The sequence below is a fragment of the Limibacter armeniacum genome (assembly GCF_036880985.1).
GTDB lineage: Bacteria > Bacteroidota > Bacteroidia > Cytophagales > Flammeovirgaceae > Limibacter > Limibacter armeniacum.
Window position 1 is genome coordinate 57,672 of the sequence record NZ_JBAJNO010000003.1, and the last position, 115,343, is coordinate 173,014.

The following is a 115,343-nucleotide window of genomic DNA, read 5'->3' on the forward strand; positions in this document are numbered from 1 at the left end:
TATCCAGGCTTCTTGTAAAGCAAATCTGCTTCTTTCATAATCACATTTGGATATACTTCTTCTTTCCACTCTTCTTTTGTAAAATCCTGAATAGCAACAGAAAAAGCATCATCTCCATAATTCAGAATTTCTTTCGCAATTCTTACAAACTCTTGGCTTAGCAACTGTTTCTGCTCTTCTGTCTTGCCTTCCAGTAAACTGATCTTTATATGTGGCATAGCTTCTGAATTAATTGAAAAACCGTTGATCACTTTATTTGTAAATCCTGTAAGAGAACAAGTATTTCTCCCTTGCCAATCCACTTATTTTGTGTATTGCTCGTCAGTTACCTTTTCCATCCAAGTCACCACTTCACCATTAACATCTTCCTGTATGGCAATGTGGCTCATGGCTTTATTAGGGGAGGCACCATGCCAGTGCTTTTCATTCGGAGCAAACCACACGATATCACCGGGACGAATCTCCTCAATAGGCCCACCTTCACGTTGTACCCAACCCAATCCAGACTGTACAATCAATGTCTGACCAGCTGGGTGTGTGTGCCATGCGGTGCGTGCGCCCGGCTCAAAAGTCACCAGTGCTGCGGCTGCTTTTGTCACTTCCTTTTTTGAGAATAGAGGGTCTATTCTTACATCACCTGAAAACCAAGCTTCTGGTCCTTTTACAGATGGTAATTGCTCATTTCTTATAATTTCCATAGTGCTGTTATTTTATTTCAAATGTTACTGTTGTACTTGATACCAATGCATTTACAAATCCACGTACATCTTCCATTTTCCCCATTGGAATTAGGCCACTTGCATACTTGAAGTCCTTGTAGAATATGGCTACATCCCCCCAAGGAGTATAGTACATCATATCACCTACTGAAGCCTCAGCACCTGAAGGGGCCTGTTCTGTAGACAAGGCAGGATTTGGGTAAAAGACTTTCTCAATGCCTGCATAATCTTCCACCTCCACAGTAAATGGCAACTGATCCAATAGGCTTTGGGAGGTGGGATTATTGTAAAGCGATGCCTTGAACACCTGAGTACCAACTGTTATGTTCAAATGAATTAAAAGTCCCTTGTTATCCATATCTTGAAAGCTGAAAGATTGTTGAAGCATAACCTCTTTCTTCTTACAGGAATAGTGCAAGAACAAAGAGGCAATAACAGAGAGAATTAATACAAAAAACGTCTTACTTCGCGTACACCGGAAACATACTGGCATCTCCGTAATCCTTAATCTGCTCCATGTTTAACAAGGACTGCATATCTGCCTCTGAAATCTCAAAATCCACGTCAGCATTGTTTTTCATGTGCGCAGGATTTGCTGTTTTAGGCAAAGGCAGAAGGTCTTGCTGTAAGCAGAATCGGATAGCCAACTGCGGTACTGACACCTGATACTTTTCAGCTATTTTTCCTACTTCCTGATTCTTGAAGAGCTCCCCATGTCCGATAGGTGAATAGGCTTCAACCAGAATACCATTCTCCTCGCAGAATTGAATCAGTTCGGAAGGCATCTTGCTGATGTGCGCCAATATCTGGTTCACCATTGGTTTGATCTCACTAGATTCGAGTATGTTTTTCAAATCCGCTATTTCGAAGTTGGAGACCCCAATAGCCTTTAGTTTCCCTGCCTTGTAGGCATCTTCCAATGCTCTCCAAGCCTCACGGTTTCCTTCATGGTAAGCCTCGTCCTCCAAGAAATTGGCCCAAGGTTTCGGGCTGTGAATAATCATGAGGTCTATATAGTCAAGCCCCAATGTTTTTAAGGAATTGTCAATGGAAGCCACTGCTTCGTCATAGGACTTCACCTCAGCAGCAAGCTTGGTGGTAACAAACAGTTCCTCTCTATTTACGCCACATTCCCTGATTCCTTTACCTACTCCAGCCTCGTTTTGGTATGCCTGGGCAGTGTCGATATGGCGATAGCCCAGCTTTACCGCTTCCTTCACGGCTTCTACCACATCTTCGTCACTGATAAACCATGTACCTAGACCCAACTTAGGGATTTCAACCCCATTTGATAGTTTATAATTCTCTTGTAACATCATCGTTCGATTCTTTTTAATGTATTAAAATGTTTTTGCGTCAATTACATAGCGGTAGCGGGCTTCCTTGTTTACTACCTTTTCCCAGGCCTCATTGACCTGCTCTGCCTTTATAACCTCAATTTCTGGCTTGATGCCATTGTCTGCACAGTAGTGAACCACTTCCTGTGTTTCGGGAATACCTCCGATCAAGGACGAATTGAAATTCACTCTTGAAAATGCCAGCATCAGGTTATTGATCGTGATCTCTGAACCATCCGGCATCCCAACAAACGTGAAGGTGCCGTAAGGCTTTACACATGCCACATAAGGAGATACATTGAACTGGTATGGGATAGTACTGATCATATAATCCAATGTCTTGCTATATGCCTGCATGTTTTTGAACTCATCATCCACCACAATCACCTCTTTCACGCCCCATGACTTGATGTCCTCTACCTTGTCAGGTGAGGTAGTGAATGCATATACTTCTGCGCCTTTGGAAACAGCAATTTTCACTGCCATATGTCCGAGTCCGCCAATACCTGCAACCCCAACTTTGTCTCCCACCTTGAATTGTGCCCTCATCAACGGTGAGTAAGTGGTAATGCCAGCACACAATAATGGAGCAGCCTCCTCAAAGCTGATATGCTCAGGAATGTGTACTGCAAAGTGATCCCTTACCACAATCTTGTCGGAGTAACCACCCTGCGAGATGCCAGTTGGTTCAGCCTTAGTCGGAAAACCGTAAGTGAAGACTGTCTGTCCCTTGTCACAGAAATGTTCTTCTCCGTGAGTACAGCTATCACATTCCATGCAGCTGTCAACCATACAGCCTACGCCAGCCCTATCTCCAATCTTGAATTTGGTAACGTTTTTACCCACGGCCGCCACTATTCCCACAATCTCATGCCCCGGCACCTGAGGGTATTGCTGTGGTCCCCAGTGTCCTTTCAGCTGGTGGATATCAGAATGGCAGATACTGGCATACTGAATGTCGATCAGGATATCATCATCTCCAACTGGTCTACGCTCAAACTCCCAAGGGCTTAGTTTCCCTGAGGCATCCTTTGCGGCATAGCCTTTTGCTTTTATATTCTGGCTCATAACTTCTGGTGTTTTATTTTGAGAAAAAAGTTGCAGTGGGTTGGCTAGTGCCAAACCAGCACCCGCTATTGCAGTCTGCTGAATGAATTTCCTTCTGGATTGCTGTCTGTCCTGATTGTTGCTTGAAGCTGCCATACAGTGCTCTGATTTGTTTAGTTGTTATGGTATTCCTTATCCGTTACAGGTTCTTTCCAGTCCACAATTCCTTTTTCTGTGTTGGGAACAATGTACATCTGTTGCAAACCTACTTCAGGGCTAGCCCCATGCCAATGCAGTACATTGGGTGGGCACTTGATGACATCTCCCTTTCTGATGGTCTGTCGGGGCTGTCCTTTAATCTGGTGGTAGCCTACCCCGTCCGTAATGATCAGAATTTGTCCTGCCGGATGCGTATGCCAGTTGCTTCTGGCGCCAGGTTCGAAGTAGACATTACCAACCAATGTCGTGTAAGTGGAGTCAGCAGGTAACAGCCCATAGTTCCATGCCTTACCTGTGAAAAGTGCTTCCGGCCCTTGCTCTCCCTTAGGAAAAATGGTTTGCAGCTCTGGATTATCCACCTTTGTACAACCGGCAGTAAGCAGCACCAAAAACAGGAATGTGATTACAGCTCTCATCTATTGATCGTTTAATTGTTATTACTTTTTTACAAGGAAATTTCATTTCTTCTTCCAAAATCTCACGATACAAATGTCGGGGGAACAAAAGAGAATAAGTTACCCGAATTACGGCATTACTTACCCTTATTACTGAATGTTACTTTACCTATATCTTATTAATAATCATACACTTATATTTGAATCATAATTTATAAGAACATGGTTCCAGATCGGCCTTGTAAAACTTTACAATACAAATGTCGGGGGAAAAGAAAGCAAGGAATTACCCGAATTACGGTTCTGCTTACCATAATCACGGAATGTGGTTGACAGAAGGAAAGTATTAGAGAAAAGCCATGTAAGTTTGGCTTACCATATTATAAAAAGTATATGCCATGAATGATATAACCAGCATAAATACAGTAACGGAATATAACAACCTGGTAGGACACGAGACCCTGCACCCTTTGGTGAGTATTGTGGATTTTGAGAAGATCAACCCCTTCTGTTACTTCAGAAGTCAAATTGGCTTGTATGCCATTTTTCTAAAGGATGCAAAATGCGGGGATATGACCTATGGCTGTAACAACTATGACTACGAGGAAGGGGCTTTGATCTTTATCTCTCCAGGGCAGGTATATGGCGTTGAAAGCAAGGAGAAAAAGAAAGGGGTTGGCCATGCTTTGGTCTTCCACCCTGACCTGATACACGGCACCAACTTAGGGCGTAACATCAAGGATTATACTTTCTTTTCTTATCAGGTCAATGAGGCACTTCACCTCTCTAGCCGTGAAAGGGCAATCGTCAATGATTGCTTTGACAAGATCAATTATGAACTGGAGCACGGCCTTGACTCCCATAGCAAGACACTTATTGTATCCTATATTGAACTGTTTCTCAATTACTGCAAACGATTCTACGAGCGGCAATTTATTACCAGAAGCCATGCGAACAAGGATGTGTTGACGAGATTTGAAAAGGTACTGGATGAATACTTTGGCTCTGAACTGCCTATCGAATCAGGCCTGCCATCGGTTCGCTACTGCGCCGACAAGCTGTTCCTGTCGTCCAACTACCTGGGAGACCTTCTGAAAAAGGAGACCGGAAAATCTGCACAGGAGCATATCCAGTTAAAGCTGATCGAGATTGCCAAGGAAAAGATTTACGAACCAGGCAAGTCCATCAGTGAGATTGCTTACGAACTGGGCTTTAAGCATCCTCAGCACTTTACAAGAATGTTCAAGAAAAAAGTTGGGGTATCACCTGTTGAATACAAGTCATTGAACTAGTGATAAATCGGGTCGGTACTAATATTAAAAGCTGATAGATTATCAAGGGTAGACCTTTTGTAACCTATCAGCTTTTTTGTTTTTGTCTTATGGTTACTATTAGTTAGTTCTCGTCTTACAAAACTCCGTAAACTTTTAGGAGCAATCTTGCCATATTCAACCAGCTCCCGATAGGCAGCTGATTTTTTAGAGGTTCGGGTATCTATTCCGAACCTTGAAAAAACTTTTTGAAGGAAATGCTCATTGAAAGCCAGGGACTTAATATCCGCTAAAGAGAAAGTCCCTCTCTCTCTTCCATCGGCACATTCAAATGATGGCAGACCTTCGCCAAGTTCACCGCCGTTAGGCTGGCGTTGCCTAGCCGCCCGCAAAACCCGCAATCTCCAATCCACGCATTTCCCTTCCTGCGCAGCCAGACCAGAAATAGCCGATCCCGCAGGTCTGCTTGCCTGACTTGGAAAGGAAACTAGGATCAAATGCCACTACCCAATCCTGCTTTTGACAGTGAGAGAGCAGTAAGGTATTAAAGGCAAAGAAATTGAATCCTTTGCCGAACCAGTTTCGCAACGTTGTTTCCGTCAACTGACTGTAACGGGTAATATTGGTTAGGTTATTTATATACTCCCCTGACTATCAGCATGGTAGTGAAAAGGTGAATCAGAAATTTCTTCTGAGGCCCAGCGTACGCCCTGCATTTTATCCAATATTTGTTCCGTGAGTATCTCGATGCTCATAGGGCAAAAGGATTGTTGTTTGGCTTAGGAACCACAAAATTAACCTTTCGCTTTTTTATTGCCCAGAATTAAAAACTTTACGGAGTATTATTATTAGTACTATCTTGAAAAAATAACGATAGCTTTTTATTAGCATAAATTTTCATCCAAACCGATATAAAAAATCATATGCACTTACCAAAATTATTTAAGACGGAAAATTATGAAGTTCTTCAAGAAGTAATAACAAATAATCCATTTTCAAATTTAATCATCTATAACAAAAGAATAATTGCGACAAGAGCAATGATGGCAATAAATGGAAGTGAAAATGACTTTTATATTGAAACACACCTTAATAAAGCTAACCCAGTAGCGAGACAAATTGATATTAAAGAAGAAGTTCTTTGTGAGTTTTTAGGCTCTCATACATACATAAGCTCATCATGGTATGACCATATTAATGTCTCTACATGGAATTATGAACAAGTTCAGATATACGGAAAAGTAGAATTCATGACCGAAACAGCACTTTACAACCATCTCAATAAGTTGACTAACACCTATGAATCTTCTCAGAAGTGTCCAATAACATTAGAGAAAATGGGTAAAGCGTTTGTTGAAAAAGAAATGAAAGGCGCTATAGGAATCAAAATAATTCCAACAGAAATCAAGATTAAACAAAAGCTATCTCAAAACCGAGATGATAAAAACTTCAACAATATAATCGAGAAATTATCACAATCTGAAGATGAAATGGATATGCGCATTGCCGAAAAAATGAAAAAATTAAGGAGTTAGTGGTATGCTAAGGCTAGTATATTGGCTAGTCCCTACTTTAGTTTCCCAATAGCAATCACATCAGGTTATTAAATTTTGGATTAGTGCTATATTGGAAAGCAGCAAGCTTGATAAACAATAGCAGGATGTTAGCCACAATTAAAAAATAGTGTGTCAAAAGTTATCCTATCCGATTTCTACTAAACTAATAGATTTTTTTATGAAAAATTTTGTTGTACTCCTCTTCCTAATTTTAGTAATAAGCACCTCAGCCAAAACACAAAGTCACAATGATTCAATTACTACTGAATTGATAAAGTTAAGCGAAAACAGTCATCTTATTGGCTTTGCAGTTGCTATTGTAGATAAAGACAGTATTGTTTATGCTAAAGGATTCGGTCACGCCAACAAAAGAACAAATACACCTTATACGGTTCATACGATACAACCAATTGCTTCTATATCTAAAACTTTACTTGGGGTTGCTTTAATGAAAGCTCAAGAGATGGGAAAATTAAACCTTTGCGATAATATTAATGACTATCTTCCTTTTAAAATTTACAACCCCAATTTTCCAGACGAAAAAATAACAATCCAGCAGCTTGCAAATCACACTTCGAGTATTATTGATGGTGATCAATATGACCGTACATATGTTTTCAAAGAAAAAATTCCAGTTTTTTATAATGATTCATCTAGCCAAGTCAAACAAGAGATAAAGGAATCTGTTGACCTTTTCAATAAGAATGAATGGATGCCAATGTCTGATTTCATAAGAAATCAATACAGCCAAAATGGAATTTGGTACAACAGGGAAAACTTTTCTAATAACCTTCCAGGAAGCACCTACAAATATAGTAATATGGGGGCTAATATAGCTGCCTATATTATTGAAGAAGTAAGTGGTGAAGTTTACATTGAATTTGTTAAGAAACATATACTTAACCCATTACAAATGACTAATTCTGGATGGCCTTCCAATAATTATCATCCAAGTAACGTTTCCACTTTATATTGGTATGGGTATCCGATGCCAGAATATGAACTCATTACATATGGTGATGGCGGTTTTATGACTAACATTACAGATTTCAGCAAATTTCTTATTACAATGATTCAAGGCTATAACGGTGAGGATAACATTTTAACAGCTACGAGCTATAAAGAAATGATGGAAAGACCAATTTCATCAAATTTAAAAAAAGGTGTTTTTTGGAGTGTAGATTCAGAAAAAATTGGTCATAGCGGAAATGACCTAGGGGTTATATCCCATGCGTATTTTTTAATAGAAAAAGGAAAGGGCATAATAATCTTTGTTAATACATCCGAAACTGAGAACGCAATGATTGAAGTAAGAGACATTTATCGAACACTTTTAAAGTATGCAAAGCGTGGATAACATTTAATTCTAAAATTAACCTAAATATCTATCCAGATTTATTTCACTCAGAAATTCTTTTTTTAAAAAGTAGAAGCCACAGCATTTAAGATAATCCATGTTCCATTCCGTTTTTCCAATTGATAGATCTGCTGCAATCTCCACGTATCTCTCGATCCCCAAATTCTTGCATCCAACAAGTTTTGATTCATCAGTTCTGCCCTATCCCCATCCACTTTTACAGTACGATTCAATTCTTTAGCCGTGTAGTATTTCATGCTTTCTTGGTCTATCTCATCAAACCAATCTTCTTTTGACTGGACAACTCCGGTGATATGTGTTAGGGTAAACCCCTTGTCTACCATTTTTTCCATTTCTGTTGTGTTCTGATCGATCATCAGATTAGTGAAGTGTCTGATTACCTCAAGGACTTTATTTTCTTCTTGGTTCTGTGACATAGCTTTTGAGATTATGATTCTAATAAATATTAATGCAACATATTCTAAAAGGAATAGCTGCCTCACTATTAGTGAAACAGCTATATAATAATTTACAGATACGCTCTTGATGACGGCTACCTACTCAATGCTTGTCTGTAATCCTCAATGGTATCTATATCTATAAGCTCACCTTTGTGTTTATATAATACCACCTCTTCGCTAAGTTGACTGAGTAGTGATTTAGCTCCTTTGTCTCCTGATATATTAAGTAACGAAGAGAAATACTTCCTTGGGAGTATTGCAGGAACTCCAGGACTATTGCCATAGGATGTAGCCACACAGCGATCGGGATATTCTGAATGAATCGCCAACATATTATTGATATCCTTAGTCAGGATAAAAGGCTGATCTGCCAGAAACAGGAATACGCCATCAATATCTTGCATGTCCAAAACATATTGAATTCCTGCTTTAATACTCTCGCTCAGTCCCAACGACCAGTGCTCGTTATAAACCAATTGTACTTGGTCTGATAAAACAGGCGCAATTTTCTCACTATTGGCCCCTAATACACAACATACTAGTTCAAATTCGATGGATTCAATCGCATCAAACATATGCTGAATGATAGGTTTGTTTTCTATCATCAGCAATTGCTTGGCCTGTCCCATCCTAGATGATGCTCCTGCCGATAGCACAATGGCTGCCAATCCCATAATTCAATCTAGTTAACAGTGATACTATTGATTACTTTACTGGATTGCTTTTTTCTGACTACAGCAATTATTTCTGCAATAACCGAAATCGCTATTTCCTGAGGCGTGACCGAACCAATATTTAGACCTGCCGGCGAACTGATGGACTCCAGTTTGTCTAAATCCAATTCAGCATTATACTGGAGAAGTTCATCAAACAGCATATGCTTACGCCTACTTGACCCAATAATTCCAAAATAGCAGTAGGCTTGATCGAGTATAGCCAATGCATAATGAAAATCCCTTGAATAACTATGTGTCATTAGAATAACTGCTGTCTGCTCATCTAAACCCAAGTTGTCAATTCCATCAGGTTCCAACGCTATTACCTTATCAGCTCCCGGAAAATCACTTTTTTGTCGAGCATCTTTCAGAGAACTTACAACCGTTACTTCCATCCCACTGCTACTGCCTATCATCGCCATTTGTACAGCATCATGCTCAGTACCAATGATTACCAAGCGCAAAGCTGGTTGCATGGTTTGGCTAAAAACAGATACGTTATGACTCGGGCTAAAATCTTTTCTAAACGTAAATTCTTTTCCCTTAAGCTTGATGATCGTTCCATAATCCGGCGACTGTCCTATTTCCTTGGAATAGAAAGCGTGCATCTCAAAGGATAACCTGGATTCCAAAACCTCAGCCCAACTGGCCAATAGTTCGTCCGATAAGCTAAAAGGCTCGATAAGTATATACAAGACTCCTTCACATCCTAGTCTGTATCTGCCATCGTAGGTCATGATACGAGGTAAGCCATCTTCCAACACCTGCTGTGCCTGTCTTATTACCTCTTTCTCCACACATCCTCCACTGACAGCTCCAACCGTATCACCCTTGTCGGTTATTAACATCCTTACCCCTGGCTTACGATAGGAAGAGCCATCTAAATCAACCACAGATGCCAAGACACACTTTATTGAAGATGCCTGGCATTGTACTGCGTGGTTCAATATTTTCTTAAATTCGAATAGCATAGTTGTTTATCCAAGCTCCTCAGCAAAAGGCATTTTGCGAATCCGCTTACCTGTTGCTGCATAAATAGCATTACTTATAGCGGCTGCCACTGGTGGTAATGCTGGTTCTCCCAATCCTGTTGGCGCTTCATTTGATGGAACAAACTTCACTTCGATATCCAATGGTGCGTCCTTTATCCGAAGGAATTTATAGGAGTCAAAATTGGTCTCTGCTACAGCGCCATCCACAAAAGTAATCTTAGGAAACATGGCGTGACAAATACCATCAATGATAGCACCCTGCACCTGATTTTCAGCTCCACTAAGGTTAATGACTGTACCACAGTTTACCGCACAAAAAACCTTGGTAATCCTAGGCTTTCCATTCTCCAGTTTAAGCTCAAGAACCTGAGCCGCATACGAACCAAATGAATACCATGTAGCAAAACCTCTGAACACTCCTTCAGGCGTAGTGCCCCAGTCTGACATTTCTGCCACCAATTCAACCACACTTTTGTATTTATCAGGGTCAAACTGCAGCTTTCCAATGGGTTGCTTCTTGGCTTTTTCAAACAATTCAAGTCGAAATGCAACAGGGTCTTTTTTCAGTTCCACACACACTTCATCCATAAAACTTTCAGCAGGAAAGGCAAGTGTGTTGGCACCAGGAGCACGCCACCAGCCTGTAGGGGTATTGCTCTCCAGGCCTTGACCCTCTGAACGGTAATTTTCTAAAGCACCAGCTACATAACTATCCCCTCTAACTTCCCTTCCAATGGCAATTCCAGACTGGTGCCAGCTCCATAGTTTATCTTCCGACAAGCCAGCCCTATACCGATACATAGTAGCCGGACGGTAAAAGTCATTTTGCTGATCATCTTCCCTTGTCCACTGCACCTGTACAGGTTTTTGAACAGCAGCAGAAATCAATGCAGCTTCCACCGCATTGTCATTCATCAGTTTTCTGCCAAATCCGCCTCCCTGTCTTGGAAGTGTAACTGAAATGTTTTCCGGAGCGATTCCCAGCAATTCAGCGACATCGCTTCTTACCTTTGCCGGCACCTGCGTTGGACCAAAAAGCTCCGCACTATCTTTCCTGACATCAGCAAAGTAGTTTAGCGGCTCCATTTGTCCGTGGGAAATGGTTGGCATCTCATAATAAACATCCAGCACTTTTTGGGCTGTTTTATTAGCTGCATCTATATCCCCATCATTTCTGGACTTAGCGTCTGCACCTTTTGCCAGCAATTCCTTAAAAGAATTGAAGTGATCTGAAGAACTTTCCAGTTTCTCTGACGTCTCCCATTCAATGATCAAGGCATCTCGTCCCTTTTTGGCTATCCAAGTAGAGGTGGCCAGTACCGCTACCGAATTTTTAAGCTTTACGATATCTTTGACACCATTGATCTTACGTGCTTCGGTATCATCTACATTTTTCAATGTTTTTCCGTAAGCTGGGGGACGAGCCACCATTGCGAATAGCATTCCCTCCCTGCGTGTATCTATTCCATAAAGGGGCTGACCAGTAGTAATTTTATGGGCCTCAACATCTTTAACACGTGTGCCCAGAAACTTGAAATCCTCAGGATTTTTTAGTTTTGGATCAGTGGGAACCTCCAGCTTAGATGCCTTTGTCGCCAGTTCTCCATAACTTAGTTTTTTTCCACTTGATTGGTGTATAACCATTCCCTCATCTGCCAAACACTCGTCAACAGGTACATTCCAGGTTTGGGCTGCGGCTGCTATCAACATCTCACGGGCTGCGGCTCCAACGATACGTAATTCTGCAAACTTCCCTCTAATGGCACCACTGCCGCCTGCTACCTGTCTTCCAAATTTCTCATCCAGTGGGGCTAATGCTACCTTAACTTTTTCCCAATTCACACACAGTTCTTCAGCCACGATCAAAGGAAGTGAAGTGGTTACACCTTGCCCAATTTCAGGGTTGGGCGCCATCAGCACGATCGTACCATCAGGACTTATCTTGATATAGGCATTTGGAGTAAATTCATCCTCTTCAGCTAATTTGCTTATGGATTTATAGCCCAGCAAGGAGAAGCTTAATAGCAATCCTCCACCTGCAATAGTAGAAGCTTTGAGAAAATGTCTTCTGGAAACTGTTGACTTCATAGCTAGTTTGATTTTGAGGCTTCGTGAATAGCTTTTCTAATCCTTACTTGAGTGCCACAACGGCAGATATTTGTAATGGCCATATCAATTTGCTCATCTGTTGGGTTTGGTGTTCGCTGCAACAAGGCTGCGGCTGCCATTATCTGACCAGCCTGACAGTAGCCACACTGCGAAACATCCAACTCCTCCCAGGCTTTTTGCAACGGATGATCCCCATTTTCACTTAACCCTTCAATGGTTGTGATTTTATTTTCTCCAATCGCTGATACAGGGAGCTGGCAGGAGCGAACTGCAAAACCGTTGAGGTGAACGGTACAAGCGCCACATTGTGAAACACCGCACCCGAATTTTGTCCCTACAAGGTTAAGCGAATCCCGCAGTACCCAAAGAAGCGGCGTGTCAGCATCTACCTCTACCTCATGCTGTTTGCCATTAATTAATAAGGTGTATTTAGCCATGATTTTAAGTTGAGTTACTTTTTAAGTGCAGGTTGAATTTCTTCAGGTTTTACAGGTCCGTAGCTATTTCCAAAAGAGTTCCTGATATAATTCATGACATCTGCTACTTCCTGATCGGATAATGGATGACCCGACATAGGTGTGTTATATTTAATCCCCTTGACTTCTATGGGGCCAGAAAGACCGTTGATGATTACCTTGACAGTTCTTTCTTTATCTGATAGGTGTTCTGAATTGGCAAGTGGAGGATAAACACCCGGCAATCCTTCACCTTGTGACATATGGCAGGATTGACAATTTACCTGATAGAGTGCTTGCCCTCTTTCAATACTGGCTTTCAAGTCAAATGATTGCGCAAACGATGTGAGTGTACTAACCACTAATACTCCCAATAAAACAAAGGTTTTCAATTTCATCTGAAATCTGTTTGTTTATCAATTTCAATTACCCCCCTAAAACAAGGTTCGGCATTTTCTATGTAATTTATGGTATTTTGAAAGTAAAATCAGCTTTTGAAACAGCAATTGTTTCAGGATTCAATAACCAAGCGTGTGTAGCGGGTTTACGCCGGTTGAAATTCATAGTCAATGTTCCCTCCTTTAATTCTGACAGTCACATCTTCTAACTTTACGGCACTTTGTTCAAAAGTATCGACAGCTGAAGTATATTGCCTTTATTAAAATCGTTTAGCTTACTCAATAAAAAATAACAAAGTGAATCTAATTTTCAATAAATATTTCTTTGACTCAAATAAGAGAGAAAGAATAAAAACCTCACAAACCAGTACATCAATAGACATTGTAAAGAATATAAATTCGTATGACTGGACAGTAAGTATAAATTTAGTAACCAAATACCTGTCAGAAAATGAATTACTGGAAGACTCAAATACAATCTTTGAACTGATTGATAGAACAGAAAACTTGGAAATGCAAGTTACTAGTTATGATATCGGTGTATTTGATATATCTATAAATAGGAATAACCTACTTCATAATGGTTCTTACTCATTGAAATCTACCCAAAAGTTTCTCAGAATGATTATTGAAGGGAATTATAAGTTGGCTGTTGACTTTTTTAGAACTGAACCTACTATACCTCAAGGCAAGAATCAATTACATATACAGAAAGCAAAAATAGATACTGCTATAATTCATTCTGAAAATTTACTGAAAGATGTAAATGTGTTACAGGAAAAAATAGGAAAAAAGGAAAAGTCGAATAACATAATTGGGCTTATAGTAGTTTCAATTATCGTTATTATCATTTTGCTTAGAGAGCTTCTGTAAAGAAAAAAAAGCCTAATAATGGATACAAATTGTTAGGTTATTGATTGTAAGATAGCTCACTACAAACTGAAAAATTAATTAATGATATGCTATTTAGGTAACGATACGAAAGTATTTCGAAACATTTTTTAGCCTATTCTTCCTCCCAATAAAAAACGAATAAAAATGAAAGCTATAATCTTTAAAAATAGAAAGTTAGAAGACAAAATAGATTATAACACACCTACATTAACTAAACCAACTCAAATATTAATAAAGATAAAAGCAGCAGCAGTTAACCCTATTGATTTACAGATGTTTCAAGGGAAGAATGAAGCGAGGGTTTTAAATTCAAATATTTTAGGAAGAGAACTATCAGGTACGATTGAAAAGGTGGGTGAAAGTGTCAAAAAATTCAAGACGGGTGACGAGGTCTATTTAGCAGTTCTAGATATGGGAAGCAACGGAGCTTTCGCTGAATATGTAGTTGTGGAAGAGGAAATTGTAGCTCTTAAACCTTCAAATATTAGTTTTTTGCAAGCTGCTACGATACCAGTGTCATATGTTACAGCATGGCAGGTCGCCACAAGATTAAATCAACCTAAAACATCTTCTATATTTATCTTTGGTGCATCGGGAAGTGTTGGAAAAGCTTTAATTAATTTATTACATCATTTCGGCTATCATAACATCAAAGGAACTGCGGGTAATGAGCAAAGCGTTGAACAATTGATGAAACAAAAGCTCAAAAAAGAAAACTTAATCCATTATAAATCGGACAACTTAAGCGATGAAATCATTAAGGCTAACGAAGGGACGCTTTATGATGTTGTTATTGATTGTATTGGCAATGAAATGACAGAAATAGGTGCTAAAGTTTTAAGAAGGGAGGGATTATATATTGATATAACCAATATGAAAACAGATAACGCTGCTTACACGCTATTTCGAAAAGCAGCAGTTATAATGAATATTTCAAGATATTCAGAACCCGAATTATTCTGTAAGTATGGAGAAATATTAGATAGCCTTTCAAAACTTATAAATGTCAATGATTGGTATTTACAAGAATTTATGGATTTAGGAGAACTTTCCTCAGATAATCTGTACGAAGCATTTAACCTATTAGAGACAAACAGAACCAAAGGAAAAAAGGTTGTTTTACATCCTAGCTATTTATTGAATTAAAATACTGTAGGCAACACACAATATAAAATAATTTACTTAATCTTGGATTAGTACTATATTAAGAAGAATCGAGCTTAAGCTGGAAGTTAGCATCAATAAAGAAACAGAAAAACCAAAACTGATAAACGCTATAAAATGGCCAAAGGATTAAGAACATTATTGATAATTGGGCTCCTCATTTTTCTTCATCAATTTGTAGAAGCACAGGAAAATCAAAAGCAACTTTTTTTGCAAAGAGTGGGTAGTGTTGACAGTATTTACTCCAATATACTTAGTGAGTCAAGGAAGTTTTATATACAAATACCCTCCAGTTTTAACTCTTCGAAAAATCAAAAGTATCCGGTAGCATTTATTTTAGATGGTGAAATATTTCTCCCTACTGTAAATGATGTACAAAATTACTATAGCGGTGGTTTTACCCCTGAAATGGTTCTTGTGGGAATAGCTAATGATAAAAACAGAATTAGAGACTTAACAACTTCGGTTATAAGCTCGAAATATGGCATGCCTTTCAATACAAAAAATGGAGAGGCGGATAATTTCAGGAAATTCATACAGACGGAACTCATTCCCTATATTGAAAGCAAATATCCAGTGACCAATTATCGAACACTAATTGGTCATTCTTATGGCGGATTATTCACCATTTCCACATTAATTCATCAACCCAATTTATTTAATAACTATTTGGCAATCGACCCAAGTCTGGATTGGGATAACCAAAAACTATTGAAAGAGGCCCAAGAACAACTTACCAGTCAGAAATATCAAGGCAAAGCATTATTCATGTCATTGAGTGGGCAATTGCATATGCAGAATTCGAAAATAACTTTAGAAAATGTAATGAGGGACACAACAGACTATACCTTATTCCCACGTTCTAATATTGCATTTTCAAACTTGATCAAACAAAATGATGAAAGTGGATTGTCCTTTGAATGGAAATTTTACCCTAAAGACATACATGGAACCATTTCTTTCCCTTCAATTATGGACGGCTTGATTTCTCTTTTCGAATGGTACCAAATGGAAAATACTGATAAAATAAACTCATTCGATACACCCAAGGAAGAGCTGCTTGCCATAATAAAATATAGGGAAAATAAACTACGAGAACATTTCGGATATTCAGAGCCGCCCTACCCAGAAGAACTCTTGAACATGTCAGGCTATATGAATATGGATATGCAGCAACTTGAAAAAGCTAAAATGTACTTTGAACTTGCTATTGAATATTACCCAGAAAGTGCAAATGCGTATGATTCCATGGCAGATTACTATGAGGCACAAAATGATATTACGAATGCTATAAGATTTGTTCAAAAAGCCGCTGAAATAAGTGATAATGAGTACTATAAAAAAAGAATTAAAAAATAACAACAAAGGCTAACATTGTATATAAGTAATAAAGATGATATTCATAAACCGTTACCGACAATTAAACTATATCGAAAGTGAAAGGATTAAGAGTTGGGTAACGGTTTATTTTGACACAATAATTAGGAGTGCTGTGATCAGTATGCGCTAATATAAACGGTCCAACTGCTAGATTCTATGGGAAAAGAGCCGTAATTCGGATTGTTTAAAAGAAATCACACCTTTCCTAAAACCTCCTTCTCCTTCTTACACTACCATCTCTCCCCAATAAAAATTAAACTTCAAAATAAAATGAAGAACGTACTTCTTTTACGCTCTACTGTCTGAATATTGTATCTATAATCAAACAGAGAGGATTGGAAAATTTGTCTTCAACTAATTATTGAAGTCGAAATTTCCCTAAGAATATATAAACAAGATACGCATGAAACTCTTATTTACAGTTAAGCAACTTGGCAAGAAGAAACCGCTACTCACTAAGAAGTCTCTTGAACTTCCATTAGAGATAAATCAGGAGCGAAAACTGATGGACATATTGGAAGTCATCGTCAAGAATCAGGTACAAAGCTTTAATGAGAAAAGAGAGGATCAGTTTCTTTCTCAACTATTAGAGGGAATGCCTATCAGTAAAAGTGATCATCAATCCTCTTTACTGAATGATGATGAAATGGCCGAACAAGCAGAGAGTGGCAAACTCACCTTTGGACATATCGAAAATACCAAACTAGCTGATGAACAAAAGGCAATTCAGACGATGAAAGAAGCCTTCGATGATGGATTGTTTGCGGTATTTCACAATGCTCAACAAATCGAAAAGGCAGATCAATTGGTCTGTCTACAAGAAGAGGATGAATTTATATTTATACGTCTCACCTTCCTCTCCGGAAGTATGTACTAAAAGTATACTTTAAAACACCGTGTAACCACCAATTAAACTATTCTCAAATCATGGAAGAAAATTTTTTGAATAACCGAAAAAGAGAGAATCATTTAGAGGAACTCAAAGCAGCACTTAAAGCGAAAAAAGAACAAGAAGGTCTGCAATTAAAACCTAATGCCCAGAGATTTTTACAATTACTCGTTGACCCAAAAAGCTGTGGTATCAAAGGAGAAGATAGGTATTATGGCTGGAACCTACATTATTACAGAGATGACAAGCGCACACAGGCGTTAAAAGAATTCTTTCAAAAAGACATTTTAGAGCAGGACCAGTTGGATGCCATGACCTATGTTTTCGGGAAAGAATATGCGACCTATTTACATGCCTATTGGAAAAAAATCCCTTCGTTTCCATTTAACCAAAGCCATGATAGACGTAGTTTCAGAGCAACGTTTACCGAAGAAGATGAGATCAAAGAAACGATCTTTATCAATCAATGTAGCTTTTTGCTTCAGGCAATCAACAGCTATAATTACGATTTGCGCATAGAGGAGTTTATAGAGCATAGTAATGCCTATCCCGTTTCACAATTTCCAATCACAGCTCTTTTGGCAGGAGCTATTCTTTCAGGAAATACGGCTATTGAGGATTTGTTGATCGACATCGTGATGGGCAATCATGATACCTATAAGGTGAGTGCACCGATCATCCAAGGCTTACTCTACTCAGAGTCTCCAAGAGGTCTAGAAGCAGTGAAGAAATTGCTTTTAGCTGCCCAACGCCAAGAGGGACTTCGACAGACCATTCTGGAAGCTGTAGATCAAGGTCCACTGTCCGTATTCAAAGAATTTATCCACTTGATTAACCGTGAGCAGATGTACCGCTTTGCTTCGGTGGTGAGAGCCTTTGATGTCTGGACAGGCTTAGATATCAGTGCCGAAAAGCAATCAATGATCAAACAAGGGTTTCTCTTGGCTGAGCATTTTTTGGAGGAACCTGAACAGATTGCAGAAGGGATTCAAAGTAAGGATAATCTTGAAGCTTATATGGCTTTGTGGGCTTGTGCAACTGAAAATACAGGTTTAGAACTAGCCGCCCACTTGAAGCATTTGGCTGCTGATCCAAAAGCAATCAAGCGGCTATTGGCCCTGCGTATTGCCAATGAATTGAAAGTGAATAGCTATTACTATTTGACCTCCAAAGACAATTTGGAAGACGAAAATGAAACTGTCCGGTTCTATGCGTTAAAGGCCTTCAATGTACATCATGCAGAAGCTGATGATATCCAGAAAGATCGTTTCGTTAATTCATGTATTGAGATGGTACAAAGGGTTCCGAGAGAAGGGATCATGCTTCAAACAAAGCTATTTGCTTGGGAAGAAAGAAAGGTACAGGCAGATGAGCTGGTCAGGTCGATTATAAATGTTCTTGACTTGGGGGATCCAGAAGATTGTGAACGCATCTATCCTGTCTATCAGCAAGTCGATTCAGATGCCCGGTATTCGATTGTCAATGCAATCCTGCCATTTGGAGTTTATTATGATCCTTTGAAGTCTGATCAAATCAAAAGAGAAGTATTACCTCACCAACGTGACTTTGCATTCCGTTTTTTGCAGGACAAATCTATGACACTTCGGGAAAGTGCGTTGAAAGTATTGATCGCTGCAAACGTTGATTTTGAGGAATTACCTGTATTTATAGAGTTGCTGAAAGGGAAATCTAAAGGAATCAAGAAGTTGATCCATCACTTTTTCTTTGTGGTAAATCCATCTTTCTTACTCTCAACCATCAAGACTTTATTGGCACAAAAAAATGCCGAACAACGGCTTGTGGGTTTAGATTACCTTGTCGCACTGAAAGGTACAGATCAATTTCAGGGTCCTATTGAAGGACAAGTCGGGATTGAAGAGCCAAAAGGAACCACTTATCTGCAATGGGTAGAAGCTACCACCAATGACTTTGTTGTGAATCGTCCAAAGTTGACGAAAACAGAACAGGATGCAGTCACTTTATTACAAAGTGAGGCGAATAAAATGGCGGAAGCTACTTATGAAAATGGCTATGGAGGAATTTATGACCCTACCAAAGTATTGCTGACAAATTACCCTAAAGACCGTCGTCAGGTATTGGAGGAAATCATTGCCAAGTACCGCATCCCATTGATGACAGATAGCAATACGAAATATGGATATACACAATCGATAGCTAAAATCAATGCTGCTTTGGCGGACTTAGCGAAACGTTTCGAAGCAAATGCTGGATATGAATACGAAGTGTAGTATCAGCGAGAAAGCGAACATAGGATTTTAGGCAATGTGTTTAAACCGCTTGATTACACTTTAGATAATCGCAAATCTTTCAAACTGGAGAACTATCCCTTGGCAGAAGAGTGGGATCAATGGTACCAAGCTTCCGGTCTAACCCCATTGGACTTGAGCCTATTAAATCTAAATGTGTTCAGGACAGAAACAGGCGATAATACGAAGGGTCTATTTCCAACGACAAGGTCTAACCTAGATACTTTGATTCCGATATTGACCCTCAATGATCCTTATCGAGCAAAATCTGAAAGGTACTACTATGATAATAATCCTCTGGAAACGATTCTTAGACTTCTGGAACAGAAATATCCGTACGAAGACAAACAAGGGCTTTTATGTTCGTACCTATCAAGTTGTTTTCTTGCGGTAGCACCAGTGGATTATACCCCCATACCTTACAAAGAAAAATATGCTTATGGGAAGCAGACATTCTCTTGGTTTGAACTTCCAAAGATTCAAGTAATTATTAATAGGGCGACGCACTTAGAAGATAGTGAAGACGATTTGTTCAAGGCGTATTGGGAGCTTAACCAATGGCAGTTGAGTTTTATGGGGACTGAAATTCCTGAAAGAGAACTCCCGTCCTTCCAACTTTATGCAAAAGCCTATCAGCATGACTTAGTCTCTAAAGATGATCTTTATTGGATCTCTTTTGAACCAAATCGCGTCAGTACATTGAGTTTGGAAGGAAAAAAGAGATACTATCAGGAATATCTGAGTAAGGAAGACTACGAAAAATATCCTGTACTCCAAGAAATCAAGACGAATGTACTGCAACGTATACTCGAGATCGAATTAGAGAGAACCGTCTCGGAGTCTAGTGTAAGTAAGCTAGTCGAGAAGATTTCACGTATCTATGGTGTCGAAAAATTCTTTCAGTTTATTGCTAAAATCGGCAAAGAGAAATTTGTAAGGACTGGGAGTTATTACAACAACGAGGTGTCACTGGCAGAGAGTATGTCACACTTGATTCGTGTCAGCCATCCAAAAGCAGCAGATAGTCAGGCACTTTTTGACCAACATGTAAAAGAGCTAAAACTAACTCCACAGCAGCTAATGGATATTGTTATGTATGCGCCTCAATGGTTGCCATTTGTGGAGCGTAACCTAGGATGGAAACTTTCATCTGCGGTGTGGTGGCTGCAGGCACATACCAAGGACGACAGCACCAATCCGTCAGCAGAAGAGATCGCCCAATATTCCAAGCTATCCCTTGATGACTTCTCCAATGGAGCCGTCGATGTTGATTGGTTTGCCAATGCTTATAAGGAATTAGGTAAAAAGCGCTGGGACATGGTCTACAAATCAGCCAAATTCTTAAGTGCCGGAGGCCAGAAAAGGGCACAGCTCTATGCTGATGTGATTCTAGGTAAAACCAAGATTACGGAAGTGCGAAAGCGTATAGTTGACAAGAGAAACCAAGACTACCTAAAGGTGTTTGGTTTGGTGCCACTCAGCCGTCAAAATCCTGAAAAGGATGTATTGGCTCGTTATCAATTCCTGCAAAAGTTCTTGAAAGAGAGTAAGCAATTTGGATCTCAGCGTCAGGCGAGTGAAAAGCTGTCGACTCAAATCGCAATGGACAACCTTGCACGTACTGCAGGGTATCCTGACCCTCAGCGTTTGACCTGGGCAATGGAAGCCAGAGAGGTCAACCAGATTATGGAAAACTCAGAAGTCGTTTTAGATGGTACAGAAGTGCGTATTGCCATTTCAGAAAAAGGAATCGCCAGTCTAACAATTACCAAAGGAGGAAATGCACAAAAGTCAATTCCTGCCAAATACAAGAAAGACAAACGTATACTCGCCCTAAAGGACGCCGTGACAAAACTGAAAGCGCAATACAAGCGTGCACGTGTTAGTCTTGAGGAGGCAATGATTTCAGGAGACTCCTTCACGAAAACTGAAGTTCAGATACTAATGGAGCATCCTGTGATCCAACCGCTGTTGAAGGATTTGGTATTTATGTCCGGTGAAACGCATGGTTTCTGGAAAGATGGTTCATTGTATTCAGCAAATGGTGTGGCACAGGAACCGGAGAATGAGCTACGCATTGCGCACTGTACAGACTTGTTCCATACCAAGGAGTGGGCAAGCTATCAACAGCATTGTTTTGTGAACCAGCTCAAACAACCATTTAAGCAAATCTTTAGAGAACTGTATTTACCGACTGAAGACGAGCAAAAAGAAGGGCATTGCTCCCGCCGATATGCTGGCTATCAGATTCAAGTCAACAAGACATTGGCCTTGCTCAAATCTAGAGGATGGATTGTTAACCATGAAGAAGGGTTACAAAAGGTTTTCCATGGTGAAAGCTTTATCGTTAACTTGATGGCTTATGCTGATTGGTTCTACCCTAGCGATGTGGAAAGTCCAAGCATCGAAATGGTTTCTTTTTATCAGAAGTCAAGCTGGAAGCCACTGGGGATGACAGAGATTTCGGAGCGTACCTTCTCTGAGATTATGCGTGACCTTGACCTTGTGGTTTCCGTAGCCCATGTTGGTGAAGTTGATCCGGAGACTAGTCAGTCATCAATCGAATTAAGAGCCGCTATTGCCCGTGAAACGGCAATGCTCTTCAAACTGTCCAATGTAACCGTGAAAGAAAGCCATATACTTATTGAGGGAACGCAAGGCAATTACTCCTTGCATTTGGGTAGTGGCATGGTTCACCTTCAAGGTGGTGCGGCCATGAATATCCTGCCTGTACATTCTCAACAAAGAGGAAAAATATTCCTGCCATTTGTGGATGAAGATCCAAAAACGGCCGAGATTATCTCTAAGATGTTATTACTCGCAAAGGATGATAAGATTCAAGATCCTACGATTTTGCGTCAGCTGGCTAATATATAATTTTAATATTGAATAAGTGTGGGTAGCCCTACTTATCAAAATAACCTCTTCATTAGATGGACGTCTCTTCTTTTTCGGGGGCGTCCATTTTTTGATGAGACTCTAAATTGTCACCAACTATTCAAATATCGACCTCCTTGTAAATTACAGCTTCTACAGTGTGAGTTCTAGGTGACCATTAATTTGATAAACCACCTACATCGTATAACTGTTTTTCCTGAATCATTCTATTTATTTCAAACTCTATCTGTTTCATTTTCTAATACTTCTTCCAAAGGTCAAAACTCCGTAAAGTTTTTTTGAGCCTAGAAAATAAAAAAGATATAGATAATATGGGTTGGTGTTATGGTGCAATCCACCTGTAACACCATACCCAACTTGATTAAACCATCTGGAAAACTTTTTATTTATCAGTGAAATAGGTAACAAGTTGAATGAAACCTTTCTGCTGTTCTACCAATAAATAATTTGCCACTCTCCCCTACCTCACACTTCCTTCACTGCTTTTGTGACAATTCTGTGATATCCATATCTTACCTTTCCAAAAAAATGAGATGATATGGATAAAGTATTGATCATAGAGGACGACCATGATATATCTGAATTGCTTTCCATTCACCTGAAAGACCTTGGGTTTGATACTGACAGGGTCTTTGATGGAAAGGAAGGACTTGTAAAAGCTTTAAATGAAACCTACCGCATCATCGTATTGGATATACGCCTGCCGGGTATGGATGGCTTTGAGATTTGTCGGCAGATCAGGATGGAAAAAATTGATACGCCCATCATTATGCTGACGGCCAAGTCTGAAGAGATAGATAAGGTGCTTGGACTGGAGATTGGTGCTGACGACTATATTACCAAACCTTTTAGCATCAGGGAATTTATTGCAAGGGTAAAAGTGATCTCAAGGCGTGATTTTTATGCGTCAAAGCCCGCTACCACTGAAAAGGAAGAAGAGGAAATCAACTTGCCGAACCTTTCTATCAACCTGCCAAAACGAATTGTCAAGGTGTACAATGAGCAGGTAGAACTTTCACCTAAAGAGTTTGACCTGCTGGTTTTGCTGGCGTCCAATCCGGGTCGTACCTATACCCGCATCCAGTTACTGAATATGGTTTGGGGTGTTGAGTTTGAAGGGTTTGAACATACCGTCAATTCCCATATCAACCGACTGCGCTCAAAGATTGAAAAAGATATGCATGCCCCTGAGTTTATTCTGACGACCTGGGGTGTTGGCTACAAATTCAAAGACATAGACTGATGGCAAAAAGAGGAAAAATTTTTTCAACATTGTATTGGCAGATTTCTGCCATCTTCCTGCTGGTGTTGCTGGTTTTCGGTTTGGTTGCTTTGCGGATTTCTGTACAGTCGGCTCGCAACTATGCCATTGAGGTCAACCAGAAACTGAACCGAGAACTGGCTGCCCATACGGTTCAGGAACTGAAACCTTTCCTCAATCATGGCGTGATCAACGAAAAAGCGATACAGGATATTATGCACTCCATGATGGTGATCAACCCCAGTGTTGAGGTCTATTTGCTTGACCCGAATGGAAAAATTTTGAGTTATGTTGCGCCAAAAAAAGTGGTAAAACTGGAAACGGTATCACTTGCACCTGTCAAAACATTTCTGGAAAGTGACAAGGGAAATATTATTTATGGAGATGATCCCCGCAATCCGGGTGAAAGCAAGATTTTTTCTGCCGCCAAAGTGATTGAGGACAACCAGCTGATGGGCTACATTTATATTGTACTGGCAAGTCAGGAATATGTTTCCGTCTCTGAAATGGTGGAAGGCAGTTATATTCTGGCACTCTCCATCAAGACGATGGTCACCATTCTGATTGTTTCTGCCCTGATTGGTCTGATACTGATCTGGATTATCACACAGAAACTCAACAAGATTACGGAAGGCATCAGGCATTTTCGGGAAGGTGACCTGAAGTCTCGCATTACCGTCAAGAACAATGACGAGTTGGGTAAGATCGGGACAGCCTTTAATGAGATGGCGGCAACCATCGAGCAGAATATCGAGGAACTGAAAGGGGTCGACAAACTTAGGGTTGAACTGATCAGTAATATTTCACACGACCTGCGTACTCCGATCTCCAATATTCAGGGATTTGCCGAGACACTGCTGATCAAGCAGGAAAATATCTCCAACGAAGACAGAAACCGCTACCTGACCATAATTTTTGAAGGGTGTGAGCGGCTGAAAAAACTGGTCAATGACCTGTTCGAACTCTCCAAACTGCAAGCCAATCAAGTCAAGCTGAACAAGGAGCCATTCTCAGTTGGTGAACTGGTTCACGATGTGGCTCATAAATATCGACTGACTTCTCAGAAAAAAGGAATCAGTATCAATACGATTGTGGCAAAGAATACCCCACTCGTGGAAGCTGATATTTACCTGATCGACCGTGTATTGCAAAACCTGATCGACAATGCCATCAAGTTTTGTGAGGATGGTGACACTATCAATATTGAAGTGGACTCAGCTGATATGGCCAATGTAAGGTTACGTATAGCAGATACCGGAACTGGCATCAAATCCGAGATGCTGCCCCATATTTTTGAGCGCTACTATAAAGGAGCAGAATACAAAACCTCTTCAGGACTTGGCTTGGCAATCGTCAAAAATATTATCGAGCAACATCACTCAGATATCTCAGTGGAAAGTACCGTAGGACAAGGAACCGTATTTACTTTTACTTTGCCTGTGGCAAATATGGCGGTATAAATTTGGGGCATAAAAAATGGCTGAAAAAGGAATTATCTTTTTCAGCCATTTTTTATATAGTACGAGTACTTTTTAATGTTCAAGTTCAAAATTTTTAAACATACATTGAAATAAATCTAACATCTCTAGTTTCTCTTTCAACTCTTTATCTGCCCAAATCACAATGTGTATCATATCCGGATTATCTTCAGCATCATAGGCGAGTTTCAACTTAATAGTATGTTTCGATCCATTCAATACATAAGTCATCCACTGCTCTTTTTCATTGTTGGTATACTTAAGATCTTGCTTGACAATATCAATCCCTACTTCATCTAACTCATATCCTGACAGAACTGCAAGCATTGAAAGAACCCCTATCAACTTTTGATTCCAAAACCAAAATCCATATTCAATCTCATTTTTCATTCTGATTAAATTTGGTTATGATTTCTCTAAGCACATTTTTTCTAAAGATAGCACTAATCCAATATTTTAAAACTGACCACAATCGTAATTAGCTACTTGTCTCTCCTATCTGACATCACCTCAAAAATCAAATCATCACAAAAGAAAATGGAAATTTGACTGAATTGTGAAAGGTCTGTGACTTCTGCATGATACTTATTCCTGAGTTTTGAATCAGAAACCAATAGTTATTTATCTCAAAAAAACTGATTGAAAATGAAAGGAATAAGTAAGTTTTTCTTTGCTGCATCTCTTCTGATGCTTTTCACACAATGTGATGATGACGACAACGGCGGCAATATGCCCGAAATATCACCTGTAAGCTATACGGTCACCATCGAAAACATCATGCCTGAGAAGATGTTCTTTCAGTCGGGTGTCTTTAATATGCCAGTCGGCAGTTCGGAGGCTGGACCAGCCACACCCGGAAACAGTTTTACATTCTCCTTCCATGCAGGACTGGGCAGCAAACTTTCCTTTGCGACCATGTATGGAGCATCCAACGATCTCTTTTATGCACCTGACGGGGAAGGTATCGAACTGTATGCAGACGATGCACCGATCAGCGGTGACATTACAAACCAGATCATGCTTTGGGATGCCGGAACAGAAGTAAATGAAGAGCCAGGAGCAGGACCAAACCAGCCTGCCAATGGTGGGCCTGAAGTTGGGGAAGACGAAAACGGAACTGTGCAAACCATTGATATGATAAATGACGGCTACTCCTACCCTGCTGTAGCTGACAATATCAAGGTCATGATTGCCAACGACGGAGCGGACATGTTTACGGTGACTATTGAAAACCTGTCAGGAAGTTCCACGCCGCTTGCTCCGGGTACATTTGTGGTACATACCGCTCCCAACCCTCTTTTTGAGGAAGGACAAATGGCTGCCAACGGAATTGAACAGCTTGCGGAAGATGGTAACCCAGCTATGACTGGAGAGTTTTTGGAGGCAAACACAGGTTATGTTTCGCCATTGGCTCCGGGGGTCTGGGTAATTCACGAAAGTGGTACAATGCCTCTCTTTGAAGAAAGTGCCGCTGACTTTGGAGAAGGTCTTGAAGGACTGGCGGAAGACGGTACACCTGCTGATTTACTTAACAGTGTACAAACTAAGGATGGTGTAAGACAATCTGGTATCTTTAATACACCAAATGGTGCAGGGAATCCGGGTCCTCTACTACCTGGAAATACTTACTCATTCACTTTTGACGCAGAAGAAGGTGACTACCTAAGTTTTGCGACCATGCTAGTCGAGACCAATGACTTATTTTATGCTCCTATGGAAATGGGAATTGACCTAGCTTCTATTTCAACAACTGTTGCCACCGACATTACTTCAATGGTTATGCTTTGGGATGCTGGTACAGAAGTAAACGAGTTTCCTGGTGCAGGCATCTCTCAACCGCTCAGACTGAATGGAGGTTTGGATGAAAATGGAAATGTCATGGAAGTTGATGATGCTTACGACTACCCTACAGTTGAAAATGCGATCAGGGTGACCATAACTCCTTCCATATCCGAGCAATAAGATAGTTTTATGATAATTTGAGATAACATTTTATCTGAATTCAAGCTTATTTATTTAAGGATCAAACAGTTAAACCAAAACTTCTTGATTATGAAATGGCTCATCAGATTGAATACAATATTTGTAGCAATGCTTTTAGCATTTTCGATTGGTGTTTATGCACAAGATACCAGAGGCAGTCATAACATTGCAAAAGTGGAAAAATCTGCCGAGGAGTGGCAAAAGGAACTGACACCAATGGAGTACAAGGTTCTCAGACAAAAAGGAACTGAACGTGCTTTTACAGGCGACCTCCTCGAGAACAAGCAGGAAGGTATCTACACTTGTGCCGGATGTGGCTTGCCCCTGTTCACGTCGAAAGCCAAATTCGATTCAGGTACAGGATGGCCAAGTTTCTATGAGCCGATCAACAAAACCAATGTACTGGAAGAAACTGACAAAAGTTTTGGTTGGAACCGTACTGAAGTGATTTGCGCCAAATGCGACGGGCATCTGGGACATGTATTTGAGGATGGTCCCCAACCTACTGGGCTACGGTATTGTGTCAATTCTGCTGCCTTGAATTTTGAGAAGAAGTAAAGACCGATCGTTTTTTCCTGCTTTAACCTATTATGGAAGCCTGAATACTGCTATTGTGGTATTCAGGCTTTCTTGTTTTAAATAAAAAATGACATTTCTGTTCTATTTTTTGTTAAGAGAATGAGATCACTCCATTTCAAATTTCCTCTCTCTTGAACACGCTCTCTTTATGAATACTGAAATAAAGAAATATTCATATTTCATATTAATCATCACCTACTGTCTAACCCTCCTGACAGCTTGCAATCACAAAGACACCTCCCAAACAGCTCAGCCGCCTGACATAAAAGTCAGTGTAGCAGAGGTACAACTTACTTCCGCAGGAAACACACTTCGCCTGACGGGTTCAATCCTTCCCTCCCATATGGCGAACTTGGGGTTTATGGTTGCCGGAAAAGTTTCAAAAGTAATGGTTAAGGAAGGCGACCGAGTCAAAAAGGGACAAACAATCGCAACACTTGACCCTACTGATTATCAGTCTGGCAAAAAAGTGGCTGCGGCAGATTTACAAGAAGCAGAAGACCAGTACAAAAGACTCAAACAGGTTTATGAGCAAGGAAGTATCACAGAGGCGGATTGGGTCAAAATGCAATCCGCCTACGAAAAGGCAAAAGCCGCTTATAACGTTGCCTCCAAAAAAGTGAGCGACACCCGAATCACCTCCCCCATAAATGGCTATGTAGCCATGAAAAAGGTAGAAGGAAATGAGGTTGTTGGACAAGGCACACCACTTTTTTCCATTGTCAGGACTGACCCAGTCAAGGTTAAAATCAATATTCCAGAAACGGAAATTTCTCAAGTAAAAGTGGGACAAAAGGTACGGGTTACACTCCCTTCCAATGACCAAATCCCCGCTACTGAAGGCAAGATTTCCTTATTGGGAAAGGTTGCCACGCCTCCAGCCCGTACCTACAATGCTGAAATTGAGGTAGCCAATCCTGACCAGCAACTCCAACCTGGTATGATTGCCGTTGTTGACCTTTTTCTTGAAAGTTCCAGTCAGCGAGTTTCAATCCCTGCTCAGGCAGTAATCAGAGATGCTTATGGTTCTTCTTATGTCTATGTACTGGATGAGAAAAAGATGAATGTCCACAAGAGAATCATCGAAATTGGTGGTGTCAGTGGTGAAAGCCTGCAAATCCTGAAAGGTGTCAAACCTGGCGAAAAAATCATCACCGAAGGACAATCCAAACTGGAAGAAGGCACTTCTGTCTCACTGTCAAAACACACACCCAAAAAAGGGTAAATTTATTGTTTCGCTTTTTTAATGACCTAAAGCAATATGCGAATTGTAAAAGGATCCATGAAGTACCATCAGGTCACGTTGGTATTTACCATATTGGCGCTGCTGGCTGGAGTCTATGCACTGCTGGAAATGCCTCGACGTGAAAACCCTGCCATGGAAATTCCACAGGCATTGGTCGTCTCCTATTACCCCGGAGCCAATAACCTGCAAGTTGAAGAACAAGTCACCCACAAAATCGAGGAATACCTCTTCAGCTTTGAAGAAGTCAGGAAAGAAAAAACCTATTCCACCTCCACAGAAGGAAGGGTTATCATTGTTGTCGAGCTTCAGAAATGGGTAAAGGATACAGACCTGTTCTGGAGCAAACTGCAACACGGGCTGAACGTCCTCTACAAAACCTCACTCCCATCAGAGGCTACGTCTCCTGTTGTAGACTCGGATTTTGGAGACACCGTCGCCTTACTCATTGCCATTTCATCAGACAGTCTTGACCAAACACAGTTGAGGCAGTATGTAAGGCTTGTAGAAGATGCACTCCGAGAACTGCCCCAAACCTCTAAAATCAAACGGCATGGTGAGCAGGAAGAAGCCATTTTTGTCACCTCCACTTCTCAGCAGTTGGTACAGTACAGCGGAAAAGATGGATTGAAAATAGAGGATATCATCAAGGTTATTCGTTCTCAGAACACTGTACAATATGCAGGAGAGTTGAATATTGGAGAGATTACCCTGCCTCTACATACTACCAATTTTTATGCTTCAGAAGTCGAGTTGGGTAACCAACAAATATTTATCACGCCTCAGGGAGAAACCGTCAGGCTCAAAGATGTTGCCAATATCAAAAGGGGATTCAAGGACCCAACCTATCAGGTAAGGGTCAATGACACAAACACGATCCTGATTGCTATCGAGATGCAGGAAGGTTTCAATATTGTAGAGTTTGGAGATGATGTAAGGGCTAAAGTTTCAGAAGCTGAAAGCCTTTTCCCTACAGGAGTTTCCACCAATATTATTGTCGATCAGCCTACTGTCGTCAAAGAAAGTGTCAACCATTTTGTCCGTGAGTTTTTCATTGCCATTGTATCGGTTATTATCGTAACAATGCTGCTACTGCCATTCAGTGTTGCCTCCATTGCTGCAATGGCTATTCCAGTAACAGTAGCACTTACCTTTGCCGCACTCAACTTTGCCGGAATTGAATTGCATCAGGTTTCATTAGCAGGTTTGATTATCGTACTAGGTATGGTCGTGGACGATGCCATTGTCATTGCCGATAATTATGTGGAAAAACTGGATGAGGGGTTAAGCCGATGGGAAGCAGGTTGGCGCAGTGCCTCAGATATGTTTATTCCAGTACTGACAGCGACCCTTACGATTATCGCATCCTTTTTACCGATGTCTTTCCTTTCAGGCATTGTCGGAGAGTTTATCTATTCGCTCCCTTTGGCAGTAGCGATTGCCCTTTTCAGCTCCTTTATGGTTGCCATGCTACTGACTCCCTACCTATGCTATACTTTTATCAAAAAGGGACTTTCTGAAGGAAAAGGTGAAGACAAGCCAAAGCGGTTTTCCCCATTAGATGCCATGCAAAGCGGATATGACAGTATCATTGATTGGGCATTTAAACGTCCTAAAACCATTGTGTTGCTTGCCATACTTGTCGTGATGCTGGGCGGAAGTTTTAAGCTGTTTGTCAAAGAAAAGTTTTTCCCTGCTGCTGAACGAAACCAGTTTGTAGTGGAACTTACCTTACCGGAAGGCAGCAGTTTCAGTAAGACTGATCAAGCCGTCAAGAAAATCGAAAAAGCCCTTTCTGCTGAAGATGATGTTACCAGTTATGCCTCTTTTATTGGGGGTAGTGCTCCTCGATTTTACTATAACCTTGAACCTGAAGTTCCTGCTGATAATTTTGCCCAACTGATGGTCAATACTATCTCTGAGGAAGCCACTTCGACCTTATCTGAGAAACTCTCTTCCCAATTGTCCAATGATGTTCCCGAAGGAAATATAGAAGTTAAAATCCTTCAGCAAGGCATGCCACTTAAAAGTCAGGTGGAAGTGCGCATCAGTGGAAACAATATACAGAGACTGAAGCAACTTGGAGAACAGGTAGTTGAAATCATGAAAAATACCTCCGGCTCCAAACGGGTCAGGACCAACTTCAGAGATGACCTGCTCTCCTTGAAGATCGATATCCAAGATGAAGTCGCTAACCAGCTGGGTATTACAAGGGGTGTTGTCGGGATGTACACTGCCATTGGTTTTAGGGGCTATCCGGTAACCGAACTATGGGAAAACGAGACACCTGTAGACGTAATATTCAGGTTGGAGAAAACCAGTAGAAACACCTTCGAAGACGTTTCGGACCTGTATGTAGCCTCACCCGTTACAGGAGGAGTGGTACCTTTGCGGGCAATTGCCAACCTGGAACCTGAATGGCAAACCGGAAGGATAGTTCACAGAAATGGACTCCGAACCATCACCATTGGGTGTGAAACAGAAGGAGCTTTACCCGCTGACGTATTGGCAAGTATACGACCTGACGTGGAAAAAATTCAGCTTCCTAAAGGTTATAAGATGACCTATGGCGGAGAGTATGAAAGTCAGGAAGAAACTTTCTCCGAGATGGTTGTAGCTCTCAGCATCAGCCTGATCCTGATTTTTGTGATTCTGCTTTTTCAGTTCCGGAATATTGCCGAAACACTGATTGTGATGGCAGCCATCCCGCTCAGCCTGCTTGGAGCTTTTACTGGGTTAATATTGACAGGCAACCCTTTTGGCTTTACTTCTTTTTTGGGATTGATCAGCCTGTCAGGTGTGGTAGTGCGCAACTCCATCATTCTGGTAGACCATGCAGATGAACTCGTCAGGGATCATGGCATGTCCACAAAAGAAGCTGCCTTGGAAGCAGGCAAAAGAAGACTACGTCCCATCTTTCTTACCACGATGGCTGCTGCCGTTGGAGTCTTGCCTATGATCATCTCCGGTTCTCCACTTTGGTCTCCATTGGCAAGTGTTATTGCTGTTGGATTAATTTTCTCCATGTTTATGACACTGATCGCTGTGCCTATTCTTTATATGCTTTTTATTAAAAATGAACCTGCCGATACCAGTTCTATCCCTACCCAAACCCAATGATAAGATGAAAATAATACCGATGCTGCTAACTTTTTTATTGGGATATTCCATTTGGCTTCCTGCTCAAGATACAGACAGTCTGATCACGCTGAGTATGCAGGAAGCCATTGATCGTGCCATTACAGAAAGCAGTGAAATAAAATTAGCCTCTTTTCAGATGGACCTCGCTCAGGCAGCTGTCAAGGATGCAAAACACAACTATTACCCAAAACTAATCGCCAATGGTGGGTACATCTTTAACCCTGATCCATTACAGGTACAGGAAGGTGATTTAGTCAATCTACCTACAGCACCAATTCCAATTATCTTTCCTGCTATACCTGTTAACTTTACCGAGAAGAACACCTTTCTGGCAGGCATAAGCCTGATACAACCGATCACTCCCCTTTTTAAGGTAAAGTCAGGTGTTGATGCAACAAACGCACAACTTGAGATCCAACAAATTGCATTGGAAGAAGCCAAGCAAGAACTGACTTTGGGCGTAAAAAAACTGTACCTCGGTAGTCTTGTCAAGCAGTATGAACTAGAAGAACAGCAATGGAAAATAAAGGCTCAAGAAGCTGACCTAAAAGATCTTGAAAATGCAATTGATGCAGGATTGCAACTCAAGATCAAGAAACTGGCAATGGAAGCCGAATTGCTAAATCTCAAACAAGAGCAGCTCCAGACCCAACATGAAATGGCGACCTTTCACAGTCAACTGAAAAACTTGATAGGTATTCCACCAAACAAGAAGATTCATTTGCAGGAGATGACTTCTAGCACATCCGAAGATTTAAAAACAGACCTGAATAAATTACAGGAAGGTGACAATCTTGCTATCAGAAAAGCTCAGCTAACTGTAGAACAGGCTGATCATGGAGAAGCATATGCCAACAGGGATTACATACCTGAGCTATTCCTGTTTGGTACCTATCAATATCAAAGCGGTTTTGACTTTATTCCTGATGACTATAAGTTATTGGGACTAATGCTCAAGTGGGATATTTTCACTTTTGGAAAACGCAGTGCCAACAGGCAGACCAGTATTATCCAAAAACAAATGGCTGAAGAAAACTTAGCTAAGGTCATCAAAGACAATCAAACTGCCATCCAAACTGCCTATTTGAGCTATCAGCATTCCAAAGCATTGGAGGCTACGGCTTTAAAAGCAATGCAACTGAGGGAAGAACAACAGTCACTTTCTGACAATATGGTAAAAGCAGGTCTTGAAACGGAAGCGGCTGCTATGGAAGTAGCCTCTGAAGTGGCGGCAGCGAAAGCAAAGTACTACAGTGCCCAGCTTGGCATTCTGTTATCATTGGCAGAACTGAAGAAACTGACCGCCACAGAATAAGGTATAAAAAAAAACCTCTCCGGATACCAGAGAGGTTTTCACTTTAACCTAATTTATTAACCCATTATCAATCAAAATCTATATATACTTTCCCGTTTGATTGGGAATTGATATTTCGTTGTTGTTTGATGATACAAGTATAGTACTATTTGATTAAATAATGGTACTATTTCATCACCTTTTTTTGTTAATCAATGATAACAAAAGCACTAACAATTGAATATCAAACACTTATGCAAAATGTTATTTTGTAAATAAAATTGGACTATTTATACAACATTTTACACTCGCTGTAAGATTTGTAGATACCAAAACCTTACAGCGAGCTGACTTGTCTAAGTAGTTGGCTTAATATTCTGATTTACACAGAAGAAATTGTTTGGGTCATACTTATATTTCAGCTGTACCAGCCTATCATAATTACTACCATAAGTTGCCCTCACTCTTTCGTCTCCTTCTTCCATCATAAAGTTGACATAAGCAGCCTGCATACTATAAGGGTGGACAGCCTCCCAATATGCTTTGCCCCACTTCATCAATTCATCTTTCTTTTCTGGGTCTGGTGAAATACCAGCAATTACCATTGACCATCTTGCATCACGGCAACTCCAAGCAGTATCTTCAGGATTGACATCGTGTACAACTCCATCAATTGGGTACATATGCATCAATGACAGTTCACTAGGAGACTTCATGATATTTTCTATATGCGCATCAATAGCCTCATCTGGCAATTCCTTGACAAAGTCCCCTTTCCAGTACCACTGCAATCCTTTTGGCAATAGTGGATCAAACAAAGACTGGATGGCTGTAAATGGCATTTCCTGCATACCATACATCAAAGGCTCTGGAAGCTCTTCCTTAATCGGTTTCATTATTTCATCCACCTTATCCAAAGGGCCTGTGTAGCAAGAAATGATTGCACATATTTTCTTACCCCAAATTGCTTCAGGGAATGGAGGAGTTGAAGGTACTGTCTTCAGACCTATAAATGGACAAAGATCAACTGGACAGTTTGGCAAGAAACCTCGGTACCACTGCATTATTTCCTTGGCATGGCTGATATCATAAAATATCGGTCCAGCATATACCATATCTACCGGATGCGTCTTGAACAAGAAGCTAACTACTATACCAAAATTACCGCCACCACCTCGGATAGCCCAGAACAGGTCTTCATTCTGAAACTCACTTGCTGTTACCAGACTTCCGTCAGCCAAGACCACATCAGCTTCAAGTAAATTATCGATGGTCAAGCCATATTTGCGTGAGAGGTAACCATGTCCACCTCCTAAAGTAAGGCCTGCAATACCGGTACATGAAACAATCCCTGCCGGAACCGCTCGCCCGAAAGCATGCGTTGCATGGTCAACATCTCCTTGTGTACAGCCAGGCTCTACCCGCACTGTTTTGTCATTCTGATTGTAGTGAATACCTTTCATACCAGAAAGGTCGATCAGTAATCCGTCATCGCAACTTCCCAATCCTGGACCATTGTGACCTCCACCTCGGATGGCCACTAGCAAACTGTGCTGATGAGCAATCTTGACAGCTGTAATCACATCTGCTACGTTAGAACAACGAGCAATCAACCCCGGATGCTTGTCAATCATTCCATTGTACAGCTTCCGTACATCATCATACTGAGCATCTTCTTCCTGAATCAGTTCACCCCTGAAGTCAGCTTTCAGCGACTCAAATACTGAAACATCTACCATGTCAATGCCCTTTCGGGTGTTAGTGTATAATTGAATTAACCGTTACTTCTATTACTATAGAAGGTTTTTGACTTGTAGATTGTTCCTCAGACATATGGAATTATGTAAGCCCAAAACACTTGAATCTGTAGTGTTTTTTACCGTTAGGAGACATGTTTGTTTTTTTTGAAACATCCACTTGATCGCTACTTCTTTTCAGTGAGAAAATGACAATTTTTATGCAATCGATTGCTCAAAGTGATAAATTGGATTATATTCGAAAAATATTGATTAAGAAGTAAGAGATGGAGAGAAAGAAGCCCACAACTATTCACGATATAGCTAAAGCGCTGAACCTAAACAGTTCAACTGTTTCGAGAGCATTGAATAATCACCCGCGTATTTCTGAAAAGACACGCTTGATGGTACAAAAAACGGCCAAAAAGTTGGCTTATCAGCCTAATTCAATGGCTGCCAACTTACGTAAAAGCAGCTCAAAAACCATCGGTGTAGTCATCCCAAGAATCTCAAGACACTTTTTCTCTCAGGCCATCAGTGGCATTGAGGAAACAGCCTATGCTGAAGGGTACAGTGTCGTGATTTGCCAGTCAATGGAAAATGAGAAGCGGGAAATCAGAAATATTGACACCCTGATTTCCAGCCGAGTGGACGGCATTTTGATCTCTCCGGCAATAGGTACAAAAAGCTATAAACATCTGAATCAGATCAAGGAAAGAGACATCCCACTTTTTTTCTTTGACCGATATATTGAAGAGGTAGATGCCTCCAAAATCCTGACAGATGACTTTAAGATTGCACGCCAACTTGCACAACACCTGATCGATCAGGGTTGCAAGAAAATGGCAGTCATCACAGGAGACCGACAAGCCAGCATTTACCGTGACAGGATAAATGGTATTTACGAAACGCTCAAAGAGAATGGCTTCAATATGGAAAGCCAATTGCTGATCAAGGAAACAGAGCTGATTTACGAAAATGGGGAACAAGCTATCAGGGAATGGCTCAAACAAGGTGTTGAGTTTGATGCTGTACTTGGACTTAGTGATATGGTAGCCATCAGCGCCCTAAAAGTCTTACAGGAAGAAGGCATTAAAGTACCTGAAGACGTAATGGTCGCGGGTTTCAGTAATGAGCCTGCATCAGCCTTGATTTCTCCAGCCATTACAACAGTTGGGCAACCTGCCTACGAAATTGGGCAACTGGCAGTCAAGAAATTGCTACACTTCCTCAAGGAAGAAAATCCAATGGATGCCCACGAGATCGCCATTCTTAAAAGTGAGCTGATCATCAGGGAATCCACGATAAGAACTAAATAACGCAATACATGCAAACCCCAAAACCTTCTATCACTTGCTTCGGAGAACTGCTGCTCCGACTGTCACCTCCGGGACATCAGAAAATTCAGCAGGCAAAATCCTTTGAAGCCAATTATGGTGGAGCAGAAGCCAATGTGGCTGCATCGCTCGCCAGTATGGGACATAATAGTCAGTTCATCACACGACTGCCCGACAACACCATAGGTAAAACAGCCAAATCACAACTGGCATTTTATGGAGTAGATACCCAGCATATCCAGTTTGGTGGAGAAAGAATGGGCGTCTACTTTTTGGAAACTGGTACCATGCAACGCAATTCCTCTGTGATTTATGACCGTGCCAATTCAGGCATGGCCACCATAGAACAGGGCATGATAGACTGGGATGCCATTTTTGAAAACACGCAATGGTTTCACTGGTCAGGCATTACACCTGCCCTGTCTATCTCTGCTGTAGAAGTTTGCATGGAAGCACTCACAGCAGCCAAACGTCATGGCGTGACGATTTCCTGTGACCTGAATTACAGGGGTAAGCTATGGCAATACGGTACCTCTCCTGCTGCCATTATGCCGGAACTTATCTCTATGTGTGACCTCGTATTGGGAGGAAAAGACGATGCCAGAATCATGTTGGGTGTCCAGTTCAAGGATTCGGATGGGTATGATGCGACGCCACAGAGAATCAAGGAGCATTTTCCTTCTGTGAAATGGGTAGCCACCAGCTTGCGTAAGTCCTATTCCGCTTCACACAACAGCATTGCAGGTGTATTCTATGATGGAGAAAACACTTACCACTCCCCAACCTATGATATGCCTACCATGGTAGACCGTGTTGGTGGTGGAGATGCCTTTATGGCTGGACTCATCCACGGGATGCTGAGCTATGAAAGCGATTACCAGCAGGTCATCAACTTTGCGGCGGCAGCTTCATGCCTCAAGCACACCATTCATGGGGATATCAGCCTGTCAACAGTACAGGAAGTGGAACAGCTTGCTGCCGGACACGATGCGGGCAGGGTTTCAAGGTAATTTTTTGAGAAAGACTAAAATCCAATAAAATGGCAAGATTTAGCCGAATAGAAGTTGCTGTCAAGGCATACGAAACAGGTATTATCCCTGTCTTTTACCATCAGGATTTTGAAACATGCAAGGAGATACTGACTGCTTGCTACCGTGCAAGAATCAGGGTGTTTGAGTTTACCAACCGAGGTGACTTTGCTCACGAGACTTTTGGCAAGCTGATCAAGTTTGCCGCAGAGGAACTGCCCCATATGATTTTGGGTATTGGCTCTGTGCTTGATCCGGCTACCGCAGCACTCTATATGCAGCTCGGTACCAACTTCGTGGTTTCGCCTGTAATGAATCCTGAAATGGCTAAGGTTTGTAACCGTCGCAAGGTAGCTTGGATGCCGGGTTGTGGTTCGCTTTCTGAGATATCTGAAGCAGAAGAACTGGGTGCCGAAGTGGTGAAGATTTTTCCTGCCGAACAGGTTGGTGGGCTCAAATTTATTCAGGCAGCCAAAGGCCCTTGCCCTTGGAGCAGCATTATGCCGACAGGAGGAATAGAGCCTGAAAAGGAGATGGTCACCCATTGGCTTAAAGGCGGTGCGCATTGCGTAGGTATTGGCTCAAAACTTTTCCCTAAGAATGAGGATGGCAGCTATAACCTGATTCAGATCGAAAGTAAATTGTCAGAACTGACTGAAGCTGTAAGAGAAATGGGACGGACTATATTGAATGTAGAGGAAACTACAGTCAGCCATACTTAAGTTAAAACAGAAGAAAGGCAGGGGAAATCAATTATAATAGGTTTCCCCTGCCTTTCATTTTATTTTGCCTCTTTTTAAGAAAACAAACCAATGATCTAATAGATTTTTCAATTACATAAATGAAGTTCAAAAAAGAACCGCCTTTCCCAATTCAAATTACTGCTCCAATTAAGTGTTAACCCTTTCCTTTTTAAGTTTAGTTTATAATCCTTTCATAACTCCCCCTCTTCAAAGTTGTATTTCAATAATAAAGAATTTATCATTGTATGAAGTGTAAACTGTACAATATGAAGAGCCGTTTGCGCTTAAACTAACAAACATTATCGTGTTCGTATTAGGTATCAGACAATATGGGTAATAAACTAACTTCGTTAGCCCCAAATCAATCTGGTTCATTAGCTCAATACTTAGCCGGTAAGCATCCCAACAACGACTTTACCTATTGAATACCGCTTTATTGATGTTATGATGAGATATTTTACAAACTTCCTCCTTTTTCTGCTGATGCTGCTGCCGCTGTTTGGTTATAGCCAATCAGAAATGGACAGTATTCTGAAAGTATTGGATGAGGAGCTGAGCAAAAAAGAGGTTTATGTCAATGAAAAATCAAGTTACATCCTCTCTTTAAAAGACCGTGTCAAATCACTGGAATCTAATGATTTGCAAGGAAGGTATGACCTTTACAACAGGCTGTACCGTGAGTACAACTCCTTTCATTATGATTCGGCTTACCATTACCTGTCGCAACTGAAAGATGTGGCATTCCAACTGAATGATCAGGACAAAATCCTTAAAACAAGACTTGAGTCCAGCTTTATCCTGCTTTCATCAGGGATGTTTAAGGAAGCCATTGATTCTCTCAATGTCTTGGATATTTCGGGCAAACCGAATGCGACTAAGGTGGAGTATTACGCTTTGAAAGCTAAAATATATTACGGGCTGACGGACTATTCCAACGACAATTACTATTCCCCGATCTACAACAAGGAAGGACATCAATATATTGATTCGGTACTGAAATATGCAGAGCCTGACTCTTACCATTTCCTTTATTACCGAGGGCTTAGAAGTGCCCGAAGATCCGATATCCAACGTGGTATCTCTGACTTGCGAGCCTTGCTTGACTGCAATGACTGTAACCGTCTGTCTTACCATGAAGGCGCCATCGTTGCCTCCACCTTGAGCGATATTTACCTGAAAATCGGTGACGATGAGAAAGCCACTACCCTGCTGGCTCAGGCTGCCATCTATGATATCAGGTCGTCCACAAAAGAAACGGCAGCCACGCTGACACTTGCTGGCATTCTGCATAAAAGAGGAAATATCCGAAAGGCATACACTTACGCCAGACACGCCTTGGATGATGCCAACTTCTATGGGGCAAGACACCGTAAGATTCAGATCGGGGCAATTCTCCCAATTCTTGAGGAGGAGAAACTGAACCTTGTAGAAAACCAGAAAGAACTGCTGATTTTCTATTCACTGGCAATTACGTTGCTGTCTGTATTGGTAGTGGTATTTGCCATTGTAATCTTCAAGCAACTGAAGCGTATCAGAAAAACCGAGCGGGAACTCACCCACACCAATACGATCCTGAACGAGACCAACCAGAAACTCAAGGATGCCAACGAGCAGCTGATGGATTCCAACAAGATCAAGGAGAAGTATATCGGTTACTACTTCAGTGTGACTTCAGAGTACCTTGAGAAGATCCATAAATTCAAGTCTTCTATCGAGAACAAGCTGATGGAAAAGAAATACGACCATATCAAGGTTGTTCTCAACAATATGGATCTCCGAAAGATGAGGCTGGAACTGTTCAAGAATTTCGACAAGATATTTTTGGACCTGTTCCCACACTTTATAGAGGAATTCAACAGCAACTTTGAGGAGGAAGATCAGGTAAAACTGGAAGAAAACGAATTGCTCAACACAGACTTGCGCATCTTTGCCCTAATCCGTATGGGCATTACTGATACGGACAAGATTGCCAATATCCTGGAATATACGGTGAACACCATCTATACCTATAAGACAAGGATCAAGAAGAAGGCAAAAACATCCAATGATGAATTTGAGAGAAGCATTATGGAGATTAAGCCCATTTAGATAAACCTGCTGAGAACAAAACAGCCCCCTGTTTTCCAAATGGAATTCAGGGGGCTATTTTGTTTTATATAGCGCTATTTATTCCGCAAGTATACTTATGGCAAACCCGCCACTTTTTGTACAAGGAATACTGAGCTTAGTCTGACGATCAACTGTCAGTTTCTCAATTCGGTATGTGCCAGGATTGCTTTCCAAATTTGTCTCCTCGCTGTCAGCATACAGGGTAGCCTGATATTTTTTTCCTTCCGGCAGGAAAGAGAAATCCATCTCAAACGTATGGGCATTGTCAGCCGTAGCGCCACCCACATACCAGTTGGTTCCTTTTCGACGGGCAGTCACCATATGTTCCCCGATCTTGGCATCCAGTAATTTTGTATCATCCCAGTCGGCAGGTACATCACGAATAAACTGGAAAGCCGGATGCCCTTCGTAGTTCTCAATCATATCCGAAGCCATCTGAAGTGGTGAGTACAAAGTGACAAACAATGCCAACTGTTTGGAAAGCGTGGTATGAATACGGGCTTCCCCCATCACTTGGGCTGTGGTGTTCCAAGCCACACGATCATTGTAACGCTCATACTTCAGGTCAAAGATACCTGGCGTATAATCAATCGGGCCGCCCAGTCCTCTGGTAAATGGAATAATCAGGTGATGCGATGGCGGATTGCCATCACTCCAGCCATTCCACTCCATTCCTCTTACACCTTCCCTTGTCATCATGTTGGGCCATGTACGACGGATGCCCGTATCCTTGATCGGCTCGTGGACATCCAACATCAGGTGATACTTGGCTGCAAGTTCCACAACCTTACGGTAATGACGTACCATAAACTGTCCGTGATGGTAATGACCACGTGGCATAATACCTCCTGCATATCCCGTCTTCACGCCTTCTGCACCCAACTTACGGTACTTGGCAAAAGCCTTATCCATCAATGCCTCGTAAGATGGAATATCACCACCTGTCTCATTGTGCATGATCAAGGCAATCCCTTTTTCCTTACAGTAGGCAGCTACCTTATCCAAATCAAAATCTGCATACGGCGTGATATGGTCAAAAGCATCCTTCTCTCCCCATTTGTCCCAGCCAGTATTCCAGCCCTCAAAAAGTACCGCCTGTATATTGTTGGCAGCGGCAAAGTCGATGTATTCCAAAGCATGTTTGGTTGTCGCGCCATGACGTGGTCCCATTGTCCATGTCTGATGACCAATATGCATACCCCACCAAACTCCGACATATTTCATCGGTTGTATCCAGCTCGTATCTGTAATCTTGCTAGGCTCGTTGAGGTTCAGTATCATATCTGACATGACCAAACCTGCGGCATTGTCTGCAAGTTGCAGGGTACGCCAAGGGCTTTTCAACGTTCCCTTTGCCCTAACCTTTACCTTATCCGGCCAAGGAGTCAGTACAGAACGGAGACACAACGGATTATCCGCCTCCTTGTAAAGCATCATCTCAGCAAAGTCCGTCAGGGCAGCCTCGTGGATACTGGCGGCAAGCTTGCCGTCTGCTGACTCAAAAGTGATTGGTGTACTCGCATCTTTCACTTCAGAAAGTGGCGAATGCTTATAAAGCTGTTCGTACGTATCGTAATTGGCATGGATCCACCAAGCTGACAGGTCCTGCTTAAAATTGAACTGAGTGTGTTCTTCCATCAGGAAAAGGCTATCCTCAAGTGAAACGGCAGGAATCTCATAACGGAATGCCACACCATCATCGAATGCTCTGAAAGCTAGCTGTACTTTCCTGTCACCTTGTTGAAGATTCAGTGTCAGTTCATTGTACTCATTAAGATGCTGTTTACGCTCTCCCCAAGGCGCTTCCCATTGTTCCTTTTTATGGTCAGTTGAAGCGTCGACCATCTCAAAGCCTTTTTGAAGATTCGCTGTCTTTAATGTCCATCCCAGATAAGAGGTGTCCAGTACAGTTTGTTGATTGCGGCTAACCAGATAAAAAACCTTCCCTTCATTATCTATCCCTACAGTCAATTGGTTTTGCTTGTCAGGTGAGCTGAGTTCCAGCGTCTCCTTTTGATGATTATCGCATGCTGACAGCATAAGGAAACCTGCCAACAACATAGCCAGTTGTTTTAGTTTAGTCATTTGTTCGGAATTTGGTTGAATCAAGTAACCAAAGGTAAGGGAAAGCATTTATTCTAGAACTGATAAAAATCAAGTAGCGATAAGTTACAGACATACAAAACAGTTTCAACCTTCAATAAGATATTACCTTAATCGATGCTACATCTCACTTACAAGTGTATTTGTATTAAATAATACTATCATTTAAATTGAATCCACTTTTTAAAATAAACATTCATATGACTGACAAAAAACTATTCCCAAATACAATACTTCAATTTGTATTATTGACCCTATTATCCATTTCATTAGCATCTCCATTATTAATTCTAGAGCAAAATGGATTTGTAACAAGAGAGTTTATTATTCCAACCTTTGTAGTCTTAATCACACTCTTTTTACTTATGTTTTACCATGTCATAAATATAAAAAGAGGTGTTAAACCTAAATACTTCTTTAGGCATACAAATATTAGAGAGGCTGTTCTTTTCTCCTTTCCTATCGTTTTATTTTCAATTGGAGTAGAAGCTCCTATAAACGAGCTTATCTATCATTATAATGATAAAACAGCTGTTATTGACTCTCCTTTCACTTCTCTATTTACATTTATTTCAATGTCTTTAATTGGGCCGATCATAGAAGAGTTGATATTTAGAAATATCTTTCTCAGTGGATTACTTACAAGGTTTAGCCCTAAAAAGGCAATTATTATCTCGGCTATTTTATTTGGTATAGTACATATTGAGCTTTACAAAATTGTATGGTCTACAATATTTGGGTTATATATTGGGTATGTTTTTTATAAAACTAATAACCTTACTTTGACAAGTATTATACATATAGCAGTCAATACATCTTTATTATTAGTATTTATCACGATTAACAATCTATGTATTAACAAGTCTTCTCCTTCGAGATCTGAAGTTATGTAAACCCGCTCCAATTTTCATCACTCTATCTAATGCCCCTTCTCTTCTTAGCCTGAAAATATCCTTGAGGATTCTGAGCCTTTTAATCCCGCAGATAGCATGCTCAACACGAACCCTTATACTTGCCAGCTTTCTATTCGCCTCTTTCATAAAATCAGGTAGCTCAATCCCTTTGTGTTTTTTGATAGGCACAATGAATGTAACATTATCAAGATCAATGCCCTTGAAGGCTAAGTCCCCCAGTAGCTTGATACCTTTTTTAGGAAAGGCAAACTGTTGTTGATCAAAAAGCTTTTTATCATGAATACTACCTGCTACAGTCTCAGAAAGATAGAGCACTTGCTTACCCTCTTTGTCGGTGATGACAAGGTTCTTGGTAGTATGTCTCTTCTTCTTTCCACTGTAGTTCATCTTTTGCTTTTCCGAGTCCTTTGGACGCTGTATGAGGCGTTCTACTCCATCCACTAAGAATACTTCACTCCAGTAAGGCTTAAGTTTTTTTCGAAACTCTTCCATTACATTGGCAGGTAGCTCTCCTACATAATTTAATGTTTGTAGTAAGCAGTTTCCCAGGAAATATAGCCATTCACTTACCTTACTTTGACTGATATTGAAATACAATCCTAGTGATTCTTGCGTGGGATTCTCCTTCAAGCTATATAGAATAAAAAAGAGTTTAGTCTCTATCCCTTGGAGACTGCTGTTACGGTAATCATCCAGCTTCTTCAAAGGCTTCCTGCGAGGCCTCCCTTTCATGGTATACTGCTGTAAGGCTTCAACATAAACATATGAGAAAATTCCTTCCAATTCTCTCAACTCTTCCTTGGTCAAGGACGTTAAACTCTGTAGGCGACGGGCACTTATGGATTTAGGTTTCACAACTAAATGAGTGCTTTGTCGCCTTCTTTTGTTCCTAATTCACAACTTTTTGTTAATCGTGATAATGTCTACAGTCGATGGTGGAAATTCTTATGTTGCTCGTGGAATTATGGGACGATTTATCAATGAGTCAAAACCCTATCAAAAACATTGGACAATCGAAAAATATAATGAGAATCCTATGGTTGAAAGAAGTTGGGTTGAGTATGTAAGTCCAAGAAAAGAACAATATAAAAAACCAGTGGTAATTTTAGTCGGAAGATGGACTGGAAGTATGGGGGAAGGACTTGCAATTGGTTTTGAAGGAATGGAAAGAGCTCAAATTGTTGGTTCAGAAATGGAAAGGTTAGCAGGAGAAATGAGTGGGTTTTCATTTAAAAACCAACGTTTTGGGTATCGACTTTCGACAGCTAAACTTTTCCATATAAATGGAACGCCTAGAGAAAAATATATACCGACAAATTATGTTACTCAAACCACGACTGAAAATGATGAAACCCTTGAAAAAGGAATCAAACTGATTTTTAAAAATGTGGAATAAAATATACGTAGAACAATGGTTTGAGTTGAACCTAAACTCAAACCTAACTACTAATAATCATAAAGTCACAAGACTTTAAATCAGGTCAAATGAAGATAGTTTTTACTGGCAGTTATTTTTTTCAAGTTGTAGAGTTAACCTCAAGGGTATTATAAGGTAACGATTAGAGGACCATCATATCATTTAAACATGCTAGTTAGAGCATATATCTTCAGAGTAAAGAAATTTGTTACCAGTATAATGAAGGCCATAATAAGATTATTTGGAGTAACTCAAGTCATGATTGGTGGATATTACGTCTATAAGACAGGTTTTCATCTAATAAACTACAATCAAACCTTTGGACTCGAACCAGGAACTTTTGGATATGGTCGCCCTTTTTGGGAGGTAGCCATCGAATTCCTATTTTGGCTAACTGTAACAAGTGGAGGAATTGGGTTGTTACAGTTCAACAAAATAGGTTTAAAAATCGGACTATACTCACTTGTTTTACCAACTTTGGTATCCATAACGTTCTTGATTGCTGAACTTTATAGTAAACGGAATTATTCATCAACTATAATAGTAAACACTCAGCGAAGAGATATGACCCTTTTTGAACAATGGAACTATATCTATTCTGAACCAGTATTATTAATAACTTTAACATTGGCATGTTTAGTCATATTTTGGCTAACAATGAAGCAACTAAAAATGTAAAAGGCTTAAAACTTGTGCTAATAAATACTCTGATGAATGTATTATAGAAAATCATGACAACACTCTAATAACCAGACAGTCAATCATAAATAATAATTTTATATCAAGGCGTGGCTATGTGAGAGAGAAAAGATTAGTGCTTATCGTTGAACGTTATTTTTTTGGACAATGAATAATCTAAGTTGGAAATTAGTTTTACCATTGACGATTTTATCATTTGTTCTCTGGACTAAGTGAAGGACAGTTTATGCATTGCCAGTTAACACACCTAACATAATAATGGTCGGTAATTCCGTTAGCATATGTTAATGACGGATGGCATACATCGATGTCATTACAAATATACTTTCTTGAACCATTCGTTGACTTGCTAGTATATTTTCTTTTTTGGTTTGCTATTATATAGCTTATGAATAGGATTATGGCAAAAATTCAAATCAATAAAACTTCAACATATATCCTACTGATAATAAACCAATTGATTTCATTTGGACTAATTAAAATAGGCACTAACTCAACAAACCTTTACTATGTAAAACAATTATGCTCCTTCGGTAGAAGAAGTAGTTGACAAGTGCCTGACATATAAATCAATTCAACTTTAACCTATATCAATAAAGAGATACGCAAGTAACCAAATTGTAAAGTCGATCATAAAAGGATTAACACTTGTAAACTGTACTAGCATATTCAACGACTATAAACTTGAGAATGACAGTGCGTTCTTTTTAAGAATTTCAGAGAGATCTTTTGAAATCATGGATAAGATAAAACTATCATTTCTTGAAAGAATGAAAATGAAGTTGAGGAAAAGTAAAACCTCTACAAAATTCAATATAATGCAACACCTAGCACAGTATCTAGTAGATTTATTACTACCTGAAAACCAATTGAATACCTCAGTATTTCCTAAAACTATTTTACAATAAAATAAGCTTCTCCATATAATAGATGCATTATATCTAATGATAGAAGACCAAAAAGTATACATGTTTCGAAACTGAGTATAAGGCCACTATGCAGTATTCCATCGACCTTTGTAATATACATTAAACAATAAAGGAAGATGCATAAAAACACATTTGGTAAACTAGGGTGGACTCCTGAAAGAATTGAGAAGTTAAACGGTAAAACTTACCTTATCACAGGTGCAAATGCAGGAGCTGGTTTTCAGGCAGCTAGAATACTTTTAGGTAAAGGAGCCGAAGTCGTGATGCTAAACCGCAGCATTGAAAAATCGAACAAAGCCATCGCCGACTTGAAAGCAGAATTTGGTACAAGTGCCAAGGTTTCATTTATTAAAATGGACTTATCAGAGCTTGACTCCGTACGCAATGCTGCAACAGAAGTAATAAAGACCATTCCCAAAATTGACGTCTTGATTTGCAATGCCGCCATCGCACAAGTGCCCAAACAAACTTTTACAAAAGACAGTTTTGAAAGTCAGCTAGGCGTAAATCATTATGGACATTTTCTTTTGTGTGGATTACTTTACGAGAAAATAGAGGAATCAAAAGGACGTATAGTAGTCGTAGGAAGTGAAGGGTATAAAATGGGCATTAAAACCATTCAGTTTGATGATATGAACTGGGATAAGAATTATCACCCCAACGATACGTATTGCCATAGTAAACTAGCTCAAATGCTATTTGCATATGAATTACAAGACCGAATTAAAGCAGCCAACAAGAATGTAAAAGTATATGTATGTCACCCTGGTGCATCTGCCACTTCATTGATTAAAAATAATGGTGGTTTAATGAATCGGATTATTTTTGGATTAATGTCTATGACACCATTGGTACAATCAGCCGAAAAAGGTGCATATCCTGAAGTAATGTGTGCTACAGAGGCGGATGAAAACTTGAATCAGAAGTCATATTATGGACCAACGGGAAGAATGCAATGGACGGGACCTGTGGGCGAGTGTAAACTTGAGTCTTTTGCACAGGATAAGACTGTGGCTAAGAAGTTGTGGGAAGTAAGCGAAAAAACAACAGGCTTACAATGGAATCTCTAATTTAGAAACCCTTAAAATATTAGTCATGGACATATTAAAAATATCAACAGATTGGGCGAAATCCGAACTTGTTTCAACTTCTTTCTTTATCATTATCGGAGTTGTATTTGTTATGGCAAGCTTCGGGTTTTGGCAGTTCGGAAAAACTGATTTAGCGAGAGCATATATCATTCCACTTCTAGTAGCTGGAGCTTTTTTAATGATCGTAGGTTTTGGATTATTTTTTACAAATAAAGCCCGAATTACTCAGTTTGAAACCGCATACAACAAAGATGTTTCGGTATTAATTACATCAGAATTGGAGCGTACAGAAAGCACGTTGAAGGAGTATAATACTATTGTATTTACGAGCATCCCTATCATTATTGTGGTTTGCAGCTTGGTTATTTTCTTCCTGAACACACCTATATGGCGCGCAAGTATGATTTCTGCTATTGCTATGTTGGCGGTTATTTTACTGATTGACGGATTGGCACATGCTCGAATTGACGATTACAATAAACAATTACTACAAGCCAAAAAAGAATTGACAAAATAGAATGCAGCACTTTAAAACATTATCAGCTTATCTGGATTATTTAGAGCTTCCAAGTCCGGAGCATCCTATGTTGAGCGTGTTTTCGGCAATAGGTGAAGGTCATTTGCCTTGTCCTAAAAAAAGCTCCCCTCCTATTACCAATGATTGCTATTCTATTAGTTTTAAGAAGATTGTAAAGGGTGACTTAAACTATGGACGAACAAAATATGATTTCACCAATGGCGCTTTGTTTTTCATCGCTCCAAGGCAAGTGCTACAATGGGATAGCAGCGTAGTGTTTGATCAAAAAGGCTTTTCGATAAACTTTCACGAAGATTTTATTAAAGGGACAGAGTTAGCGCAACAGATCAAGAAATATGGCTTCTTTTCGTATTCAGCAAATGAAGCACTGCACCTTTCACCCAAAGAAGAAAAACAGATCGAATCGATTGTAGAAAATATTGACATCGAATACCAGAACAATCAGGATGAATTCAGCAAGGACATCATCATTTCTCAACTGAGCACACTTTTAAAATATGCACATCGCTTTTATGAAAGACAGTTTTTAAACCGAAAGGAACTTTCAAATGATTTGCTGGAGCAGTTCAATCGTCAATTAGAAGATTATTTTGATTCGGGACAATTGCAGGAAAAAGGGATTCCAAGCATTGAGCAAATTGCGGATAAACTATTCGTCTCACAGCGCTACCTAAGCGATACACTTAAAAAAGAAACAGGAAAAACCTCAACTGAGCATTTGCAATTGTACCTGATTGATGAGGCCAAAAATATTTTATTGAACCCCAACAAAACAATTGCTGAAGTAGCTTACGAATTGGGCTTCGAATACCCTCCCTATTTTTCGAGATTATTCAAAAAGAAAGAAGGCATCAGCCCTACAGCGTACAGAGAAAAATATAAAATTAATTAACCTTGGAAAGATTAAAATTGACCACTCAATAGACGAATACAAAACCATCGGTTTCAATGTCATTCCATTTATTATAGTTGCCGCTGCGCTGTTAATCGTTTTCGTTGACAAGCCCATCACAACTATTGCCATGATGGTAGTTATTTTGTTGTTGGACAGTAATGCCAATGCTAGAATCACAGAGTATAGAAATCAATTGGATTTAGTGGACCAATAAGAAAAAGAGAACGTTTATATCATAAGCTAGACCTGACTGATAGGTTTGGCTTTTTTTGTGACCAACCAAGACTTAAAGATCTAAAGGATTGGAAGTATAAAAGGTAACACATACTGCTTGCCTCAATTTCTGTTTCCCCACTTTACCTTGCTAAACAAGCGTTTTAAAACGACTTAAACGTTTATAAATACTATATTAAGAAGGATCAAACTCAAACAAACGATAGCTAGACATCAAGTGACATAAAAATGAATTACAATAATGAAAATTGAACCTTTTGGAAATATTAAACTCAATGTAAAGGACAATGAATGGTTTGGAGATGTAGAAAATATTTGTCCACACAACAAAGTCGAACTAAGTATTTGTCTTCAAAGCACAAATCAAGACCTGAGTCAAAAGATTGATTTGGTCAAAGAATTAGCATCAGACTATGAAAAGATTGTTGCTTCTCTTTACGATCTAGCTTACCAAAAGTACAAGAATACAGAATTTGAAGTGACCCGAGAAGAAATAGAAAAAATGTACTTCCTATCTGCAGTAAATTTGAAAGAAGACAATGAAACATGGTGGTTGACAATGGAGCCAAACTTTAATGTCACTCCTATTTATAATCACTTCTTGCGATTTACAATGCACCGACGAAAAATCATTTGGGCTAACTTTGAAATTAATATAACATCCTAACATAAGTTAAACTTCGTATTTGCCCTGTAGATAGCAGTTGTTCTTCATAGGTAAACTGTAAATAGAAAAAGAATCTAAAATGCAGAAGAAACTAAGAGTTGGAATAGCACTATTAAGTTTGACAGTATTTGTCATTTTGTTGACTCAGGATGCTATTGTCTAAATGATTTTGATGGTCAAAAAACACATTCATCATTCTCATTACTTATTATGGGCAGTACGGTAGTCCTAGGAGGAGGACTACTTGAGTGGTTAGTTTGGCTTGCTAATCCAAGCTACATTTTATCAATGATATTGTTTATCAAGGGCAAAAGAAATGGACTTAAACTGAGTATCACTTCAACTATAATCGCACTCTCATTTTTAAATTGGAATAAAATACTTGCTGCTGAAAATGGAAGAAAGGCTACAATCCATTCTCTAGAACTTGGATATTGGTTATGGACATCGAGTATGGCTATCTTAAGTATTGAAATGAGATTCTATTATTTTAAAAGAAAAAATCACGAAAGCATAACAAAAACGAGACTACATTAAAACATGGTATAACATACTATTATTAGCAATAAAATGAAGACTTTGATTGAAACTGAAAGGTTATTATTGAGAGAGATTACTTTTGATGATAAAGAGGAATTGCTTCAGTTGCACTCTGATCCAGAGGTTCAAAAATGGACCGGGGAGCCTGTTATTGAATCAATGAAGGAAATAGAAAAGGCAATTGATATAAGACAAAATAACTATAGACAGTATGGGTTTGGAAGATTGGCTGCAATCCAAAAAGATACAAGCGAATTCATTGGTTGGGTAGGACTGACTTATTTGCAAGAATTTGACAAAGTGGACCTTGGGTACAGACTTAAAAAGAAATACTGGGGAATGGGCTTCGCAACTGAAGCCTCCAAAGCCATTATTGATTATGGCTTTAACATACTTAATCTTGATTTAATAATAGCTATAGCTTTACCTGAAAACAAGGCTTCAATCAGAGTCATGGAGAAGGTAGGAATGATATATGATAAGCAAGCTCCTTATGATGAAATGATATTAGATGCCATTTGGTATAAATTAGATAGGACCACTTATAACAAAAGATAACACCTTATAAAAATACATTTAATGCTAATCGTAGGCTGCAATTACAAATATGATGGAAATAAGATTAATAAAAGGTGACATCACAAAGATTGAAGTTGATGCAATTGTTAACGCAGCTAATACTTCCCTTTTAGGAGGAGGTGGAGTTGATGGAGCAATCCATAGAGTTGGAGGACCTCAAATTCTAGAAGAATGTAGAAAAATCAGAGCTAGACAAGGAGGATGTAAAGTAGGTGAAGCCGTAATTACTACTGCTGGTAATTTAAATGCTAAGTTTGTAATTCATACTGTCGGCCCTAGGTGGAATGAAGGAAATTCCAATGAAGCAGAAAAATTAAAAAACTGTTATATCAACTCCTTGAAATTAGCTAGTGAAAATGGAATAAAATCAATTGCTTTTCCAAATATTAGTACTGGAATTTATGGTTATCCATTAGAAGAAGCTGCTGATATTGCAATTAAAACTGTTACAGAAGCAGATTTTCCTGAAATAAAATCAATAACTTTTGTCTGTTTTGGAGATGATAACTACAGGCTTTATGATAAAAAAATAAAGCAATTGTAACCAACATCATATATGAAATAAGGAATCCGTTTTGTTTCTTGACGGATATGATGTGCAATGGTTTCAATTGATTTTTCCCTTAAAGTTATACAATGTTTAATCAGTGAGTTTATTCAGTTATCTATTCGCTTGATACTTTGTCCCCTCTCCACACAGAGATTACACTGAACATTATCGATAAAAAATTAGCCCATGTGGTTTGAAGACTTAGTAGGATTTGAAGAGGTATCCCCAGAGGATGTAAGAAGTAAACTTTACTTAGAAGGTCAAAATATTATTTCAAGAGTTAATGGTAAATCCTTTCAATATGGGACTTTAGAAACTCCAACTTTAAAAGACCTAAAAGAACAATCTTACATGGATGTTTACACAGGTAGTTTAAGTGTCAATGAGATAGTAGGTGATGTACAAGAAATACATTGTCTAAAGGAAAATAATAACGCTTTGTTTCAAGCTGCTTCTCAATTCAATGTATTGGAAATGATTACTCCGCATATAGTCCCAGAAAGAGGAGTAGGAATTTATGAAAAGGATCGCACTCAAGGTCCTGCCTGTGCAATTGCTTGTGGAGCAGGAACAATTTACAGAAATTATTTTGTACCACTAAACAATCAAATTGGTCAATCATCCAACAATCAAATTGATTGTTTAGAATTGATTGGAGACAAATTAAACAATAATGAGCTAAGTCTGTGGCGAATGCAGAATGGATACGCTTTAATTCATCAAGAAGGCATTTTAAAGATTAATTCAATTATTAATAATTTTCATGAAGAACAAAGGGAACTTCTAAAAGAAAAACTTAAGATAGGAATTCAGTGGAATACAGAGGTAACCATTAGTAAATCAAAACAAATAGTTACACAAGCATATTGTTCAGCATTACCCGTTGCTTATTCAAATATTGAATCATTCTATTGGGAAAGCTTTGCCAGATTGATTCTTGAAGCTACTTATGAGGCAACTTTATATGCAGGATTGATTAACCTAGATAGAAACTATAGCAATAAAGTATATTTGACTCTTGTTGGGGGAGGTGCTTTTGGAAATGAAATTGACTGGATAACTGAATCTTTATTCATAGCTCTTAAAAAGTTTAGAAATACTCCTTTAGACGTATATGTTGTAAGCTATGGAAGCTCAAACATACATATAGCTGATTTGATAAAGAAAATTAATCGATAACAGCCAAACTTCTTTCGTATTAAAAGTGAGGTTTCGTTTATGCAATTTGTGTCACATAAAACTTTATGAATAAATTCCTTTTTTATATGTTGGTTCTTGCTGTCTCTGGAACTGCTATTTTTTATCTCTTGGGCTACTTCGGTCAAACAAACTGGATTCCCCGTCACAAACTTAAATAATGGCTCTTCAAAATGTTATAGCCATACTGTTATAGCGCTCTAAAGAAAAATAATGGAAGTACGAGAATTTGAAGTGAATGGAACGAAATTCGTATTCAATATATTAAAGCATAACACAGAACCATGCTCTGGATGTGGGATACCTGCTTGTGGAAAAGAAGATATAACTGATATGGAGAATATTGCATATGAAAGCTAAATCTCACAAATTTCAACTTAAAATAACTAGAGGATAAAAACGAAGTCTACACCTTATATCCCAGCAGAAACTATTCACAACACGTATGCAAACCGTTGTACTTAATTTATATGAGAACACTTTTTTTGACATTAATTACTTATTACATTTTTTCACTCTACGGTACAGTTTTAAAAACAAAGTGAATTAAGAGTATAATACTGGATTACAGGATATTTGCAGGTCATTTCAGTGGCTGATTGGGGCAATAAAAAGCAAAGGTCTAACTTTGCCGTTCGCCAAAACCACAAGCCAGACCTTTACCTTTATGTTGACTGCAAATATACTTGAAATCCTCTGCGGTTTCCAAATCGTCAAAGGCAAACCAAGCAAACAGGTACTAGCCAAGCTAATTACGGCCTTGGTGGAAGATGAAAATGTGCAATTTCATCAGATAGCCAAAAACTTGCCATCCAAGGCGCAAAAAGCTTCTCGGACCAAGCAAGTCAAACGCTTTATGTCAGGAGCTGTGTTCAATTATCAGGCCCTGATGGCATGGTTGTTTTCCTGCCTGCCATCCGGAAAGATCACCCTCTGCATTGACCGAACCAACTGGCAGTCCAGAAAGCAGGCAGTGAATATTCTGGCAGTGACGGCCTACAGTCATGGCGTGGGTTTTCCACTGGCTTTTCGGCTACTGGACAAAAAAGGAAACAGCCACCAGCAGGAGCGTATTGATTTGCTGAAGGAAGTACTTCAGATTGTGCCTCCCGAACGGATCGGGAAAGTGATTGCAGACCGGGAGTTTATCGGCAAAAAGTGGCTTCGGTTTATGACCATGCAAGGGATTGTCTTCTGCGTTCGGATTCCATCACACCACAAAATCAACATCGATGGTGTGGAGAAAACAGGAGAGGTATGGAGCAAAGAAGGCTTTCGCTGTACTGACCGAAGAGCAACGATCTATGGAATGGACCTGACTCTTTCCATGCAGATGACCAAGGATAAAAACGGGCGAAAGGACTACCTGATCGTAGTCTCAAACCTGATGAAAAGAGGCTTGCTGTCAAGCTATAGAAAACGGTGGAGCATCGAGGTGTTCTTCCAGTCGCTCAAAGGGCGGGGATTCAACCTGGAAGCCACTCACCTGACCAAATTGGATCGGCTTGAAAGACTTTTTGCTGTGGTGTGTATGGCCTTTGCTGTTTGTCACTTATTTGGCGTGGCTTTCCATGAAAAAGTACAAAACATAAAAGTAAAGAACCACGGTTACAGGGAGAACAGCTATTTCAGAAAGGGAAAAGATCTGTTGCAGGAACATTTCTGTACGAGACCCCGCCAAGTAGGTAATGAGATCAAAGGACTTTGGAAGAAGTTTTGGAGGGGAATTAGTCCCAAAACACCATCTGAAAAACTGGTTTTTAGTTGGTTATAAAAAAGTGTACCGTAGAGTGACATTTTTTTTATTGGTTAGCAACTTATTATCAGCTCAAAATGTAACTGTTACGCAAGATACTACCTCCTTTAATGGAGAAGTAACCTCTTCAGATTGGATTGATCATGGTTTAACGATAGGTATCAATTTTTCACATTATCTGTATGGAGAAGTTGATTATTATAAAAGCTACATATGGGAAGCTGGAGGGTTCCCAACTTTATCTACTACAATGAATTACGGATTAGAGTTTTCTTATCTTGACAATCTTATACTAGCCCCTAAAATTCAGGGTAGAGTCCATGCCTATTTTTTCAATGCAAGCTTAGCCGCTCTTTGTTATAGTAATTTGAAAAATGACTTTGCTATAAAATTACGACCTGAGTTAGGGTTGGGACTATGGAATATTGACATCAATTATGGTTATAATATTGGAGTCTATAAAGAAAACTTTAATAAAGCTAATAAACATGTTATAGCACTTAGGTATTATATAGGTCTTCATAGAAAACACCTTAACCAATATGATAGAAACGGCAATAAAAAGCCTAAAAACTAAATACAGCAATAACATAATGACAAACAATAGGCTATTATATAAGATTGATAATCAATTCCATTAAAGTAAATTCATACATTTTATTGCAAACAGTATAACATAAGGTAACATTAACAAATCATGCATAAAATTAATTTAAACAACAATAAATGGATTTTTATTATAATATTTCTTATCGCAATACCTATTACACGAGAGTGTTATTTAAATGACAATAGAAGTGCTGCAATAGATATGTATAGAACGTCTTTAAATGAAAATATCAATTACTTTGACAACTCTATGGATATAATTTTAAATGCCACTTTACCACAAAGTAGCAATGTATTACATATACATAGAATGGGAAGGAACAATATTGCACTATCAGGTCTTAATGAAGGGGTTAAAGATGTATCTACATTTATATCTCAAGAGCATGAGCGTGAACTTTTTGATTTCATGTTCAATAAATCTGGACCAATAAACATGAAAAAAATCAGTATCTATATAAACAAAAAAGACACCTTAGTGTCTTATTCTTACTCAAATAAATTAGGTAGTTTAACTCGTCTTAAAAGCGAAAATATTAAAGTAAATAAAAATGGAATTGAATTGAGCAAAACACTAAATGTAGATATATTGATTCATTTGAAAGATGATTGGTTTTATTATGAGAACTTTAAATAAACCAATCTCTTTCTAGATAATTATACATTATCAATCTAATTACCCACATTCAAGGCAAATAGTCGTATTTCAAGTAAACACATCTCATATGTTAACATATAAATTATCAATTCATTAGTTAACCAACTCTGTTTTCACAACCTTCCCATTTTCATAAAACTCATATGCTTCTTCTTTTCCTAAACTATCTACATAAACCCATTTACCTTGTTCAAGATCATTTTGATATTCACCTGAAACACGAAGGTTACCATTAGGATAGTACTCGTAATTAACTCCTTCCTTTTTTCCTTTTCTATAATTAAACTCCCTTTTTATTTTACCATCTGAAAAATAGCTATAACCAACACCATCATATTCACAGTCCTTCATATTGTATTCCATGACCTTAATACTTTGTTCATTGTAAAACAGCAACTTACCATCACAACATTCTATACTTTCATCGCAGCTATTATCTATAACTTCAATTAATTTTAGAGACCCATCCTCTCTCCAATGCTTTCTTTCATTAACATATAATCCTAAATTAAAATTAGCCAAATCCTTCTTGTTCCCATTACTATACCACCATTCCCAAATACCATCTTTCTGTCCATTATTAATCCTTCCTTTCGTTCCCAAATTCCCATTTTGATAATAAAAAGTTCTTACATAAGAAGTTGTATCTATTTGGTTATCAAAAGTGTGAATGATTTTCTCAGAACCATCCTCCCACCGTTGAACAACCACTTCATTATATCTTTCTTTACAAGCAGAAAAAAATATCAATACTATTATTAGTATACATCTAGTCATTTGCATTTCCATAAATTGTTTATTCCCTACAATCATAAATTTAAGTATTTTCTATCAGTGATACGTATTTATAAAAAAAGGGCACTCCCATTAAGAGAGTACCCTTTTATATTTCTTTATACTCAAGCCTTACGTCTCAAGCCTAAAAAGCTACTTATTCTGCTTAGCCCAACTGTCTTTCAGCGTTACAGCTCTATTGAACACCAACTTTTCGGATGTACTGTCCTTGTCCACAGAGAAGTAACCCATACGCTGGAACTGGAACCCTTCCATAGGTTTTGCATCCTTTAGACTTGGCTCAAGCTTCGCTGCTGGAATTACCTGCAATGAATCTGGATTCAGGAACTCCTTAAAGTCCTTGTCCTTATGTCCGTCAGGTGCTTCGTCGTTAAACAAACGATCATACAGACGTACCTCTGCATCAATTGCATGATTAGCAGATACCCAGTGCAGAGTACCTTTCACCTTACGCATAGATGCTTCTGTACCACTACCTGAACGGCTGTCTGGGTCGTAAGTACAGTGGATTTCTGTAATGTTACCATTCTCATCCTTCACTACTGACTCACCTTTGATGATGTAGGCATTCTTCAAACGAACCTCTCTACCCAGTGACAGTCGGAAGAACTTACGAGGTGCGTCTTCCATAAAGTCTTCACGCTCGATGTAAAGTACCTTTGAGAATGGAACCTGACGTGAACCTGCATTTTCATCTTCAGGATTGTTCTCAGCTGTCAGCCATTCTTCTTCACCCTCATAGTTGTCAATCACCAGTTTCACAGGGTCAAGCACCGCCATCACACGAGGTGCAATCTTGTTGAGGTGGTCTCTTACACTATGCTCTAGCAATGCCACATCGATTACGTTCTCACGTCTGGCAACACCAATCTTGTTGGCAAAGTTACGGATAGACTCCGGTGTATATCCTCTGCGTCTCAATCCTGAGATAGTTGGCATACGTGGGTCATCCCAGCCAGTTACAACACCCTCCTCTACCAGTTGAAGCAGCTTACGCTTACTCATCACGGTGTAACTCAGGTTCAGGCGAGCAAACTCAATCTGACGTGGCTTGACAGTACCTTCCTTGTAAATCTGGTTCAGGAACCACTCATACAATGGGCGGTGTACCTCAAACTCCAATGTACAGATAGAATGCGTGATTCCTTCGATATAATCTGACTGGCCGTGTGCATAATCATACATTGGGTAGATATGCCATGTGTCACCAGTACGGTGGTGTGTCTTGTTGATTACACGGTACATCAGTGGGTCACGCAAATGCATGTTCGGTGAAGCCATGTCAATCTTGGCACGAAGTACTGCCTCACCAGCCTTCAGTTCGCCATTTTTCATTTTCTCAAACCACTCAAGGTTTTCCTCCACAGGGCGGTTACGGTAAGGGCTTTCCTTGCCTGGCTCTGTTGGAGTACCTTTTTGCTTAGCAATGTCTTCTGCCGACTGATGGTCTACATATGCCTTACCATCTTTGATCAGCATAACAGCCCAATCATACAGTTGCTGGAAGTAGTCAGAAGTATATTTCGGTTCTCCTTCCCATTCGAAGCCCAACCATTGTACATCCTCCTTGATCGCATCTACATATTCCTGCTCTTCCTTGGATGGGTTGGTATCGTCAAAACGAAGGTTACATTGGGCATTGTACTTATTTGCCAAACCAAAGTTCAGACAGATAGACTTTGCGTGCCCGATATGCAGGTAACCGTTAGGTTCAGGTGGGAAACGCGTATGTACTGCACCACCGTTTACACCATTTTTGATATTCTCTTCAATAATTGTTTCAATAAAATTCAGAGACGCTTTCGGTTCTCCAGAATTTTCCGATGCTGTATGACTCATATGCTTCTGTTAGATTGCCTTTTCTAGAAATTTGCAATTCAGCCGCAGAAATCGGGGTCTCAGCCCCTATTTCCTTCAATTTTTCCAGCTTTTGCTCAATCGGTGCAATATAATACCTTTTATGCACCAAGACATAAGATTTCAGCTATAAGAATGGAGATTTTTCTTTTGGAAGGCAATTTCAGACGATATTTTCTGATGCATTTTTACTCAACTGGAGCAACTATACGTTTGGCAGGCTGCTATTTAGTCTTTTGATACTGATTTTTTTGGCGACTACGTACCAATCGTTTTGTTTTCTGAAATGAAAGTTCCTTTTCCTCCCTTTTCAGCTTATCATAATTTTTCAAAGCTCTCTCAAATGCTGCTTCATACGACTTGTAATCATTTTCCATATCCAACCTATTGATTTAGCCACTGTTTGAATTTACTTGTACGCTCCAATGGAATAATAATCTCCATTTGGCTTTCAGGTTTAGTATTCACTTTTAGCCTACTTCGCGAGTACTGTACAACTTCACTAATGGCTTCCATCTGGATGATGTATTTTCTATTTGCCCTAAAAAACAGTTTGGGGTTCAATTCCTTTTCCAACTGGTCCAAAGTGTAGCTTGTATCATAGGTTTTACCACCAAAAGTTGTAAAAAACACCGCCTTGCTTTCTGCAAAGAAATAGGCAATTTCTTCTGCCTTGATGGACTTGATCTGGTCTCTTACAAATACCATAAAACGTTCCTTATACTCAGGCACCAATTGGTTCAGCACAATCTGTCCTAGCTTCTGATAATCTATCGATTCACTTTTATCCACTGTTACTGGTGAATGGAACCTAAAGTACTTTTTGATACTCTTTTCCAGCTCTGGTAAAGCTATAGGCTTCAAGAGGTAATCAATGCTATTCTGCTGAAAAGCTTCAATGGCATATTGGTCAAAAGCAGTGGTAAAGATGATTGGGGTTGCTACTTCTATCCTCTTAAAGATTTCAAAGCTGTTGCCATCTGCCAAATGAATATCCAAAAAGATCAGGTCGACTTCCTCATTGGTCAGGAAATCAACTGTACTGGAAATGCTATCAGTAACTTTCACTACCGAGAAGTCTGGCTCCACTTCGTGTAGTAACTTTTCCAATTTTCTGGCAGATAATGCCTCATCTTCCACGATCAATACACTAATCATTGTCTACTTCAATTAATGGTATTTTGGCTACAAAGTCCTTGTTGACAACCTTGAATGAAGGTACCTTATCAGTAATCAAGGCATATTTTTTTTCCAAATTATTCAACCCCTTATGGTTGGACGCAATATCTTTCAGAAGCCTTGGCTGGTAAGTATTGGTTACGACCAGATAATCCCCTTCCTCATAAACACGAATATGGATCGGTTTTTCTTTACTGACGATATTGTGCTTGACTGCATTTTCGATTAGCAACTGCAACGATAGTGGAGGAATATACTTTTGCAATACCTTGTCAGATACATTCTTTTCAAAAAACAACCCTTCCTCAAACCGGATCGAGATCAGGAACACATATGAGTCCGTAAACTGCAATTCTTGCTGAACGGATACCACCAGCTCCTCCTGAATATTCAACGTATAACGATATATTTTGCTCAACTCCTGAATAAAGCGGTCTGCCCTTTTGACATCTTCGTAAATCAGGGAAGAGAGTACACTCAAGCTATTGAATAGAAAATGATGGTCCAGCTGCTGTTTCAATACATTGTACTTGGTTGTGATCTGCTCTTTCTTCAGCTTCTCCATCGAGATTTCCAGATTCACTTTTTCCTCATACATATTGATCAGCTCCACGATTACCATAATCAGAATATGCATCACAATAGGCATGGCTATTCTGGTGTCATGGGAAGGAAACTTTATCTCATTTGGAGGTGGTACTTTCGGAAAAAATAGTGGAAAAACATTGATTGCGATAGCGGCTAATGAACCTGCAACTAATAGGTCAACCAAAAACCTCAATATCAGGTTTTTGTTCCAAGGCAAGTAATGGTTCAGGCTCCGAACAGCAAAGTCAAATACCATTACCTGAAAGATGAAGTAGAGAAATATCTCAGGTACAATATTGATCAGAAAAAACTGAACCTCTTCTACTGTCTTAAGTCCATAGATCAGCATGATTCCAATCGGAATTGGCAGTAGCAGCAGCCAAATCAGCGGGATCATCAGTACCTTATAATTGAATTTTCTCTTCAGCTTCATAATGGTATCCTAAAATAGTTGACTAAAAAGGTACTGGAAAGTTACACAGGAATTCCCAATTCAAGGCATTCCGCTTTCCAGTACCTAAATAAGCTTACTGCTTTAGCAGCATCCCTGCCAATTGCAACAGATTTACTTCTGAAATCTTTGCAGCATATCTGGCATTATTCAACCTGTTTTCTGCTTCTAACAAGTTTTCCTGTGCAGCTCTGAACTCGACTGTATTTGACTGACCAAAGGCGTAGGACTCCTCGGTCTGTTCAAAGTTCAATCTTGCTTGCTCCACACTGGTTTCTTCCATCTTTGCCAACTGTTTCTTGTAAACATAATCGGTCCAAGCATTGGCAACTTCCTTTTCCAGCTCCAGTTGTTGCTGTGTTGTTGTAGCCTTTTGCGCCTCAATATTCAAACGAGCGTTCTGTTCCTTGATACGTTGCTGGCTACCATTGAAGAGGTTCATACTCATCTTGACCCCTGCTGATGGTCCCAAGCTTCGGTTATAGACCATTTGGCTGGCATCGTTCTCCTGTTGGTTCCATCCGTATGCACCATAAAGGCTTATGGTCGGATACCTATTGGCATTGGTCACCTTAGAATCCAACATACTGATTTCTTCCTGCTTTCGCTGTACACGCAAGGAAGCGTTACTGGAGATCACTTCAGCCATGATTTCTTCCCTGTCAAGGTTTTCCTGATAAGTGACATCCTCCTCAACTTTGTAGTTTGTATCTACAGGTTGCCCCATCACCGTATTCAGATTGCGAATCGCTTTCTCCAAAGCCTGCTCTGATTCCAAAACCTTGGTACTGTCCGTGTTCAAGTCAACCTCAGCATTCAATACCGCCAAACGATTTTGTTGTCCGTACTGATACTGCTCATTTACCTTCTCAAGTCGCTGTCTTGACACGTCCATTGAAACCTGCGCTGATTTCAGGTTCAGTTGCTGACGACAAACCTCGTAATAATATTGTACTACCTGAAGCATGGTACTTTCCATTTCCTGATGGTATTTCAAAGATTCAAGGTTTTCTGTCTCTTTCAGTTTTCTGAAATTATATCGGTTACCGAACCCATCAAACAGCACGTAATCCACTTGTAGCTTTGCATTATAGCTCAGTGAAGTAGCACCATTGATTTCCTGTCTGTTAGTGCTCAATTCACTGCCACCAGCACCTCCTGCCTGTACAAACTCCACCTCTGTATCTGTATTGGAGTAATCTGCTCCAGCATTTAATGAAACTGAGGGCAATAGACCTGCATTACCTACTTGGGCATTCTTAGATGCAATTTCCTTTTGCGTCTCCGCTACTTTTAGCTGATAGTTACTGCTCAATGCTGTTTCTACTGCCTGCTGCAGTGTCAGTTTTTCCTGACCAAGTCCCACTGTTGAAATTGAAAGCAGGCTCAGCATCAGCATACTGAATTTATACTTCTTCATGTGTGTATTCGTATTTAATTTCCTTGATCGCACTTTCCACTTCTTCTGAGGTTACTGCCTTTCCTGTTTTTAATGAAGCCCACAGTACCTTCAACTTATTGACCAGTGTCAACAAGACTGGCAATACAAATAGTGTAGCCAATGTAGCTGCCAGAATACCATAGGCAATGGTCACTACCATCGGTACAAGGAAACGAGCCTGCAAGCTCTTCTCAAAAACCATCGGTCCCATACCTGCAATGGTAGTCAGGGAAGTCAACAGGATTGGACGGAAACGAGATGCTCCTGCTTCAACCAATGCATCAACGTATTTCATTCCTTGCTTCAGGTTAATGTTCAAGGCATTGATCAATACCAATGAATCATTGACCACTACCCCAACAAGTGCAATCACCCCAAGGAACGAGATAATACAGATAGGTACACTGTGAATCCAATGGGCTATAATCACCCCAATAAAACTGAAAGGAATCATGGCAAACACCAGAATGGACTGGCTTACCGATCGAAGGGTAAATATGACAATGGCTAGCATCAATACCATCACAACTGGCAGTACCACTTTGGCAGAGCGCATCACCTTGTCCTGCTCACGTTTCTGACCGTCATAGCTGGCTGTAAGTCCAGGGTACTTGTGCTGAAGCTCAGGGATATATTTCTCGTTTACCTTCTTGATAATCTCCGGAACGGATGCGTCAGGATCTGTCAGCTCGGCAGTAATCTGCACTTCACGCTGAAAGTCAAGGTGATTGATAGCCGAATAGCCATTGACAAAACTTAGCGTGGCAATCTCAGAAAGCGGATAGGCATTTCCGTTCGAAAGGCGGATTTTCATATCCTCCAGCTGTCCAATTGCATTTCTGTTTTCAGGCTTGTAACGTACCCAAACCCTTACCTCGTCCTGTCCTCTTTGAAGGCGTTGTACCTCCAGACCAAAGAATGCCTGTCTTACCTGACCAATCACATCCTGCAAGCTTATTCCCAAAAGATTGGCTTTCTCTTTCAGTTGCAGGTGAATCTCACGGCTACCTACTGGCGTGTTATCCGCAATATCCCTTAGTTCAGGAATTTTTGTAAGCATCTGTTTCAGCTCTTCCTTGGCTTTGCTCAATGAAGAAATATCTGAATGGTTCAATGAAAGTGCGAAAGGCTTTCCGAATGGAGAAAATGCTACAAACTCATACTTCTCTGCTCCCGGAATGGATGGCACACGCTGCTGAATACCATTGATGACATCATAAATACCTCCTGTTCTTACTTCAGCATCCAATAGGGTAATACTGACCTGAACCTTGTTTTCTGAGTTTTGGTAGCTTTCTGACACCTGCTGAATCATATGTCTGCCCTCAGGCTGGTTCGCTGTCAACTCCTTGTCTACCTCGTTAATTGCCTTATTGATCTCATCAACCCATTTTGACGTAACCTCCTCTTGTGTACCCGTTGGCATCTGCAACGATAAGGTAATGTCATCACCTTCCACATAAGGGAAGAAAGTCACCCCTACATAGCCCTTTGCAATCATGCCAATGGCAATCATAAACAGCGCAGTTGGCGTACAGATGGCTACCAGTTTGTTTCTTAACAGGAATATAATTGCAGGGCGATACAAGTTTTCTTTAGCCCAACGCATAGCGTCCTCGGTGTACTGTGTAGGCTTGAAGCTCTTCTTGTAACCTTTTTTCAATGCCTTTGAGTGAGCAATATGTCCAGGGAGAATGATCAGCCCTTCTATCAACGATACAAACAGGATCGAGATCACAATCATGGACATCTCCGAGAAAAAGTCACCCATATTTCCATCTAGGAATATAAAGGCTGAGAATGCCACCATTGTGGTTAATACTGCTGAAAGTACTGCCGGAATTACCTCCATTGTTCCATCAATGGCTGCCTTTACGGATGTCTTCCCTTTCTCATAATGCTGGTAAATATTCTCGGCAATCACAATCGCATCATCCACCAGAATACCCAGTACCACAATCATGGCAAAGAGGGTAATCATATTGATCGTAACGGCGGTATAGGAGATAATGATAAACATACCCAGAATGGATATCGGAATACCTCCTGCTACCCAAAACGCAATACGAGGATTCAGGAATAATGAAAGGAAGACCAGTACCAAAACGATACCCATAATACCGTTTTCTGTCAGCAGGTCAAGACGTTGTTGAAGGATAACAGACATGTCCTTGATGACTGTCGCTTCCAGCAATTCATTTTCCTGATTGAAATTGTTGATATAGTCTTTTACAAGGCTGGAGATATTTACTACATCCTCCTCATAGGTACAGCTTACTGTCACAATGGCTGTCCGATTTCCATTTAACAATGCCTTGGTTGGTGTATCTTTCCATTGGTCTTTGACTTCAGCCACATCCTTCAGCCTGATCACACCACCATTTTCAGTATTCCTGATTACCAAATGGTCAAGTTCCTCACTCTGGTATCCTTTGCTTTTGACACGAATAAAAAACTCTTCCTTACCATCCTTGATGCTACCACCTGTCAGGTTAAGGTTTGCTTCAGATACAGCTGCTGCCACCTCCTGAAAAGTCAGGTTATAAGCCTGCATGGCAGACTCATCCAACAGGATCACAATTTCTTCATCCGGAAAGCCTGACAAGGATACTTTTGAAATCCCTCTGATCGCCATCAGGTCCTTCTCAATCTTGCGCGCATTTTCCTTGAGTGTATGCAGGTTCACCTTATCCCCTGTAATACCAAAGTTGATTACGAAGTTGGTATTTTCCTGCTTGTAGGTGATAATGGACTCCACACCTGTAGGGAATGAGCTGATACGGTTCACGGCATTTTCAACATCAGCCAATGCCTGTGTCATATCCGTACCTGATATCATCTCTACGGTTACCTGTCCACTGTTTTCCGATGACACAGAAGTCAGTCGTTCCAGACCCGTTACGCCTTTGAGGTTTTCCTCAATCTTTAGGACAACTCCTTCCTCCACTTCTTCAGGGGAAGCACCCGGATAAACGGCTTCCACCATAATATTTCGCTTAGGGCTATTTGGAAACAGGTTGCTATTCATCCTGCTTGCCCCAATAAATCCGAAAAAGACAATCAGTACCATCACAAGGTTGACTGCCAACGGAAACTTGATAAAGTATTCAATAAGTTTTCTCATGAGCTAAGTTGCTGAGGTTGACAGTTCATTACTTTTTTACCTGTACAGACATGCCTTCAAAGGCACTCTTCATCACCGTGGACAATACCGCACTGTTGGCAGGCAATCCCTTTACAATGGCGATGTTTTCCTTTTCGGCTAGTACCTCTACAGGTTGAAGCTTCAGTTTGTCGTTCACGACCACAAACACCTTGCTGCCAGTCAGCAGCTTTCTCGGTAGCGTAACAGCACCTTCAAATTTATCGGCAGTAATTTCTGCTTCCAGAAACATCCCTTCCTTCAGTTCCTTTCCTGAAGTCGCTACAAATACCTTTACAGACTGGGAACTAGCATCAATGTTACCTCCAATTCTTGCGATTTTCCCATCCCATTGACCTTCTATATCCACTGATGAAAGTGCTACCACATCTCCAGCTTTCAGATAAGCAACATCCTTTAGTGGAACAGTCAACTCAAGCTCGTAAGCGCTTGTATTGATCATCTCACCCAATTGTGTTCCAGGTCTTACAGCCTTTCCTACAGCAACCATTGATTGAGTCACCACACCACTGAAAGGTGCTCTGATGACAAACTTTCTCAGTTGTTCTTCTGCTGACTGGATAGAGTAATAGGAATTGTAGATGCCTTTTCCTGCGATAAAGTATTTTTCTTTTTCTGTCGCTGGTTCAGGAAGTGCCTTCAGTGAATTGTTGAGGTTCAGCTCTTCCAGATACTTTTTCCATTGCGGATAGCTTTCAGGAAAGTCTGATTTCAAGTCTGGGATGATGGCTGTAACGCTTGAAAGGAAATTACTTTTCTGAGCAAGCAAACTCATCAGGTTTTCCTGCTTGTCAATACTCAATACAACCGCACCTTTACGGTAATACTTACCTTCCTTAAATACCTTGGCAGATGCCTCTAAAGCACCATCTACCTGTGCATATATTTCAAAGCGTTCTTTGGCTGTCAGTTTTCCGGTCGCCTTGATGATGTTATCCACTTCCTGAGCTACTGGATGGATCACCTCAACCAATGGTGCTTTTTTCTCCTTGATTTCAGCTTTAGCCTTAGCCTGTTCCGGCATAAGTTTCAGGAAAGCAACAGCTACTAACAGGATCAGTACCCCTGCCCCTACTGACATGAATTGTTTCTTCTTCATTTGTGCTTATGTTTTCAAAAAATATTGATAGAGCGTTTCTGGATATGCCTTCAGGCACGGCTCAAAAGTGGAGATGATTTATATAAACACGAATTGAAAGTGGATGAACCCGAAAAGATAGAGGATGAAATTGTTTCAGATGCAATACTTAGGCTGTTGAAAAAATAACATTTTTATAGATACCTTCGCACCCAATATTGTTGTCACAAAAAAAGTAAAGAACATGAAAGTAGAAGATTCATATATCGAGTATGCCAACGGTTTCAGTAAGGATGTTATTACCATGAAAGATATCCAAAAGGCAATTATTGACATTGCTGATATGGAAGAAAACTATGGTGCCTTTTGGGTTGGTGTGATTGTAGAGGGGTTAGACAACGAGATCACGATGGAGGCACATCAGGACCATATGGTCATAGTCCAATTTGCAGAAGGCAAAGCCAATGAGTTTACAAAACAGCTAGATAGTGCTCAAGAGGTAGAACAATATTTCACTCTGCTGATGAGTGGAAATATTGAGGAACTGAAAGAAAAAATGGGATGCATATAAATCAGTTAAACTGATCTAGTTTAAAAAGCTGCCTTCTAAAATAAGGCAGCTTTTTTTGCTACAACCACAACTAAAACCACACACAACAAACTCTTTATCAATATATTAAAATCACACTTCGGGACATTTTCCTTAAAAGGGTAAGCTACAACGCTAAGTTTTTAATCCATAGTTTGCGTTAATGTATTTCCCCGCCCCTCTAACATTAATGTCACCACTTCATATTGACTTCTCTCACTTTTTTCTATTTATAAAACCTGGAAAATTGCATACGCCAATTTTTGACAACGCACACATACCAAAACATATGAAAACAGATATCCATATTGCGAGGGAGACTGTCCTTCAACCAATTCAACAGATAGCTGAGAAAGTCAATATTCCAACTGATGAACTATATCCGTTCGGTAAACATATTGCTAAAGTTCCACACACTTTAGTAGACCTTGAAAAGGTCAAACAATCCAATCTGGTACTGGTTACTTCCATCACGCCAACCAAATCAGGAAATGGTAAAACCTTAACTTCCATCGGATTGACGTTGGGGTTAAACAAGATTGGCAAGAATGCCATCGTAGCCCTTCGGGAACCTTCATTGGGTCCTTGCTTTGGAATGAAAGGCGGCGCTGCTGGTGGTGGTTATGCGCAGGTACTGCCAATGGAAAAAATCAACCTGCACTTTACAGGAGATTTCCATGCGATCACTTCTGCCCATAATATGATTGCGGCAATGCTGGACAACTACCAGCACCAAAATCGTTTCACGGGCAAAATGTTAAAGGAAGTTGTTTGGAAAAGGGTATTGGATGTCAATGACCGAAACTTACGCCAGATTGTAACAGGTGTTGGAGGCAATGCCAATGGAGTCATGGCTGAATCAGGATTTGATATTACGCCTGCCTCAGAAATCATGGCAATTCTCTGCCTTTCCACAGACCTAGATGATCTGAGGGCTCGTATTGAAAATATCTTGCTAGGTTATACTGCAGACAATCAAGCGTTCATGGTACAAGATTTAGGCATCGCCGGTGCTATTGTAGCACTGCTGAAAGATGCGCTTGACCCGAACTTGGTTCAAACCACTGAGAATACGCCTGCTTTTGTACATGGAGGTCCATTTGCCAACATTGCACATGGATGCAATTCCGTTCTTGCAACGCAAATGGCTATGACCTATGGTGATTATGCGGTAACAGAAGCTGGCTTCGGTGCTGATCTTGGTGCTGAAAAATTCTTTAATATTAAATGCAGAAAAACAGGTATCGTTCCAAAGGCTACAGTCATTGTGGCAACCTGCCAAGCACTTAAGATGCATGGAGGTGTAGACCTCTCTGCAATTAAAGCTGAAAACCTTGATGGTATATACAAAGGGTTAGAAAACCTGGAAAAGCATGTTCGTAACCTACTCGCTTTTGGACAGGAAGTCGTCATTGCCTTAAACAAGTTTCCTACCGATACAGAGTCTGAAATGACCATTGTCCGAAATTGGGCTAGAGACCGAGGGCTTCGTATCGCTACGCTGAATGCATTTGCTGAAGGCGGTGAAGGTGCTATAGACTTGGCTAAAGTAGTAGTTGATGCAGTAGAGAATGGTAAAAGTAAGCTGCATTTCAGTTATAAAACTGAGGACAGTCTTGAAGAAAAACTGGAAGCCATTGTCAAACAAATCTACGGAGGAGAGGGAATCGTACTGGAAGGAAAGGCTCCAACGATGCTGCGTAAGATCAAACGTTTAGGACTGGAGCAACTTCCAGTCTGCATTGCCAAGACGCAGTATTCTTTCAGCGACAACCCTGCGAACTATGGTGTTGCCCATAACTTCCGCATCACCATAGATGACCTGATCATCAATAAGGGTGCTGGATTTATTGTCGCCAAGGCTGGTACAATCATGCGTATGCCGGGTTTGCCAAAAGTACCGGCAGCAGAACATATTGATGTAATTAATGGAGAAATTGAGGGGCTTTCCTAACTGGAAAAGAACTTAATACTTAGGTGTTTTATATTAGTGATTTTTGTTTTGATAAAGCCTTATCCAATCGGATAAGGCTTTTTTTATCATTCCGTCTCCGCTATATTCGCAGAAATAAAGACTTTCAACACACCTGTCCAACATTGGTATCCTTCATCAGTCAGGTGCAAACCATCATCTGTAAATTCGGCTTTCAACCTTCCTGACTCATCCTTAAAATAAGGGTTCAGGTCAAAATAGGACGCTCTTAACTCCTCTGCCAATTGATGCAGTTTTTGGTTTAAACCATCAATTCGGTCATTTGGACGAGGCTCGTTATCTCTTGTCGGGAAAAGAGAAATAAACACAAACTTTCCCTTCTTTGTATGTCTTCTTACCTTATCATAGATATGGGAAATCCATTCCAGAATCTCATCATCATGGCGGTACCTAGCCAAGTCATTGGTGCCTATACATAGAAAAATATAGTCATAGGGAATATCATTGAACCATGAACCATTAATCCTTCCAGCGCACTCATGGGTACTGTCACCAGAGACACCCTGATTATTGACATCCCAGTTCAAAAGCAGCTTTCCTGTATCAAACCCATCGGTGATCGAGTCACCCAACATCAGTATTTTCATTTTGATAAAGTGTATTGGTTATCGGTCTTTCTTTTAATTACAAGATCAAGATAATGCATCTGTGTACTGTTTTCCTAACCGTTTTTTAGTCTTAAGATATCTCAAAAATTTATTTACAAAATTTCATTTTATGCTTCTATTTTAATTCAATTGTTAATAAATTGAATGAGTAATCATTTAATAATCAAATGATTAATATTCATTTATTAAACCAAAACCATGAACTACACACAACCCAAACTATGGGTAGCAATCTTGCTAACCATTGGATTTTTGTCTGCATGTACTGACCAAGACGAAATCCTGCAAGAACCAATTCAAGAAGTCCAAGAACAACTGATGACCCGACAGGAAATCGACAAAGCCATCATCAACAGCCTCCAAACCTCCGACGAATTCAACTGGAACCAAGCCTCTGACAGAATGCTCTGGAGTGCCCTGCTACAAGGGGACAGTATCCTGACGATAGGCTACAAACCAACTGATGAAAGTGACATCTCCAAAAGAATGGCTAACATTGACATCAGTCAGGACCAATGGAAAGCCACCAAAAATGAGGTATTGACTGAAATCGTTGACCTGATCAATGCCAAAAATGGAAGTAACCTCAGAGTGGGTAACTTGTCGTATTTTGCACATGACGTACTCCCATTTTTTGAAATCAAGGTGACAGATATTGAGGTGATCTCAAAAATCCGAAGCCGTGAAGATGTACGCTATGCCGAACCACTTGGCTATGAGGTGGATTTCGGAAGAGGGAACACCAATGTCAGAACTACCAGCGACTCCGGTTGTGACAGTAACTATGCCGGCACATTGCCATCTTCTGACTACCATGTGGTCACACCAAATGCTAAGGTATCATGGAACTATGCCTATATGAATATCGAGCAGGCATGGAACTACAGTACAGGCGACAATATCGGTGTCGGACTGATTGACACTGGTATATCCCCTAACCAGAACAACCTGAATGGGGCTTTCAGCTCAGGACTGTCCACTAACCGTTTTATACAAAAATACGGCACCTATGTGAACTCCATCTGGTGGTGGGGCGAACTGGATGGTCCAGATGACCAGTGCGGTCACGGTACAGCAATGGCGGGTACCATAGCGGCTCCACGAGGCAGTGTAGGTGCTTCGGTTGGTGTTGCCTATAATGCCAACCTAGTAGCCTACCGTGGCACAGGTGATGTAGTCATCAATGCCAGCAATGAAAAAACAGGTGTAGCGGATGCCTTGGTAGGAATTGGCAACAGAAGTGATGTAAGAATCATCAGTATGTCGATTGGTGATGTATTCAGCAACTCAAAGGTAGCTGATGCCATCCGTTATGCTTATGGCAAAGGAAAACTGATCTTTGCAGCAGCAGGTACTTCCACCAACTTTACCAACTGGTACGGTGTTATCTTCCCTGCAACCATGTCAGAGACCGTAGCCGTAACAGGTATCAAGGAAGGTAGCTACAACAAATGTGATGTTTGCCACTCCGGCAGCAAGGTAGACTTTACCATTGTGATGGAGCGTGCTGGCAGCAATACCAAACCTTTGACGCTTGCCATGAGTGGCAATGCACCATCCACAGTAGGAGGCTCTTCGGTAGCAACTGCTACAGCAGCAGGTATCGCAGCCTTGGTATGGGCTAAAAACCCAAGCTGGACAAGGGATCAGGTACTAAACAAGCTGAAACAGACAGCTGACCTTTACCCTAACAAAAGTAGCGAATATGGGTGGGGAACCTTGAATGCATTGGCAGCAGTGCAGTAAAACTCATTTTTAAATACAAAGCCCTTCCTATCCTTATTCTGGATTGGAGGGGTTTATTTTTATCAATACCCTAATGATTCACAAAGTTGCACAATACATATTAAAGTCTAAGCTTATACATGCTCCCTCCACCATCATTAACATATAGCTCTCCATTGATTATTAAAGGATTTCCTATACCATAATCAAAATTCTCTTCTAAGAAGATATTGCCATCTTGATCAACACCTATGAATTTCCTAGAAAAAGTCCCATAGAATATTCCATCTTTATAATTAATCAGTTCCGTACTAGGTGAGTAATCTTTTCCAGATGTGTTCCATAAAACTTCACCCGTGTTTTTGTTTAAACAGGTAATGCCTTTTTCATATGAGGGAACAAAAATTTTATCCCCTACAACTAAAGGTTTATAATGTGCTTGCGGACGCAGAGGGGTTTCCCAATTTACTTTACCATCATTTACACTCAGTGATCGGATCATTCCTTTTTTATAGATAGAATCATAACAGACAAATATATTTTGACTATCTAAGACTGCTTTACTACCAAAATAACCTGTGTGAGCAGTTTTCCAGATAATACCTCCATTTCGGGGATCGATTGCAGCAGTGTACTTATTTGATTTATCAGAGAAATCCATGTCACTAGCTATCAGTAATGACGATTGAATAACAGGCTTAGACGATGACATCTGTCTATATTCAGGTTTTGTTTGCCATACTATCCTACCATCATTCTGATCGAAAGCATATATCCCTTGCCCCCTAACGGATCCAAAAATCAAAGAATCTTGATGGCATAAGGTCTGTCCTATCTTATCCCCAATTTTATTAAACCATCCAATATCACCATCCAAGTTGAAACACGTGATTTTATCAAATCCTCCCACAAAAATATGATCATAAATTATTAATGGCTGTTGATTATCATAACTAGTACTGTTATCATTTTCCCAAATCACTTTTCCATCTTCAAAATTTATTTTAATTATCTTATTACGTGTCAAACCATAGAGGTAGTTTTCTTTATATATCAATGATGTTGCATTCCATTTTATATTGTCGATTTTCCAGACTAATGTCAGGTGCTCCATCTCTTTGTCATCATGCTTTGAAAGACAAGAATTAACAAATAATAAAGTCAATAATATTATTATGAATTTCATAATATTCTATTTGCAATTAGTCAAATAAAACAATATCAATGTGCAAACACTTCACTCTACGGTACACTTTTTTATAACCAACTAAAAACCAGTTTTTCAGATGGTGTTTTGGGACTAATTCCCCTCCAAAACTTCTTCCAAAGTCCTTTGATCTCATTACCTACTTGGCGGGATCTCGTACAGAAATGTTCCTGCAACAGATCTTTTCCCTTTCTGAAATAGCTGTTCTCCCTGTAACCGTGGTTCTTTACTTTTATGTTTTGTACTTTTTCATGGAAAGCCACGCCAAATAAGTGACAAACAGCAAAGGCCATACACACCACAGCAAAAAGTCTTTCAAGCCGATCCAATTTGGTCAGGTGAGTGGCTTCCAGGTTGAATCCCCGCCCTTTGAGCGACTGGAAGAACACCTCGATGCTCCACCGTTTTCTATAGCTTGACAGCAAGCCTCTTTTCATCAGGTTTGAGACTACGATCAGGTAGTCCTTTCGCCCGTTTTTATCCTTGGTCATCTGCATGGAAAGAGTCAGGTCCATTCCATAGATCGTCGCTCTTCGGTCAGTACAGCGAAAGCCTTCTTTGCTCCATACCTCTCCTGTTTTCTCCACACCATCGATGCTGATTTTGTGGTGTGATGGAATCCGAACGCAGAAGACAATCCCTTGCATGGTCATAAACCGAAGCCACTTTTTGCCGATAAACTCCCGGTCTGCAATCACTTTCCCGATCCGCTCGGGAGGTACAATCTGAAGCACTTCCTTCAGCAAATCAATACGCTCCTGCTGGTGGCTGTTTCCTTTTTTGTCCAGTAGCCGAAAAGCCAGTGGGAAACCCACGCCATGACTGTAGGCTGTCACGGCCAGAATATTCACTGCCTGCTTTCTGGACTGCCAGTTGGTTCGGTCAATGCAGAGGGTGATCTTTCCGGATGGCAGGCAGGAAAACAACCATGCCATCAGGGCCTGATAATTGAACACAGCTCCTGACATAAAGCGTTTGACTTGCTTGGTCCGAGAAGCTTTTTGCGCCTTGGATGGCAAGTTTTTGGCTATCTGATGAAATTGCACATTTTCATCTTCCACCAAGGCCGTAATTAGCTTGGCTAGTACCTGTTTGCTTGGTTTGCCTTTGACGATTTGGAAACCGCAGAGGATTTCAAGTATATTTGCAGTCAACATAAAGGTAAAGGTCTGGCTTGTGGTTTTGGCGAACGGCAAAGTTAGACCTTTGCTTTTTCTTGCCCCAATCAGCCCTTAAATAACCTGCAAATATCCTGTAATCCAGCATTACACCCTTAATTCACTTTGTTATTAAAACTGTACCGTAGAGTGCAAACACTTATTTAACCTCTAAATTAGAAATAACAGTCTAACTATTACGATTACTGTCAGTAACGGAACAAGTATCTCTAACAAATTCTTGTTTCCATAATTATTAATTTTGACAACTCTTGGGAATCTTTCTCCCACATATAAGTCTACCTGATCGCCAACTTTTCCCCAATCAGAAGGGGAACCATCTGGAGCGTATTCATACCTATAAGCTTTGTCCTCGACAACATATCTTACATTTAGATACAAAGTTTGGTCTTCCCCTGAGTTTTTATACCTCTTACTGTGGACAACTCCTTTTATTTTGACACAATCATCTATATAATTCTTCTCTTTCTTTAACTGAAAGGAATAATATGGCACACTTAATAATAGAGTCAACACATATAGACATATCAAAAATGGAACAGCAGGAATAATTAAGATTCCGTTACCTTTAAAAATAAGAAAGAGTATATCCAAAATTATAGTGACAGTAGCTAAGGATCTAAAATAATTATCTAAAAACTTACAAGTCTTTATTCGAAAAATTGAATGATAACTATTCAAGTTGAAAAAGTAGGGATTTGACAACAAGAAATACTTCTCCTTACCGCTTAAATTTTCAAACACATATCGATACCCTTTAGAACGTTTAAATTGGATATCAACTAATTGAAAGTCAACTTTAAAAAAATCTATTGTCATTATTTCTAAATTTTTATAAGTACAAACTTATAATTTAAATCTTACCGTTACCATCAATTGACGAGGTCGAAGAAGGTAATAGGTTTGCTGACTAAAATATGGGTCAAAATTCGCTTGTGTGTAATTTCTGTTGTTCAACAAATTTTGTGCAGTAAAACGCACAAATGTTTTTTGATTAAACTTGTATTGATAAGAAAAATCAAGATATAAGAATTCATCCTCAATAAAAGTATGTTCTATCCATTTGTTATGCCATTTGAATTGGTGCTTTTTCTTATTAAACTCAATATCAACTCCCCATATTTTTTGGTTCCAGTCAGCTGGTTCTAACTCTTCTAAAGAGTTTTTAGTGTAGTTACTATTATAGTAGGTAGTAAATATGAGTTCTTTAACAATAGGAAAATCAATCATCCCTTCCCATGCTAATGACGTTGTTGTATTTTGATTAGTCGTTTCGTTGACAATAACGTTCTCATTGGATGTATTCATCGTGACCTTACTTCTAACATTAGTCACTAAGTCTAGGATAAACCAATGAAAATTTCCTGATACCAAATGACTTGTGCCTTTGTTGTTATTGAAATTTGAAGTTTTAATGAGGGCAACTCCATCCTCATTAATATCATATTGATTGATCCAATCTTTTGAATTACTATTAAACCTATATTGAGCTTTGGCACTTAATGCAGATGACGGATTATCATATGCCAATGTTGAACTGAAAGCGTATGACTGAGTTGATAAGATGGATAAAGGTAATTGATGCGCCGTTCTGAAATCCTTAATAATTATGCCACTGTACATTTGTGGCAGCTCTGAGAAATTATTCTGAAAAGTATATGAGTTGTCGAGAGTAAAATTTCTGTATTTATATCGAATATGTGTAGAGGGCTCGAAGACAAATTGATTAACTTGATCCGTTGATTTTAGCACTAAGTCATTTAGTGTACGAGATTGAAAAGATATATGGGGCGTAAAATAAAAAGACAAACCATTTTTCTCATAACGAAAATTGGGTGATATTTTTGGAATCCAGTGCGTGTAACTGAGGTCATTGCTTGCCTCCTCTTGATTATTTTCAATGTTGTCTTGAGGATAGGAGAAGAGTGTTTTGTATTGATAATTGAAGCTGAATTTCGTATCCAAGGTATATGCATGCCATTTTTTAATGATACTGGTTCCAATATAGCCCTTCAACTGCTGCTGTAATGTGTTTTGCACTACTCTTTCATATTCAGCTTGCAATTTTGCTAATGGACCTCCGGTGAAGCTCAATTGTTCTGGCGTTCTTGTATACTCTAAAAAGGAGTTGAGTTGATAATAAGACTCCTTTATTTTGATCACTTGAGAAAGCTTATTCCCTATACTAAAAAAAGTTTGTTGCACCTTTTGTGGGATAAATTCATCGTTTTGATAGAAATCAGAAAGTCCTTGATTGTCTTTGACCACTCTACGGTACAGTTTTAATAACAAAGTGAGTTAAGGGTGTAATACTGGATTACAGGATATTTGCAGGTTATTTAAGGGCTGATTGGGGCAAGAAAAAGCAAAGGTCTAACTTTGCCGTTCGCCAAAACCACAAGCCAGACCTTTACCTTTATGTTGACTGCAAATATACTTGAAATCCTCTGCGGTTTCCAAATCGTCAAAGGCAAACCAAGCAAACAGGTACTAGCCAAGCTAATTACGGCCTTGGTGGAAGATGAAAATGTGCAATTTCATCAGATAGCCAAAAACTTGCCATCCAAGGCACAAAAAGCTTCTCGGACCAAGCAAGTCAAACGCTTTATGTCAGGAGCTGTGTTCAATTATCAGGCCCTGATGGCATGGTTGTTTTCCTGCCTGCCATCCGGAAAGATCACCCTCTGCATTGACCGAACCAACTGGCAGTCCAGAAAGCAGGCAGTGAATATTCTGGCCGTGACGGCCTACAGTCATGGCGTGGGTTTCCCACTGGCTTTTCGGCTACTGGACAAAAAAGGAAACAGCCACCAGCAGGAGCGTATTGATTTGCTGAAGGAAGTGCTTCAGATTGTACCTCCCGAGCGGATCGGGAAAGTGATTGCAGACCGAGAGTTTATCGGCAAAAAGTGGCTTCGGTTTATGACCATGCAAGGGATTGTCTTCTGCGTTCGGATTCCATCACACCACAAAATCAACATCGATGGTGTGGAGAAAACAGGAGAGGTATGGAGCAAAGAAGGTTTTCGTTGCACTGACCGAAGAGCGACGATCTATGGAATGGACCTGACCCTTTCCATGCAGATGACCAAGGATAAAAACGGGCGAAAGGACTACCTGATCGTAGTCTCAAACCTGATGAAAAGCGGCTTGCTGTCAAGCTATAGAAAACGGTGGAGCATCGAGGTGTTCTTCCAGTCGCTCAAAGGGCGGGGATTCAACCTGGAAGCCACTCACCTGACCAAATTGGATCGGCTTGAAAGACTTTTTGCTGTGGTGTGTATGGCCTTTGCTGTTTGTCACTTATTTGGCGTGGCTTTCCATGAAAAAGTACAAAACATAAAAGTAAAGAACCACGGTTACAGGGAGAACAGCTATTTCAGAAAGGGAAAAGATCTGTTGCAGGAGCATTTCTGTACGAGACCCCGCCAAGTAGGTAATGAGATCAAAGGACTTTGGAAGAAGTTTTGGAGGGGAATTAGTTCCAAAACACCATCTGAAAAACTGGTTTTTAGTTGGTTATAAAAAAGTGTACCGTAGAGTGGTCTTTGACCTTAAAATGAAATACATTATTGAAGTAACCTTCTTTCTCATTATGTTCAAAAGTTAGTCTTGTTTTTAGATACTTCTCTCGATAATCAGCCCGCTGTGAGTTTTGAATTTGAATGGTATCGTTTGGGATAAAATATTGTAAATCTGTAATGGACTCCTGAAAACGTAAGTCATCATAAGCATCAATATTTACTTTCAAATCTCCCTTACCAAAACCAGTAATGTAATTGGTTGTAATTACGTGTGTTTGATGGTCATTATATTCAGACTTATTGAAAAGGTTATTTTCAATAGGAGGAATACCCAAAAGATAAGGTGGATTGCTCTCCATCACCCCCCCAAACTCAAGAAAGTCATAGAGGCTTGCATAATTAAACATACTAAGCTCATCCCTCCCACTGTTTGTAGAGGAAATGACATTTACACTTTGATGTTTTTTATTAAAAAGCATGGGCGTCAATTTGCCATACCAAATACTAGGTACACCTCCTCCTACCTCTGCATTTCCGGTCACTGTCACTCCTTCTTTGAGCACAATATTGATGGCTGGATCAATGGAATGCACTACATCTTGTAGCATTTTGATAGGTTGGTGGTCTTTGATGACTTCTATGGATGCAACCGCATTTTTAGGAAGGTTCTTAGAGGCAATCGTATACTGGCCACCAAGAAGGTCTTTGCCCTCGATATAGAACTTATTGATAGACCTCCCCTGATAAGAAATAGTTCCATTTTTACTTACCTCAACTCCCGGAAGGCGTTTCAATACATCCTCAAGAGACTCATCCCCCTCTCTGGCAAAAGCATCTGTGGTATAATTAATGGTATCACCTTCAGCCGTAATAGGATCCGCTTTAATTTCTAGTTCTTTCAGGTATTTATCAGCTGTAATCATTGTGAAGTCAGCCGTTAAATTTTGAATTGAAATAACCCTGCTTTGAATTTCAAATCCTAAAGAGCGAACAGTAACTTGAACACTGTCCGAAGGATTTTTAAGGCTAACATTATAAGCACCATCCTCACTGGAAATACCAAAGCCCAAAATGGTATTTTGGCCTACTGGATAAGCAATAACGCTAGCCCCCTGGATAGGCGCACCTTTTTCATCATTGATACGCCCTTTAACGGAAGTTTGTCCCCAAGCAAAAGAACAGATTAAGAAGAGAGATATAAATGTGACAAATACTTTCATCTAAAAAAATTGGTATAACTTTCAATAAGATAAATATTTATTATTGCGAGTTTTGCGTATTAAATTTAAAAAGTGAGTTATCATATAAGATATACTTTAGTTTTATCGCGTTGATATTTTCGGGGGAATTATCCTCAATCGGTTTTACCTTAGTATCCAAGTAAATTTCCGGCACAAGGCTATACCCCTTGTCTAATAACTTATTCGCATTCTTAATAATCTTAGGGACGTCTTTTTCCTTTCTAGTAGAGATATACCTTATAATTCCTGAGATTTTTATAGCATAGGTATCGTAATTTTCTACACTTTTAAGTAGAAAATTATGAATATGTTTACTGTCATAAAGTTTTACAATAAGACCTGGTAATCCCCAAAAAGCATGTGGACCATCAGAATGAGGAATTTCAGGAGTAAACCAAGCCACTATATCATATTTACCGTATTGAGTTGTGGCCTTATAGCAAAGGTAATTTTGAATAGTGTCCATCTCTTCAGTAATGTTCCATATCAAATCTGATTTGGATTCAGTAAACATATAATTTACTAGTGTTGTATTACTTGAATGAATAAACTCTGAATAATTTTCTTGGTAGTTCTTATAAATATTTAAATAACAATTAGCTGAGGAGAATTCTAATCCAGCATCTTTGCTATTAACACTCATTAAATTAGCAATAGAAGCATTTTGTTGTTGCCAAAAAACACTTCTTTCATGTGCTTTAAGCGGGGTAAATAAAGAGTGATCCTTATTAAAAACTAACACATAATCATCTTCTATAGATGTTGTATCGTTTTCCCAAGGTTGAAAAGAATAGTTATATATACATTTCACCTCCGATTGACCTAATTCTTCTTGACAATAGCTTATTTGAGAAGAAAATAAGATGATAAAAAATAAAAGTATATGTTTCATGATAGATTAATTGGTTATTAAATTATTCTTACCCGACTTTATATAAAAAATGGCAATGAGATGAATAAATGCATTGAACATATTGACTAAATTTTTGGGAAAAATTCAGTCATCAACTAACTTAAAACCTTCTTTAAAAAATCTATTGTCATTACCTCTATAAGCCTAGTTATCAATTCACTTTCTGCTTTTCCTCCATTCTTTTATTATATCCTTCCACTATCATTTCGATTTTTCTAAAGCCTAATGCTCTATTCAAAATCATGGCTTCTGTTACAGGGTCATCACTAAATACTTTAGCCATTTTTTTATAATACATAGGGATAAAATATAAACTACCATCAGGCTTCTCGAGGTAATAACTATCTTGTTCACTGGTAAAACTGTGTCTTCCAACTCCTAAAGTATTAGGTGTATAGTGTGATACTGTGGTTGTTATTTTATATAAAGTGGTATACCCTATAATAACCACTTCCATCAGTTGATTAATTTTCTTTTTTGAATTAGCTAATTTTGTTCTTTTCCGTATAAATTTAATTCCACCTACTTTTGCCTCTTTCACGTCTTCGCCCATCACTCTGGTTATTTTTTTACCATTTGAGTCATAATTAACAACCTTATAAAAAAAGGGTTTTACCTCCATAAGTAACGGCATTTCTGCAATAAAAGATTTATCTTCAATGATTCCCCTTATAGTATCACCATCATTGGTTATCAGATAACTTTGTGAAATCGCTGTTTTAGATATAAAAAAGAGTGATATAATAAATAAAAAGGTAGCAATTTTAAATTTTAGGCTAATCATAGAAAGTGTATTTAAAAAATTATAAGTTAAAACAAAAATCCATTCTATATAATCACAATAGAATGGATTTTCAAATTTTAAATCAAAATGTTAATATTTTCACTCTGCAAAATACTTGGTTCCTGTTGTATCAAAATAACCTCCCAGCTTATTTTGCTGTACCCTGATCAGCCCATCACGTTCATAATTTAATTGATCATACTGGGCTGGAATCAATTCTTTTCCATTCCGATTTACAAGTCCTGCCTTGTAACCATCCCTTACTACAAACAACCCTTCAATTGGTTTACGCTGCTTATCCCTTGCCAATTCGATATGGGTGTACTTTGCAGGTATCACTACCTTCCCATTTCTATCCAGTAAAACCGCTTTATCAGTTTTTATTCCCACTAGATATTCCTTATCTAAATCCATCAGTCGGTCATATTCAAATGGAATTATGGTTTGATCATCGAGTGCAATACATCCCCATTGGTTATTTTTTTTGACGATTAATTGTTTACCGTCCTTACACCAAAGCAACTGGTTATAAGTGGGTGCTACCAAGGTCTTACCACTCTTGTCTACAATACCGTTTTTGTCATTGACAATCACTTTAAACACTTCCCGCTCCTGATTCCATTCTATCCCCTGATAGGCTGGTGCAATCAGTTGTTTGCCATTGGCTGCCAATGCGCCATACAATTCTCCCTGTCTGATCCATACGGGACCTTCCTGATCGGTAATCCCAATTTCGTCAAAGACAGCAGGAGTCAGTAATTTGCCTTCTCCATTGATCAGTGCCCATTTCTCTCCTTTCTTTACTTTGTTCAGCCCTTCGTTGTCGGTGACTTTCTTCTGCTTATTGTTATCTGTTTCAGGCATATCCCAAATACGGTCGTATTCAAAAGCTGCTTTATGTTTTCGTTCACCATTTAAAAAGTCATTGATGTTGTCATATTCAAGTGGAAGTATCTCTACTCCTTTTTTGTCAATCAGCCCCCATTTCTTTTCTCTCTGCACCATAAACAACTGACTGTTGTAGGGTTTAACCTCATAGTATTTAGTAGGCGTTACTTCTTCCATCTGCTTATTTACCAATACCATGTTATCATCCTTCATCACCCTGACATATCCTCTCAGACTATCCACTACTACTGTGTAGGCTACTGGTTGATACTGTCGATTATCCAACTGATACTCTAACCAATTCTGACCTTTACTGACCCAGACTTTTTGGCTTTCAAAAAGATAGATTTGTTTACCAAACTCAACGGGCAAGAGCTGTTTACCTTCAAGATTATAAAGTCCAAACTGCTCCCCTTTCTGAACCTGTAAATAACCTTTTTCAGCTTCCATCACCCTATCAAAAAGAATGGGTACAACCAGCTTGCCGCTATAGTCCATACAACCCCATTTTTCTCCTCTTTTAATCAGCAGTAAAGTTTCCCCCAATGCTACAATATCATCATAATAGTCTTTGGTTATGGACTGCATTTGGTCATCCACCAACATATAGCGACTACCTTCCCTTACTGTAAAGTACTGGTCTCTGAAGTGGTTGACCCCATCGAAGTAAAGTTTGATCCGCTCCTTTCCTTTCACATCCATCACGCCAAATTTCTTCTCCATCTCCACAATCAAGTAAGGCGTATCTTTAACTGACGTAATGGTTTTGTATTGGATTGGCAATATAGTGGTTCCTGTATCTAGCTTAGCGCCTACTTTTCCGTCCAAAAAAACCTGAAACAGGGTATCGTTCAATGGGGCTACAGCATCGTATTTTGCCTCGATTACATAGCGTCCTTTGTTGTCCATTACGCCTTCCGTTCCTTTTATCTTGACTTTGTAATACTGGTCAGTCAGAAAAGAAACCTGATCATAGTTAAAAGGAATAACTTCATTAAAATCTTTATCCACCGCTCCCCAAACCTGTCCATGACGGAAGGGAATCAAAGTTTCATTGCCCTGAGCAAAAGCTAAGTTCAGTAAGCCTGTCAGTATAGCAGTCAGCCACACATGTTTTCTCATGTTCTTTGTCTTTAGGTTTAAAAATTAAGGGAAAGACAGTCATTGAACTGCCTTCCCTTTGTTAGTCATATTATTCTTTTATCAGCTTGAAGGACGCTTTCTGTCCATCTGCTTTTTCTACTTGCAAATAGTAGAATCCAGTTGTCCACTTCGCTGGATTTACAGGAAGCGCATTGGCTCCTTCTTCCAATATACAGTCGCTTTCAAAAACAATTGCTCCAACGGTATTGAAGATACGTACCTTTGCCTCTCCGGCCAAAACGGACGGAACACTTAGGCTAAGCTTCCCTGCTATCGGGTTGGGATAAACCAGTAACCCATCCAACTGATTTTCCATCGCCAATGGACTTGCCAATCTGGCGCCTGAAGTACAGCCCACAAATGTGAACCGAACAGCATCTGCTATCACCACACCGTTGGTACCTGTATTGCGAATGGTTACATTTCCATTGGTTCCAGAATCAAAACTGAAGGTTCCCAATGTATTCCATACCCCGCCATTTACTTGCTGATTGACTGTAACTGTACTTGTTCCACTACTGTGATTGATATCTACCGGAACATTCGTTGCCCTATTCGTACCAGCAGCATAATAGATTTCAACCAAGTAATTACCGGCTACCTCAAAGTCAGGTGAATAAATCACAGACTTGTTTCCTTTATCTGAATTACCGTCATGGTAATACCCTGTTCCGATAAAGTCTGGTGAAGAAGTACTGCTTGTCCATGTGCCCACCGTTGAATAACCTGTATCTCCGTTATCAATTGTCAGCGATGTTACTGAAGGTGGTACACAGCCGTTGTTGGTCAGGTTCACCTGATAGTCCTCCACCTCACCGTAAGCAAACTGGCTGCAAGGATTGAGTGTATAATCTGCCGATGTACCATTCATTCCAATCCGCATCCACTTGGTACCTGAAGCAATACCGTATGGAATTGTGATTGTTCCTGTCTTGGCAGCTGTTCCTGTTCCGTAAGCATCGAAGACTTCCTCTCCTGCATCCTCAAAGTCACCATCCGCATTGAAATCAATCCAAATTTTCCAATGCTCCTGATAGGAAGTGCTGCTAAAGCCTGGCAGCAGGCTGATGCTGTACTGCTCCCCTGTCACGACATACACTACCTGATCTTTGTGATCTCCATAGCCGCCATCATTGCCTGAGGTGTGGGTAAAGCCCCCGATCGTGACACGCTGCATCCATTCATAGGTACTATTCAGCCCTTTGGAAACACATGGGGTTGGTGGAACAGCCGGTACAGCTTCCACTGTCAGATACAATTTGGCTGATGCGGTTGCCCCACCATCATCCTGCACCTGATAGGTCAGGCTATCTGACCCAACAAAACCATTCGTAGAAGTATAGGAGATTTCACCCGTTGAAGTATTGACCATAGCCGAGCCGTTTTGCGGCTGTATAGTGACCAGCAAAGTAGCTGCTTGTAAGCTGCCATCAATATCCTGATCATTGGTTAGCACATTGATGGCTTCTGTTGTTTCTGAGATAAGTGTCAGGTAATCATCCGCTGCAGTTGGTTCATCATTCACGGCATTGACTGTAATGCTGACCGTTGCTGGTGAGGAAGTCAGGGATTCCGTATTGCTCACTTTGTAAGTGAAAGTATCATTGCCAAAGTAGTTGGCGGCAGGCGTATAAGAAATGCTTCCTGTAGAAGTATTGACAACTGCACTGCCATGTGCTGGAGTGGTAACCACGGTTACTGAACTTGCAACAAGAGTCCCTTCCACCGGATCGTCGTTACTCAGCACATTGATCACAACACTGTTGTCTTCATTGGTAGTCACATTATCTGCATTGGCAACAGGAGTTGAGCCGACAGGTAGGTCAACACATCCTTTGAATACAAACCGCATGGCATCTGCCACCACGTAACCATTTGTTCCATCCGTTCTCAGGATCACCTTGTTGTCCTGACCTGCTGCAAAGTTAAACGTTCCCAATGTTACCCACTTTCCATGATTGATGGTCTGATTGACTGTTGCAGTGGTGGTCCCGTCATAATGGTAAACATCAAACGGCACGTTGGAAGCCCTATTCGAAAAAGCAGTATGGATGGTCTGTACCTCATAACTGCCCGAAACCAAAATATCTGGTGAATAGGTGACGGTTTTGCCTCCTTTTCCGGTATTGCCGTCATGGTAATAATCCGTTCCCAAATAACCTACCTGAGAAGTACTCTGTGACCAGCTTCCTTGCTGCGAGTAGCCCGTCTGACCTGCATCAACCTGAATTGGTAATGCACCTGCGCAAGCATCCACTGTGCCGGAATAATTGGCAGCGGCAGGCAAAGCAGCAGGCGTCTGGTAGTTGTTCGCCAGCAAGTAAGGGTAATCATCAGTTAGATTGGCATGGTACCAGATTACATGTCCAACCAATCCTTTGGAACGGGTCAGGCTAATCTTGGCAGAAATCTCTGATGGAGCTACCGCAGATCCATTATAGTCTGTCGTCATGCCTGGGTACACCTTGATATCATCATTGACATAACTCAACTGCGTATTCAGTTCATTGTTGTAAATGCTGCTTGTCGCTCGGTAAACTTGCGGAATGATATAATCCACCCAACCTGAATTTACCCAAACAGGCCAGTTCTGACAGAAATTGTCGTACCCATACGGATAAACAATCGGAGCATTGCTGACTGGAATATTGGGGTCAATTTCCTTCAAGGCATAATAGAAGCGGAACATAAAATTGTTCAGCTTGTCAGCACGCCATGCTTTCCATGTGGCATTGGAAGCCGTAGTTGGTGGATAGACGCCGTTTTCCGTAAAATACAGTTCACGTGTAAAATCATCGTAACCACAATCCAGATCAGGATAGCGGATACGGTCCATCTGTATACCGTCAATATCATATTTGCGCACGGCTTCCCTTGCCATATCCAACAGGAATGCCTGTACTTCAGGGTGTATATGAATCATCCAGTAAACGGAATAGCCAAAATCCTGATTGCCGTTCTGCTGTTTGGTAAACCATTCCGGTCTTGCCTGATACATCGGGTCGGTAGCGCCGCCAGCAGCAAAGCCCCATTCAAACCAGGCGACCACTTTCAGTCCTCTCTGATGCCCTTCCTCAATACATTCCTGCAAAAAGTCACGGCTACCTAACTCAGGTGCACGGTCAATACCCAACTGCTGATTCAGTACCTCACTCGGGAAATAAGTCATGCCATACTTCCATGTCGGCACATATACCGTATTGAAATTGGCATCTGCCAGATCCTGCATGGCTGCAGCAATATTTGCACGGGTCGGTACTGTTTTTCCTGCCCAAGCAAACCAAGTTCCCCGTAGCTCTTCTTCTGAAGACACCACAATATTCTGTGTTTTCTGGGCTGTCTTTCCATCATTATCAGTGACGGTTAAGGTCACAGGATATGTACCATTCGCTGCATATGAATGGGAAGCAGTTACACCTGTTGCCGTAACCCCATCCCCGAAGTTCCAACTGTAGGCAGTGATACTGCCATCATCATCTGTGGAATTGCTTCCGTCAAAACCCAGATTCGTTCCTACTCCTGCAGGTAATCCACTGATGACAAACTGAGCGCTAGGCTGTCCCGTCACCTGTTGCATATCAAAGTAGTTGACGGTATTGGCTGCAAAATCTGCTTTGGCAGTAGCATCACTTACCGTTTCCAATGGGAAAGAAAGATGCACTACCCCACCCTGATTGGCGCCACCGTTGAACGTGCCTTTATAGGCCACACCTGCAGTCTTGTTGTTCGAATACTTGTAGACTGCTGATGAACCGCCACTTGTGGTGATAGCATCAGGATAATCTTCTGTATAAACCTGTCCGAAGTTCAGCGTATTACTTGCGAAGTCTGTTCCTGTTACGCCGTTGGCAGGTGTATACGTAATTGCTCCATCATCCGCATAATCAGCCTTCAAATAATTATTGTAGAATTGCTGATCTGCTGTCGAACCTTTGTTATCCAAATCCCAACCAATCTCAGAACCGGAAACAAAGAGGTGACCTCCCCCTTGCAGATAAGCTGATACCAATATTTGTTCCGACTCATTGAAGGTTTCGGCAATCGTCGATTCATCTCCTGTAAACCAAACAACCAGATCATAATCTTCCAATGAAACGGTACCGTTGGTAATGGCTTCATTGGCAGTAGACGAAATCGCAAAGTCACTGCCCTGCGCATCACGGAAAGCCTTCAGGTAATCTGCCGTAAACTGATGAGTGATTTGCCCCCATGAAGCACTTCCGCCAAAACGGTCAAAACCGTCCACAATCAGCATACGTTTGGTGCTGCCACTCGCCCTGCGGGCATAGACATCAGTTGGATCACTTTCCACTCCATTAGTCCCTACAGCTACGAGTCTTAAGAATTGTGTGTCTCCACTGCTTGGCACTTGAAAGGATTGAGCCGAAGCAAAAGAGAATGATGAGATACTGGTTGTCAGTGTATATTCATCGGCTGCCAATTGCCAGCTATTGAGTTGGTCATCTGTAGCATAATATAGTCGGTAGCCCAACAGGTCTGTTTCTGTATTGGCTTTCCAATTGACCGTAATACTATTATCCAGATTATTCTGAACAGCATACAGTACAGGTCTTGAAGGCGCACTGCAATTATTATTACTGCAATACCCTCCATATTCGTTTAAGACTACATTGGTAATGTCATCTATCAGGTTATCCCATGCACTGCTTGGGTCTGCATAGCCATTGGCATGAATAGCTACTGACACATCCATTGAAGGGATATAAAACATAATGCTTTTATACCCTGCCAATGTACCCGTATGCCCATGATAAGAAACACCCTGACTAGACATCAGGCGGGTTCCCAATCCATAGGCACCGTTATTGGCTGAGGGTGAAATCATGGAATTGATGGAAGACTGGGAAAGGAACCCTTCACTGAAAATAGCTTTGGCAAACTTGGCTACATTCCGTGGTGAAGAAACCACTGCTCCTGCTGTCCGAACTCCTGTTTGGTTGTATTCATAGGCACGGCTATTTTCTGCCAAATTAGGAATCTTATTGCCCGGATTGCTACTCTCATCAAACAAGGTTTCAGTAAGTCCCAATGGTTGGAAAATCCATTGTTCAAAAGCCTGAGTCAGTGAAATACCCAACTTTTCCTTGATCAGCATGCCCAATACATAAAACCCTGCATTGGAATACCCATAACTATTTCCCGGATAGAAGGACGGCCCCAAGGCATTGGAATACGCCATTACTTCTGAATCCGTCCAAACCTTATAAGGATACGCCACCGCTTCGCTCCAGAAATTACTGTTATTGAAATGGTCATACACCCCTGCCGAATGGTTCAGCAACTGCCGGATAGTCATCGTAGAGTTGTATGGTAATCCCGTTACGATCAGGTGATCGGAAAGCTTGTCATCAATATTCAGGTAACCAGCCTCCTGCAATTTCATTATTAAAGTAGTGGTAAAAGTCTTGGAGATACTTGCCACCCTAAACTGGGTATTTTCTGCTATGGCAGAACTTGTATAAATATTTCCCGTTCCAGCCGAGGCGAAAAGCATTCCACGATCAGGAGTAGATACTGCCACACCAACTCCTGGCACGCCTGTTTGTTCCCATGCAGACTGTAAGGTACTTTGAAGTGTTGCCTCCAAGGGATCTTGTGCATATGCATTGAAATAAGACAACATGCCAGCTAGCCAAATGGACAAGCCTATAAGGTATTTCATCAGTTCATATGTTTTTGGGATAAATGATTGTACCGGACGGCACATAAAAAAGGACCGCAGGCATTACCCTGCGATCCTAGAGAAAGGGTTTAGTCTTTCAGCATTCTTACTTGCTGATTAAGACCTTGTTTAGTGTTTAACTTAATCAGGTAAATGCCTCGCTTCAATGCCGAAGTATTGAGTTGCAGCCTGTGGTTACCTGCATTGTATTGTTGCTGATATTGAGAAACCACTCTACCCACCATATCATAAATCACTACCTGTACTTCATCATCCTTCTCAAGTGTAAAGCCAAGTGTAGTCATCTGTTGTACAGGGTTAGGGTACAATATCAACTTATCTGTTTCAGCTATTTCCTCTACTACAGTAGCAGTAGCCACTCTAGCACCTGAAGTACAGCCTACAAAGGTAAACCTTATTGCATCGGCAATCACGACACCATTGGTACCTGTATTGCGGATGGTTACATTTCCATTCGTTCCCGAATCAAAACTATAGGTTCCAAGTGAGTTCCATACACCTCCATCCTCTTGCTGATTGACTGTAACTGTAGTGGTTCCACTAATATGATTGATATCAACCGGAACGTTGGTTGCCCTGTTGGTACCTGCTGCATAGTAGATCTCCACCAGATAGTCTCCTGCCTCACTAAAATCAGGTGTGTAGGTAGCTGACCTGTTTCCTTTATCCGTATCACCTTCATGGTAATAGCTTGTCCCGATATAATCCGGTGATGAGGTACTGCTTGTCCATGTACCCACTGTTGAATAACCCGAATCACCATTATCAATCGTAAGCTCCGTTACAGTTGGTGGTGTACAGCTACCTGCGTACAAGTTAACAGTATAGTCCTCCACTTCCCCATAGGCAAATGAGCCACATGAGTTCAGGGTATAATCTGCTGAGCTACCGTTCATACCTACTCTCATTCTGGTAGCTCCAGCAGTAGCAGAGATAGGTACAGTGATACTTCCTGTTACAGTATTCTTGGCAACAGCTCCCATTGAGAACAACAGCTCACCACTATCCTCAAAGTCTCCATCCTTATTCAGGTCAACCCATACTTTCCAGTTCTCATTGTACTGTGTAGAGCTGTAACCCGGCACCAATGTCAGGCTATAGGAATTGCCGATGGTCAGGTCAAAGGTCTGCGCTGTTTTATCACCATAACCGCCATCATTGCCACTGGTCTTGCTGGTAGTACCAACCTTGACTTCCGAAATCCATTCATAAGTACTGTTGTTACCGCTAGCTGCACAGTACTGAGGTGTTCCTGCCAAGTATAGAGTATTACTGAAACCACTTTCATTGTTGTTCTTGTCCAGTGCACTGACCACAAAATAATTGTCTGCACCTGTGAGCCAAGCAGCAGGAAGTCCTACACTGGTTCCTCCTACAATAGCTTTCACTTTTGTACCATCCTGAGTGTGGGTTGATATTTCAGCCGCAGTACTGAAGCGGTAGACTACATACTTTGCTGCCAAATCTCCATCTCCCGCAGCGGCAGGGGCACTCCAAACCAGATTCCCTCCTGAATACTGAAGATCAGCAGGCGGGTTCGGACAGTTCTGCTCTTTCCAATCCATTGACGGTGCATAGGATGGATACAGGAATTCATCTGCCGAAATAAGGGATTTTACACTGTTTGTATTATCCGTATAATCCTTGGTTGTAAAGAAAAGCTGACCCAATGTTGCTTCATTACCACTCAACCTGTTCTCATCAATCATATTTTGAATATAAGATGCTGGCCATCCCGAATCTGCCAATCGGTATACTGCCAATCCCGGATAATGGTGCTTACCGGAGGTAGCAACCTGATTGTCCCACCAAGTTGACAGTGAGGCATAATCTTGCGAACCTCCAAATGCCCAATACAGTTGAGGGCTCAAATAATCTACGGTTCCGGCTGTAAGCCAAGCCAATGCATCGCAATAAATCTGGTCATAAGCTGACATACCTGATATACCAGAAGGCACACCACTCTTCCAGATACCGAACGGACTGATACCAAACTTGATATTCTTGCCCTGACTTGTATTAACTGACTGTATGGCATTGTAAGTCATGGCTACCATCTGGTTGACATTGTCCCTTCTCCAATCTGCCAAACTCAAACTGTTTGGATTATAAGAGGCGTAAGCACTCGCATCTTCACTGCCCATTCCTGCATAAGGGTAGAAGTAATCATCATAATGGATGCCATCCACATCATATCGGCTGGCAATGTCATTGATTACAGATACAAGGTAATTCCGTACAGCTGGAATACCCGGATTCAATAGGTCACGGTCAGAAAAGCTCATTACCCAATCCGGATGCTGATTTGCAACATGGGAAGATGCCAGTGAAGGTGTTCCTTGTTTTGCTCGGTAAGGGTTTAGCCAAGCATGTAACTCCATACCTCTTTGATGAGCCTCATCAATGGCAAATTCAAGAGGGTCATAGAATGGAGATGGCGCCAAACCTTGCTGTCCTGTTAGGTAATATGACCAAGGGTCAATCGTAGAGGCATACAAGGCATCACATTCCGGTCTGACCTGCAAAAATACAGCATTTATACCTCCATCTTTCAGCCCGTCCAAAAGTGAAATCAGTTCCGCTTTTTGAGCAGCCACAGAGAGCCCAGTTGAAGATGGCCAATCAATGTTATATACCGTTGAAAGCCATGCACCACGCATATCTTTCTTCGGTTTAGATGGTGTCACCTCAGGTCCATCACCCAAACAAAGTACAGTTTCTGAAACCGTCAGTAAGACTGTAGCCACATTCGACTGAGCCCCTTGTGAATCAGACACCCTATAGGTAAAGCTATCACTGCCTGTATAGCCTGCCGTTGGGCTATATTGTACCTGACCTGACACAACAGAAGCCGTACCGTTTGATGGTGCACTTACCACCACCAGCGTTGAAGCGTCAATGTTATTGTTAGCATCTGTGTCATTTGCCAATACATCAATATTCACAGCAACGCCTTCATTGGTAGAAGCATTGTCATTCTGTGCAACAGGCGCCACATTGGTAGCCAAAATACCAAAGTAGTCCAATACTTTTCCTGTCAGTGCTGTATGCTCTGCCAGACTTGCCGTCTCTACAGGGAAAGATACATATACTACACCACCAGTAGCTGAACCACTACCAAAAGTACCCGTATAAGCCACACCTGCGGTTCTGCCTGCCTGTGCATAATTCAGGATAGCAGTAGCTCCACCCATTGGGTCAATGTCATCCGGATAATCTTCAGGATAAGTAATACCGAAATTAACTGTCACCCCATCAAACGCTGAACCTGATATACCTGTAGCTGGCGTGTAGTTGCTTGCGCCATCATCCACATAATTGGCTTTCAGATAATTATTAAAAAAGGACTGATCAGAGGTCGTTCCCTTATTGTCCAAATCCCAACCAATCTCAGAGCCACTGACAAAAAGTTGTCCTCCGTTTTCAAGATAGGCAATCACCTTAGTCTGCTCAGCATCAGCAAAAGTTTCCAATACTGTAGACTCATCCCCTAAAAACCAGAATACTGCAGTGTAATTACCTAAAACAACTGTGCCGTCTGCTACATTGGCATTGTCACAGGTAGCTACCGTTACATTTCTCGAATCACGCAAGGCCTTGAAGTAGTTGGTCGCAAAACTGTGGAACGGATTAGAGTAAGAGCCTCCAGTCCTGTCAAAACCATCTACAATTAGAATGGCATCTCCAGTAGCATTAGAGGAGCGGGAATAAATATCACTTGGTTCACTTTCAATGGTCTGCCCTGAACCGGCATCTGCTACTGCACGTAACCTAAAGTGGTATACGTCACCAGTGGGAACATCCACAAAGTTTGCTGAGCTGCCAATGGTTACAGAAGTCGCTGATGTCCCAATGGAGTTTTCATCTGCTGCCAGTTTCCAACTTGTCAACGCATCGTCTTCTGCATAGTATAGACGGTACCCCAATAAGTTGGATTCCCCATTGGGCTGCCATGCGGCATAAACACTGCTCCCTCCTGATGGATTGCTTACTACTGACAACAGTGGTCGAGCAGGTGGTGAACCGAGACTATTCAATGTTATATCAGTCTTGGTATATCCCCCATCAGATACAGAGATGGTTTGTGTATTGGAAACATACCCTGCCTTCTCAAACTTAACCGTATAACTTCCTGCATCCAACCAGTCAAAGAAGTAGAAACCATTATCAATGGCATCTCCAGTAAACACTTTGGCATTGGCAGTTCCAGGATTCAAAGTTACTGTTACATTGTTCAGTGGGGTACCGCTATCATCACTAATAATACCTCCCAGCTCCCCATAAGGAACGCCTGCTGTTCCGAAATAATCAAAGAATGACTTCAACATAGACCATGCTATGGACTTCAGGTATGCAGAATTCTTCATTCTCTTCCCTTCAGGGATATAGTCATGGAATGAGCCTTCTGAAAGTGTCGCAGGCATATTTGTTCCTGCAAGAACCCCCAAGTAGTAAGGCAAGAAATCACGGTCTGCCCTGCTGTATGCTGCGGTTGTGTACAGCGTATTATACAGCTTCACAGACATGATATCCCCCATAACTTTAGCATTTGACCAAGTCGGGGTATCATTGACCCCTCTCCAAAGTACCAAAGAGTAGTTGGCTGCACCACCACCCGCATTGGTATGAACTGAGTGCATGTAATCTGCTCCGTAGGCATTGGCTACTGCTACACGCTCTGACAGTGCAGGATCCCGATCTGAACTGGAAGGATCGTTGTTGGTCTTTGTCAACTTGACAGAAGCTCCCACGGCTAACAATAGCTCTTCCAAATAACCAGATGTTTCCCACACGCCATCTGACTCCCAATAGGTATAACCATTACCCAGTGGAGTCTGCCTGTCGTCTGAATCGTGTCCCCCGTGTCCGGGGTCAATGGCTATCTTTTTTCCCGCCAATCTTTGCGGGACATTGGAAGGAACCTGCCCTTGTGCATAGGCACAGCAAAGCAGCCCTCCCATTAAACATATATAGGAGAAAAACTTTCTCATTTAAATCAATAAGTTATGTAATGAAAAACAGGAAATATTGGGGAGAAATCCCTATTCCATTTCAATAAGGTAAAGGTCGCCTTCAGGTGTATTGAATACCACTTTGTTGGCATAAGCAGACGGATACATCGCCAAAGCTGAAGAAGCCGTAGTAAGCGCTTTTACCTGCTTTTTCTGCCAATCCATCATAAATACATCTGCTTTTGTGTAGGAAAGGTGATCATCTTCCGTAACCATATACACGATCTGATCATCATTGGCCCACTTAGGAGCTTCTATATCTCCTAAATCTGCCAAGACCTTTCCATTCAGGTCTGTTACAAATGCCTTGTACCCTGCCGCCTTGTAGAGCACTTTTTTCCGATCAGGGGATAACGAGATCCATACATAATCTTCTTTCTTTCCCTGAGGCGCAATTTCAACCTCGCTTTGATCACTGTAAGTCAAGATGATGCCGCTCAAATCCTGATTGGGTCTTGCATGTATTGCCTGTTTCAAACTTTGTGAGATACCTATCTGCTTACTTTTAAAGAGTGCAGGCGGCAATTTTGAGTTTTGCAATACATGTTGCTTGCCCGAAAACAAGTCTACTTCATTTACAGACTTCAGCTTCTTATTTGTGAATATAACTTTACCATCTTCAAAGACGGGTTCATATCCTGCACCTTCGACATCTGTCAAGCTACGAAGCTGTTTGTTTTCAAGGTTGAGAATTTTCAGCCCTGTAAATTTTGAAGAAGTTAAGAGTATTTGTTTTCCATCAGGAGAAAATTGAGGATAATAGCCTTTTACATCCAGCTTAGTGATGTTTTGTGCATATAAAGGCAATGCAGCCAGCAGCACAAGCGGGGTTACTAACCATTTCATATTTGAGTGTTAAAGAAATAACTAATGTGGGTAATGAATATTTGAATGATTCATCAGCCAAACTATAATGTTTAATCAGTTAGTTAGCCTGAGTTAATAAAAGGGAAAATTTTACTGTACAGCTTTGTTTGTGAGTAAGGCTAAAAATAGGAAAGTCGTTTGTGTTTGTGCACGTTTAAAAGTCGTATTAAATGATGAGCTTTCAAATAGCGTAATTCCGTGATTTTCAATCATAAAAAAACATGACCCCACTCACTGAAAACAGTGAATGAGTCCCTAAAAATCTTATATAACTAATACAGATATAGATTGATGTCCGATGTTATTGACTAAATATTTAAAATTGTCAAAGCCGGCTCACTAAGCCCATAAAAGGAAGCTTGACAGGTAACTTTTTTATTTTCAGAATCAGTCTCTAAATTTCCTTCCAATATTTTTTGTACAACGTAACTCCTTTATGGTCTACTACTAGACTTTTGGGTTATCAAGTAGCCGATTTCATATATACCTGACTTTTTCAGGCCATAAAGATGATATATCTATGACCAATATTACAGATTACAAATTCACATGGCTTTACTATTACGATTCAGATGCTGATGGATTAATCATCACCAAACCTATCGAGCCAAGTAAATACCAAGATATGCTCAAAGGCATGAAAGCCTTGGAGATTGATTTTTCAAAAAGTGCCTTCAATAAAAGTTTTAATGCAAATGCTTTTGTAGAGGAGTTACTGCAATATTGTAAGCTGGAATTCTTAAACATCAAATATGGCAGCAATTTATCCTGCTTACCGCCAAGCATCAATACACATCCTTTGCGTTTTTTAAAAATCAACGCAGATGGGCTTACCAATTTCAGTAACACTGTCTCTAAAATTTCATCACTTGAGGAACTTGACATCAGAGGGAAACACTTCCAATTAGGAGCTGAGTTCTCCAAGTTGTCCAACCTTAAATTCTTTAATCTACATGCAGAAAAGGTAGATGACCTTCAAGTGATTGGTTCACTTCAAAACCTGAAACACCTGACCCTTGATGTCAAAGAAATGAACGATAAACCTGAATGGCTTAACGGTTTGTCTACTTTGTCAAAACTTACAATATCAGGATGCAAAATTCAGGAACTGCCTGCTGACCTAGACTTGCCATCTTTGACCACTCTATATATAAGTAATATGCCTCACCTCAGGCATATCCCAAAAGCACTATTGGAATCTCAAAACTTGCAAGAGATCAACTTGCGAGACATTGGACAGGAAACTCAACTAACACTTCCTGAGTCTCTTGAGATGAAAAAGGTGGAGGAACTGTATATCAATTCCTGTTCGCTTTTGCGTTTGCCTGAAATGTACCTGCCTAACTTGAAAGAGTTGAGACTGTATGACCTCCCTATCAAACAAGTACTGAAACAGGTCAAAGGTGCACAGCAATTGGAAACGCTAGGACTGATCAGACTACAACTGGAAAATGAAGACCTTTCCAATCTGGAAAGCAGGAATATTACCAAATACTTTGGCCCTTTTATCACTTCAAATAATACCGCTGACTATAGCATTTGGGCAAACTTACAGGAGGTTTACTTTTCAGAGGGAGGAGAAAAAGAGCTAACCCTTGACTTATCAAAAAACCTTCAACTTGAATCTTTTAACTTGAATGATATTGCCAATATCAGCCTATTGGAAAAACTTCCTTCAAGCATTACGAAAGTCAGTATCAAAAACTGTCAAAACCTAACTTCCATTGACCTGAGTGGCACTTATCCTGGGTTAAATGATATTATGATTTGGAATGCTGAAAAGCTGGGGTCCATTCAATTTGAAGGAACTAGTTTACCAAATCTTGAAAGCATCAATCTCAGAAATTGTAATAAGCTGAAAACTTTGCCTTCAGACCTGCTATTGGCACCACAACTCAGAGCAGTTTATATCAACCAATGTCAGGCGCTGTCTCAGCATGAAAAATTGCAGCATATCAATGATATTATAGATCAATGTCACAAGGAGCACTTGTCAATTGACGAAAGAAAAGCACTAGGGTATTGGCTTTTCTACTCTCCGGAAAGCGACTTACCTGATGACGATATTCTCCACCACTCACTTAGCTCTCTTCGCTGTTTGAGTGATGTCATTATCCAGCTTATAAGCAAGTACTTTCACCTATTCAATACAAAAGGCCTGACTTTAGAAAAGGTCAACAAAGCGGAAATGAAAGGTAAAAAAGTCTCGATAGTGGGTAAAACCTTTGCTACCAAGACTTCTTTGAAACAGGATATGAAAGAACTGGGACTTACCTACACCTTGAAAGTTGAGAATGCGGACTATGTGCTTACTGCCAAGAAAGCTACTCTCAACAGGACCTTACTGAAAGAGGATGTCATATTCTTTACAGAAACAGATCTAAACGCCTATCTGGAACAACATCAGCCAAAGTTCCTGCAAGAGGAAGATGGTGCCGAACATCTTGATGGGTTGTTGAGCATCCTTCGATCTACAGATCCTGACTCCGAGATGCTGGCATTGGAAATGCTTAAGACTGGCGGCTTGCGAGATGAAGTACTAGGTGAGTGCCTTGTCATTGCCAAGACATCAAGTGACAAAGCTGTCAGAAATAAGTTTAAGGCATTTCTGAAAGGAAAAGTTACACCTGAAGCTGCTGCTCTTCTTTCAGCTAATGTGCGATTTGACCTTCCTAAACACGATCCATTTTGGACATTGAAACATTTGCCTGATGCGTTATTAGGTAAGTTCGCCTTAGCTTTTTATTTCAGGACACAGCGTTTTTGGGAGAAAGTCCTGCTCTACCACCAAACAGATTCTGACATCCGTTTTCAGATCATTCGTGAACATGTAGTACCTAAAGTATTGCTACATCCACACTATGTAAAGTTGCCCTACAACCTTACTAAGGACGAACTTGGCTATATACTTTCTTTACCTGAGTTGAAAGGCAATCTGAAAAGGTTGCAAATGTATACTTCCATAGACACCTTTCCTGACAATATCAAAGAGCATATCACACTTAAAATATTGGAGGTCCAAGGCAACTTGAATTGTAAAAAAATGCCTGAAATACTTTTTGAATTGAAAAGACTAAGTGAGATACGTATCTCTTCAGATACGATGGAGGAAATTGGTGAAAACATCTTGGAACTCAAGCTGCTAAAAGAGCTTCTTATTTATAATAAGAAAAAAATACATGTACCTGAATGTATCAAATCCTTACCAAAACTGAAACGGATTTACCTGTCAACAGGTAATGTTGAGCTAATGTTGATGTGATATCCTAATTAGGGCGTAAACCTTCTTCCAATTAACGACTACTTAAACTTAAAGGAAAAATGCTACTTCTTCCATTAGGTTACAAGATTGGTATAACGCTATTTTAGGACGAAACAATAAAGTAACAAGGCAGCTTCCAATGATGGGAGCTGCCTTATTGTTTAATATGCCTTTGAACTATTACTCTGATAACTTATAAATGAACTCCCTGCATATTTCCACTCCACTGACATCCGGAAGCATACGTTCCCGTAAGTGCCATCTCCAGTCCTGTACTGCCTTCACTTGCCGTTTCAACTGTAAAACCTTCTTCTTCCAGTCCCTGCTTCAAAAATGCCACGATAGCAGGCTCATCCTCGACAATCAGTATTTTCATGCTATTCCGTTTTTATCCTTCCAATATTGTCTTTTTATCAAGATATCACTTCAACCTTGTTATAGGATAACCACGATTTGGCCATTCCCATAAAGTGTTTCAGGTAATTTTTAGTCAAAAAGATATTTGACCAATTGTCAAACCTGCTTGACTGGACGCCTAAATAAAATATCCAGATAGCCAAACCTGCTACCGGAAGCAATTGTTTTTCCTGTTCGCTAATCTCAGCTACCGTTGCATATCCCTTATAAAACGCCGCTGCTTTCAATTCGAACAAGTCCTTATCAGGCGCTGTCAAGAACAGTTGCATCATAAAGTAGGCAATGTCCAACAGCAGCCAGCCATTTCCACAGAAATCAAAATCAAATACGGTGATCTTTCCATCCTGCTCCAGGTTCATATTGTCGTACCAGAAGTCCAAATGTACCGTCCCGAAGCGCAGCTGCACTGTCTCCACATCCTTAAAGGCAGCTTCGACCAACGCAATCGCATCACGGACAAAACCCATCTCCTCAAATGACTCCTCAAAATGTTCTTTGGCCAACTGATAGGGTAAATGGGTAAGCGTCTCCACATTATAATTCACCCGCTTCATTGTTCGATTGACCGTAAGCTGGTGCATGCGTCCCATCAAGACTCCCAAATCACCACAATTCTCTAAAGACAGGTTTCGAACTTTCTCCCCTTCCGCATAAGAAAAAAGGACTGTGTAACGAATGCCTTCCGGCGCTTCCACCTTATGAATATATTGACCAACTGAATCTGCTATGGGGTAAGACACCGGAATAGCATTATCATGCAAGTGATTGAGTAGTTTCAGCTCTTCCTGAATGTCAATTTCTGTTCGCCAATTATATGAGTAAATCCTAAACACATACTTCTTTTCATTATCTGTTGCCAGATAGGTGTGGTTAATTCCTGTTCGTAGAATTCTACAGGTGTTACGGTCACTCAAGCCATATTTTTCAGTAAGAAAAATAGAAATGGATAATGGTGATAAGATGGAATCGATCGCTTCAAATTTCATTGTGTTGTTTTAAGGTAAGCTATAAGCAATAAACTTTATCACAATTATATATCATCGACATCGGAAGTTATAAAAGCTTCAAGGAGTTGAACCTATAAATCATTGAAGCGTTTAAAACTTCCGATTTCAATGATAGAGCTGCTTAATGGTTATGCTAATCCATTACTCACATTAAATATAAAGGCGTTATTTATAAAAGATAGCCAACCATACTGTTACTTGAGATGGATCGGTCCATGACACTTTATGCTTGGTGTGTGCTTCAATATGGATATAATCCCCAGCCTTTAAATCTACAACGGTTCCATCATCAAAAGTCAACTGACTCCTTCCTTGCAGTACAATTACCCATTCATGTTCGTCCTGATCATACCAACCTGACTCAGGAGAAACCTGACCTTCAGACAAGATTCGCTCAATACGAATATTTTTTGTCTTGATGATATCCTCAAATATTTCATTCTCTATTGCTTCAGGAATTAACCTAAAAATATTTCCTTGTGACATTTCCTGTATAGGTGTTTTTATTTATAAATCCGATTGGGTTGCTTTCACTCCAATACCTTTACTGAATAAGCAAATATATACCGAAGTTTATGCTTGATGAGCAGTATCAAAAATAGAATCCATATATAGATAAACCCAAACACTGAATGAAAGTCAAAGTAATTGAAAACTGTGGCAATTCTCCCAAACAACACTTACTGAAAGAAGTCAATATTGCTTTTGCGGCAGGGAATGTCGAGTTCTTGCTAGCACATGTAACGGAAGATATCATCTGGACTATCGTTGGGGACAAGACCATTGTAGGAAAGCAAAAGTTCCATGAGGCACTTCAGGAAATGAAATCTTATAAAACTTCCGAGGTGATCATTGATAAGATTCTTACACATGGTAAGGAAGGCGCAGCAAATGGTATTATGAAAATGGAATCTGGAAACAGTTATGCCTTTGCTGATTTTTATGAGTTCAGCAGTGCCAAAGGTGTAAAGATAAAAGCTATCAGCTCGTATGTGGTGGAGATCTAATCAAATAAAAGAAGGTTTGCCTCAAGCTTGTTGAGGCAAACGCTGTCTTTGTCATTTAGCTTACTTGCGTTCTAAATTCTGGTACAATTCTGCTTTTTGATGCCTGCTCGTAAGCATATGCCACTGCAAGAAGTTTGGCTTCTGACCAGGCTTTCCCTACAAATGACACACCGATTGGCATCCCCTTCACCTGCCCTGCCGGAACCGTAATGTTCGGATAACCTGACATGGCAGCCAAACCTGAGCTTCCCATATAACCGTGGTCACCCAATAGCCAGTCTATTGTCCAAGCAGGACCATTGCTTGGCGCAAGAATAGCGTCCAGATTCTGTTCTTTAAAATGCTTGTCAATACCATTGGTGGTGGTTACTTCCTTGATCTTTTTTAAGGCATCCAAGTAAGCATGATCTGTCAACTCCCCTTTTTGTTGTGCCATTTCGAAAAGCTCCTGACCAAACCAAGGCATTTCTTCTTTTGCATGTTCCTTGTTATAAGCGATCAGCTCTTCCAAGGACTTGACTGGTGCATTGAATTTCTTTAGGTAGCTGTTCAAATCGTGCTTAAACTCGTATAGCAACACCTCAAACTCTGATTCATCAAAATCATTTGCGCCAAATACATTCTCAATATCCACAAGGGTAGCTCCCTGACCTTTCAGCGTTTCCATTACTGAGTCCATTACCTCGTCCACTGGTCCATACTTGCCGAAGAAATTTCTGGCAATACCAATTCTTGCCCCTTTCAAGGCATGCTTGTCTAAGGCTTTTGTAAAATCAGTTCCTATAGATGAATGGGCATCCTGTGTAGCCTGATCCTCCTTGTCTTTTCCAGCAAGTGCGGTAAGTAAAACAGCGGCATCTGTCACAGTCCTTGCCATTGGACCGGCTGTATCTTGTGTATGTGAAATCGGCACGATACCTGTTCGGCTCCAAAGACCAACCGTTGGCTTTATCCCTACTATGCCATTAATGGAAGACGGACAGATAATTGACCCATTGGTCTCCGTTCCTATCGCTATCGCACAAAGGTTTGCTGCGACTGCCGCACCACTACCAGAACTTGACCCACACGGTGTACGGTCAAGCGAATAGGGGTTTCTGCATTGCCCTCCTACACCACTCCAACCTGATGAAGAACGAGTAGACCGGAAGTTTGCCCACTCACTCAAGTTCGCTTTACCCAATAGAATGGCACCAGCCTCTTCCAGCTTATCCATAATAAAGGCATTCTTTGGCTGATGGTTTTTCAGTGCCCATGAACCTGCGGTGGTTGGCAGGGCTGTCGTATTGATATTGTCTTTTACCAAAATCGGAATGCCATGCAACGGTCCCCTTACCTTTCCTGCTGCTCTTTCTTTATCCAGTTGCTCAGCCTGCGCTTCTGCCTTCGGATTGGTCGCAATTACAGCCCTCAACTCAGGACCTTTTTTATTCAGCGTTTCAATTCTTTTGAGATATGCTTTTGTCAACTGAAGTGATGTCAGTTTGCCAGCTTGCATTGCCTCCTGCATCTGACTGACATCCCATTCCAAGAAATCAAAATCATTATGACTATTGGCAAACGTTTCGCCCGCAAGTATTCCTGCTGCACCAAAAAATGCAGAACTGACCAGTCCTTTCTTTAAAAAATTTCTTCTTTTCATCTTTTTGAATTGGTTTATCTATCTGTTAGTTCGTTTACTTGACCAACAACTTACCTTTCAGTACATCACCACTTGTACTGATATGGTAAATGTATAAGCCTGCATTCAAATGCTCAACTGACACAGCAGCCCGATCAGACGACAGTACAGAATTGAGTACCTCTTGCCCGTTGATATTGTAAATGCAGATTCGGGCTTTTTCCTCCTCCAGTATTTTGGAATAGACATTAAGCCACGCTGTGCGTTCCACTGGATTGGGGAATACCATAAAAGCCCGATCAGATAGGAAATAGGTATCCGCTGATTCTGACAGGATTTCCTCTCCATTTTCCAACCGGACGACAGCCCTGTGAATATTCAAGCCCTGATTCGGTTGTGTATCCAAGAACCTAACCGTTGTGGATTCAGGTTTTACTGTGCCAATTGCGATAAAGCCTCCTTCTGTCATCCTCTCAAACTGCACATCCTTTACACCAAAGTATGTTCCCAATCCCACATTCAGGTATACGCCTTCTGTTCCATAATTTTCAGGATAAAAAGAGGACAAGTAACAGCCGACACCTTGAGTTGCGTAATCAAAAGTGAGGCTTCGCAAAGGCATCATGCCATTCTCCAAAACAGGTTGAATTGAAAAGAGACTAGTGGGGTAATCTGCTTTTGCCAAGGTAACCGCTGTATCAGCAGTCTGAAGAATCTCGTCCATCCACACCGCTCCCAGTGTTTTGACTTTATAGTGGCTAGCCCCTGCTACCTGTCGCCATTGCAATCGAACGGAATCTGTACAATTAAAACCCACCTTTACCTGTTCAGGAGTCGAAATCAAGAAGGTATCCGTCTTATAGGATATGCCATCTACAAAAATTCTGGCAATAGCAGGCGTGGTCACTTCAGGAGATTCCCAACGGTAATAGCCTTTGGCAAGGTCTACCTCCTTCGCTATCAATGTCCAAGAGTCGCCATTGTTCACGCTGTACTCCAACCTTCCGGTAGTATTAGCCAAGGTACTCTTCCATCTGAAATACCCTACTGTTTCTCCATCAAAAGAAATATTGTCACTACCTGTCGGGTAATCCCACTCAAACGAATCTTTTATATCCCACTGATAAGCAATGTAAAAATCCTGATTCCCTTCTGTAACTTGGTAACCATTTACTGAAACCTTATAAGTACCTGCAACCGGAGTCTCTATGGTTATTTGCTCCACATTGTTCAGATGATCTTCCTTTCGTTCTGCTTTTGTCATTGCTGCAACAGCCGTAGGTGAAGTGTCCAATACCCAAGGCAACCATTCTTGCCAATCTGGTCCAGTCAATGTAAGGTCAAGGTCATTGATCAAGGCAATATTGGCATTGGCAGTTGCTGCAGGATCATTCCAGACTATGGTAACTTTTAGGTTGGTCGCATTTGCGGGCACATCAATCATAAATTCCTTACGCTCATCCGTCGCCACTGCTCCAGCAAGAAACTTGTCCCCTCTCAGGTTTTCCAACGTTCGGTAACCATCCACACCACCATATCCCGTGATATAGTCAATTCCTTCTGCACCCTCATCCTTTGCACTGTTGATCAATAAGGCTTTCAATAAAGCGGAGGCTGGCAAGGTTCCTTCTTTTTCCTTATAAGACTGCTGCAACAAGATGGACAGTCCTGATACCAATGCAGCTGAATTGGATGAACCCGAAGTACTGTAGGTAACCAGTTCAGGTTTTAGGCGACCATCATGTGCCGGTCCTCTTGACACAAAAGGGACAATGCGCCCGATCGTATCCACTGAAGCAACACTCAAGGTATTTTTTGACATCTTGAAGTTTCCCGAAATATTCGCCATCTCTGATATATCTGTATATGCTCCGTCAGAACTGGTTTCCAAGCCCAGATTTCCTGCTGAAAATACATGCAGAATTGTTGGGTTCTGATGGGCACTGATATCAAATGCTTCAGCCAATACACCATAGAAGTTTTCGATCTCTGTTCCATAAGAATGGTTTTGAACACTGACTCCAAGACTTGTATAATCCTCATCAGCATCTGGCATGACATCCTCAAAACCTGAAGAAGTAAGAGTAGCTGCCCAGGCTACGCCCTTTCCGGTAACGAATGAGTTTCCTGCCCCTGCCGCAATGGTAGCCATGTCCGTTGCATGGCTGCTCACCTCTCCTTCTTCGAGACCTGAAGGCTTGATTCTTCCCTTCAAGTCAATGTCCTCCATATTGAAACGGGGCTCTTGAATAGAGATCACCATATTTTCGCCATTCAACTCAGGATAAAAATGATGCACCTTATTAATGGTATTGGGGTTGAAATTCAAATCAAGGACTCTGCTCTCTGTTTGTGGCGTACGTGATTCCAAACCAGCATAGGTCACTTCCTCCAAAGGCAGTACTTTTTCCTCTAGAGTTTTCTGATTACAGCTAACGGAAATAATGTTCCCTTTCCTATTAGCTTCCAAGCCCAAAGCCTGAAGCTGTTGAAGCGTCTTCGAGGCATCGGTTGACTTTAGTGTAAAAATCTTTTCAATGTCTTCTTTTTTAGGTTGGCCTAAGAGGCTTGAAGAGAGCTTCCAACGATGATTTGCTTGCCAGATTCTGTCTTCAAAAGCTGAAACGGGTACACCTTTTACAATAGCAGTCTGGTGATCCAGCTGACGAATAACTGTCAATCCCTTTGATTGGAGTTCCTTCTTGCTTTCGTCAGGTTTCAAACGTAGAAGATAATACTGTTGTGTGTTTTTAAGGCTTGTCTGCGATTTGTCATTTTCAAAGGCTTTTCTCCATTTTTCAGCGTGTTGAGCCATGGACAGATTAGAAAAAAACAGGACAGCCGCTAGTAGCAGGTAAGTGTAGCAGTTTAATTTTACCATAAAAAATTTTGTCAAAGTAGCAGTTTAGGAGTTTAAATATTATTGGTTGTATGTTCAATATTACAAGTTAATTATAAAATCAATAAACTGATTTTCAAACTTTTGTTTGGTGATTTAAAAAAGAATATTTATAATTATACTTACTAAAGTCCTACTAACACGCAAGAGATCCTTTGGATCAATTTTTATTTCTAATTCAAAACCAAATTGAAACAACTTAATTCCAATTCAATTTTTGTGTTCATCCTTATGGTGGCACTAACAGTCGTATCATGTAAAGAAAACGACGAAACAGCTCCAAACCCAACCGCTCAAATTCCACAGGAAACAATCGCTCAATTCGAAGAATTGGGTTTTGATGCAAGTGACATCCGCATGTCGGATAATCTTGAACTGTTGGATCCATCTTTGGAAGGCGGTAACTATGTGCTGGAGAATGATATTATCATTACCCCAGCCAACCTTGACAAAATGCTTAAAAGTAGCATTTATCACACTGGTGTCGTAGGCGAACAATACCGTACTACCAACTTGGTAAGTAGCCCACGTACCATCAACATCATTGGCTACACTGGCGGAAGCAATGCTTTGGATCAAACAATGACCACCGCACTTCAAATGGCTGTAGCTAACTACAATGCGTTGAATATTGGACTTAATTTCACCCTTACTTACGGTACTAACTATACAGCTTATGATATAGTAGTATATAGAGTAAGTGGTAGCGGCGGTGGATCTGCAGGCTTCCCTAGTGGAGGTGATCCTTACCAATTCGTTCAAATTCAGTCTGGTACAAGCAACTATGGTACTGACGTAGTAGAACATGTGATGACTCACGAAATCGGTCACGCACTAGGACTTCGTCATACTGATTATTTCAACCGTTCACTTTCTTGCGGCTCAGGCGGCAACGAAGGTAGCTCAGGCGTTGGAGCAATCCACATCCCTGGCACACCAACTGGCTTTGATGCTAATTCTGTTATGCTTTCTTGCTTCAGCTCAAGCGAGAGCGGAGAGTTTGGCGCATATGACATCACAGCCCTAGAGTACCTGTACTAACCTTTCATTAAGTACTGCTCTTAAATTTTATTGAACACAGTAGGACTTTGTAGACAAAGCCACCGCTTGCATAAAGCAAGGGTGGCTTTTGTTTTTGAATAAAGATTTGAGAAGATTATTTTTGAGCATACTGAAAACAACATATGATGATAACAATGTATAACACTCAATGGCTAACCGACAGGTTTGATCAAGGGGAGTCAGTGGAATACCTTTTTTTCTGGGGACATTCAAAAGGAAAAAAAGAGATAGGTAATTTTATTTTCAGCCAATGGTTTGAAAGCCCATTTACTGTTGAAGGCATCACGTACAAAACAGCAGAGCACTGGATGATGGCTAAGAAGGCTGAACTTTTTGATAACCATGATCTGATTGACCAAATTATCAATGCTGGCCACCCTCAAGAAGCCAAGAAACTAGGTAGAAAGGTAACTGGTTTTGATAAAGATGTATGGGACAAACATTGCTTTGAGATTGTGAAGCAGGGTAATATCCATAAGTTCAGTCAGCACGAAGCAATGAAAGCTTACTTGTTGTCAACAAAGGATAAGGTGATTGTAGAGGCAAGTCCATATGACAATATTTGGGGAATCGGATTGGCTAAAACAGCTCCGAATATCGAAAACCCTCATACATGGAAAGGCTTGAACCTATTAGGCTTTGCCTTGATGGCAGCAAGAGATTTTTTAAATTCTTCAGATACTTCTGACCGTTAGTTGAAAATTAAATTTTAGTGCAAAAAAAGAGTCGGAAAACTGTTCCGACTCCTAATATTTTACTTTGCCTCAGCTACTTTCAACTTCAGCTTTTTCACTCGTTCATTTTTCAAAAGCTTGAGCACTTCATCCAGTTTTTCCCTCTTAATGGCCGCATAACTGGCAAAGTCCTTTATCTCAATCAGCCCTACTTCCTCTCTTGAGAGTTTCCCTTTTTTAGCAAGTAACCCCATGATATCAATCTTGTTGATCTTTTGCTTTTTGCCTCCAGAAAAATAAATCGTGACCCATTCAGGATTTTCGGGTAACGTTACCAACTCTGGCATTTGCAGCCACTCCAATTGGGAGGTTACATATGCAGGGATTTCCTCCTCTTCCGAACAAACCAGATAGGCTTTTCCCTCTGCATGCATCCTTGCCGTACGACCATTGCGATGCGTGTAAGCCTCTTCTGACTGTGGCAGCTGGTAATGAATAATATGCTTGATCTCAGGGATATCAAGTCCTCTTGATGCCAAATCTGTCGTTAGCAGCAACTTAACACTTCCATTTCTAAACTTCATCAATGCCCTTTCACGCATATCCTGCTCTAGTCCTCCATGAAAGCTGTCAAACACCAGCTCGTGTGACTTTAAGTGTTCCCCGATTCTATCGACAGCAGCACGGTGGTTACAGAAAATCAAGGCTGGTTCATTATTCATCAAACCCAAAAGGTGAAGCAAGGCTTCCAACTTGTCATTTCCTTCCGCTTTCAAGGCATGCAAAGTCAGTCCTTTTGGTTTTTCTTCTGTCAGGAAGTTCAACTCCTTAGGGTCTTGCATTCCCACAAATGCAGGTATCTCTACCGCCTGTGTAGCAGAAGTCAAAATACGTTGCAAGTTTGTAGTAGGCAGTTGTCCAATAATACTGTCCATATCCTGCCAAAAACCAAACTCCAACGCCTTGTCAAACTCGTCCAGTACAAGGGTGTGAATTGTATCCGTTGTAAAGCTTTCTCTCCTTAAATGCTCTTCCAGTCTACCCGGTGTTCCGACCAAAACCGCAGGGGCTTCGGACATACTTTTCAATTCCGTAGAGATCGAATGTCCTCCATAGGCACTCATCACCTTGAATCCAGTTCGCATACCTCTGAATACCTGCTCAATCTGCAATGCCAACTCCCGTGAAGGCACCATCACCAATGCTTGAACACCTTTCACTTCAGCATCCAGTCTTCTCAATACTGGAAGCAAAAATCCTACAGTCTTGCCTGACCCTGTTGGAGATAACAGTATCACATCCTGATCTGTGGCAGTGGCTTCGAGTGCAGCTTCCTGCATTTGGTTAAGGGAAACAATATCAAGTGCTTCCCAAGCTGATTGCAGATTATTGTTATTTTTCATGGTGCAAAGGTAAAGAGATTGACCATAATAATTGTGTAAAAACTATGATCTACCCTCTTCCTCAATTAAAAAATAACACTGTAGAGAAGGAAACCATGATAGAAATGCTTCGTAAATAATTAAAATCTAACTAACTTCTCGACATGCGCCGAACTATAACTTTTTCAATAGCTGCCGTATGGATTGCCAACGGTCTTTTTTGTAAAATGCTGAACTTTGTACCTCGACACAAAGAAATTGTAGCAGAAATACTGGGACACTCGCATGCCCCTGCCCTCACTTTTATGATTGGAATGGCTGAAGTAGTCATGGCTGTTTGGATTCTCAGTGGTTTTAAATCCAAAATGAATGCCCTGATTCAAATGGCTGTGGTACTTACCATGAATATTATTGAAGTGACAGCTGTACCACACCTATTACTTTGGGGAAGGTTAAACATGCTGTTTGCCTTACTGTTTGTGCTAATGGTTTATATCAATGAATTTGTTTTGAATCGAGAGGTCACTCAAAACCTGTAACGATGCTATCATTACTGAAAAACCACCCTTTTGCCGTAGAGGCATTTTTTGACTGTTCTACAGTACTCACTTTTGCGATTCCCAAGGAGCAGCTTCAACACCTTTTGCCCCCTTGCCTGGCATTGGATACCTATCAGGATAAATGGGCTTTTGTGGCTGTTGCCATGGTGCAAACAAAAGGGCTAAGACCAAAAGGATTTCCTAAAGTTATGGGGAATGATTTCTTTCTGATCGGTTACAGGATATTTGTTACCTATATCAATAACAAAGGGAAAAGACTACGGGGATTGTACATTATCAAATCTGAAACGGATAAGTCGAAAATGCAGGTGATGGGGAATATTTTTACTCATTACAATTACCATAAAACCGATATTCAGACTGAGCGAAATAAAGACCATACACGTTTCACATCCGTTCATTCAGGTTTAGATATAGCATACAGCCATAGTCAGGAAGCGATTGAATTACCGTCTTATTCCCCTTTTACGGATTGGAAAACTGCCAGAAGGTTTGCAGGCCCATTGCCTTTTACCTTCACTTATAGCCCAAAGAAAAACAAGGTGCTGATTATTGAAGGAGTCAGGCAACATTGGCAACCCCAACCTATCAAGGTGCTTCAGTACAAGTTGGACAATCTTGAACCACTCATTGGAAAAGGGGCTATACTTGCCAGTGCTTTCAAGGTGGAGAATATTCCCTATTACTGGAAAAAAGGAAAAGTTGAAATATGGAACAGGTAAGGAAACCCTTTCAGGGAACATGGAATATTATTCGGTTTAACTGGCATTTTTATGTAATAGCTATCATCATCCTAATCGGATTACAAATACTTAAAAGCCAATCGGAAATCGTAGCGCCTCATTATCTTCAAACAATCTCTTTGCTTGTGATAAGCTCAATCGTGATTTCATTATTTGTTTCTTCTTATATCTATGACTTTTCTGACTTATATAAACTCAATTGGCTTAATACCCTTGATCAAGATAAGTCTCTGAATATTATCAATATCCATGCGGGTTTTGATGAAACCAGCTTACTGCTAAAACAAAAATTTCAACAGGCAAACCTTACCGTTTTCGATTTCTATGACCCTCTGAAACATACCGAAATATCAATCAAAAGGGCTCGAAAAGTTTATTCTCCGTATGAGGGAACACAAACCGTGATGACTACTGACTTACCATTAGCAGAAAAGTCAATTGATCAGGTATTTACGCTCCTTTCTGCACACGAGATCAGAAACAAAAAAGAACGGGTTCGGTTCTTTCGGGAACTCTATCGGGCTCTTAAACCTGATGGGAAAATAACTGTCACTGAACACCTACAGGATACTGCCAATTTTTTAGCCTATAATATTGGCTTCCTCCATTTCCATTCCCGAAAAACATGGTTAGACACCTTCAGAGCTGCCGGCTTAGAAGTTGTTGAAGAATTTAAGATCACGCCTTTTATCACCACTTTTATCTTGCAGAAGTATGGCACTACAACTTAAAATAATCGGTATATTACTCATTGTCCTTTCCGCAATACACGTGGTATTTCCCAGATACTTTAACTGGAAAGAAGAGTTTCATCAGGTTAGCCTGATTAATAGGCAAATGATGTATATCCATACGTTCTTTATTGCCTTTGTTGTACTGCTGATGGGATTACTTTGCCTAACCTCCTCTGATGAACTGACAGGGACTTCCCTTGGAAAAAAGGTGGCGCTTGGACTCTCTGTCTTCTGGTCTTTTCGCCTCTTATTTCAGTTTTTTGGGTACTCTTCAAGGCTATGGAAGGGGAAATGGTTTGAAACGTCAGTCCATGTCCTATTCTCTATTCTGTGGGTTTATTTGAGTGTAGTGTTTGGGGTTGTATATTTATATTGAATGATCTTCAATATTTCTAACCATCTATCTCTCTGTTCAGAGAGACGTCAACCTTAAAACTTGCTACTACGGATGAACGACTTTCTTCAGAAATGGGGCGAAGCGGCCTATACCACTACCGGATTTTTTTGGATGGCTCTTTGGGCCTTTATCCTCGGTTATATGATCAGCAGCATGATTCAAGTCTTTGTAACAGAAAAACGTATGCAAAAGACTATGGGTGAAGACAATACCAAAAGTATAATGCTGGGTACATTTTTTGGGTTTATCAGCAGTTCATGCAGTTTTGCTGCCCTCGCCACTACCAAATCATTGTTTCAGAAAGGAGCTGGCTTTGTCTCCTCCATTGCATTCCTGTTGGCTTCTACCAACCTTGTGATTGAACTCGGAATCATTATTTCCATCTTTTTGGGATGGCAATTTGTTGTAGGGGAATATCTCGGAGGCATATTGCTCATTCTTAGCAGCTGGCTACTAATCAGTTTGATCAACCCTAAAGAACTGATCGAAAAGGCTAAAAAGAACCTTGAAAAGTCAAAGGATACTGAGGAGAGTACCAAACCTATCAAGGAGAAAATCAAGTCCTTTGAAAACTGGGCTAAAGTCGGGAAGCAGTTTGGCATGGAGTGGAAAATGGTGTGGAAAGACGTAACGGTTGGATTCACGATTGCGGGTATTGTAGCTGCCTTTGTTCCCGATTCCTTCTTCCAAACACTTTTTATCAATACAGGTGAAAACAAGGATAGTTTTGACTTTTTCACTCTATTAGAGCATGTGATTGTAGGCCCAGTTGCAGCATTTCTCACCTTTATTGGTTCAATGGGTAATATCCCGTTAGCTTCCTTGCTGTTTGACAAGGGAGTTAGTTTTGCTGGTGTAATGGCTTTTATATTCAGTGACCTGGTTGTATTTCCGGTCTTGCGAATCAATGCCAAATATTACGGATGGAAAATGTCCCTCTTTATTCTATTCCTGCTTTTTAGCTCCTTGGTTATTACTTCCATGTTACTGCATTATGGATTTGATATTTTCGGTCTATTGCCTGAAGGCAGTGAGAAAAGCATCACAGACAAAGAGCATTTCAAGATTGACTATACCTTCTTTATGAATATTGCTTTTGTGGTTCTGTCTGGAGTGCTGATTTATTTGGGTTTTTATAAGGGAAAAGAAATTAAGTACCATAAGGAAATGGCCCCCAAAAGTCCGATGCTGGAAAAACTACTGAAATGGCTGGCTTGGATTTGTTATGTATGGCTGGTCGCTGGTATGGTAATTAAACTGTTTGTTCAGCCATAATACAATAAAAGCCTTGACAACTGAATGCCAAGGCTTTTAAAGTTAAATCATATAGGGATGAAACAAGGGCAGTTATTCTAGTAGTGTCCAGCTAGTTTAAATAAATGCTGCCCATCCCTTTTGGTAGGTTACGGACAAAGCCAAGTTTGCCCGTAACTCTTCCCATTACTTTTTAATGATTTTACGAACGGCTGTCTTGCCTTCTGAAATCAGCTGCACATAGTAAATGCCAGCAGGTTTTCCTGAAAGATTAATTGTGTAAGTCTCTGCTGACTTCACATCTTCAGTGAAGAGTACAACACCAATCGCATTCACCAATTTAACAGTCATGTTAGCTTGGCTGCCACCATTGTTCCAACGGATGTTTACAAAGTCATTTGCAGGGTTAGGGTAAAGCTGCAACCCTGTAACTGCTAACTCATCGTCAACCGCCAACACAATATCAGCAATAACATTCAGTGTCAGGTCAAATGAAACCTCGGCACCTTCTGTATCCATTGCTGTTAACGTGATGAACGTCTGTCCAATAGCTGCTGGCGTTACAATTGCTTTGGTACCTGAAACATACACTTCAGCGATAGCTGCATCATTGCTTATCAATGAATAAGTCAACTCATCACCATCTGCATCTGTAAATACAGCTCCAAAGTCAAATGTATATTGTTTGCTGATTTCCACTTCAACTGCTTCCAGCTCAGCTACAATTTCAGGTGCACGGTTGCCAACAATGGTCAGGTTGAATGCCGTTGATACTTCAAGGAATCCATCCGATGCAAACAACGTTACCGCCGTAACCCCATCAGTCAGTGGTGTAATGTCAAAGCCTGACGCCGTAGCCGTTACTAGGGCTACTGACTCATCTACAACTTCTGCTCTATAAGTCAGCTCATCACCATCTGCATCGGTGAAAATATCAGTTCCTACAATTGAGGCAACACCTTCAAAACGGTACTTCTGCATGTCATCCACTGCATTTGCCATAGGTGCTCTATTGACATTGGATACAGTAACATTTACCGGTACTGTCACCGATTCACCTTTGTCATCTGTAACAACCAGTGATATAATGTGATCACCTGCCTGCTCAAAGTCAGGACTGTAAGTGATGGTTGCAGTATTGTCATTTACTTCAATTGAAGTGAATGCGTCATTCTCCAACAATGCGATTGAGGCAATTGAACCATCCACATCTGAAGCCTTGGCTACAAACGCTACTGAGTCACCTTCCTGTACGTAGATGTTGTTCAGTACCTCTAGGCTAGGCTTGTGGTTTACATAAATCTCAACTGCTCTCTGTACCGAAGGAGTAAGAGGGTCATTGGTATGGTAAGTCACCATTGCATAATGGTAACCGCTTCTATCAACTTTAGACGCATCCACATTGAAGGTTACCTCCTGAGTTGTATCTGCATCTACATTACCTGATGTAGGATCAATGCTCAACCAGTCGCCATATCCACCAGTTTGCTCCAACGCTCTGATCTTGAAATTATGAGTGCCATCACTTACCCATCCGTACCCATTGATAAAGTACCATGAGGCACGTTCCATTTCAGGCGTTCTGTCATTGTAAGCAGCAGGATGCGGCATTGACTTCGGATATGTGAAGACTACCCAGAAGTATTCACCTTCATAGAATAACTGAGGCTTATTCAACTCGATGATCGCATTGTAACCCTCTACTGCTTCAGAGTGCGTAAACTGCTGGCTTAACAGGAACTCTCCATTTTCAGGTCTTGTTCCGCCTTTGTACACTTGCATCAAAGATGGCTCAATAGCACCTTCATTCTTATAGAAATTGCTTACGTGAGTAAGGTAGAACTTCGCTGATTCCGGTGTAAACTTCACCGCCACTTTTGAAGTTGATTGTCCATTCTGACCATAATAACCGTGAGGTATCGTATCCAGATCGTAATAGATTGAATCTCCAAACGAGGTTACACCTGCAGTCATTACTTCCGGCAATCCATAAGGATAATATTTTATGTCCGCTTCGTAACTAAGGTCACTGTTTCCTTCATTGCCTAGTGACATTACATCTGTAGCGATGTCAGTCGTCAGCATTTCAAGTCTCAGTATATCAAGCGTACTGGCTGTTACCACTGGAGGTAGCAAAGCAGTACCTTTCAATGCTACTGACACAATAGGAGAAGTAGTATCGTCACTTCTCAAATTCAAGGTATCCATAAATACCCCTGCCTGCTCAGGCGTAAACTTCACTCTTATCGTAGCTGAGTCTTTTGGCGCTACTGTGAAGCTATACATCTTGTCTGAAGCAAATCCAGCCACCTTTTCACTGAACCACAGTGAGTCAATAGCCAACGTTTTAGTTCCCATGTTATGAACTGTGAACTCCTTGATTTGATCGAAGTTTTCACCTTCCACATAGAACAGAGAATCAAACTCAATTGCGTCAGCACTCAGGGTCATTTGTTGTGTACCTGTCACCGTCAGCGTAGCCATGATGTCTGTCACAAGGTTTGCAGCATCATTGCTTACGATTCTGATTGGCTCACTGTAAACCCCATCATAAATAGTCTCTGTATCGATTAGCAAGTCGACAGTTTCAGAAGCACCTGCCTCCAACGATCCCTTATAGTAAGGGCTTGTAATCATTACTGCCAGCTCATTTTTCAGATAGTAAAGTTCATTGTGAACCACAGTCAGACCATCAGTACCATCTTCGTTTTCGATACCTACCGATACACTATTGATTTGTCTATAATCCTCTACATCCTTGTACTGCATCTTAATGTCTCCATTTGCATAAAGGATCACTTGGAATGTAGCTGTATAATCCGAATAATCTCTCATCACATTGTTATACTGAACAATCAATGCGTTGGCTGTAGCCAGATAATATACATCTCCCATTTCTTCAGGATCCAAGTCATCCCAAAGCACTGCGATCTGGTTATGCGGATCGTAATTGTTTGGCATAGCCCTGTTTGTGCTACCACCTGAAGACCCAAGATTTGAATTGAACGTTAGGAATCCATTTGAAGCAACCTGTACTTTATCAAATGCATTGCCATAGAATGGGAACCTGAATGGAAGGTTCACGAAGATACCATTTCCTTCACCCAACGGTAGTCTGTTGCCTTCATTTGCAATGTCTATCCAATTGTAGGTCACAGCATCACTGCTATCACTGTCAGCCCAAGTATAACCAAAGTTATCAACACCCTGAACCACAGATGTACCAGTTACTCCGTCAATCTTAGCGAATGATGGTGCATGAACCACATAGTTCAAGGTTGTTCCTGATAGGTTTTCTACCATTACAGATACAGTATCCTTTTCACCTGACACCAATGTCAGGTCAACAGGGTTTATCTCTGAGGTCACCTTCATTTCAGGACTTGTGATAGCCGATCCTGATACAGCAATCGCCAATGCAGCATTACCAAAGTCATCATCGCTATCGATGTTGATTGTACCGGTAAATGCTCCCGCAACTGTTGGCGTAAATGTTACTTCAAGCAACATTTTCTCACCAGGAAGCAGTGTTGTCGCTCCCGGGAATGATGTTACCAGTGAAGCATCACTTGTAGTGATATCATTGATCATCAACTCCTTGCTACCTTTGTTTTCAATCGTCAAACTCTTCACCACACTCAGTGACTCAGTAATTGGATCAAATGTGATGGTAGTATCACTCACGGCAATCTCAGGATGTCCGATTACATGAAGAACAGAAGTAAACTGCCCTTTTGGTGTAATTGGGTCATTGTTCGAAATGTACAGTTCATGGCTGTAAGAACCTTCCAAAAGACCTGAAGCATCCATTGTTACTTCAATGATTTCCTCTTCGCCTGAAGGAATGATGCCGCTCGTTTTGTCGATCACTACATTGTTATACCCTTTATAACCAGGGAATATAAGTACCGCCAACTTATCCTCTACATATTGCTCATTGTAAGCAATTTGCAGACCTTCTGTACCATCAGCATTTTCAATACCGATTGTTGCACTATTCTTTACTTCCAGAGAAACCTGGTCGTAATAGAACATCATCTTGCCGTCAGGGTAAAGTACCGTCTGAAGAGAGATAGAGCCTCCTGAGTTAAATGGTCCTGCACCAACAGAATCCCACTGAACGATTACCCTGTCTGCAAACTCCTTATAGTACATATGACCATATTTCGTAGGGCTGTTTCTCAGGTTATCCCAGAAAGGTGCAATCATGCCATTAGGTGTATAGGCATTTGGAATATTCCTGTTGAAGTTTGAAGTAGCCCCTACTGTTCCGAACATCACAAAACCCTCAGTACTGATCGACATGCTTGTCTGATCCTCAGCATAGAACGGGAATGTGAAAGGCAGGTCTACTGAAAGTGATCCCCCCTGCATACCAGGCATGATTTCAGTCGTATCAGAAGCGATGTCGTCCCAAACGAATACAGGACCATTGCTGTCATTGCTGTCAATCCATCTGTAGCCAGTTTCATCCGGGCCGCCCAAGCCATTCAGTGAAACACCTTCGCCGTTAGCTTCCTTCTCAGCTTGCTCCTTATTTACAGCATATTCCGGCATGGAGTAC

General features: G+C 40.5%; 88 protein-coding genes and 1 pseudogene (2 of these 89 cut by a window edge). 46 read left to right on the forward strand and 43 right to left on the reverse strand.

The window, feature by feature from the left end; translation table 11 throughout:
• From V6R21_RS02690 to V6R21_RS02715, 6 genes are all read right to left on the reverse strand, one after another.
• Nucleotides 1-218 carry the 5' portion of a tautomerase family protein gene (locus V6R21_RS02690; protein WP_334240635.1) on the reverse strand. 10 nt of this gene lie to the left of the window's left edge, so only the first 218 of its 228 coding nucleotides appear in the window; its start codon is at nucleotides 216-218; its stop codon lies off the left edge, out of view.
• A gap of 84 nt (nucleotides 219-302) precedes the next feature.
• On the reverse strand, nucleotides 303-698 hold the full coding sequence (locus tag V6R21_RS02695) for a (R)-mandelonitrile lyase (RefSeq protein ID WP_334240637.1): 396 nt from the start codon (nucleotides 696-698) through the stop codon (nucleotides 303-305).
• A 7-nt stretch (nucleotides 699-705) separates the two neighbouring features.
• The gene (locus V6R21_RS02700) at nucleotides 706-1,107 is read right to left on the reverse strand and encodes a cyclophilin-like fold protein (RefSeq protein WP_334240639.1); all 402 of its coding nucleotides are present in this window, start codon (nucleotides 1,105-1,107) and stop codon (nucleotides 706-708) included.
• A gap of 73 nt (nucleotides 1,108-1,180) precedes the next feature.
• The gene (locus V6R21_RS02705) at nucleotides 1,181-2,038 is read right to left on the reverse strand and encodes an aldo/keto reductase (protein ID WP_334240641.1); all 858 of its coding nucleotides are present in this window, start codon (nucleotides 2,036-2,038) and stop codon (nucleotides 1,181-1,183) included.
• 21 nt (nucleotides 2,039-2,059) lie between these two features.
• A complete protein-coding gene (locus V6R21_RS02710) occupies nucleotides 2,060-3,259 on the reverse strand; it encodes an NAD(P)-dependent alcohol dehydrogenase (RefSeq protein WP_334240643.1) in 1,200 nt (399 codons plus the stop codon).
• 17 nt (nucleotides 3,260-3,276) lie between these two features.
• Nucleotides 3,277-3,738 carry a cupin domain-containing protein gene (locus V6R21_RS02715; protein ID WP_334240645.1) on the reverse strand — a complete coding sequence of 154 codons (462 nt, stop codon included), beginning with the start codon at nucleotides 3,736-3,738 and terminating at the stop codon, nucleotides 3,277-3,279.
• Between the two features lie 377 nt (nucleotides 3,739-4,115).
• On the opposite strand from V6R21_RS02715, the gene V6R21_RS02720 reads away from it, so the two are divergent.
• On the forward strand, nucleotides 4,116-5,009 hold the full coding sequence (locus V6R21_RS02720; RefSeq protein WP_334240648.1) for a helix-turn-helix domain-containing protein: 894 nt from the start codon (nucleotides 4,116-4,118) through the stop codon (nucleotides 5,007-5,009).
• A 357-nt stretch (nucleotides 5,010-5,366) separates the two neighbouring features.
• On the opposite strand, the gene V6R21_RS02725 is transcribed toward V6R21_RS02720, so the two are convergent.
• On the reverse strand, nucleotides 5,367-5,591 hold the full coding sequence (locus tag V6R21_RS02725) for a hypothetical protein (protein WP_334240649.1): 225 nt from the start codon (nucleotides 5,589-5,591) through the stop codon (nucleotides 5,367-5,369).
• A 320-nt stretch (nucleotides 5,592-5,911) separates the two neighbouring features.
• Here V6R21_RS02725 and V6R21_RS02730 point away from each other — a divergent pair, with 320 nt between their 5' ends.
• Nucleotides 5,912-6,523 (forward strand): FMN-binding negative transcriptional regulator, encoded by a 612-nt coding sequence (locus tag V6R21_RS02730; RefSeq protein WP_334240651.1) that lies wholly within the window; start codon nucleotides 5,912-5,914, stop codon nucleotides 6,521-6,523.
• Nucleotides 6,524-6,722: 199 nt separating this feature from the next.
• Entirely contained in the window at nucleotides 6,723-7,901 is a 1,179-nt protein-coding gene (locus tag V6R21_RS02735; RefSeq protein ID WP_334240653.1) for a serine hydrolase domain-containing protein, read from the forward strand.
• A gap of 62 nt (nucleotides 7,902-7,963) precedes the next feature.
• Here the strand turns inward: V6R21_RS02735 and V6R21_RS02740 are convergent, their stop codons facing one another.
• The 6 genes from V6R21_RS02740 to V6R21_RS02765 form a co-directional block, all read right to left on the reverse strand.
• Nucleotides 7,964-8,338 carry a nuclear transport factor 2 family protein gene (locus V6R21_RS02740; protein WP_334240655.1) on the reverse strand — a complete coding sequence of 125 codons (375 nt, stop codon included), beginning with the start codon at nucleotides 8,336-8,338 and terminating at the stop codon, nucleotides 7,964-7,966.
• A 116-nt stretch (nucleotides 8,339-8,454) separates the two neighbouring features.
• Nucleotides 8,455-9,036 (reverse strand): nucleotidyltransferase family protein, encoded by a 582-nt coding sequence (locus V6R21_RS02745; RefSeq protein WP_334240656.1) that lies wholly within the window; start codon nucleotides 9,034-9,036, stop codon nucleotides 8,455-8,457.
• A gap of 8 nt (nucleotides 9,037-9,044) precedes the next feature.
• Nucleotides 9,045-10,049 (reverse strand): XdhC family protein, encoded by a 1,005-nt coding sequence (locus V6R21_RS02750; RefSeq protein ID WP_334240658.1) that lies wholly within the window; start codon nucleotides 10,047-10,049, stop codon nucleotides 9,045-9,047.
• A gap of 6 nt (nucleotides 10,050-10,055) precedes the next feature.
• Nucleotides 10,056-12,158 (reverse strand): xanthine dehydrogenase family protein molybdopterin-binding subunit, encoded by a 2,103-nt coding sequence (locus V6R21_RS02755; RefSeq protein WP_334240660.1) that lies wholly within the window; start codon nucleotides 12,156-12,158, stop codon nucleotides 10,056-10,058.
• Nucleotides 12,159-12,160: 2 nt separating this feature from the next.
• Nucleotides 12,161-12,616, reverse strand: a complete 456-nt coding sequence (locus V6R21_RS02760) for a (2Fe-2S)-binding protein (RefSeq protein WP_334240662.1) — start codon at nucleotides 12,614-12,616, stop codon at nucleotides 12,161-12,163.
• 14 nt (nucleotides 12,617-12,630) lie between these two features.
• Nucleotides 12,631-13,032, reverse strand: a complete 402-nt coding sequence (locus tag V6R21_RS02765; protein ID WP_334240664.1) for a cytochrome c — start codon at nucleotides 13,030-13,032, stop codon at nucleotides 12,631-12,633.
• Between the two features lie 297 nt (nucleotides 13,033-13,329).
• Here V6R21_RS02765 and V6R21_RS02770 point away from each other — a divergent pair, with 297 nt between their 5' ends.
• The 8 genes and pseudogenes from V6R21_RS02770 (at nucleotide 13,330) to V6R21_RS02805 (ending at nucleotide 25,245) form a co-directional block, all read left to right on the forward strand.
• Nucleotides 13,330-13,905 carry a hypothetical protein gene (locus tag V6R21_RS02770; RefSeq protein ID WP_334240666.1) on the forward strand — a complete coding sequence of 192 codons (576 nt, stop codon included), beginning with the start codon at nucleotides 13,330-13,332 and terminating at the stop codon, nucleotides 13,903-13,905.
• Between the two features lie 165 nt (nucleotides 13,906-14,070).
• Nucleotides 14,071-15,072: a zinc-binding alcohol dehydrogenase family protein gene (locus V6R21_RS02775; protein WP_334240667.1), complete on the forward strand. Its 1,002-nt coding sequence runs from the start codon at nucleotides 14,071-14,073 to the stop codon at nucleotides 15,070-15,072.
• Between the two features lie 135 nt (nucleotides 15,073-15,207).
• Nucleotides 15,208-16,449: an alpha/beta hydrolase-fold protein gene (locus V6R21_RS02780; protein ID WP_334240669.1), complete on the forward strand. Its 1,242-nt coding sequence runs from the start codon at nucleotides 15,208-15,210 to the stop codon at nucleotides 16,447-16,449.
• A 424-nt stretch (nucleotides 16,450-16,873) separates the two neighbouring features.
• Nucleotides 16,874-17,347 (forward strand): hypothetical protein, encoded by a 474-nt coding sequence (locus V6R21_RS02785; protein WP_334240670.1) that lies wholly within the window; start codon nucleotides 16,874-16,876, stop codon nucleotides 17,345-17,347.
• Nucleotides 17,348-17,397: 50 nt separating this feature from the next.
• Nucleotides 17,398-21,906, forward strand: a pseudogene (locus V6R21_RS32450) (DUF5724 domain-containing protein); the annotation flags it as partial.
• Nucleotides 21,907-22,113: 207 nt separating this feature from the next.
• Nucleotides 22,114-22,503 carry a DUF7737 domain-containing protein gene (locus V6R21_RS32455; protein ID WP_456298558.1) on the forward strand — a complete coding sequence of 130 codons (390 nt, stop codon included), beginning with the start codon at nucleotides 22,114-22,116 and terminating at the stop codon, nucleotides 22,501-22,503.
• A 559-nt stretch (nucleotides 22,504-23,062) separates the two neighbouring features.
• Nucleotides 23,063-23,767, forward strand: coding sequence for a response regulator transcription factor (locus V6R21_RS02800; protein ID WP_334240675.1), 705 nt, complete (start codon nucleotides 23,063-23,065; stop codon nucleotides 23,765-23,767).
• On the forward strand, nucleotides 23,767-25,245 hold the full coding sequence (locus V6R21_RS02805; RefSeq protein ID WP_334240678.1) for a sensor histidine kinase: 1,479 nt from the start codon (nucleotides 23,767-23,769) through the stop codon (nucleotides 25,243-25,245). The genes V6R21_RS02800 and V6R21_RS02805 overlap by 1 nt, the downstream gene beginning before the upstream one ends.
• A gap of 72 nt (nucleotides 25,246-25,317) precedes the next feature.
• On the opposite strand, the gene V6R21_RS02810 is transcribed toward V6R21_RS02805, so the two are convergent.
• Complete coding sequence (locus tag V6R21_RS02810; RefSeq protein WP_334240680.1) at nucleotides 25,318-25,653, reverse strand: hypothetical protein; 336 nt, start codon at nucleotides 25,651-25,653, stop codon at nucleotides 25,318-25,320.
• A 255-nt stretch (nucleotides 25,654-25,908) separates the two neighbouring features.
• Between V6R21_RS02810 and V6R21_RS02815 the strand changes: the two genes are divergently transcribed.
• From V6R21_RS02815 to V6R21_RS02835, 5 genes are all read left to right on the forward strand, one after another.
• The gene (locus V6R21_RS02815) at nucleotides 25,909-27,225 is read left to right on the forward strand and encodes a spondin domain-containing protein (RefSeq protein ID WP_334240682.1); all 1,317 of its coding nucleotides are present in this window, start codon (nucleotides 25,909-25,911) and stop codon (nucleotides 27,223-27,225) included.
• Nucleotides 27,226-27,315: 90 nt separating this feature from the next.
• Nucleotides 27,316-27,804 carry a peptide-methionine (R)-S-oxide reductase MsrB gene (gene msrB, locus V6R21_RS02820; RefSeq protein WP_334240684.1) on the forward strand — a complete coding sequence of 163 codons (489 nt, stop codon included), beginning with the start codon at nucleotides 27,316-27,318 and terminating at the stop codon, nucleotides 27,802-27,804.
• Nucleotides 27,805-27,973: 169 nt separating this feature from the next.
• The gene (locus V6R21_RS02825) at nucleotides 27,974-29,050 is read left to right on the forward strand and encodes an efflux RND transporter periplasmic adaptor subunit (protein WP_334240685.1); all 1,077 of its coding nucleotides are present in this window, start codon (nucleotides 27,974-27,976) and stop codon (nucleotides 29,048-29,050) included.
• 36 nt (nucleotides 29,051-29,086) lie between these two features.
• Complete coding sequence (locus V6R21_RS02830; protein WP_334240687.1) at nucleotides 29,087-32,188, forward strand: efflux RND transporter permease subunit; 3,102 nt, start codon at nucleotides 29,087-29,089, stop codon at nucleotides 32,186-32,188.
• Nucleotides 32,189-32,192: 4 nt separating this feature from the next.
• Nucleotides 32,193-33,524 (forward strand): TolC family protein, encoded by a 1,332-nt coding sequence (locus tag V6R21_RS02835; protein ID WP_334240689.1) that lies wholly within the window; start codon nucleotides 32,193-32,195, stop codon nucleotides 33,522-33,524.
• A 335-nt stretch (nucleotides 33,525-33,859) separates the two neighbouring features.
• Here V6R21_RS02835 and V6R21_RS02840 read toward each other — a convergent pair whose 3' ends face one another.
• Nucleotides 33,860-35,242 carry an FAD-binding oxidoreductase gene (locus V6R21_RS02840; protein WP_334240691.1) on the reverse strand — a complete coding sequence of 461 codons (1,383 nt, stop codon included), beginning with the start codon at nucleotides 35,240-35,242 and terminating at the stop codon, nucleotides 33,860-33,862.
• A 284-nt stretch (nucleotides 35,243-35,526) separates the two neighbouring features.
• On the opposite strand from V6R21_RS02840, the gene V6R21_RS02845 reads away from it, so the two are divergent.
• From V6R21_RS02845 to V6R21_RS02860, 4 genes are all read left to right on the forward strand, one after another.
• The gene (locus V6R21_RS02845; RefSeq protein WP_334240693.1) at nucleotides 35,527-36,558 is read left to right on the forward strand and encodes a LacI family DNA-binding transcriptional regulator; all 1,032 of its coding nucleotides are present in this window, start codon (nucleotides 35,527-35,529) and stop codon (nucleotides 36,556-36,558) included.
• 8 nt (nucleotides 36,559-36,566) lie between these two features.
• Complete coding sequence (locus tag V6R21_RS02850) at nucleotides 36,567-37,586, forward strand: sugar kinase (protein WP_334240695.1); 1,020 nt, start codon at nucleotides 36,567-36,569, stop codon at nucleotides 37,584-37,586.
• Between the two features lie 29 nt (nucleotides 37,587-37,615).
• Nucleotides 37,616-38,326, forward strand: a complete 711-nt coding sequence (locus V6R21_RS02855) for a bifunctional 4-hydroxy-2-oxoglutarate aldolase/2-dehydro-3-deoxy-phosphogluconate aldolase (RefSeq protein ID WP_334240697.1) — start codon at nucleotides 37,616-37,618, stop codon at nucleotides 38,324-38,326.
• A gap of 465 nt (nucleotides 38,327-38,791) precedes the next feature.
• Nucleotides 38,792-40,435 (forward strand): DUF6377 domain-containing protein, encoded by a 1,644-nt coding sequence (locus tag V6R21_RS02860; protein ID WP_334240699.1) that lies wholly within the window; start codon nucleotides 38,792-38,794, stop codon nucleotides 40,433-40,435.
• A gap of 78 nt (nucleotides 40,436-40,513) precedes the next feature.
• On the opposite strand, the gene V6R21_RS02865 is transcribed toward V6R21_RS02860, so the two are convergent.
• Complete coding sequence (locus tag V6R21_RS02865) at nucleotides 40,514-42,541, reverse strand: glycoside hydrolase family 97 protein (protein WP_334240701.1); 2,028 nt, start codon at nucleotides 42,539-42,541, stop codon at nucleotides 40,514-40,516.
• 218 nt (nucleotides 42,542-42,759) lie between these two features.
• Between V6R21_RS02865 and V6R21_RS02870 the strand changes: the two genes are divergently transcribed.
• Nucleotides 42,760-43,452 (forward strand): CPBP family intramembrane glutamic endopeptidase, encoded by a 693-nt coding sequence (locus V6R21_RS02870; protein ID WP_334240702.1) that lies wholly within the window; start codon nucleotides 42,760-42,762, stop codon nucleotides 43,450-43,452.
• On the opposite strand, the gene V6R21_RS02875 is transcribed toward V6R21_RS02870, so the two are convergent.
• On the reverse strand, nucleotides 43,408-44,328 hold the full coding sequence (locus tag V6R21_RS02875) for a transposase family protein (protein WP_334239830.1): 921 nt from the start codon (nucleotides 44,326-44,328) through the stop codon (nucleotides 43,408-43,410). The two genes, V6R21_RS02870 and V6R21_RS02875, sit on opposite strands and share 45 nt — an antisense overlap.
• 64 nt (nucleotides 44,329-44,392) lie before the next feature.
• Here V6R21_RS02875 and V6R21_RS02880 point away from each other — a divergent pair, with 64 nt between their 5' ends.
• The 12 genes from V6R21_RS02880 to V6R21_RS02935 all read left to right on the forward strand — a co-directional run bounded on the left by V6R21_RS02880 (nucleotide 44,393) and on the right by V6R21_RS02935 (nucleotide 55,811).
• Entirely contained in the window at nucleotides 44,393-44,869 is a 477-nt protein-coding gene (locus V6R21_RS02880) for a S41 family peptidase (RefSeq protein WP_334240705.1), read from the forward strand.
• A 189-nt stretch (nucleotides 44,870-45,058) separates the two neighbouring features.
• Entirely contained in the window at nucleotides 45,059-45,568 is a 510-nt protein-coding gene (locus tag V6R21_RS02885) for a hypothetical protein (protein WP_334240707.1), read from the forward strand.
• A 1,066-nt stretch (nucleotides 45,569-46,634) separates the two neighbouring features.
• Nucleotides 46,635-47,588 carry an SDR family oxidoreductase gene (locus tag V6R21_RS02890; RefSeq protein WP_334240709.1) on the forward strand — a complete coding sequence of 318 codons (954 nt, stop codon included), beginning with the start codon at nucleotides 46,635-46,637 and terminating at the stop codon, nucleotides 47,586-47,588.
• 25 nt (nucleotides 47,589-47,613) lie between these two features.
• Nucleotides 47,614-48,126 carry a hypothetical protein gene (locus V6R21_RS02895; protein ID WP_334240711.1) on the forward strand — a complete coding sequence of 171 codons (513 nt, stop codon included), beginning with the start codon at nucleotides 47,614-47,616 and terminating at the stop codon, nucleotides 48,124-48,126.
• A 1-nt stretch (nucleotide 48,127) separates the two neighbouring features.
• On the forward strand, nucleotides 48,128-49,039 hold the full coding sequence (locus V6R21_RS02900) for a helix-turn-helix domain-containing protein (protein ID WP_334240713.1): 912 nt from the start codon (nucleotides 48,128-48,130) through the stop codon (nucleotides 49,037-49,039).
• A gap of 478 nt (nucleotides 49,040-49,517) precedes the next feature.
• A complete protein-coding gene (locus V6R21_RS02905) occupies nucleotides 49,518-49,943 on the forward strand; it encodes a hypothetical protein (RefSeq protein WP_334240714.1) in 426 nt (141 codons plus the stop codon).
• 570 nt (nucleotides 49,944-50,513) lie between these two features.
• Nucleotides 50,514-51,041, forward strand: a complete 528-nt coding sequence (locus V6R21_RS02910; RefSeq protein ID WP_334240716.1) for a GNAT family N-acetyltransferase — start codon at nucleotides 50,514-50,516, stop codon at nucleotides 51,039-51,041.
• Nucleotides 51,042-51,090: 49 nt separating this feature from the next.
• On the forward strand, nucleotides 51,091-51,606 hold the full coding sequence (locus V6R21_RS02915) for an O-acetyl-ADP-ribose deacetylase (protein WP_334240718.1): 516 nt from the start codon (nucleotides 51,091-51,093) through the stop codon (nucleotides 51,604-51,606).
• 192 nt (nucleotides 51,607-51,798) lie between these two features.
• Complete coding sequence (locus V6R21_RS02920) at nucleotides 51,799-52,791, forward strand: hypothetical protein (RefSeq protein ID WP_334240719.1); 993 nt, start codon at nucleotides 51,799-51,801, stop codon at nucleotides 52,789-52,791.
• A gap of 685 nt (nucleotides 52,792-53,476) precedes the next feature.
• Complete coding sequence (locus tag V6R21_RS02925) at nucleotides 53,477-54,583, forward strand: IS4 family transposase (RefSeq protein ID WP_334240721.1); 1,107 nt, start codon at nucleotides 53,477-53,479, stop codon at nucleotides 54,581-54,583.
• Nucleotides 54,584-54,599: 16 nt separating this feature from the next.
• Complete coding sequence (locus tag V6R21_RS02930) at nucleotides 54,600-55,142, forward strand: hypothetical protein (RefSeq protein WP_334240724.1); 543 nt, start codon at nucleotides 54,600-54,602, stop codon at nucleotides 55,140-55,142.
• 120 nt (nucleotides 55,143-55,262) lie between these two features.
• On the forward strand, nucleotides 55,263-55,811 hold the full coding sequence (locus V6R21_RS02935; RefSeq protein ID WP_334240726.1) for a hypothetical protein: 549 nt from the start codon (nucleotides 55,263-55,265) through the stop codon (nucleotides 55,809-55,811).
• Between the two features lie 114 nt (nucleotides 55,812-55,925).
• On the opposite strand, the gene V6R21_RS02940 is transcribed toward V6R21_RS02935, so the two are convergent.
• The 7 genes from V6R21_RS02940 to V6R21_RS02970 all read right to left on the reverse strand — a co-directional run bounded on the left by V6R21_RS02940 (nucleotide 55,926) and on the right by V6R21_RS02970 (nucleotide 66,405).
• Complete coding sequence (locus tag V6R21_RS02940; RefSeq protein WP_334240728.1) at nucleotides 55,926-56,645, reverse strand: toxin-antitoxin system YwqK family antitoxin; 720 nt, start codon at nucleotides 56,643-56,645, stop codon at nucleotides 55,926-55,928.
• Between the two features lie 114 nt (nucleotides 56,646-56,759).
• Entirely contained in the window at nucleotides 56,760-58,466 is a 1,707-nt protein-coding gene (locus V6R21_RS02945; protein ID WP_334240731.1) for a glutamine--tRNA ligase/YqeY domain fusion protein, read from the reverse strand.
• A gap of 402 nt (nucleotides 58,467-58,868) precedes the next feature.
• Complete coding sequence (locus tag V6R21_RS02950; protein WP_334240733.1) at nucleotides 58,869-59,642, reverse strand: LytR/AlgR family response regulator transcription factor; 774 nt, start codon at nucleotides 59,640-59,642, stop codon at nucleotides 58,869-58,871.
• Complete coding sequence (locus V6R21_RS02955; protein WP_334240735.1) at nucleotides 59,635-60,684, reverse strand: sensor histidine kinase; 1,050 nt, start codon at nucleotides 60,682-60,684, stop codon at nucleotides 59,635-59,637. The genes V6R21_RS02950 and V6R21_RS02955 overlap by 8 nt, the downstream gene beginning before the upstream one ends.
• Nucleotides 60,685-60,778: 94 nt before the next feature.
• Nucleotides 60,779-62,122: a TolC family protein gene (locus tag V6R21_RS02960; RefSeq protein WP_334240737.1), complete on the reverse strand. Its 1,344-nt coding sequence runs from the start codon at nucleotides 62,120-62,122 to the stop codon at nucleotides 60,779-60,781.
• A complete protein-coding gene (locus tag V6R21_RS02965) occupies nucleotides 62,109-65,267 on the reverse strand; it encodes an efflux RND transporter permease subunit (protein WP_334240739.1) in 3,159 nt (1,052 codons plus the stop codon). Before V6R21_RS02965 ends, V6R21_RS02960 begins: the two co-directional genes overlap by 14 nt.
• A 28-nt stretch (nucleotides 65,268-65,295) precedes the next feature.
• Nucleotides 65,296-66,405 carry an efflux RND transporter periplasmic adaptor subunit gene (locus tag V6R21_RS02970; protein ID WP_334240741.1) on the reverse strand — a complete coding sequence of 370 codons (1,110 nt, stop codon included), beginning with the start codon at nucleotides 66,403-66,405 and terminating at the stop codon, nucleotides 65,296-65,298.
• 223 nt (nucleotides 66,406-66,628) lie between these two features.
• Between V6R21_RS02970 and V6R21_RS02975 the strand changes: the two genes are divergently transcribed.
• Together V6R21_RS02975 and V6R21_RS02980 are read left to right on the forward strand one after the other, a co-directional pair.
• Nucleotides 66,629-66,955 (forward strand): hypothetical protein, encoded by a 327-nt coding sequence (locus tag V6R21_RS02975; protein ID WP_334240743.1) that lies wholly within the window; start codon nucleotides 66,629-66,631, stop codon nucleotides 66,953-66,955.
• Nucleotides 66,956-67,262: 307 nt separating this feature from the next.
• Entirely contained in the window at nucleotides 67,263-68,927 is a 1,665-nt protein-coding gene (locus tag V6R21_RS02980; protein ID WP_334240745.1) for a formate--tetrahydrofolate ligase, read from the forward strand.
• An 86-nt stretch (nucleotides 68,928-69,013) separates the two neighbouring features.
• On the opposite strand, the gene V6R21_RS02985 is transcribed toward V6R21_RS02980, so the two are convergent.
• Nucleotides 69,014-69,553, reverse strand: a complete 540-nt coding sequence (locus tag V6R21_RS02985) for a GDSL-type esterase/lipase family protein (protein WP_334240747.1) — start codon at nucleotides 69,551-69,553, stop codon at nucleotides 69,014-69,016.
• A gap of 219 nt (nucleotides 69,554-69,772) precedes the next feature.
• Here V6R21_RS02985 and V6R21_RS02990 point away from each other — a divergent pair, with 219 nt between their 5' ends.
• The gene (locus tag V6R21_RS02990; RefSeq protein WP_334240749.1) at nucleotides 69,773-71,320 is read left to right on the forward strand and encodes a S8 family peptidase; all 1,548 of its coding nucleotides are present in this window, start codon (nucleotides 69,773-69,775) and stop codon (nucleotides 71,318-71,320) included.
• 100 nt (nucleotides 71,321-71,420) lie between these two features.
• On the opposite strand, the gene V6R21_RS02995 is transcribed toward V6R21_RS02990, so the two are convergent.
• The 4 genes from V6R21_RS02995 to V6R21_RS03010 form a co-directional block, all read right to left on the reverse strand.
• Complete coding sequence (locus V6R21_RS02995; protein ID WP_334240751.1) at nucleotides 71,421-72,485, reverse strand: PQQ-binding-like beta-propeller repeat protein; 1,065 nt, start codon at nucleotides 72,483-72,485, stop codon at nucleotides 71,421-71,423.
• A gap of 71 nt (nucleotides 72,486-72,556) precedes the next feature.
• Nucleotides 72,557-73,663: an IS4 family transposase gene (locus tag V6R21_RS03000; protein WP_334240753.1), complete on the reverse strand. Its 1,107-nt coding sequence runs from the start codon at nucleotides 73,661-73,663 to the stop codon at nucleotides 72,557-72,559.
• A gap of 171 nt (nucleotides 73,664-73,834) precedes the next feature.
• A complete protein-coding gene (locus V6R21_RS03005; RefSeq protein ID WP_334240755.1) occupies nucleotides 73,835-74,503 on the reverse strand; it encodes a fibroblast growth factor in 669 nt (222 codons plus the stop codon).
• A 27-nt stretch (nucleotides 74,504-74,530) separates the two neighbouring features.
• Nucleotides 74,531-75,952: a hypothetical protein gene (locus V6R21_RS03010; protein WP_334240757.1), complete on the reverse strand. Its 1,422-nt coding sequence runs from the start codon at nucleotides 75,950-75,952 to the stop codon at nucleotides 74,531-74,533.
• 150 nt (nucleotides 75,953-76,102) lie between these two features.
• On the opposite strand from V6R21_RS03010, the gene V6R21_RS03015 reads away from it, so the two are divergent.
• On the forward strand, nucleotides 76,103-77,209 hold the full coding sequence (locus V6R21_RS03015; RefSeq protein WP_334240759.1) for an IS4 family transposase: 1,107 nt from the start codon (nucleotides 76,103-76,105) through the stop codon (nucleotides 77,207-77,209).
• On the opposite strand, the gene V6R21_RS03020 is transcribed toward V6R21_RS03015, so the two are convergent.
• From V6R21_RS03020 to V6R21_RS03050, 7 genes are all read right to left on the reverse strand, one after another.
• The gene (locus V6R21_RS03020) at nucleotides 77,196-78,428 is read right to left on the reverse strand and encodes a TonB-dependent receptor (protein WP_334240760.1); all 1,233 of its coding nucleotides are present in this window, start codon (nucleotides 78,426-78,428) and stop codon (nucleotides 77,196-77,198) included. The genes V6R21_RS03015 and V6R21_RS03020 overlap by 14 nt on opposite strands.
• Before the next feature lie 40 nt (nucleotides 78,429-78,468).
• Nucleotides 78,469-79,341 (reverse strand): GLPGLI family protein, encoded by an 873-nt coding sequence (locus tag V6R21_RS03025; protein ID WP_334240762.1) that lies wholly within the window; start codon nucleotides 79,339-79,341, stop codon nucleotides 78,469-78,471.
• Between the two features lie 172 nt (nucleotides 79,342-79,513).
• A complete protein-coding gene (locus V6R21_RS03030; protein WP_334240764.1) occupies nucleotides 79,514-80,146 on the reverse strand; it encodes a hypothetical protein in 633 nt (210 codons plus the stop codon).
• A gap of 99 nt (nucleotides 80,147-80,245) precedes the next feature.
• Nucleotides 80,246-82,156, reverse strand: coding sequence for a WG repeat-containing protein (locus tag V6R21_RS03035; RefSeq protein ID WP_334240766.1), 1,911 nt, complete (start codon nucleotides 82,154-82,156; stop codon nucleotides 80,246-80,248).
• A 70-nt stretch (nucleotides 82,157-82,226) separates the two neighbouring features.
• Nucleotides 82,227-87,860: a golvesin C-terminal-like domain-containing protein gene (locus V6R21_RS03040; protein WP_334240767.1), complete on the reverse strand. Its 5,634-nt coding sequence runs from the start codon at nucleotides 87,858-87,860 to the stop codon at nucleotides 82,227-82,229.
• 89 nt (nucleotides 87,861-87,949) lie between these two features.
• Nucleotides 87,950-92,872 (reverse strand): family 10 glycosylhydrolase, encoded by a 4,923-nt coding sequence (locus V6R21_RS03045; protein ID WP_334240769.1) that lies wholly within the window; start codon nucleotides 92,870-92,872, stop codon nucleotides 87,950-87,952.
• 51 nt (nucleotides 92,873-92,923) lie between these two features.
• The gene (locus V6R21_RS03050) at nucleotides 92,924-93,739 is read right to left on the reverse strand and encodes a TolB-like translocation protein (RefSeq protein ID WP_334240770.1); all 816 of its coding nucleotides are present in this window, start codon (nucleotides 93,737-93,739) and stop codon (nucleotides 92,924-92,926) included.
• Nucleotides 93,740-94,280: 541 nt separating this feature from the next.
• Between V6R21_RS03050 and V6R21_RS03055 the strand changes: the two genes are divergently transcribed.
• Complete coding sequence (locus tag V6R21_RS03055; protein WP_334240771.1) at nucleotides 94,281-97,022, forward strand: leucine-rich repeat domain-containing protein; 2,742 nt, start codon at nucleotides 94,281-94,283, stop codon at nucleotides 97,020-97,022.
• A 193-nt stretch (nucleotides 97,023-97,215) separates the two neighbouring features.
• On the opposite strand, the gene V6R21_RS03060 is transcribed toward V6R21_RS03055, so the two are convergent.
• The 3 genes from V6R21_RS03060 to V6R21_RS03070 form a co-directional block, all read right to left on the reverse strand.
• Nucleotides 97,216-97,398, reverse strand: coding sequence for a response regulator (locus V6R21_RS03060; RefSeq protein ID WP_334240774.1), 183 nt, complete (start codon nucleotides 97,396-97,398; stop codon nucleotides 97,216-97,218).
• A 37-nt stretch (nucleotides 97,399-97,435) separates the two neighbouring features.
• Entirely contained in the window at nucleotides 97,436-98,425 is a 990-nt protein-coding gene (locus V6R21_RS03065; protein WP_334240775.1) for a phosphotransferase, read from the reverse strand.
• Between the two features lie 186 nt (nucleotides 98,426-98,611).
• Nucleotides 98,612-98,932 carry a cupin domain-containing protein gene (locus tag V6R21_RS03070; RefSeq protein ID WP_334240777.1) on the reverse strand — a complete coding sequence of 107 codons (321 nt, stop codon included), beginning with the start codon at nucleotides 98,930-98,932 and terminating at the stop codon, nucleotides 98,612-98,614.
• Nucleotides 98,933-99,078: 146 nt separating this feature from the next.
• On the opposite strand from V6R21_RS03070, the gene V6R21_RS03075 reads away from it, so the two are divergent.
• Nucleotides 99,079-99,453, forward strand: a complete 375-nt coding sequence (locus V6R21_RS03075; RefSeq protein ID WP_334240779.1) for a nuclear transport factor 2 family protein — start codon at nucleotides 99,079-99,081, stop codon at nucleotides 99,451-99,453.
• A gap of 55 nt (nucleotides 99,454-99,508) precedes the next feature.
• Here V6R21_RS03075 and V6R21_RS03080 read toward each other — a convergent pair whose 3' ends face one another.
• The gene (locus tag V6R21_RS03080) at nucleotides 99,509-101,095 is read right to left on the reverse strand and encodes an amidase (RefSeq protein WP_334240780.1); all 1,587 of its coding nucleotides are present in this window, start codon (nucleotides 101,093-101,095) and stop codon (nucleotides 99,509-99,511) included.
• Between the two features lie 34 nt (nucleotides 101,096-101,129).
• Nucleotides 101,130-103,955 carry a S8 family serine peptidase gene (locus V6R21_RS03085; RefSeq protein WP_334240782.1) on the reverse strand — a complete coding sequence of 942 codons (2,826 nt, stop codon included), beginning with the start codon at nucleotides 103,953-103,955 and terminating at the stop codon, nucleotides 101,130-101,132.
• A gap of 207 nt (nucleotides 103,956-104,162) precedes the next feature.
• On the opposite strand from V6R21_RS03085, the gene V6R21_RS03090 reads away from it, so the two are divergent.
• The gene (locus V6R21_RS03090; RefSeq protein ID WP_334240784.1) at nucleotides 104,163-105,014 is read left to right on the forward strand and encodes a M57 family metalloprotease; all 852 of its coding nucleotides are present in this window, start codon (nucleotides 104,163-104,165) and stop codon (nucleotides 105,012-105,014) included.
• Nucleotides 105,015-105,169: 155 nt separating this feature from the next.
• A complete protein-coding gene (locus V6R21_RS03095) occupies nucleotides 105,170-105,730 on the forward strand; it encodes an NADAR family protein (protein WP_334240785.1) in 561 nt (186 codons plus the stop codon).
• A gap of 59 nt (nucleotides 105,731-105,789) precedes the next feature.
• On the opposite strand, the gene V6R21_RS03100 is transcribed toward V6R21_RS03095, so the two are convergent.
• Nucleotides 105,790-107,112, reverse strand: coding sequence for a DEAD/DEAH box helicase (locus V6R21_RS03100; protein WP_334240787.1), 1,323 nt, complete (start codon nucleotides 107,110-107,112; stop codon nucleotides 105,790-105,792).
• 143 nt (nucleotides 107,113-107,255) lie between these two features.
• On the opposite strand from V6R21_RS03100, the gene V6R21_RS03105 reads away from it, so the two are divergent.
• The 5 genes from V6R21_RS03105 (at nucleotide 107,256) to V6R21_RS03125 (ending at nucleotide 110,800) form a co-directional block, all read left to right on the forward strand.
• Complete coding sequence (locus tag V6R21_RS03105) at nucleotides 107,256-107,630, forward strand: DoxX-like family protein (protein WP_334240789.1); 375 nt, start codon at nucleotides 107,256-107,258, stop codon at nucleotides 107,628-107,630.
• Nucleotides 107,631-107,632: 2 nt separating this feature from the next.
• Nucleotides 107,633-108,373 carry a DUF2071 domain-containing protein gene (locus tag V6R21_RS03110; RefSeq protein ID WP_334240791.1) on the forward strand — a complete coding sequence of 247 codons (741 nt, stop codon included), beginning with the start codon at nucleotides 107,633-107,635 and terminating at the stop codon, nucleotides 108,371-108,373.
• Complete coding sequence (locus tag V6R21_RS03115; RefSeq protein WP_334240794.1) at nucleotides 108,361-109,125, forward strand: class I SAM-dependent methyltransferase; 765 nt, start codon at nucleotides 108,361-108,363, stop codon at nucleotides 109,123-109,125. Before V6R21_RS03110 ends, V6R21_RS03115 begins: the two co-directional genes overlap by 13 nt.
• Nucleotides 109,109-109,504: a hypothetical protein gene (locus V6R21_RS03120; RefSeq protein WP_334240796.1), complete on the forward strand. Its 396-nt coding sequence runs from the start codon at nucleotides 109,109-109,111 to the stop codon at nucleotides 109,502-109,504. Before V6R21_RS03115 ends, V6R21_RS03120 begins: the two co-directional genes overlap by 17 nt.
• Nucleotides 109,505-109,576: 72 nt before the next feature.
• Nucleotides 109,577-110,800, forward strand: a complete 1,224-nt coding sequence (locus V6R21_RS03125; RefSeq protein ID WP_334240798.1) for a permease — start codon at nucleotides 109,577-109,579, stop codon at nucleotides 110,798-110,800.
• Nucleotides 110,801-110,965: 165 nt separating this feature from the next.
• Here V6R21_RS03125 and V6R21_RS03130 read toward each other — a convergent pair whose 3' ends face one another.
• Nucleotides 110,966-115,343, reverse strand: the 3' portion of a protein-coding gene (locus tag V6R21_RS03130; RefSeq protein ID WP_334240800.1) for an Ig-like domain-containing protein. Its footprint extends 2,660 nt past the window's final position; 4,378 of the gene's 7,038 nt are visible here — the last part of the coding sequence; its start codon lies off the right edge, out of view — the gene reads right to left on this strand; it ends in the stop codon at nucleotides 110,966-110,968.

Bases quoted from the DNA above. Each gene is read 5' to 3' on its own strand.
- V6R21_RS03050 (WP_334240770.1), bottom strand. From the start codon at position 93,739: ATGAAATGGTTAGTAACCCCGCTTGTGCTGCTGGCTGCATTGCCTTTA.
- V6R21_RS02710 (WP_334240643.1), bottom strand. From the start codon at position 3,259: ATGGCAGCTTCAAGCAACAATCAGGACAGACAGCAATCCAGAAGGAAA.
- V6R21_RS03005 (WP_334240755.1), bottom strand. From the start codon at position 74,503: ATGACAATAGATTTTTTTAAAGTTGACTTTCAATTAGTTGATATCCAA.
- V6R21_RS02910 (WP_334240716.1), top strand. From the start codon at position 50,514: ATGAAGACTTTGATTGAAACTGAAAGGTTATTATTGAGAGAGATTACT.
- V6R21_RS02980 (WP_334240745.1), top strand. From the start codon at position 67,263: ATGAAAACAGATATCCATATTGCGAGGGAGACTGTCCTTCAACCAATT.
- V6R21_RS02800 (WP_334240675.1), top strand. From the start codon at position 23,063: ATGGATAAAGTATTGATCATAGAGGACGACCATGATATATCTGAATTG.
- msrB (WP_334240684.1), top strand. From the start codon at position 27,316: ATGAAATGGCTCATCAGATTGAATACAATATTTGTAGCAATGCTTTTA.
- V6R21_RS03080 (WP_334240780.1), bottom strand. From the start codon at position 101,095: ATGAAAAGAAGAAATTTTTTAAAGAAAGGACTGGTCAGTTCTGCATTT.
- V6R21_RS02960 (WP_334240737.1), bottom strand. From the start codon at position 62,122: ATGAAGAAGTATAAATTCAGTATGCTGATGCTGAGCCTGCTTTCAATT.
- V6R21_RS03015 (WP_334240759.1), top strand. From the start codon at position 76,103: ATGTTGACTGCAAATATACTTGAAATCCTCTGCGGTTTCCAAATCGTC.
- V6R21_RS02995 (WP_334240751.1), bottom strand. From the start codon at position 72,485: ATGAAATTCATAATAATATTATTGACTTTATTATTTGTTAATTCTTGT.
- V6R21_RS02750 (WP_334240658.1), bottom strand. From the start codon at position 10,049: ATGCTATTCGAATTTAAGAAAATATTGAACCACGCAGTACAATGCCAG.
- V6R21_RS02775 (WP_334240667.1), top strand. From the start codon at position 14,071: ATGAAAGCTATAATCTTTAAAAATAGAAAGTTAGAAGACAAAATAGAT.
- V6R21_RS02830 (WP_334240687.1), top strand. From the start codon at position 29,087: ATGCGAATTGTAAAAGGATCCATGAAGTACCATCAGGTCACGTTGGTA.
- V6R21_RS02785 (WP_334240670.1), top strand. From the start codon at position 16,874: ATGAAACTCTTATTTACAGTTAAGCAACTTGGCAAGAAGAAACCGCTA.
- V6R21_RS03105 (WP_334240789.1), top strand. From the start codon at position 107,256: ATGCGCCGAACTATAACTTTTTCAATAGCTGCCGTATGGATTGCCAAC.
- V6R21_RS02985 (WP_334240747.1), bottom strand. From the start codon at position 69,553: ATGAAAATACTGATGTTGGGTGACTCGATCACCGATGGGTTTGATACA.
- V6R21_RS03085 (WP_334240782.1), bottom strand. From the start codon at position 103,955: ATGGTAAAATTAAACTGCTACACTTACCTGCTACTAGCGGCTGTCCTG.
- V6R21_RS02850 (WP_334240695.1), top strand. From the start codon at position 36,567: ATGCAAACCCCAAAACCTTCTATCACTTGCTTCGGAGAACTGCTGCTC.
- V6R21_RS03065 (WP_334240775.1), bottom strand. From the start codon at position 98,425: ATGAAATTTGAAGCGATCGATTCCATCTTATCACCATTATCCATTTCT.
- V6R21_RS02755 (WP_334240660.1), bottom strand. From the start codon at position 12,158: ATGAAGTCAACAGTTTCCAGAAGACATTTTCTCAAAGCTTCTACTATT.
- V6R21_RS03120 (WP_334240796.1), top strand. From the start codon at position 109,109: ATGGCACTACAACTTAAAATAATCGGTATATTACTCATTGTCCTTTCC.
- V6R21_RS02885 (WP_334240707.1), top strand. From the start codon at position 45,059: ATGCTAGTTAGAGCATATATCTTCAGAGTAAAGAAATTTGTTACCAGT.
- V6R21_RS03035 (WP_334240766.1), bottom strand. From the start codon at position 82,156: ATGAGAAAACATGTGTGGCTGACTGCTATACTGACAGGCTTACTGAAC.
- V6R21_RS03100 (WP_334240787.1), bottom strand. From the start codon at position 107,112: ATGAAAAATAACAATAATCTGCAATCAGCTTGGGAAGCACTTGATATT.
- V6R21_RS02860 (WP_334240699.1), top strand. From the start codon at position 38,792: ATGATGAGATATTTTACAAACTTCCTCCTTTTTCTGCTGATGCTGCTG.
- V6R21_RS02915 (WP_334240718.1), top strand. From the start codon at position 51,091: ATGATGGAAATAAGATTAATAAAAGGTGACATCACAAAGATTGAAGTT.
- V6R21_RS02940 (WP_334240728.1), bottom strand. From the start codon at position 56,645: ATGATTGTAGGGAATAAACAATTTATGGAAATGCAAATGACTAGATGT.
- V6R21_RS02895 (WP_334240711.1), top strand. From the start codon at position 47,614: ATGGACATATTAAAAATATCAACAGATTGGGCGAAATCCGAACTTGTT.
- V6R21_RS32455 (WP_456298558.1), top strand. From the start codon at position 22,114: ATGCGTGACCTTGACCTTGTGGTTTCCGTAGCCCATGTTGGTGAAGTT.
- V6R21_RS03095 (WP_334240785.1), top strand. From the start codon at position 105,170: ATGTATAACACTCAATGGCTAACCGACAGGTTTGATCAAGGGGAGTCA.
- V6R21_RS02990 (WP_334240749.1), top strand. From the start codon at position 69,773: ATGAACTACACACAACCCAAACTATGGGTAGCAATCTTGCTAACCATT.
- V6R21_RS03020 (WP_334240760.1), bottom strand. From the start codon at position 78,428: ATGAAAGTATTTGTCACATTTATATCTCTCTTCTTAATCTGTTCTTTT.
- V6R21_RS03045 (WP_334240769.1), bottom strand. From the start codon at position 92,872: ATGAGAAAGTTTTTCTCCTATATATGTTTAATGGGAGGGCTGCTTTGC.
- V6R21_RS03055 (WP_334240771.1), top strand. From the start codon at position 94,281: ATGACCAATATTACAGATTACAAATTCACATGGCTTTACTATTACGAT.
- V6R21_RS02890 (WP_334240709.1), top strand. From the start codon at position 46,635: ATGCATAAAAACACATTTGGTAAACTAGGGTGGACTCCTGAAAGAATT.
- V6R21_RS02935 (WP_334240726.1), top strand. From the start codon at position 55,263: ATGCATAAAATTAATTTAAACAACAATAAATGGATTTTTATTATAATA.
- V6R21_RS02965 (WP_334240739.1), bottom strand. From the start codon at position 65,267: ATGAGAAAACTTATTGAATACTTTATCAAGTTTCCGTTGGCAGTCAAC.
- V6R21_RS02720 (WP_334240648.1), top strand. From the start codon at position 4,116: ATGAATGATATAACCAGCATAAATACAGTAACGGAATATAACAACCTG.
- V6R21_RS02900 (WP_334240713.1), top strand. From the start codon at position 48,128: ATGCAGCACTTTAAAACATTATCAGCTTATCTGGATTATTTAGAGCTT.
- V6R21_RS03115 (WP_334240794.1), top strand. From the start codon at position 108,361: ATGGAACAGGTAAGGAAACCCTTTCAGGGAACATGGAATATTATTCGG.
- V6R21_RS02905 (WP_334240714.1), top strand. From the start codon at position 49,518: ATGAAAATTGAACCTTTTGGAAATATTAAACTCAATGTAAAGGACAAT.
- V6R21_RS02870 (WP_334240702.1), top strand. From the start codon at position 42,760: ATGACTGACAAAAAACTATTCCCAAATACAATACTTCAATTTGTATTA.
- V6R21_RS02695 (WP_334240637.1), bottom strand. From the start codon at position 698: ATGGAAATTATAAGAAATGAGCAATTACCATCTGTAAAAGGACCAGAA.
- V6R21_RS02765 (WP_334240664.1), bottom strand. From the start codon at position 13,032: ATGAAATTGAAAACCTTTGTTTTATTGGGAGTATTAGTGGTTAGTACA.
- V6R21_RS02835 (WP_334240689.1), top strand. From the start codon at position 32,193: ATGAAAATAATACCGATGCTGCTAACTTTTTTATTGGGATATTCCATT.
- V6R21_RS02715 (WP_334240645.1), bottom strand. From the start codon at position 3,738: ATGAGAGCTGTAATCACATTCCTGTTTTTGGTGCTGCTTACTGCCGGT.
- V6R21_RS02745 (WP_334240656.1), bottom strand. From the start codon at position 9,036: ATGGGATTGGCAGCCATTGTGCTATCGGCAGGAGCATCATCTAGGATG.
- V6R21_RS03025 (WP_334240762.1), bottom strand. From the start codon at position 79,341: ATGAAACATATACTTTTATTTTTTATCATCTTATTTTCTTCTCAAATA.
- V6R21_RS03030 (WP_334240764.1), bottom strand. From the start codon at position 80,146: ATGATTAGCCTAAAATTTAAAATTGCTACCTTTTTATTTATTATATCA.
- V6R21_RS02855 (WP_334240697.1), top strand. From the start codon at position 37,616: ATGGCAAGATTTAGCCGAATAGAAGTTGCTGTCAAGGCATACGAAACA.
- V6R21_RS02700 (WP_334240639.1), bottom strand. From the start codon at position 1,107: ATGCTTCAACAATCTTTCAGCTTTCAAGATATGGATAACAAGGGACTT.
- V6R21_RS03060 (WP_334240774.1), bottom strand. From the start codon at position 97,398: ATGAAAATACTGATTGTCGAGGATGAGCCTGCTATCGTGGCATTTTTG.
- V6R21_RS02975 (WP_334240743.1), top strand. From the start codon at position 66,629: ATGAAAGTAGAAGATTCATATATCGAGTATGCCAACGGTTTCAGTAAG.
- V6R21_RS02970 (WP_334240741.1), bottom strand. From the start codon at position 66,405: ATGAAGAAGAAACAATTCATGTCAGTAGGGGCAGGGGTACTGATCCTG.
- V6R21_RS02705 (WP_334240641.1), bottom strand. From the start codon at position 2,038: ATGATGTTACAAGAGAATTATAAACTATCAAATGGGGTTGAAATCCCT.
- V6R21_RS02840 (WP_334240691.1), bottom strand. From the start codon at position 35,242: ATGGTAGATGTTTCAGTATTTGAGTCGCTGAAAGCTGACTTCAGGGGT.
- V6R21_RS02780 (WP_334240669.1), top strand. From the start codon at position 15,208: ATGGCCAAAGGATTAAGAACATTATTGATAATTGGGCTCCTCATTTTT.
- V6R21_RS02730 (WP_334240651.1), top strand. From the start codon at position 5,912: ATGCACTTACCAAAATTATTTAAGACGGAAAATTATGAAGTTCTTCAA.
- V6R21_RS03000 (WP_334240753.1), bottom strand. From the start codon at position 73,663: ATGTTGACTGCAAATATACTTGAAATCCTCTGCGGTTTCCAAATCGTC.
- V6R21_RS02760 (WP_334240662.1), bottom strand. From the start codon at position 12,616: ATGGCTAAATACACCTTATTAATTAATGGCAAACAGCATGAGGTAGAG.
- V6R21_RS02810 (WP_334240680.1), bottom strand. From the start codon at position 25,653: ATGAAAAATGAGATTGAATATGGATTTTGGTTTTGGAATCAAAAGTTG.
- V6R21_RS02815 (WP_334240682.1), top strand. From the start codon at position 25,909: ATGAAAGGAATAAGTAAGTTTTTCTTTGCTGCATCTCTTCTGATGCTT.
- V6R21_RS02955 (WP_334240735.1), bottom strand. From the start codon at position 60,684: ATGAAGCTGAAGAGAAAATTCAATTATAAGGTACTGATGATCCCGCTG.
- V6R21_RS02805 (WP_334240678.1), top strand. From the start codon at position 23,767: ATGGCAAAAAGAGGAAAAATTTTTTCAACATTGTATTGGCAGATTTCT.
- V6R21_RS02735 (WP_334240653.1), top strand. From the start codon at position 6,723: ATGAAAAATTTTGTTGTACTCCTCTTCCTAATTTTAGTAATAAGCACC.
- V6R21_RS03070 (WP_334240777.1), bottom strand. From the start codon at position 98,932: ATGTCACAAGGAAATATTTTTAGGTTAATTCCTGAAGCAATAGAGAAT.
- V6R21_RS02945 (WP_334240731.1), bottom strand. From the start codon at position 58,466: ATGAGTCATACAGCATCGGAAAATTCTGGAGAACCGAAAGCGTCTCTG.
- V6R21_RS02825 (WP_334240685.1), top strand. From the start codon at position 27,974: ATGAATACTGAAATAAAGAAATATTCATATTTCATATTAATCATCACC.
- V6R21_RS02740 (WP_334240655.1), bottom strand. From the start codon at position 8,338: ATGTCACAGAACCAAGAAGAAAATAAAGTCCTTGAGGTAATCAGACAC.
- V6R21_RS02950 (WP_334240733.1), bottom strand. From the start codon at position 59,642: ATGATTAGTGTATTGATCGTGGAAGATGAGGCATTATCTGCCAGAAAA.
- V6R21_RS03040 (WP_334240767.1), bottom strand. From the start codon at position 87,860: ATGAAATACCTTATAGGCTTGTCCATTTGGCTAGCTGGCATGTTGTCT.
- V6R21_RS03125 (WP_334240798.1), top strand. From the start codon at position 109,577: ATGAACGACTTTCTTCAGAAATGGGGCGAAGCGGCCTATACCACTACC.
- V6R21_RS03075 (WP_334240779.1), top strand. From the start codon at position 99,079: ATGAAAGTCAAAGTAATTGAAAACTGTGGCAATTCTCCCAAACAACAC.
- V6R21_RS02865 (WP_334240701.1), bottom strand. From the start codon at position 42,541: ATGACTAAACTAAAACAACTGGCTATGTTGTTGGCAGGTTTCCTTATG.
- V6R21_RS03110 (WP_334240791.1), top strand. From the start codon at position 107,633: ATGCTATCATTACTGAAAAACCACCCTTTTGCCGTAGAGGCATTTTTT.
- V6R21_RS02920 (WP_334240719.1), top strand. From the start codon at position 51,799: ATGTGGTTTGAAGACTTAGTAGGATTTGAAGAGGTATCCCCAGAGGAT.
- V6R21_RS02880 (WP_334240705.1), top strand. From the start codon at position 44,393: ATGTCTACAGTCGATGGTGGAAATTCTTATGTTGCTCGTGGAATTATG.
- V6R21_RS02925 (WP_334240721.1), top strand. From the start codon at position 53,477: ATGTTGACTGCAAATATACTTGAAATCCTCTGCGGTTTCCAAATCGTC.
- V6R21_RS02845 (WP_334240693.1), top strand. From the start codon at position 35,527: ATGGAGAGAAAGAAGCCCACAACTATTCACGATATAGCTAAAGCGCTG.